The following is a 114832-nucleotide window of genomic DNA, read 5'->3' as shown; positions in this document are numbered from 1 at the left end:
GCATCCGTACGGTCGTGGTCTTGCCGTTGGTGCCCGTGACCGCCAACCACGGCGCCGCGTCCTCGCCGCGCAGGCGCCAGGCCAGCTCGACGTCGCCCCACACCTCGACACCCGCAGCGGCAGCCGCGGCGAAGAGGGGCTTGTCGGGCTTCCAGCCGGGTGTGGTGACGACCAGGTCGGTGCCCTCCGGCAGGGTAGCGCCGTCGCCGAGGCGGACGGTGATGCCCGCGGCCTCCAGCTCGGCGGCCTGCGTACGGGAACGCTCGTCGTCCCCGTCGTTGACGACCGTGACCCTCGCGCCGAGGCCGCTGAGGACCCGGGCCGCCGGGATGCCGGAGACGCCGAGGCCCGCGACGGTGACGTGCCTGCCCTGCCAGTCGGTGGTCACTTGGTGGCCGCCCACCCTGCGTAGAAGAGTCCGAGTCCGACGATCACGCACATGCCCTGGATGATCCAGAACCGGACCACCACAAGGACTTCGGACCACCCCTTGAGTTCGAAGTGGTGCTGGAGTGGCGCCATCCGGAAGACCCGCTTCCCGGTCATCCGGAACGATCCGACCTGGATGACGACCGACATGGTGATCAGGACGAAGAGACCACCGAGGAGGGCGAGCAGCAGTTCGGTGCGGGAGCAGATCGCGAGGCCCGCGAGCGCGCCGCCGAGGGCGAGGGAACCGGTGTCACCCATGAAGATCTTCGCGGGCGAGGTGTTCCACCACAGGAAGCCGAAGCAGGCGCCCATCAGCGCGGAGGCCACGACGGCGAGGTCGAGCGGGTCCCTGACCTCGAAACACGCCTCCGGGTTGGTGAGCGTGTTGGCGTTGGCGCAGGACTCCTGGTACTGCCAGACACCGATGAAGGTGTAGGCGCCGAAGACCATCACGGAGGCACCGGTGGCGAGGCCGTCGAGGCCGTCGGTGAGGTTCACGCCGTTCGACATCGCGAGGATCATGAACAGCGCCCAGACCACGAACAGGACCGGGCCGATCGACCAGCCGAAGTCCGTGACGAACGACAGCTTGGTGGAGGCCGGGGTCTGGTTGCGGTTGTCCGGCCAGTTCAGCGCGAGCACGGCGAAGCCGATGCCGACGATCAACTGGCCCGCCATCTTCGCCTTGGCGCGCAGACCGAGCGAACGCTGCTTGACGATCTTGATGTAGTCGTCGAGGAAGCCGACCAGGCCCATGCCCGCCATCAGGAAGAGCACCAGGAGGCCGGAGAGCGTGAACTCCCCGCCGGTGATGAACTTCGTGAGGAAGTACGCGATGAGCGTGGCCAGGATGAAGGCGATACCACCCATGGTCGGCGTACCGCGCTTGCTGTGGTGCTCGCGCGGACCGTCGTCCCGGATGAACTGGCCGTAGCCCTTGCGGGCCAGGAGCTTGATCAGCAGGGGCGTACCGACCAGGGTCAGGAAGAGCCCGATCACACCTGCGAAGAGGATCTGCCTCATCGGCCGGCGACCTGCCCCTCCGAAGACGCGGCGGAGTCGTCGAGCAGCGCCAGGGCGACCCGCTCGAGACCGACCGATCTGGACGCCTTCACCAGCACGACGTCTCCTGGGCGCAGCTCGCTGCGCAGCAGGTCGATCGCCGCCTGTGCGTCGGACACGTGCACCGACTCCTCACCCCACGAACCCTCGTTGTATGCGCCCAGTTGGAGCCAGGACGCTTCCCTGCCCCCGACTGCCACGAGCTTGTTCACGTTCAGCCGGACGGCAAGGCGTCCGACCGCGTCGTGCTCGGCGAGCCCGTCGTCACCCAGCTCGGCCATGTGACCGAGCACCGCCCACGTGCGTCCTCCGCCGGCCTGTCCGGCCCTGCCCATGGCCGCGAGCGCGCGCAGGGCGGCTCGCATGGACTCGGGGTTCGCGTTGTAGGCGTCGTTGACGACCGTCACACCGTCCGGGCGCTCGGTGACCTCCATACGCCAGCGGGACAGCGTGCCCGCCTCGGAGAGCGCGAGGGCGATCTCGTCCACGGACATGCCAAGGTCATGGGCGACGGCGGCCGCGGCGAGCGCGTTCGACACGTGGTGCTCACCGTACAGGCGCAGCCGCACGTCGCTGCACCCGGAGGGTGTGGTCAGCGTGAAGGCGGGTTGTCCGTTCTCGGTGAGCCGGACATTCTCGGCGCGTACGTCGGCGTCGTCGGCCTCTCCGAAGAGCAGCACCCTGGCCTTCGTGCGCGTGGCCATCGCGCGGACGAGGGGGTCGTCGGCGTTGAGGATCGCCGTGCCGTCGGCGGGCAGCGCCTCGACGAGCTCACCCTTTGCTTGCGCGATCTGCTCCCGGCCGCCGAACTCGCCGATGTGGGCGGTGCCGACGTTCAGGACCAGGCCGATCCGCGGCGGTGTGAGGCCGGTGAGGTAGCGGATGTGGCCGATGCCGCGGGCGCCCATCTCCAGGACGAGGAACTTGGTCTCGTCGGTGGCGCTCAGCGCGGTCAGGGGCAGGCCGATCTCGTTGTTGAACGAGCCCGGCGTCCACACCGTGGGCGCCTTGCGGCCGATGACCTGGGCGATCAGATCCTTGGTGCTCGTCTTGCCCGCGGACCCGGTGAGGGCGACCGGAATCGCGCCGAGCCGGGCGACGACGTGCCTCGCGAGGGCACCGAGCGCCGTCTGCACATCGTCGACGACGATCGCGGGCACCCCGCACGGCCGCGAGCCGAGCACGGCGACCGCGCCCGCGCCCACGACCTGGGCGGCGTAGTCGTGCCCGTCGACGCGCTCGCCCACGAAGGCGGCGAACAGGGCGCCTGGCTGCACCTCACGGGAGTCCTTGACGACCGGTCCGGTGACCTGGGCCTGCGGATCCGGTATGTCGTACGTCTGCCCGCCGACGACGGTGGCGATCTCGGCGAGGGAGAGGGCGATCACAACTTCATCCCTGGGTTTGCTCGATAGCTTCGCGAAGCACTTGGCGGTCGTCGAAGGGACGGACCACTCCGGCGATGTCCTGGCCCTGCTCGTGCCCCTTGCCCGCGACGAGAACGGTGTCGCCGGGTTCGGCCCGGGCGACGGCCGCGCGGATGGCGGCGGCCCTGTCCTCGAACACGGCGACGTCGCCGCGCTCGTGGGCGGGCACCTCGGCGGCGCCCGCGAGCATCGTCGCGAGGATGGCGAGGGGGTCCTCGCCGCGGGGGTTGTCCGAAGTCAGTACGGCGGTGTCGGCGAGCCGGGCCGCGGCCGCGCCCATCGGCTTCCGCTTGGTCCGGTCGCGGTCGCCGCCGCAGCCGAGCACGATCGTGAGGCGGCCCTCGGTGACCTTGCGCAGCGCGCGCAGGACCGAGTCGACGGCGTCCGTCTTGTGGGCGTAGTCCACGACGGCGAGGTAGGGCTGGCCCGCGTCGACGCGCTCCAGGCGGCCGGGGACGCCCGCGACGGCCCCGACGCCGTCGGCGGCCCGCTGCGGGTCGAGCCCGGCGACGGCGAGCGCCACGATCGCGGCGAGCGTGTTGGCGACGTTGAAGGGCCCCGCGAGCGGCGACTTGGCGGCGATCCGCTCGCCCTTGGGTCCGACGGCGGTGAACGTCGAGTCGAGGGGGCCGACTTCGACGTCCTCGGCGCGCCAGTCGGCGTCGGGGTGGCCCTCGGCGGAGAAGGTGGTGACGGGGATCTCGGACTCGGTCACGAGCCTGCGGCCGTACTCGTCGTCGAAGTTGACCACGCCGAGCCGCGCGCGCCGTTTCGTGAACAACTGCGCCTTGGCCTGGAAGTAGTCCTCCATGCCGGAGTGGAACTCCATGTGCTCCGGGCTGAGGTTGTTGAAGACGGCGACGTCGAAGACGCACCCGTCGACCCGGCCGAGCACCAGGGCGTGGCTGGAGACCTCCATCGCGACCGCCTCGACGCCGCGTTCGCGCATCACCGCGAAGAGCGCCTGCAGGTCGGTGGCTTCGGGCGTGGTGCGCTCCGACTTGATGCGCTCCTCGCCGATGCGCATCTCGACGGTGCCGATGAGGCCCACCCGGCGCCCACCACCGCCCTCGGCCGACTGCGCTTCGCGCCCGTCCCCAGAACTCTGGCGGACGCCCTTCAGGCCGCCCTCGATGAGGTACGCCGTGGTGGTCTTGCCGGAGGTGCCGGTGATGCCGATCTGGAGCAGATCGCGGCCGGGCCTGCCGTACACCGTGGCGGCGAGCTCGCCCATACTGCCGCGCGGGTCGGCGACGACGAGCACCGGCAGTCCCGTGGCGGCGGCGCGGTCGGCGCCCGTCGGGTCGGTGAGGACGGCGGCGGCGCCGAGGTCGGCGGCCTGCGCGACGAAGTCGGCGCCGTGCATACGGGCGCCGGGCAGGGCGGCGTAGAGATCACCGGGACGCACCGCACGCGAGTCGTGCGTGATGCCGGTGATGGCGGCGTCCGTGCCCGGGGCCGCGGCCCCAAGCTGATCGGCGAGCTCCGCGAGGGGGGTGGCGGAGACCTGCGTCGGCCTCGGCGGACCCGGGTGGTTCACGGGAGCGTCCTTCTGAGTGGTTTGGGACTGATCAGCGTGTGGCACGGCGGTGAGCGTACCGGGCGTACCCGCCCCAGAGCCAAAAGGGAGGGGTCCGGGCGTAGTGCGGTCGGTCCCGGGGATGGGCGCGGGGCCGCTCGTCGGGCGGTGTGTCGCGGCCCGGTTCCCCGGGTCCGGGGTGATCGTCGTCACGGGCTTTTCCTGTTCGGGTGTCCGTTCCGGTCCGTTCCGGTCCGTTCGGTCTGTTCCGGTCCGTTCGGTCTGTTCCGGTCCGTTCGGTCTGTTCCGGTCCGTTCGGTCTGTTCCTAGCGGCCGTTCGCGGGCCGTCCCGGGGTCTCCGGCTTGCCGGGGCTGAACGTCACCGGCAGGCGCGCGGGGGCCTTGCCGGTGGGCGGGACCTGGAGCGTCTTGAGGGCGAACTGCATGACCTTCTTGTAGATGGGACCGCAGATCTGACCGCCGAAGTAGCTCCCCTCGGTGGCGTTCTGGATGACGCAGTAGACGGTGACGCGCGGCTTGTCGGCGGGGGCGAAGCCGGCGAAGGACGAGGTGTAGCCGTGGTAGCGGCCGGTCTTGGGGTCGACCCGGTTGGCCGTGCCGGTCTTGCCCGCGACGCGGTAGCCGGGGATGCGGGCCTTGGTCCCCGTGCCCTGCTCGTCGTCGACGACGGACTCCAGCATCTGGGCGACGGTCCGCGCGGTCCTGTCGCTGACGACCCGGGTCTTCTTGGGTGCGGGCGCCGGCGTGAAGCGGCCGTCGGGCCCCTTGGTGCCGCGCACCAGGGTCGGTTCGACGCGTACGCCGCCGTTGGCGATGGTCGAGTACACCGAGGCGGCCTGCATCGCGTTGATGGAGACGCCCTGGCCGAAGGGGATGGTGAACTGCTGGGACGTCGACCACTTGGCGGGCGGCGCGAGGATGCCGGAGGTCTCGCCGGGGAAGCCGAGCCCGGTCTTCTTGCCGATGCCGAACTTCCGCAGATACGAGTAGAGGCTCTCGTTGGCCTGCTTCTGGGTCTCGCCGAGTTCGCCGGTGGCGAGGATGGTGCCGATGTTGCTGGACTTGGCGAGCACGCCGTTGAGCGTGAGGTACCAGGTCGGGTGGTCGATGTCGTCCTGGAAAAGACGGTCCCCGCGGTGCAGACGGTTGGGCACGGTCACGCGGGTGCCGGGGGTGGCGGCGTTCTCCTCCAGGACTGCGGCCATCGACATGATCTTGGCGGTGGAGCCGGGTTCGAAGGCGTCCTGGAGTGCGGCGTTGCCGAGGCTCGTGCCCCGGGCCTGGGAGATGTCGTTGGGGTCGAAGCCGGGTGCGTTGGCCATGGCGAGGATCTCGCCGGTCCTGGTGTCCTGTACGAGGACGTAACCGCGGTCCGCACGGGACTTTTCGACCTGCTCGGTGATGGCGTCCTCCGCGGCCCACTGGATGTCGCGGTCGATGGTCAGCTCGACGTCCGAGCCGGGCACGGCGGGCTTCTCCGTGCTGCCCGCGGTGGGCACCCGCAGGCCGCCCGACTGGGCGTAGCGGATCTCGCCCTGCTTGCCCGCGAGTTCCTTGTTGAGCTGCTGCTCGACGCCGCCGCCGCCCTTGCCGTCGGCGTTGACCCAGCCCAGTATCCCGGCGGCGAGCCCGTCGTTCGGGTACACCCGCTTGCTGGTGGGCACGGCGAAGACGCCCCCGAGGACGTTGACCGCCCCCGGGTCGGCGCTCGCCTTGTCCGCGAGGGCGGTGCGCAGGTCCTTGATCTGCTTCCAGACCTGCGGTGTCGCGCGCCGGGCGAGCAGTGTGAAGCGCGACTTAGGCGTGCGCAGCTTCTCGGCGATCTCGTCGGTGTCCTTGTCGATGATCGGCGCGAGCAGCGCGGCGGCCTGCTCGGGCGCGTCGCCGGTCTTCGTCTCCTTCCGCGTGAAGAGCGAGGGGTCGGCGGTGATGTCGTACGCGTCCACGCTGGTGGCGAGTTCGACGCCGCTGCGGTCGGTGATGGCCCCGCGCTCGGCGGCGAGCTTGTGGCTGGAGTACCGGTTCTTCTCCGCCTTTGCGGCGTACACGTCGGCGTCCACGGCCTGCACCTGGAGGAGCCGCACCACGAAGGCGAGCATCACCAGGGTCAGACCGAGGCTGACCATGCGCAGCCGAGGCCGCGGGCTGCCCAGGCGGATGGTCTTGGGGGCCTTGTTCCTCGGTCCCCGTCCGGGCGGACGGGGGCCGCGCGCGGCGGGCGGGCGCGCTCCCGGGTCCGGCCTGCGCCGGTCTGCGGGGCGGGCGGGGCGTGCGGGGCCGGGGACCCGGCGCCGTGGGGGTGGCGGTTGGCGGTCCGTCACTTACGTCACCTGCCGGGAGTCGTGGGGGTCGGCCGCTCGGCGGAGACCGGCGGCCGGGGCGCGCCGCCCGCGGCGGCGGAGGCCGGTGCCGACGGTCCTGCGGCCGCGCTCGGGGAGCCCGTCGCGGGCGGCTGCGGGGAGGGCGTGACCGGCTGCCGAGCGGAAGTGGAAGCGGAGGCGGAGGCGGAAGGGGAAGGGAAGGCGGACGTCACGCCCGGCGGCGGTGCCGGGAACGCCGGGGACGCGAGGAGCGGGGGCAGGACGGCGGGCTGCCGGGCCGCCGACGGGCGGACGGCGGCACCCTGGGCGGCACCGGGGACGCCGCGGACCTTGCCGTCGGGGCCGAGGAAGGCGGGGTCGCCGCCCGGGACCATGCCGAGTTCACGGGCGCGGCGCTGGAGGGCGTCCGGGGCGGCGTACTTGTCCACGTCCTTCTGGAGGGCCTGTTCCTCGTCGGTCAGCTCCTGGGTCTCCTTCTTGAGCTTCGTGAGCTGGAAGGAGCCCTCGTTGAGCGAGGAGTTGAGCAGCAGGAGCGTGATCAGGCCGCCGCCGAGCAGCAGCACGACCAGGAGCACGAAGGGGGTGCGGGCGGCTTGGCTCGGGGCCGCGGGCAGCAGTTGGGCGAGCCGCGCCGCCCTCCCCCGCAGCTCGGGCTTCTTGCTCATCGGGCCTCCTTGCGGACGCGGCTCATGGTGCCTCTCCGAAGAGAAGGGGCCTCTCCGAAGAGTGGGCCTTCCTGAAGTGCGGGGCCTCCCCGAAGAAGGGGACCTCTCCGAAGAGGCCGCTCACGTGGCTACCTCGCGGCGGGGTCTCACAGCGCGTCCTCGCGGATGCGCTCGGCACCCCGCAGCCGGGCCGGCGCGGCCCGGCGGTTCTCGGCGATCTCTTCGTCCGTGGGCAGTTCGGCGCCGCGCGTGAGCAGCTTGAGCCGCGGCTGGTACTGCTCGGGTACGACCGGCAGACCGGGGGGCGCGGTGGTGGCGGCGCCCGCCGCGAGCACCTGCTTGACAAGGCGGTCCTCCAGCGAGTGGTACGAGAGGACGGCGATGCGGCCGCCGACGGCGAGCGTCTTCACGGCCGCGGGAATGGCCTGCTCCAGGACGCTCAGCTCGCCGTTGACCTCGATGCGCAGGGCCTGGAAGGTGCGCTTGGCGGGGTTGCCGCCGGTGCGCTTGGCGGCCTGCGGCAGCGCGTCACGGATCAGCTCGACGAGCCGGGCGCTGTTGCTGAACGGCTCCTTCTCGCGCTCGCGCACGACGGCGGACACGATCCGCTTGGCCTGCTTCTCCTCGCCGTACGCGCGCAGGATCCGCACCAGGTCGCCTGGCGGGTAGGTGTTGAGCACCTCGGCCGCGCTGACGCCGGTCGTCTGGTCCATGCGCATGTCGAGCGGGGCGTCCTGGGCGTAGGCGAAGCCGCGGTCGGCCTCGTCGAGCTGCATGGAGGAGACGCCGAGGTCGAACAGGACGCCCTGCGCGCGCGGGATGCCGAGCCTGGCGAGGACCTCGGGCAGTTCGTCGTAGACCGCGTGCACCAGGGTGGCCCGGTCGCCGTAGGGGGCGAGACGCTCGCCGGACAGGCGCAGCGCCTCCTTGTCGCGGTCCAGGGCGACGAGCCGGGCCGAGGGGAAGGCGGCGAGCAGTGCCTCGCTGTGCCCGCCGAGCCCGAGGGTGCAGTCGACGACGACCGCTCCCGGCTCCGCGAGCGCCGGGGCCAACAGGTCCAGGCACCGCTGGAGCATCACCGGGACATGTCGGGCAGAACTCACTGCACCCTCTCAGGGTCCGGCGCGGTCGCCGTGCGCACGGCCGGGTCCCCACCCGCTCCTGAAGGGGAATCCGGCTGGCCGGCGCCGGGGAAGTGGCGTCGGCCGACCGGGAGCGGGAGGAGGCCGAGCCGTACGTACGCGCCGCGCACGTGGGGGGACTCAATGGAAATCTCCGGAACCGCCCGGGAAGCTCCGGAGCGGTCCAGCGGGGCGGAGACCAGGAAGGAGGCCGAGCGGACTCCACTCCCGCTTCGCGTCACTTTAGTCCACCGTGTCTCGCGGTCAATCAACTGGCCTGCGCGGCGCGGCCCGGCCCCGCCGGGAGCGGCCGTTCGCTCCCGGAGAGCGCGCGTCACCTGTTCGGACGCGCCATCGCCGCCCCTGTGGGTTCCCTCACAACAACGCTCCAAGGCGTTCTTTGTCCGCTCTCACAGCAGGCTCACACGCCCCGTGACCATTACCGTCATAGTCATGACGACTTCCGCATCAGTACCCACAGGTCCCGAAGGCGCCATACGCACCGGTGGTGCGGGCGAGGACGGCACGGTCACCGACCGTCTCGTCAAGGCCAACGCGCGCTATGCCGCGGACTTCACGGACCCGGGCATGGACGCCCGCCCGGTGCTGCGGGTCGCCGTGGTGGCCTGCATGGACGCCCGCCTCGACCTGCACGCCGCGCTCGGCCTCGAACTGGGCGACTGTCATACGATCCGCAACGCCGGCGGCGTGGTCACCGATGACGTCCTGCGGTCCCTGACCATCAGCCAGCGGGCGCTCGGCACCCGCAGCGTGGCCCTCATCCACCACACCGGCTGCGGCCTGGAGTCCCTCACGGAGGAGTTCCGGCACGACCTGGAGATGGAGGTCGGCCAGCGGCCGGCCTGGGCGGTGGAGTCGTTCCGCGACGTCGACCAGGACGTGCGCCAGTCCATGCAGCGGGTGCGGACGTCGCCGTTCCTCCTGCACACCGACGACGTGCGCGGATTCGTCTTCGACGTGAAGACGGGGCTGCTGCGCGAGATCGACCCTGCGTGACCGCGTCGACCCTGAGTGACCGCCGCGTGGTGGGTACCGGACAATCTCCGGTACCCAAACACGGCAAGAACGGACATATCGCCGCCAGTTGTCCACAGGCAAGTGACACGAACCGGTAAGCCCAACAAGAATGCGTGTGTGGCGTCACGCTGAACCATTCCCGCGTGGTGTCCGTGTTTCGGGGTGGGCCCGGTCCGTACGAGAGCGTCGGCCCGGGGAAACCATGAAAGAGGTATCCCTTGCTCCTTGCCGAGCGTGGGGAAGGGCCGAGGAGGGCCGGGTGACGACCTATGACGATCGAGCGAGCCTCACAGATCTGACCACGACCGCGGAGCGTGTCCGCAGGTCGATCGAGGGTGTGATCGAGGGCAAGCCGGAGGTCGTACGGCTTTCGCTGACCGTGCTCCTGGCGGAGGGGCACCTGCTCATCGAGGATGTACCGGGCGTGGGCAAGACGATGCTCGCCAAGGCGCTCGCACGGTCCATCGACTGTTCGGTGCGGCGCATCCAGTTCACGCCGGACCTGCTGCCGTCGGACATCACCGGTGTGTCCATCTTCGACCAGCAGCGCCGTGACTTCGAGTTCAAGCCGGGCGCGATCTTCGCGCAGATCGTGATCGGCGACGAGATCAACCGCGCGTCGCCGAAGACGCAGTCCGCGCTCCTTGAGTCCATGGAGGAGCGCCAGGTCACCATCGACGGGCAGACATACGAACTGCCCAGCCCCTTCATGGTGGTGGCCACCCAGAACCCGGTCGAGATGGAGGGCACGTATCCGCTGCCCGAGGCGCAGCGCGACCGGTTCATGGCCCGGGTGTCGATCGGCTATCCGGGCCCGGAGGCCGAGTTGCAGATGCTGGACGTGCACGGCGGTGTCTCACCGCTGGACGACCTCCAGCCGGTGGCCCACGCGCACGACATCGTGAAGCTCATAGACGCGGTCCGCACGGTCCACGTCTCCGAGGCCGTGCGCAGGTACGCGGTCGACCTGGTCGGCGCGACGCGCACCCACCCGGACCTGAGACTGGGCGCGTCGCCGCGCGCGACGCTGCACCTGCTGCGCGCCGCCAAGGCCTCCGCCGCGCTCAGCGGCCGGGACTTCGCCCTGCCCGACGACGTGCAGGCACTCGCCGTCGCGGTCCTCGCCCACCGCCTGCTGCCCACGGCCCAGGCACAGCTCAACCGCCGCACGGCCGAGTCGGTCGTCCTGGAGATCCTCCAGCGCACCCCCGTCCCGGCGGCCCCCCAGCCGGGCCAGGGCTTCTTCGGCCAGCAGCCGCCCGGCACCCGGGGGCTGTGATGGCCGCCGGGGGGCAGGGCGCGCGGGCCGAGGACGACCGGGGCGGCCTGCGCACGGCGCTGGCCGGTCTGACCACCCGCGGGCGGTCCTTCTTCGCGGCAGGCATCGCGGCGGCCGTGTGCGCCTACGTCCTCGGCCAGAGCGACCTGCTGCGGGTCGGTCTGCTGCTCGCGGTGCTCCCCCTGGTCTGCGCGGCCGTGCTCTACCGCACGCGCTACCGCGTCGCGGGCAGCCGCAGGCTCTCCCCCGCGCGCGTGCCCGCCGGTTCGGAGGCCCGTGTGCACCTGCGGATGGACAACGTCTCGCGTCTGCCCACGGGCCTGCTGATGCTCCAGGACCGGGTGCCGTACGTCCTCGGGCCCCGGCCGCGCTTCGTGCTCGACCGGGTCGAGGCGGGCGGCCGCCGCGAGGTGTCCTACCGCGTGCGCTCGGACCTGCGCGGCCGCTATCCCCTCGGCCCGCTCCAGTTGCGCCTGACCGACCCGTTCGGGATGTGCGAGCTGACCCGCTCCTTCTCCACGTACGACACGCTGACCGTCATCCCGCGCGTGGAGGCACTGCCGCCGGTGCGGCTCACGGGCGAGGCGAAGGGGTACGGCGACGGGCGGCACCGCTCGCTCGCCCTGGCCGGTGAGGACGACGTCATCCCGCGCGGCTATCGCCACGGCGACGACCTGCGCCGCGTCCACTGGCGCTCCACGGCGCGCTACGGCGAGCTGATGGTGCGCCGCGAGGAGCAGCCGCAGCGATCGCGCTGCACGGTGCTCCTGGACACCAGGGACGTGGCCTATGAGGGCACGGGACCCGGCTCGGCCTTCGAGTGGGCCGTGTCCGGCACCGCGTCCACGCTGGTGCACATGCTCGAACGCGGCTTCTCGGTCCGCCTTTTGACCGACACCGGCAACTCGCTGCCCGGGGACGGCGCGGACGGCTTCGCGGGCGCGAACCAGGAGTCGGCGGACGCCGCCGGGCTGATGATGGACACGCTCGCCGTGATCGACCACTCGGACGGCGCGGGGCTCTCGCGCGCGTACGACGTGCTGCGCGGCGGCAACGAAGGCCTCCTGGTGGCCTTCATCGGCGATCTCGACGACGAACAGGCCGCGGTCCTCGCGAAGATGCGCCGGCGCAGCGGCGCGGCGGTCGCCTTCGTCCTGGACGGCGCGGCCTGGGCCCAGGGCCCGGGCGGGACACCGCCCGCGGCGGCGCGGCACCCGGTGCGGCTGCTGCGCGACGCGGGCTGGACGGCGGTCGCGGTGCCTCCGGGCGGCACGCTCGCCGACCTGTGGCGCCAGGCGGACCACCTGCGCACCGGGGCGGGGCCCGCTCCGGTGGCGGGGGCGTTCGGGGCGCCGGGGGCGACGGGCGGGGGCTGGTCATGAGCGGGCGGGTCCGCACGGACGACGAGGGGTTCTCGGTGAGCCCGGGGGGTGCTTCATGAGTGGGCGTACGCGGCTTGCGCTGTGTGCCACCGCCGCCACGCTGATGGCGTCGGGCGCGCTGCTGCCGCTCGTCGACACGTCGGGCTGGATCGTCCAGGCGGCGATCCTCCTCGCCCTGCAGAGCGGGGTCGGGGGGCTCGCGCGCCGGGTGCCCCTCGCGCGCCCGGTCACGGTGGCCGCCCAGGCCCTGGTGTCGCTGCTCTGCCTGACGCTGCTGTTCGCACAGGAGCAGGCTCTCGCCGGGGTGCTCCCGGGTCCCGAGGTCTTCCGCCGGTTCGGCGTGCTCCTGGAGGCGGGCGGCAACGACGTCGGGCGGTACGCCATTCCGGCGCCGCTCACCGACGGCATCCGCCTGATGGTGGTCGGCGGTGTGCTTCTGGTCGGCCTCGCCGTCGACGCGCTCGCGGTGACGTTCCGCACGGCCGCGCCCGCCGGGCTGCCGCTGCTCGCCCTGTACTCGGTCGCGGCGGGTCTCTCCGAGGACGGCGCCGGGTGGCTGTGGTTCCTCCTCGCGGCGGCCGGGTATCTGCTGCTGCTCCTGGCCGAGGGCCGGGACCGGCTCTCCCAGTGGGGTCGCGTGTTCGGCGGGGCCGCGCGGGCGCCGGGGCATCTCTCGGGCGGCCTGGAGACCGACGGCGGCGCCACCGCACCGGTGCGCACGGGCCGCCGGATCGGCGCCGTCGCCCTGGGCGTCGCGCTCGTGGTGCCGCTCGCGCTGCCCTCCCTGGACGGGGGCCTCCTGGACGGCTCCGACGGCCCCGGGGGCGGTGGCGGCAGCGGCGGCGGCACGATCTCCGCGGTGAACCCGCTGGTCGCGCTGCAGGACAGCCTGAACCAGCCGGAGGACCGCCAGGTCATCTCGTACCGGACGAACGCCAAGAACTCGCAGGACATGTATCTGCGGATCGTTTCGCTCGACAAGTTCGACGGCACCACCTGGAAGACCACGGTCCGGGACATCGAGGACATCCCCGGGCGCCTCCCGGACCCGCAGGGCCTGTCCCCGTCCGTCCGCAGGACCGAGATCCAGACGAACATCTCGGCCGACGACCGCTACGCGCAGAACTGGCTGCCGATGCCGTATCCGGCAAGTCAGGTCCGCATCGGCGGGCGCTGGCGGTACGAGCCGGTGGGCCGCACGGTCGTCGGGGACCGCCGCCAGACCACGCGCGGCGCGCAGTACAGCGTGAACAGCCTGGTGGTGGAGCCGACCGCCGAGCAGCTCGCGGCGGCGCCCCCCGCGCCGTCCGGCCTGGCCAGGGAGTTCACCAAGGTGCCGGACTCGCTGCCCTCGGTGGTGGCGGCCACGGCCCGCAAGATCACCGACGGTGCCGCCAACGACTACGAACGCGCGGTGAAGCTGCAGGACTGGTTCGCGTCGGACGGCGGCTTCACGTACAACACGCAGGTCCGGGCGGGCAGCGGGCCCTCGGCCATCGTGCGCTTCCTGGAGCAGAAGGAGGGCTTCTGCGTCCACTTCTCCTTCGCCATGGCGTCGATGGCCCGCACGCTCGGCATCCCGGCGCGCGTCGCGGTGGGCTTCACCCCGGGTTCGGCGCAGGCGGACGGCACCATGTCGGTGGGTCTGCGGGACGCCCACGCGTGGCCCGAGCTGTACTTCGAGGGCGTGGGCTGGACGCGGTTCGAGCCGACGCCCAACCGTGGCTCGGTGCCCGACTACACCCGTGAGGACACGCCGTCCGAGCGGTCCGACGAGTCGGCCGTACCGGCGCCGTCGGACTCGGCGGCACCGTCGCCGACTCCCTCGCAGTCGCAGGACTGCCCGCGCGACATGCAGCGGCAGGGCGGCTGTGCGAGCGCGATGCCGCAGCTCGCGGGCGGCTCCGATGACGACGGGCCGCCGCTCGGCTGGATCGTCGGCGGGTCGCTGCTCGCGCTCCTCGTCCTCGTGGTGCCGCTGTTGCCGATGCTGTGGCGGGCGCGGGTGCGCGCGGTGCGGCTCGGAGGCGGGGCGCGTATCTCGGCGGACGGGGCGCGTTCGGTGCGTTTCGAGGACGGCGGGCGCACTGCGGCGGACGCGGCGGCGGCGCGCACGCTGGCGGCCTGGCAGGAGGTCACCGACACCGCATGGGATCACGGCATCGCCCCGGACGAGTCCCACACCCCGCGGAAGGCGGCTGCCCGGATCGTCCGTGTCGGCGGTCTCGGCCCGGGTCCCGCGGAGTCGGTCCACCGGGTGGCGGCCGCCGTGGAGCAGGTCCTGTACGCGCCGCATCCGCAGCCCGCTCAGGGTCTCGGGGACGATGTGCGGCGGCTGCGGCAGGGTCTGCGTGCCTCGGCGAGCCGTCCGACGCGGCTGCGCGCGACGCTCGCGCCGCGTTCGGCCGCCCGGGTGGTGTGGACGGCGTCGGACCGCTGGTCGGCTTTCACCGCCCGCTGGTCGGAGTGGGCGGCGAGGCGCTGGGCGGCCCTGCGGAAGCCTGCCCGGCAAGGGGGCTGAGCGGGCCGGGCGCGTACGGCCTCCGCCTGGGGCATACGTGTGGGGGGTGACCGCATCTGATGACGGTCACCCCCCACGCGTATGTCGAGCGAGGTGCGGCTGTTGTACGGGGTGGTGCCTGCGCCGGGGCGCGGTGGCAGTGGCGTTGGCGGCGGCAGAGTCGTATTCAGGCCCGGGTTGAGCCGTATCAAGGCCCAGGCCGAGCCGTACTCGGACTCAGGCCGAGGCGTCGTGTTCAGTCAGGCCCAGGGGCCCGGCAAGTTACTGACCGCCCTGCTGTTCGTCCCTGCGGCGCTGCCAACGCTGCTCGATGCGGTCCATCATGGACCGGCGCTGCTGCCTGGGCTGATGCCGGCGGCCCACGGGCGCGCCGGGGCCGGTGGCCGGGGCGGCGGCGTTGGGTGCCTGTTCACCCGGCTTGGGCGCCTTGCGCCAACCGGTGACGGCGAGCACGGCACACCCCAGCATGACGAGGAAACCCACCACGCTCACCCAGATGAGCTGGGCGACCATTCCGGCCATGAGAAGGGCAATGCCCACCAGGAAGCCCGCGACCGCTTGGTAGACCCGCTTCCGGGTGTACGTACGCAGCCCGCTTCCCTCAAGCGCTGTCGCGAACTTGGGATCTTCGGCGTACAGCGCTCGCTCCATCTGCTCGAGCATGCGCTGCTCGTGCTCCGAGAGCGGCACGGAGTCCTCCTCATCGTGCAGTCGCCGGGGCGACCGGGGGGTCCCCTTCAGGATAGGCAGGGAATCGCCCCCGTGAAACCCGCCCCTCTGCGCCAACTTCGCCAAACCGGACCGCCAGGTCGCTCCGGCTCGCTGAAGCCTGCATTCCCCAGCGACCGGTCCGTCATGCCGGACGGTGTCCCTCGATCATACGGCGCCAGTAGCCCGTTCGGGGCGCCTGTGGCGTACTCCATGTGCCGCTGCGCCGCTGATCAGCGACCCGGTCCCAGCCGTCACTCCCGACACACCGGGACCGAGGGCACTCAGGCCCCGGGGACCTCTCGGGACTCGGGGGTCTCATCGGCCCCGCGATTCTCACCGAGGACGTGCAACTGCGTGGCCACCGCATGGAAGGCGGACAGCTCCGCGGCGGCGGCCTCCAGCTTGAGCAGGGCGTCGAAGGCGCCCGGCTCGGTGTCCACGAGGACACCGGGGACCAGGTCGGCGAAGACGCGCACGCCGTGCACGGCGCCGACGCGCAGCCCGGCGCCCTCTACCAGGCCGCTGAGCTGCTCGGCGGTGAAGCGGCGCGGCACGGGGTCGCTCTCGCCCCAGCGCCCCGCCGGGTCGTCGAGCGCCCGGTGCGCCTCGCTGAAGTGTCCGGCGAGCGCGCGGGCGAGCACGGCGCCGCCGAGGCCCGCGGCGAGCAGGCTCAGCACACCGCCGGGACGCAGCGCGCCGACGGCGTTCCGCACTCCTTCGGCCGGGTCGTCCACGTACTCCAGGACGCCGTGGCAGAGCACGGCGTCGTACCCGCCGCGCTCGACCACGTCGAAGAGGCCGTGCACATCGCCCTGCACGCCGCGCACGCGGTCGGCGACACCGGCCTCGGCGGCGCGGCGCTCCAGGGCGAACAAGGCGTTCGGGCTGGGGTCGACGACGGTGACACGGTGCCCGAGTGCGGCCACGGGCACCGCGAAGTTGCCGCTGCCGCCGCCGGTGTCGAGCACGTCCAGGGCGACCGGTCCCGCGCCGCCCCCGGATGCGCCGTCCGGACCCGGTGCCGTGGCCTTGACCCGGCGGTCGATGGCGTCCTTCAGGACGTCCCAGACCACGGCGGTACGGAGAGAAGCGCGGGGGCGCATCGGGTCCGACACGGCAGTTGACTCCTCGGCGCGGCTCCGCCTGATCTACGGCGGGCTGTTCGGGTACGGGCGCTCCCACCCTAATGGGAATCGAAGAGGCGCTTCGCCCGCCCCGGCAGGTCAGCTCGCGTCCGGCGGCTCCTGTCGTGGCTGGGGCAGCACGGGCTGGAGCACGAGCATCCGCTCGACGAGGCGCAGGAACATCGAGACGTCCCGCTGCAGGTCGTCGGCGTCACGGCTGCTCGCGGCGCCCTGGATGCCCGCCTCCGCGCGGGCCCTGCGGGCGGCCCCGGAGGCGAACAGGGCGCTCCATTCGGTCAGTTCGGGGGCTATCTCGGGGAGCACCTCCCAGGCGCTTCGGATGCGCTGCCTGCGCCGCGGGGCGAGTTCCGGGCGGCCGCGGGCGGCGAGGACCGCGGCGGCGGTGCGCAGGGCGGCGAGGTGGGCGGTGGCATAGCGCTCGTTCGGAGTGTCCAGGTGCGCCGCCTCGTCGAGTCCGGCGCGGGCCTGGGCGAGCAGTTCGAGGGCGGCGGGCGGGGCCGTCGCCCGGCGGAGCACCGGGTGGACGTCGCTCGCGGGACCGGTCAGTGAGGGGGCAGGGCCGAGGGCGCGGCGCCGGTGTGCGGCTGCTGCGTTGGTGCTGGCCATGACGAACCTCCTGTCGTCTGTGTGACGGCGCAGTGGCCGTATGTGCCCATCGTGAAGTACGCCACTGACAATCCGGCCTGACCTGGGCCTTTGCCTCGGGGTCTTTGTCTGTGTCGAAAACTCGGGTTAGCTTTTGTACTGACTGGTCAGTTCAAAGAGGGGAGTGGGCCGTGGACGCTCGTCCGCACGGCGCCGCCGTCGATGCGGCGGACTTCGGCCTGAAGGGACCGCGGGGCTGGGCGTTCCGCGGGGTCGGCATCACCGCGGGGCCCGGCGCCCTCGTCGCGGTCGAGGGTCCGTCGGGCTCCGGCCGCACCTGTCTTCTGCTCGCCCTGACGGGACGCATGCGCGCCACCGAGGGAACGGCCTCGGTGGGCCGGTTCCGACTGCCCAAGCAGCTCGCGGCGGTGCGCGGGATCAGCGCGGTCGCCAATGTGCCCGGCGTCACCGACCTCGACCCGGCACTGACCGTCGCCGAACACCTGCGGGAGCGCGCGCTTCTCGAGCGGCGGTTCGAAAGCCCGTTGCGCGCGCTGCTCCGCCCGCGGGCGGAGCGGGCCGCCGCTTCCCGGCTGCGCGTCGACGACGCGGTGCGGGCCGCCGGACTCGATGTCGAGGCGCTGCCCAAGGGGCCGCGGACCTCCGTACGGGACCTGGAGCGCCTTGAGGTACTGCGGCTCTCCGTGGCCCTCGCGCTGATGGGGCGGCCCCGGCTGCTCGGCGTCGACGACCTCGACCTGAAGCTCTCGGACGCCGAACGGGACGAGGCCTGGGCGCTGCTGCGGTCCGTCGCCGAGCAGGGGACGACGGTGGTGGCCGTGTGCCGCGAGGCCCCGCAGGGCGTGGTCGTCGTCTCGACGGCACCGTCGGCCACGCACGCGTACGCCGGTGGACCCGCTGACGGGGATGCCACCGCTGACGCTGACGGTGCCGCCGGCACGCATGGCGCCGACGGCACCGCTGACACCGCTGACACCGACGGCACCGCTGACACCGCTGACACCGGCGACAGCGCCAACACCGACAAGGAGGCAGCCGATGCGGTCGCCGAAGCTCGCCGCGCTTGAGCTCAAGCGCTTCGGCAGGGGCAGGCTGCCGCGCGCGGCCCTGGTGGCTCTCCTGCTGCTGCCCCTGCTGTACGGCGCGCTGTACCTGTGGTCCTTCTGGGACCCCTACGGCCGCCTGGACAAGATCCCGGTGGCTCTCGTGAACGACGACAGGGGCGCCACCGTCGACGGCAAGAAGGTCACGGCGGGCGACGACATCGTCGAGCGGCTGCGCGACAGCAAGACGTTCGAGTGGCACGAGGTGAGCGACACCGAGGCGCGTGCGGGCGTCGCGGACGGCTCGTACTACCTGTCCCTGACGATGCCGTCCGACTTCAGCAAGCGCGTGGGCTCCAGTTCCGGCGACTCCCCGGAGACGGGCGCCCTGCGGGTGCGCACCAACGACTCCAACAACTACATCGTCGGCCAGATCTCACGGACCGTCTTCTCCGAGGTGCGCTCGGCCGCGTCGACGAAGGCGTCCCGGAACATGCTCGACAAGATCTTCATCTCGTTCTCCGACATCCACGGCAAGACGCAGGACGCCGCGCGGGGCGCCGACCGGATCGAAGGCGGCATCGGGAAGGCGAAGAAGGGCTCGCAGCGACTCGTCGACGGCCTCAAGGACGCCAAGGAGGGCAGCGGGAAGCTGGCCGGGGGTGTCAAGAAGCTGCACACGGGAGCGGGCGACCTGGAGGACGGTTCGCGGCGGCTCGCCGACGGGACGCAGAAGCTGGCCGACAAGGTCAACGGCGTGGCCGGCAAGGTCCGCCCGTACCTGAAGGACAACGGCAGGACCATCGGGGACAGCGCCCAACTGGTGGCCGACTCCTCGAAGGCGGTGCGCCGCGACCTGGACGACCTCGTCAAGGCGGCACCGGCGGCGGTCGAGGGCGCCAAGAAGGGCTCGGCGGCCATGAACGGCGTCTACGAAAGGCGCTGCGAGAACCTCCCGGCGCCCGATCCGGCGTGCCCGGACCTGAAGAAGGCGAAGGACGCCGCCGCCGACGTGGCGACCGTCGCCGCCGACGTCGAGACCCTCGTCGAGGACCAGGCAGGCGGCCTCGACCGGCTCGACCGGGACCTCGGCACGCTGCAGCGCAAGGCCCAGGCCCTCGCCGACCGGGCACCGCGTCTGGACGAGGACCTGGACAAGGCGGTCCGGGACATCAACGAGCTCAACAAGGGCGCGGGCGACGTCGCCAAGGGTGCCAGGAAGCTGCACACGGGCCTCGGTACCGCCAAGACCGGCGCCACGAAGCTGGACACCGGCGTCGGCGACCTGGAGACCGGCGCGAGCGACCTCGACGGCGGCATCTTCAAACTGGCCGACGGCACCCAGAAGTTGGCGGGCGGACTGCACGACGGCGTCAAGAAGATCCCCGACTACGACAAGCAGGACCGCGACCGGCGCACGGACGTCATGGCCGACCCGGTGCAACTGGCCTCCCAGTCCCTGCACAAGGCACCCAACTACGGCACGGGCTTCGCCCCGTACTTCATCCCGCTGTCCCTGTGGGTCGGCGCGATGGTCGCGTACATGTTGATCCAGCCGCTCAATCGGCGCGCCCTTGCCGCGGGCGCGCCCGCCTGGCGCATCGCCCTCGCCGGCTGGCTGCCGGTGGCCGCCCTCGGCACACTGCAAGTGGCGGCCCTGATGTCGGTGCTGCACTGGCGACTCGGTCTCCAGATGGAGCGGGCGGCCGGGACGATCGGCTTCCTGATGCTTGTGACGTGCTGCTTCGCGGCGATCGTGCAGTGGCTCAACGCGCGCTTCGGAGCGGCGGGCCGGATCCTCGTCCTCGCCCTCCTGATGCTTCAGTTGACCTCGGCGGGCGGCACCTATCCGGTGCAGACGAGCCCGGCGTTCTTCGGCGCGATCCACCCGTACCTGCCGATGAGTCACGTCGTCGACGCCCTGCGCAGGCTCATCACGGGCGGCGGCCTCGGTCCGGTGTGGACGGCGTGCGCGGTCCTGACCGCGTTCACCGTGGGCGCGCTCGCGCTCACCGCTGACTCCGCGCGCCGCAAACAGGTGTGGACTCTCGACCGGCTGCACCCGGAGCTGAGCCTGTGAACGTGACGGAACCTGTGAAAATCAACCCCATGGAAAACAGCGCAAGCAGCGCAAGCAGCGCAACCGGCGCAAGCAGCACGCGGCGCGAGGCCACCCGGCAGAAGCTCTACGAAGCCGCCGTCACCCTCATCGCGGAACAGGGGTTCTCCGCCACGACAGTTGACGAGATCGCCGAACGGGCGGGGGTGGCGAAGGGCACGGTCTACTACAACTTCGCCAGCAAATCGGTCCTCTTCGAAGAACTGCTGCGGCACGGCGTGGGGCTGCTCACCGCCTCCTTGAAGACGGCGGCGGACGAGGCCTCCCAGGAGGGCGGCAGGCATGTGGACGCGCTGGACGCGATGATCCGCGCGGGCCTCGTCTTCATCGACCGCTATCCGGCCTTCACCCAGCTCTACGTGGCCGAGCTGTGGCGCACCAACCGTGCCTGGCAGTCGACGCTCATGGTGGTGCGACAGCAGGCCGTGGCGGTCGTCGAGGACGTGCTGCGCGGCGGGGTGGCGAGCGGTGAGCTGAGCGAGGAGATCGACGTCCCCCTGACGGCGGCCGCGCTCGTGGGGATGGTCCTGGTGGCCGCCCTGGACTGGCAGGCCTTCCAGCCGGAGCGCTCACTGGACGACGTGCACGCGGCGCTGTCCAGGCTGCTGCAGGGGCGGGTGAGCGGCAGGTTGGCCTGAGCGGGTGGCGGCGATGGCGTGAGGCGCGGCGGGTGGCAGGCCGCCTGCGCAGGCGCCGCGGGGGTCCGGTTCACCCGTTCGGTTCATCGCGCGGCGCCGGTCCGGCGGGACCTGATGTCCCTGGTCCCGCCGGACCGGCGCTTGTTGCATTCCCCCGCGCGACCCCCGTGGTCGCCCCCCGGTCCCCCGTTCCCCCCCTCCCGAGGGCGGGGAGAACGGCCAAGGGCGCCGCCCGTTCCGCCGCCCCGTGTCGGCGGTGCCGGTACCGCGCCCTTTCCGTGCCCTCACTCTCCCTTCCGCGCAGGTCGTGGCCCATCCGCGCGCGTACTCATCTCCAGCACTGAGTACGGATACTCAGGCCGATCTGCTCACCCACGAGCCGGAACGTGCCCTACTGGTTACGATCACGATCGTGTCCGTACTTCCCCTGGTGTTCACCAGTGGCTGGGCCAGCGGGATCAACGCCTACGCGGTGGTCCTGCTGCTCGGTGTCTTCGGGGCCACGGGTCTTTCCGACGAGGTGCCCGAGTCCCTGCAGAGCCCCTGGGTGCTGATCACCGCGGGCGTGCTCTTCGCCTGCGAGGCCGTCGCCGACAAGATCCCTTACGTCGATTCGGTGTGGGACGCCGTGCACACCGTCGTCCGGCCGGTGTCCGGGGCGGTGGTGGGCACGCTGCTCGCCGGGCAGAGCGGTTCGCTGCCGGATGTGGCCGCCGGTGCGATCGGCGGGTCGACGGCCCTGGCGAGCCATGCCGTGAAGGCCGGGACGCGGATGGCGGTCAACACCTCACCCGAGCCGTTCAGCAACCTCGTCCTGAGCACCGCGGAGGACCTCGGCGTCGGCGGGGTCGTCAGCTTCGCGATGTTCCACCCCGAGGCGGCGGCGATCGTGGCGGCCGTGCTGCTGGTCGCAGGGCTGGTCCTGCTGCTCTTCCTCGCCCACCGGATCCGGCGGTTCCTGCGGCGCAGGGCGCAGCGGCGCGAGGAGCGGCGGCTTGCGTCGGCGGGCAAGCGGTCAGCGGGCTGACAGGACCGGGCGACCCCGTGCCGAACAGATCCCGGCCTGACCGGGCGACCCCGTGCCGAACAGATCCCGGCCTGACCGGCCGCCCCCGTGCCGAACAGATCCCGGCCTGACCAGGCGCCCCCGTGCCGAACAGATCCCGGCCTGACCGGGCGCCCCCAAGCCCAGCGGCCCCCGGCCGGACCGAGCGGGCCCCGGCGGCGCTGTCAGTGGGTGCCGATAAAGTCCCTGGCATGGCACGGATTGTGGTGATCGGCGCCGGGATGGGCGCCATGACGGCCGCCGCCCGGCTGGCCGTCGCGGGCCACCGGGTGGTGGTGCACGAGCGCACGGGGACGTACGGCGGCGCGCTCGGCCGTGTGCGGCGCGACGGCTTCGGCTTCGACACGGGCCCCTCCCTGCTGCACCTGCCCGCGGTCTACCGCGATCTGTTCGTGAAGACGGGCAAGCAGCCCCTGGAGGACTGCGTCGAGCTGTCCCAGGTCGAGCCCGCCGTCCGGCACGTCTTCGCGGACGGCACGGCGACGGACCTGCCGAACGCCTCCCGGGCAGGGGTGGGCGAGGCCCTGGACGCCGCGCTCGGCGCCGGCGCGGGCGCCCGCTGGGCGGCGTTCATGAACCGCGCGCGGGAGGCCTGGGACCGCACCCGCCGCCCCCTCCTGGAAGAGCCCCTGTGGCCGAACTGGCAGGTGCTCGCCGAGCGTGAGCCCTACCCCTCGGTGGCCCACAAGCGCCTGCTCCGCCGGGAGCGGCGCGCGGTCACGCTGGCGCAGGTCGCCGAGTTCGAGCTGGCGGGCGAGCCCCGTCTGACGGCGCTCCTGGAGCACTTCGCGCTGGCCCGCGGCCTGGACCCGCGCACGGCCCCGGCGAGCGCCGCGGTGCTGCCCTACATGGAGCAGACGTTCGGCTCGTGGTCGGCGCGCGGCGGCATGCGCGCGCTCGCCACCGCGGTGTACGAGCGGTGCCTGGCGCGCAGGGTCGAGTTCGCCTTCGACTCCGCGGTGGTGCGCGTCGTGGAGAAGGACGGCCGCGCGGCGGGCGTGGAGCTCGCCGACGGGTCCGTCGTGGCCGCCGACTTCGTGGTGGCCGGGGTGCCCCCGCGGGCGCTGGCAGCGCTGCTGTCCGGCGGCACGGCCGCCCGGGCGCCCGAGGACGTGCCCGCGCGGTCCGGCCTGCCCAGCCGTCTCACGGTCCTGCTCGCCCTGCGCGGCGGCCGCCCGCAGGGCACACCGCACCGCACGGTCCTGCACACCGCCGACCGCGCGGACGAACTCGACCGGGTCTTCACGACCCCCGGAACCCCGGGCGCCCCGGCCTCCATGGGCAGCCCGGCCCCTACGGACGCCCCAGCCTCCCCAGGCGCCCCCGCCCTGGCCGTCTCGCCGACCCTGACCGTGCTGCGCCCTGACGATCCGACGGCCGTCCCGGACGCGGACCACGAGGCCGTCACGCTGACCGCCACGGTCGCGGCCGGAGCCGAGGTCACCGACGCGGACGTCCGCAGGCTGCTCGACCGTGCGAGCACGGCGGTCCCCGGCCTGGCCGACCGGCTCCTGTGGCACGAGGTCCGCACCCCCGCGGACCTCGCCGAGGCCACCGGAGCCGAGGGCGGCGCCGTCCCGCCGCCCGCCCTCGCCGCCGACTCCGGAAGACGCCTGCACCCCGCCAACAGCACGGCCGTGTCGGGGCTCTACGCCGTCGGCGGCTGGTCCCACCCCGGCGGCGGGCTGCCGCACGCGGGCATGTCCGGCACACTGGTCGCCGGTCTCATCGTGGAGGGACCGGAATTCCGCGGATCACAGTGACCGAGCGGCACCGGCCTCCGTACGGCTACGAATGGCACCAGCCTCCGTACGGCTACGAATGGCACCAGCCTCAGTACGGCTATGAGCGCCATCGGCCTCCGTAAAGCTACGAGCGGCACCGGCCTCAGTACCGGTACTGCTGCTCCCCGCCGACCTCCGGCTGATAGCCGAACGGGTCGCCCGGAACCTGCGGTGCCGCCTCGCCGGGGAACGGCGGACAGCCCGGCTGCTCGGGCGGCAGTTCCCCGCCGTACGGCGGCGCGGGCTCGCCGGTGCGCTGGTGCGGGACCCAGACGCCGCCGGGCGGGGTGTCCTGGTAGCCGCCGTAGGTGTCACCGCCGTAGGGCGCGTAAGGCTGCGGGTCCGCGTACGAGTCGTAGCCCGGCTGCGCGCCATAGGTCTGGGTGCCGATGTACGGGTCGGAGTAGGCGGCGTACCGCTGCTCGCCGGTCTCGCCGTACGTGAAGTGCAGCGCGTCCTGCCGATCCGGGCCCTGGGGGTCGTACCCGGGGTATCCGGCGAAGCCGTAGTCGTCGGGGGCGGCCGGGGCGTACGCCGTGTCCGCGGCTTCGTTGTAGACGCCGTACTGCCCGGTGTCGTCGGGCATGGGCTCGGGGGCGTACACACCGGGTCCGGCGGCCTGTGTCTCCACGTCGCCGGGCGCTGCCGCGTCGGGCTCGGGCCCGGCCTCGTACTCCAGGTCCGAGACCTGGAGCGTCGGCTCGGGGGCCGCGGCCCGCGCGCCGGTGGCCTTCCGCCGCCTGCTCGCGCCCGGCCTCCCGCCGAGCGCCCAGCCCGTCGAGAAGCCGCGGCGGAACGACAGCGTCACATACGTCTGCCCGGTGGCGAACGCGATCGCGCCGACGGCGATGACCACCACCGCCGGCATCAGCACGCCGACGACGACACCGAGGAAGCCGACGAACGCGAGCAGCCGCCAGCGCAGTCGCGCCTTGTACTGCAGCAGCACCTCGCCGAGCAGCCACAGCGCGACCACACCGAACGCGATGTAGAGGACCGTCCAGCCCATGTACGCCCCTCTCCCCCACGGCCGCGGCCACAGGGGTACGACCGGTCAGGCCTGCTGGTGGTGCAGACCAAGGTTCTCGTAGATCTCCAGCGTCGCCGTGGAGTTGTTCAGCGTGATGAAGTGCAGCCCGGGCACGCCCTCGGACAGCAGCCGCGCACAGAACTCCGTCGCGAACTCGATGCCAATGGAGCGTACAGCGGCGGGATCGTCTTTGGACGAGAGGATGCGCTCTTTCAGGGCGGGCGGGAAGTCCGCGTTGCTGAGCTGCGGCAATCGCTCCAACTGACGCACGTTCGTCACCGGCATGATCTCCGGGATGATCGGTGTCTCGCACCCCGCCGCCTCGACGCGGTCGCGCAGGCGCAGATACTCCTCGGGGTGGAAGAACATCTGGGTGATCGCGTAGTCGGCGCCCGCGCGGCATTTGTCGACGAAGTGCCTGACGTCCGAGTCCCAGTCACCGGAGCGCGGATGCATCGCGGGGAACGCGGCCACGCCCACGCAGAAGTCGCCCGACTCCTTGATGAGCCGCACCAGTTCGGCGGCGTAGTTGAGGCCCTGGGGGTGCTTGACCCACTCGGCCATCGGGTCGCCGGGCGGGTCGCCCCGCAGCGCCAGCATGTTGCGGATGCCGGCGTCGGCGTACTGCCCGATGATGTTGCGCAGCTCGGCGACCGAGTGGTCGACGGCCGTGAGGTGGGCGACCGGGGTGAGCGTCGAGTCGGCGACGATCTGCTCGGTCTCGCGCACGGTGCCCGCCCGCGTCGAACCGCCCGCTCCGTAGGTCACCGAGACGAAGCTCGGCGCGACGGCCTCGACCCTCCGCAGCGAGTTCCACAGGTTCCGCTCGCCCTTGGGGGTCTTCGGCGCCGAGAATTCGAACGAGTACGTGGTTTTGCCGGTTGCGAGCATGTCGCGCACGGTGCGTGCGCGGTCAGTCCTGGTGGAAGCAGTTCCTAGGGCCATACCGGCAGGTTAGCCAGGCCCGGACGGTCCCCCAACCGCACGTTGGTCATTTGTCCTGTTAGTCGGCTTGTTGTCCACGCATCGGACACCATAGGGGGGTTGATCAAACAGCCGTACGCCCTGGAAATCTGGGCCCTCGCGTCGAAAGGCCGTACGGTGGAGACCGGGCCAGAGCTGCGCCCCGCACCGGGCTGTGCCGGGCTGTGCCGGGCTGTGCCGGTCAGAGGGCCGTACGCAGCCGCTTCGCGAAGTCGGCGGCGGCCGCCCCGGGGTCGTCGGCCTCCGTGAGGGCACGGACGACCACCACGCGGCGTGCGCCCGCATCGATGACCTCGTCCAGGTTGCCCGCGTCGATACCGCCGATGGCGAACCAGGGACGGTCGGTGCCGAGCGAGGCGGTGTACCTGACCAGGTCGAGCCCCGGCGCGTGGCGGCCGGGCTTGGTGGGCGTCGGCCAGCAGGGGCCCGTGCAGAAGTAGTCCACGCCCTCCTGGACGGCGGCCGCGGCGGCCTCGTGCTCCGCGTGCGTGGAGCGGCCGATCAGGACCTGCTCGCCGAGGACGGCGCGGGCAGCGGGCACCGGCAGGTCGCCCTGGCCCAGATGCAGCACGTCGGCGCCGATGGCGTGGGCGACGTCCGCGCGGTCGTTCACGGCGAGGAGCTTGCCGTGCCGGCGTGCGGCGTCGGCGAAGACCTCAAGGTGCTCAAGCTCCTCGGCCGCCTCCATGCCCTTGTCGCGCAACTGCACGATGTCGACACCGCCCGCGAGGACGGCGTCGAGGAACTGCGGGAGGTCGCCCTGGCGCTTGCGCGCGTCCACGCACAGATAGAGCAGCGCGTCGGCGAGCCGGGCGCGCGTGGGCGCGCCCGCCGTGTCGGTGGCCATGGAGAAGTCCCCCCGTGTCGGTGGCGTACGGGCCACGGGCGTGGCCCGTACGCCGGAAGGTTGTTTCAGGTCAGACGGCGAGCGCCTGCGCGCGGCGCTTCACCTCCGTCCCGCGATTCTCGCTCAGGGCCTGCGCGGGGGTGCCGGGCAGGGTCGGGTCGGGGGTGAAGAGCCATTCGAGGGCCTCTTCGTCGGTGAAACCGTCGTCCCGCAGGAGCGTCAAGGTGCCGACGAGGCCCTTGACCACCTTGTCGCCGTCGATGAAGGCGGCGGGTACCTGGAGCGCGCGGTTCTCACCACGGCGCACGGCGATGAGCTGGCCCTCCTTGACCAACTGGCGCACGCGTGTCACCTCGACATCGAGCATCTCGGCGATGTCGGGGAGGTGCAGCCAGGCGGGGACGAGAGCATCGGTTCTTGCGTCAATCTCGGTCACGGATCAAGCGTGCCATTTCTGGCCGGGGGCCGGTAGCTGGGGTGGGGCGCCGGGGGGCTCGGGGGTGCCCCCCGGGGGGTGCTGGTGGCCTTGGGGTGGCCGGAAGTGGGAGTGTGCCCGCCCTCCCCCAAGCTCTCGGCTTCGCTCGACCAGGGAGGTGCCCCCCTCGCCCTCTGGGCGGACCAGCCGCCCACAGGGGAGGGGCCTGCCGCCCGGCAGGGAGGAGCATGGCCGCCCGGCGGGGAGGAGCATGCCGCCCGGCAGGGAGGGAAGCCCCGCGCCCACCGGAACGTCAGGCTGTGGCCTTCTTCAGGGGGATCGACGGGTTCGCCGTCAGGGTGGGGTTCAGGGGGGTCGCTGATTCGATCAGTTTGCGGGCCTGGGCCAGGTCCCGGGGGCGGCCCACCGCGAGGAGGGCGGTCAGGACGCCGTCGCGGAGCCAGCACACCGTCCAGGCCGGGGTCGTGGGGTCGCCGCGCCAGATCAGCTCGTCACCGGGGGCGTGATGGCCCGCGTACTGCACGAAACGGCCGAACTGCTCGGACCAGAAGTACGGCACCGGGTCGTACACCGCCGGGGTCTCGCCGATGATGCGGGACGCGACGGTGCGCGGGCCCTGGACGGCGTTGTCCCAGTGGTGCACGAGCAGCCGTTCCCCGTAGCGGCCCGAGGGGAAGGACGCGCAGTCGCCGACCGCGTACACGTCCGGCGCCGAGGTGCGCAGTCGGTCGTCGGCGAGGACCTCGTGGTGGGCGCCGAGCGCGATGCCGGAGCCCGCGAGCCACGCCGTGGCGGGTCTGGCGCCGATGCCGACGACGACCGCTCCCGCGGGCAGCCGGGTGCCGTCGTCGAGGAACACCGCGCCGGGCTCGACGCGCCGCACGCGCGCGTGGGTGCGCAGGTCGACGCCCGCGTCCGCGTACCAGGCCGTCATCGGGGCCGCGACCTCGGCGGGCAGGGCGCCCGCGAGCGGACGGTCGGCGGCCTCCACCACGGTCACGGCACAGCCCGCCTCGCGCGCCGCCGTGGCGAACTCGGCGCCGATCCAGCCCGCGCCGACGACCACGACGTCGTGCCGCCCGGCGAGGACGGGGCGCAGTTGCTCGGCGTCGTCGAGAGTGCGCAGCACGTGCACACCGGGGACGCCCTCGGAGCCGGGCAGCAGGATCGGTTCCGCTCCGGTCGCCAGGACCAGGCTGTCGTACGCGACCGGGCCCGCCCCGGTGTCCAGTTCATGGTCGGCGGGGCGTACGCCGGTGACGTGCACGCCGAGCCGGAGTTCGATGCCGAGCGCCTCGAAGTCGATGTCGAAGGCGGAGCCGTCCGCCGTGCCCAGCAGCACCGCCTTGGACAGCGGCGGCCGGTCGTACGGCCGATGGGGCTCCGCGCCGATCATGGTGATCGTGCCCCTGAAGCCCTGCTCGCGCAGCGCCACCGCGGACTGCGCCCCGGCCATGCCCGCGCCGACGATCACGACGCGGCGCCCCGCCTCCACCCGCTTCTGCTGCTCGCTCACCCGATCAACTGTAGGACGGGGTCTCCGCGGCCGAGCACGACGGGCTTAACCCGCCGCAGGGCGAAGGGCTAGGGTGGCGGTGCAGAGCACTCGCGGGAGCCCGGACGCACCGGGCTGAGAGGGGGGCTGGGACGGCCTCCGACCGTACGAACCTGATCCGGGTCATGCCGGCGAAGGGAGGGGCTGGACGCCCATGCGTTCCCATCCGAACAGTCCAATGGACCCGACCTCGACATCACTTGCCTCGTCCGCGGCGTCCGTGTCCGCGGCGTCGTCCGCCGCGTCTGCGTCGGCGGCGGCGTCGTCCGGGGAGGTGCCGCCCTGTGACGTTCTCGTCGTCGGGGGTGGCGTCATCGGGCTCGTCACCGCGTGGCGGGCGGCGCAGCGCGGGCTCTCCGTCACCGTGGTCGACCCCGACCCGGGTGGCGGCGCGGCGCAGGTCGCGGCCGGCATGCTGGCCGCCGTCACCGAGCTGCACTACGGGGAGCAGACGCTGCTCGGCCTGAACGTGGCCTCCGCCCGCCGCTACCCGGACTTCGCGGCCGAGCTGACGGAGGCGGCCGGGCAGGACGTCGGCTACCGCGCGTGCGGCACACTCGCCGTCGCCCTCGACTCCGACGACCGCGCCCACCTGCGCGAGCTGCACGCCTTCCAGAAGCAGTCGGGCCTCACGTCGGAGTGGCTCAACGGCCGCGAGTGCCGGCGCCTGGAGCCGATGCTCGCTCCGGGGGTGCGCGGCGGGCTGCGCGTCGACGGTGATCACCAGGTCGACCCGCGCAAGCTCGCGGCGGCCCTCGTCGTGGCCTGCCAGCGGGCCGGAGTGACCTTCACGCGCGCGTGGGCGCGGGAGCTGTCGGTGGTACGGGACCGGGCCACCGGGGTCGTACTCGGTGACGGCACCGCGCTCGGCGCCGGGCAGACGGTCCTCGCCGCGGGCAGCCTCAGCGGGCGGCTCGCCGGGGTCCCCGCCGACGTCCTGCCGCCAGTACGCCCGGTCAAGGGGCAGGTCCTGCGGCTCACGATGCCGGAACGGTTCGCTCCGTTCCTCGGCCGTACCGTGCGGGCCGTTGTGCGTGGCAGTCACGTCTACCTGGTGCCGCGTGCCGACGGCGAGCTGGTCGTCGGCGCGACGAGTGAGGAGCTCGGCTGGGACACGACGGTCACCGCGGGGGGCGTGTACGAGTTGCTGCGCGACGCGCACGAACTCGTACCCGGCATCACCGAGCTGCCGCTCACGGAGACGCGCGCGGGGCTGCGGCCCGGGTCCCCCGACAACGCGCCGCTGCTCGGCCCCACCGCGCTTGCGGGGCTGCACCTGGCCACCGGCCACTACCGCAACGGCGTCCTCCTGACGCCGGTCACCGGGGACGTCATGGCGCACGCCCTCACGGCGGGCGAACTGCCCGAGGGGGCGCGGGCGTTCACTCCGCGCAGGTTCACGGCGGCGGACACGCGGGGCGCGCGGGGCGCGCAGCGCGAGCAGGACGCTGCGGGCCCGCCGTCACCACCCGACGCCCCGAGCACGCCGTCGTCACCCGACACCCCGGGCCCGCCAGCACCACCGGACGCCCCGGGCCCGCCAGCACCACCGGCCCCCCCCAGGCCCGCCAGCACCACCGGCCCCCCCAGGCCCGCCAGCGCCACCGGCTGCGCCGGAAACCTCCCCCTCCTCCCCTCACACCCCCACGAACTTCACGGAGCTGTCCGCATGACCACGCCGTTCGCCGTATGTGCCGTCTCCGTCAACGGGGACGTACGAGACGTGGCCGCGGGGACCACGCTCGACGCCGTCGTCGCCGAGCTGACCGCCGCGCCGTCCGGCGTCGCCGCCGCACTCAACGAAACCGTCGTCCCGCGCGCGCGGTGGGCCGTCACCGTGCTCGGTGACGGCGACCGCGTCGAGATCCTCACCGCCGTCCAGGGAGGCTGACCGGCATGGCAGACGACCCCTTCGTCATCGGCGGCCTCACGCTGTCGTCGCGGCTCATCATGGGTACGGGTGGCGCGCCGAGCCTGGACGTCCTCGACCGGTCCCTGGTCGCTTCCGGTACGGAGCTGACCACCGTCGCGATGCGGCGGCTCGACCCCGGAGTGCAGGGGTCCGTCCTCTCGGTCCTCGACCGGCTCGGCATCCGGGTGCTGCCGAACACGGCGGGGTGCTTCACCGCGGGCGAGGCGGTGCTCACGGCCCGGCTCGCCCGGGAGGCCCTGGGCACGGACCTGGTGAAGCTGGAGGTCATCGCGGACGAGCGCACGCTGCTGCCCGATCCGGTGGAGCTCCTCGACGCGGCGGAGACGCTGGTCGACGACGGTTTCACGGTGCTGCCGTACACCAACGACGACCCCGTGCTCGCCCGCAAGCTGGAGGACGTGGGCTGCGCGGCCGTGATGCCGCTCGGCTCCCCCATCGGCTCCGGGCTCGGTATCCGCAACCCGCACAACTTCCAGCTCATCGTCGAGCAGGCGCGGGTTCCGGTGATCCTGGACGCCGGGGCGGGCACCGCGTCGGACGCGGCCCTGGCCATGGAGCTCGGCTGCGCCGGGGTGATGCTCGCGTCGGCCGTGACGCGGGCGCAGGAGCCGGTACTGATGGCGGAGGCGATGCGGCACGGGGTCCTCGCGGGGCGCCTGGCCTACCTGGGTGGCCGGATACCGCGGCGGCACTTCGCCGAGGCGTCGTCCCCCGCGGAGGGCCGGGCGGCCCTGGACCCCGAACGCCCGGCGTTCTGACCCCGGCGGTGGCCGCGTCGGTCACAGGTGCGCTGCAGTGTCGCCGCCCCGGTGCCCACGCCCCGCACCCCCCGGGCAGCGCCTCGTAGACTCCCTCCGTGGACACGACCCTCAAGGACCCCCTCGTCGGGCAGGTGCTCGACGGCCGTTACCGCGTCGACGGACGGATCGCGGTCGGCGGGATGGCCACGGTCTACCGGGCCGTGGACACCCGCCTCGACCGCGTGCTCGCCCTGAAGGTGATGCACCCGACGCTGGCGGCCGACGCCTCCTTCGTCGACCGTTTCATCCGCGAGGCCAAATCGGTGGCCCGCCTCGCGCACCCGAACGTGGTCGGCGTCTTCGACCAGGGCACCGACGGCCCGTACGTGTATCTCGCCATGGAGTACGTGGCGGGCTGCACCCTGCGGGACGTCCTGCGCGAGCGCGGCGCCCTGCGCCCCCGCGCCGCCCTGGACATCCTTGAGCCGGTGCTCGCCGCACTCGGCGCCGCGCACCGCGCCGGGTTCGTGCACCGCGACATGAAGCCCGAGAACGTCCTCATAGGGGACGACGGCCGCGTCAAGGTCGCCGACTTCGGGCTCGTACGGGCCGTGGACTCGGTCACGAACACCACCGGCACGGTCCTCGGCACGGTCTCCTACCTCGCCCCGGAGCAGATCGAGCACGGCACGGCCGACACCCGCGTGGACGTGTACGCCTCCGGGGTCGTGCTGTACGAGATGCTCACCGGCGGCAAGCCGCACCACGGCGAGTCCCCCGCCCAGGTCCTCTTCCAGCATCTGAACGAGGACGTGCCCCCGCCGTCCGCCGCCGTACCGGGCCTCGCCTTCGAGCTCGACGAGCTGGTCGCCTCGGCCACCGCCCGCAACCCCGACCTGCGCCCCTACGACGCGGTGGCGCTGCTCGGGCAGTTGCGTGCGGCCCGGGCCACGCTCGTCGACACCCAGCTCGACGCCCTGCCTCCGCTGGCCAGGGGCGAGGAGCTCAACGGCCACGACAACTCCGACGACCGTACGAGCGTCATCCCGCGCGCGGCCCGCTCCGTGCAGCTCCCCCTGCCCGCCGCCCCCGAGGACGAGGCCACGACGTCCCTGAAGGCGCGCCGCGAGGACGGGCTCAGCCACACCAGCGTGCTCCGCACACCCCCGCCGGGACCCGCCGCCCCGGCCGCCCCCGCCGCCCCCTCATCGCCCGCGCAGCGGCTGCGCCGCCGACTGAACACCCGCCGCGGGATAACCGCGACCATCGCCGCCGTCCTGCTCGCCCTCGGCCTCGGCGCGGGCGTCTGGTACATCAACTCCGGCCAGTTCACCAAGGTCCCGCCGCTGCTCGCGAAGACGGAGGCGCAGGCCCGCGAACGCCTGGACGGCGCGGGGCTCGACGTACGCAAGGTCGAGCGCGCCTACAGCGCCACCGACAAGCGCGGCACGGTGATGGCGACCGACCCCGGCGCCGGCGAGCGCATCCGGCACAACGGCAAGGTGACGCTGACCGTCTCCCTCGGCCCGCAGACCGTCAAGGTGCCCGACCTGGAGGGCACCCCGCTCGACGAGGCGAAGGACAAGCTGGACGACCTGGGCCTCGGCGCCGGCATGGTCACCAAGGCCTTCAGCAGCGATGTCGACAAGGGTTCCGTGATCAGCACGGACCCGAAGCCCGGCACGGTCCGCAAGACCGGCTCGGCGGTCGCGCTCGTCGTCAGCAAGGGCAAGAAGATCGAGGTGCGCGACGTGACCGGCGAGCCGGAGGCCGACGCCCGCGAGGAGCTGGAGGAGTCGGGCCTCAAGGTGCGGATCGCGCCGGGCCGGGTCTTCTCGTCCGACGAGGACAAGGGCGAGGTCGTCGAGCAGGACCCGGTCGACGGCGAGATCCGCGCCGAGGGCGACACGGTCACCCTGACGCTCTCCAAGGGCCCGGAGATGATCGAGGTCCCGGACGTGGAGGGCATGAGCGTCGGCGACGCCAAGGACGAGCTGAGAGAGGCCGGTTTCGACGTCAAGGAGGACCGCGGTCTGCTCGGCATCTTCGGCGACACGGTGAAGGACCAGTCCGTGGACCCCGGCGACGAGGCCCCCAAGGGGTCGACGATCACCATCCGGATCCGCTAGACGTACCGACGTACGCGCACACCTGCGTACGTCCGCCCGGCGCGGTGCCGCCTCCCCTGGCGGGGGCCGGAACCCCGCCGGCCTCCCGGGCCGACCCCGTTCCGGACTCCCGGGCCGACCCCGTTCCGGGCTTCCGGGCCCGCCCGCCCCCGACCCCGTTCCGGACCAGCCCCGCGCCCGTGTCACCCTGGACCGGGTGAGCACAGAGAAGTCCCCCGCATCCCCCACCGCCGCCCGCGCCCGCCGCAACCCCGTGGGCAGCCATGTCCCCGTCGCCGGTGGCCTCGCCTCCGTGGGCCTCGCGTACGCGCGTGACATCGGCGCCGAGACCGTACAGGTCTTCGTCGCCAACCCGCGCGGCTGGGCGACCCCGCCCGGCAACCCGAAGCAGGACGAGGCGTTCCGCGCCGCCTGCGCGGCCGAGCGCATCCCCGCCTACGTCCACGCGCCCTACCTGATCAACTTCGGTTCGCACACCGAGGCGACGGTGGAGAAGTCCGTGGAGTCGCTGCGGCACTCGCTGCGCCGCGGCCGGGAGATCGGCGCGCTCGGCGTCGTCGTGCACACCGGCTCGGCGACGGGCGGGCGGGAGCGCGAGGTGGCCCTGCGGCAGGTGCGGGAGCGGGTGCTTCCGCTCCTCGACGAGCTGACGCACGACGACGACCCGTTCCTGCTCCTGGAGTCGACGGCCGGGCAGGGCGCGTCGCTGTGCTCGCGCACCTGGGACTTCGGGCCGTACTTCGAGGCCCTCGACGCCCACCCGAAGCTCGGCGTCTGCCTGGACACCTGCCACATCTTCGCGGCCGGACACGACCTGACCGGGCCGAGCGGCATGAAGCAGACCCTGGACCTGCTCGTCGACACGGTCGGCGAGGGCCGCCTCAAGCTGGTGCACGCCAACGACTCCAAGGACGTGGTCGCCGCCCACAAGGACCGGCACGAGAACATCGGCTCCGGTCACATCGGCGCCGACCCCTTCCACGAGCTGATGCTGCACCCCGCTACCGAGGGGGTGCCGCTTGTCATCGAGACGCCGGGCGGCAAGGAGGGGCACGCGGCGGACGTGGCCCGGCTGAAGGAGCTCAGGGACATCTGAGCCGACCTCGCGGCGGCACGGTCCGGGGCGCTAGAGCTCCGGGCCGTCGCCCGGCTCCTCCTGGTACGAGTAACGCTGCTCGCGCCAGGGGTCGCCGACGTTGTGATAGCCGCGCTCCTCCCAGAAGCCACGGCGGTCGGCCGTCATGTACTCGACGCCGCGGACCCACTTGGGGCCCTTCCAGGCATAGAGCTGCGGCACCACGAGCCGCAGCGGGAAACCGTGTTCCGCGGTGAGCAGTTCACCGCCCTTGTGGGTGGCGAAGATGGTGCGCTCGGCGGCGAAGTCGGCCATGCGCAGATTCGAGCTGAAGCCGTACTCGGCCCAGACCATGACGTGGGTCGCCTGGGGCGCCGGCGGCGCGAGGGCGAGCAGATCGCGGGCGAGCACCCCGCCCCATTCGGCGCCGAGCATGCTGAACTTCGTGACGCAGTGCAAATCGCCGACCACCGAGCTGTACGGCAGGGCCGAGAACTCCTCGTGGGTCCAGCAGTGCTTCTCGCCGTCGGCGGTGGCGCCGAAGACCCTGAACTCCCAGCGCTCGGGACGGAACTTGGGCACCGGGCCGTAGTGCGTGACCGGCCAGCCGCGCTGGAGCCGCTGCCCCGGCGGAAGATCCGGTTCCGCTACGTCCCGAGATGCGCGACCCACCGGCTGACCCATGCCTCCATCCTGACAGACCGCAGGCGGTGGACGTGACCAGGTATACGGGGATTCGGGCAACTCCTACTAAGCATGCACTTACTGGACGCCCCAGGATGCCGGTGCAAGGATGCCCGCTACCTGCCCAGTCACCTGCTTGGAAGGAGCCTCTGCGATGCAGGGCGACCCCGAGGTCATCGAATTTCTCAACGAGCAACTGACCGCCGAGCTGACCGCGATCAATCAGTACTTCCTGCACGCGAAGATGCAGGAGAACTTCGGCTGGACGAAGCTCGCCAAGTACACCCGGTCCGAGTCGTTCGACGAGATGAAGCACGCGGAGGTGCTCACCGACCGGATCCTCTTCCTCGACGGCCTGCCCAACTACCAGCGGCTGTTCCATGTGCGCGTGGGCCAGACCGTGACCGAGATGTTCAAGGCGGACCGGCAGATCGAGGCGGAGGCGATCGATCGCCTCAAGCGCGGGATCGAGGTGATGCGCGCCAAGGGCGACATCACGTCCGCGAACATTTTCGAGTCGATCCTTGAGGACGAGGAGCACCACATCGACTATCTCGACACTCAGCTCGAGCTGGTCGAGAAGCTCGGCGAGCCGCTGTACATCGCGCAGCTCATCGAGCAGCCGGACAGCTAGGCGCCCCCGGGAGCAGCCGGACAGCTAGGCCGCCTCCGGGAGCTCCCGCTCCACCGGGACTCCGGGGCTCCCCGGGATACCGGGAATCTTGGGCAGCTCGGCCGCCGGGGCGAGCGCCACGGCCGACTCGCCCTGGTCCACGAGATCCCGCCGCGGGCACGCGCCCCGGCCGAGCAGGGCCTGGATGCGGCGTACGCACGAACCACAGTCCGTGCCCGCCTTGCAGGCCGAGGCGATCTGCCGGGGGGTGCAGGCGCCGTCCGCCGCGTGCTGCTTCACCTGCGTCTCGGTCACCCCGAAGCAGTTGCAGACGTACACGCGGTTCACCTCCCGACCAGGGTCCATGGGCAGCGCCGTACCGATTGCTCGGTGAGGCTAACCTAACCTTACCCACGACCCCGGAACCGGAAAAGCCCCGGGTACGCCTGTGGGGCACGGATCACACGGATCCGTGCCCCACAGCTACGCCCGAGGGCCCGCTCTTACTGGTCCCGGTACATTTCCGCCACCAGGAACGCCAGGTCGAGCGACTGGCTGCGGTTGAGGCGGGGGTCGCACGCCGTCTCGTAGCGCTGGTGCAGGTCGTCGACGAAGATCTCGTCGCCACCGCCCACGCACTCCGTGACGTCGTCGCCGGTCAGCTCGACGTGGATGCCGCCCGGGTGCGTACCGAGGGACTTGTGGACCTCGAAGAAGCCCTTGACCTCGTCGAGCACGTCGTCGAAGCGGCGGGTCTTGTGTCCGGACGCCGCCTCGAAGGTGTTGCCGTGCATCGGGTCGGTGACCCAGGCGACGGTGGCGCCGGACGCCGTGACCTTCTCGACCAGCTCGGGGAGGCGGTCCCGGATCTTGTCGGCGCCCATGCGGACGATGAACGTGAGCCGGCCGGGCTCGCGGTCCGGGTCGAGGCGCTCGATGTACTGCAGCGCCTCCTCGGCCGTCGTGGTGGGGCCGAGCTTGATGCCGATGGGGTTGCGGACCTTCGAGGCGAACTCGATGTGCGCGCCGTCCAACTGCCGGGTGCGCTCGCCGATCCAGATCATGTGCCCGGAGACGTCGTAGAGGCTGCCCGTGCGCGAGTCCTCGCGGGTGAGGGCGGTCTCGTAGTCCAGGAGCAGCGCCTCGTGCGAGGAGTAGAACTCGACGGTCTTGAACTCTTCGGGGTCCGTGCCGCAGGCCCGCATGAAGTTGAGGGCGTTGTCGATCTCGCGGGCGAGCTGCTCGTAGCGCTGTCCGGACGGGGACGACTTCACGAAGTCCTGGTTCCAGGCGTGCACCTGGCGCAGGTCGGCGTAGCCACCGGTGGTGAAGGCGCGCACCAGGTTGAGCGTCGAGGCGGAGGCGTTGTACATCCGCTTCAGGCGCTGCGGGTCCGGAACGCGCTCTTCCTCAGTGAAGGCGAAGCCGTTGACGGAGTCGCCGCGGTAGGTCGGCAGCGTCACGCCGTCGCGGGTCTCCGTGGGCTTGGAGCGCGGCTTGGAGTACTGCCCTGCGATCCGGCCCACCTTCACGACAGGCACCGAGGCGGCATAGGTGAGGACGGCGCCCATCTGGAGCAGCGTCTTGAGCTTCGCCCTGATGTCCTCGGCGCTCACGCCGTGGAAGGACTCGGCGCAGTCGCCGCCCTGGAGCAGGAACGCCTCACCACGGGCCACGGCGCCCATGCGGGAACGAAGCTGGTCGCACTCACCCGCGAAGACGAGCGGAGGATACGAGCTGAGCTCGTCGACAGCGTCGCGCAGCGCCTCGGCATCGGGGTACTCGGGCTGCTGCGCCGCAGGCAGGTCTCGCCAGGTCGCGTTGATGGCGGCGGCGTGGGAATCAGCATTCGGGGTCACGCCGTAAACATTACGGGGTCCCGTCAAGCGACTTTGCCCCCGCTCGGCTGATGAGACGACCGGTTTTTTGTCCGACCGTGCGACGTTCTGCCACTTCTCGTACCAAGCATGGCTCGATGGTCCGTTCCAGTGCGGTTTCGTCATGTGGGCTTCGGAGGGTGCGTTCGGGGTTCGCCGCACGTCAGCGTTGGTGGCCGTGGTTCAAACCACGGGGAGGGAGTCCCGGCCGACGGGACAGCGGGTGAGGGCCCGGTCACCCGCGCTCGGGGCCGCCAGTGCCAGCGCGCGGTGCGTACGGCGCAGCATCAGTCTGGCCATGACGGGGTGACCGAACCGGACCACGCCCCAGTACAGGCGGCCGCGCCGGGTGTCGGGGCGCGCGAACGTACTGAGCGTGACGAACTCCTCGTCGACGAGGATCGAGGCGCGCGCCGTCAGGCCCGCGACGTCCACCCGGAGCAGCAGCTCGCCGCCCTCGCAGCCCAGTACGGGGAAGGTGTCGCGCAGCATGGGGGCCCAGGCCCGCGGGTCGCGGGGCAGCCCGGGGAGCAGCCGCACGCGGTACGCGTCCTGATAGGCGGGCCGCTCCAGGGAGCCGCGGAGGAGCCGGGCCGCCTCGGGGACAGCGACGGTCTCGGGCCGGTCCCAGCCGAGGGCGTTCAGCAGCCGCACCCGGCGCGACCAGCGCACGGGACGCGCGCAACCGCCCGCCGCGGCCCGCTCCACGTTGTCGAGGACCTCCTCGACCATCGTGTCGTGCACGGGCCGGACGACGGTGGGCCACAGGAGCCGCTCCACGCCCCTCGGCTCCAGCTCCATGACGTGCCGCACCCGGCAGCGCCGCTCCCCAAGGGGCTCAATGGAGATCTCGTGGAAGCCGCCCGCCGAGCCGGTGCCGCCCGTCACCTCCGTGAAGGCGAAGCGCACGCGGCGCCCCGGCTCGTACTCCGCGACCGCGTAGCGCACCGGGCCGTGGCCGCCCGCGGCGCCGACCGCGAGCGGCCCGTCGAAGGTCATCGCGGGCCAGGCCGGGGTCGGGAAGAGGGGGTCGTCCGGGCCGGAGAGCCGGTCGAGCAGCTCCCCGACGTCCGCCGCCGAAGCCTCGACGACGCGCTCGTGTGCATTGCGCACCACACCCATCACGCACCTCCATACGCTAGCGTATGGTCAACCGTACGGTACCGTATGGTCATGGTGCAACGGCAGCGGAAGACAGTGGCACCCGGCGCGCGGGGGTCCGGGGGCAAGGCCCGGCTCACCGCGCGGGACTGGGCCGACGCGGCGCTCGCCGCCATCGGTGAGGGCGGGCTCGCGGCGGTCGCCGTGGAGCCGCTCGCCGCTCGCCTCGGCGCCACGAAGGGCAGCTTCTACTGGCACTTCGCGAACCGTGAGGCCCTCATCGAGGCCGCGCTCGAACGCTGGGCGGAGGTCAACACCGAGGGCACGATCGAGGAGGTCGAGGCGGAGCCCGACGTCCGGCGCCGGATCCGGCGTCTGTTCGCCGAGGCCATCAGCTCCGCCTCCGCGGACCCCCTGGAGGTCACGCTGCTCGCGACCGCCTCGCACCCCCAGGTCGCTACGGCACTGCGGCGCGTCACCGAGCGCCGGGTGGCGTACGTCGCCGAACTCTTCGCCGCCCTCGGCTTCCCCGCCGCCGAGGCCCGCCGCCGCGGTCTGCTCGCGGTCACGGTGTATCTGGGCCACGCCCAGCTCGGGCACGCCGCGCCATCGGTGCTTCCCGGCGACGACGAGTTCGGCGCCTATCTGGACGAAGCCCTGGACGCGCTGATGGCACGCCCCTGAGACGCGCCGCCGCACCGGTGCGCCGATGCGTTAAGGTGCGGGGCATGTTCGCGCACTCGACCCGTTCCTGGTGGTGGCCCGCTCTTTCGGCGGCCCACTGAACTGCGCGTACCCACGACTCGCGAAGGCCGCCCCGAGGGGCGGCCTTCGGTGTTTCCGGACCCACTCCGGACCGGCCGTTCCTCTCCCACCGCTCAAAGGAGAAGGAACACCCCATGGACCTGCGCAACCTGCGGAACCTGCTCACCGACGACCGCCCCTTCGCCCTGCTGCGCCGCCGCACACCCGGCCGTGACCACGACACGGTGGAGGTCCTCGTCGGCCCCGTCACCACCTGCGAACGCCTCGCCGACCTGCCCGAGGGGCTCGCGCTCGTGCCCTTCCGGCAGATCCGGGAGCGCGGCTTCGAGGTGACGGACGACGGCACGCCGCTCACCGCCCTCACTCCCGACGAGACCTACGAAGTCCCGCTCGCCGAGGCCCTTTCGGCGCTGCCCGACCACGATGTGCACGTCACCGACGGCGGTTTCGACGTGAGCGACGAGGAGTACGCGGACACCGTCGGCCGGGTGCTGCGCGAGGAGATCGGCAGCGGTGAGGGCGCGAACTTCGTGATCCGGCGTACGTACCGGGGCGAGATCCCCGGCTTCGGGCGTGCCGACGCCCTCGCCCTGTTCCGGCGGCTGCTGCTCGGGGAGCGCGGCGCGTACTGGACGTTCGTCGTGCACACCGGGGACAGGGCGCTGGTCGGCGCCAGTCCCGAGGTGCATGTGCGGATGTCCGGCGGCACGGTCGTGATGAACCCGATCAGCGGGACGTACCGCTATCCGCCCGCGGGCCCCACGGCCGACGGCCTGCTGCGCTTCCTCGCCGACAGCAAGGAGACCGAGGAACTCTCGATGGTCGTCGACGAGGAGCTGAAGATGATGTGCACCGTCGGCGACCGGGGCGGTGTGGTGGTCGGGCCGCGCCTGAAGGAGATGGCTCATCTGGCGCACACCGAGTACGAGCTGCGCGGCCGTTCGTCCCTGGACGTCCGTACGGTCCTGAAGGAGACGATGTTCGCGGCGACGGTGACGGGGTCGCCGGTGCAGAACGCGTGCCGGGTGATCCGGCGCCACGAGTCGGGCGGGCGGGGCTACTACGCGGGCGCGCTCGCGCTGATCGGCAGGGACTCCGGCGGCGCCCGGACCCTCGACTCACCGATCCTGATCCGCACCGCCGACATCGACGCGGCCGGGCAACTGCGGGTGCCGGTGGGGGCGACGCTGGTCCGCGGCTCCGACCCGGCCGGTGAGGTGGCCGAGACGCACGCGAAGGCGGCCGGGGTGCTCGCCGCGCTCGGGGTGCGCCCCGGCCGCCCGCGGCAGGAGAACACCAGGCCCGCGCTCGCCGACGACCCGCGGGTACGGGCCGCGCTCGATGCCCGCAGGGCGGGGCTCTCCCCGTTCTGGCTGCGCATGCAGGAGGGAGCACCGTCCGCGAAGGCCGCCCCCGAGGACCCGGGCGCGGCGGCCGCCCCGGCCGGGCACGCGCTCGTCGTCGACGCGGAGGACACCTTCACGGCGATGCTCGCGCACGTGCTGCGCTCGTCCGGCCTCGCGGTGTCCGTGCGGCGCTACGACGAGCCCGGGCTCGCTCGGGCGGCGCGGGCCCACGAGGGTCCCGTCGTGCTCGGCCCGGGCCCTGGCGACCCCGGTGACGCCGCCGACCCGAAGATGCGGTTCCTGCGCGGTCTGACGTCGGAGCTGATCCGCGGCCACCGGCACCCGGTGCTCGGGGTGTGCCTGGGCCACGAGCTGATCGCGGCCGAGCTCGGCCTTCAGATCGTCCGCAAGGAGGTCCCGTACCAGGGCGCGCAGACGACGGTCGATCTGTTCGGGCGGGCGGAGACGGTCGGCTTCTACAACAGCTTCGTGGCGCGCTGCGGCGAGGAGGCGGCCGTCGAACTCGCGGCGCAGGGCATCGAGGTGAGCAGGGACCCGGCGAGCGGTGAGGTGCACGCGCTGCGCGGGCCCGGGTTCGCGGGCACCCAGTTCCACCCCGAGTCGGTGCTTTCGCTGCGGGGCCCGGCGATCGTCGGGGAGCTCCTCGGTCAGCTCGTGGGCGCGGCGGGCACCAGGACGTTCTCGGAGCGGCGGCCCGCCCGGTAGTCGAGGACGTTCTGGACCGTGGTCTCGATGATCTGGCTCACGGCGTCATGGGTGTAGTACGCCTGGTGCGAGGTGACCACGACGTTGGGGAAGGTGACGAGCCGGGCCAGGGTGTCGTCCTCGACGACCTCCAGGGACTTGTCGAGGAAAAACAGCCCTGCCTCGGCCTCGTACACATCGAGGCCGACGCCGGTGAAGCGGCCCGCGCGCAGCTCCCGCACCAGGGCCTCGGTGTCGATCAGGCCGCCGCGGCTGGAGTTGATCAGGATCGCGTCGTCCTTCATCGCGCGCAGCGCGCTCGCGTCGACGAGGTGCCGGGTCGCGGGCAGCAGCGGTACGTGCAGGCTGATCAGGTCGGCCTCGGCGAACAGCTTCTCCTTCGGCACGTACGTCATGCCGAGCCCGGCGCACGCCGGATTGATGTCGACGTCCCAGCCGAGCAGCCTCATGCCGAAGCCGTGCGCGATCCGGGTGAACGCCTCACCGATCCTGCCGGTGCCGAGCACGCCGACGGTGCGGCCGCGCAGGTCCCTGCCCATGAGTCCGTCGAGGCGGAAGTCGAAGTCGCGGGTGCGGTTGCTGGCGCGGACGATGCGGCGGTTGACCGCCGTCGCCAGGGTCCAGGCGAACTCCGCCACGGAGTACGGGGAGTAGGACGAGACGCGGGCCACGGTCAGGCCCAGGCGCTCGGCGACCTGGAGGTCGATGTTGTTGAAGCCGGTGGAGCGCTGGACGATCAACTGGGTGCCGCCGGCGGCGAGGGTCTGCAGGACGCGGTTGTCGAGGCTGGCGTTGACGCTCGTCGAGACGATCTCGTAGCCGGCGGCGATGGGGGCGGTGTCCTCGTTCAGGAAGACGTTCAGGCAACGGATCTCGTGGTGCGGGGCGAACGCCCTCTCCATGAGGGGGCGCTCGTCCGCCTGGACGCCGAAGGCGAGGATTTCCACGGTGTGCTCCCGTTTTAGGTACGTAGCTCCCTATTGCCCCCGAATATACGTTCCTGGCCCTCCAGAGGGCTTTCGCCCCCCCGCCCGTGCACGGTGGCTCTTCGGCAGCCTCAGCCGAAGAAGACACCGACCTCGGTGTACAGGGCGGGATCCACCGTCTTCAGACGGGCGGTCGCATCGGCGATGGGCACCCGGACGATGTCCGTACCCCGCAGCGCGACCATCTTCCCGAAGTCCCCGTCCCGTACGGCATCGATGGCGTGCAGCCCGAAGCGGGTGGCGAGCCAGCGGTCGAAGGCGCTGGGAGTCCCCCCGCGCTGGACGTGCCCGAGGACCGTGGTCCGCGCCTCCTTGCCGGTGCGCTTCTCGATCTCCTTGGCCAGCCACTCCCCCACCCCGGAGAGCCGTACATGCCCGAAGGAGTCGAGCGTGCCGTCCTTGAGGACCATCTCGCCGTCCTTCGGCATCGCCCCCTCGGCGACGACCACGATCGGCGCGTACGAGGCCTTGAAGCGCGAGGTCACCCAGGCGCACACCTGGTCGAGGTCGAAGCGCTGCTCGGGGATGAGGATGACGTTGGCGCCGCCGGCGAGCCCGGAGTGCAGGGCGATCCACCCGGCGTGCCGCCCCATGACCTCGACGACGAGGACCCGCATGTGCGACTCGGCGGTGGTGTGCAGACGGTCGATGGCCTCCGTGGCGATGCCCACCGCGGTGTCGAAGCCGAAGGTGTAGTCCGTGGCTGACAGGTCGTTGTCGATGGTCTTCGGCACGCCGACGACGTTGATGCCGTACTCGTCGGTGAGCCGCGCGGCGACGCCGAGGGTGTCCTCGCCGCCGATCGCGATCAGGGCCTCGACCTCGTACTTGGCGAGGTTCTCCTTGATGCGCCGGATGCCGTTCTCGACCTTGAGGGGGTTGGTGCGCGAGGAACCGAGGATGGTGCCGCCGCGGGGCAGGATGCCGCGGACGGTTGGGATGCCGAGCTGGACGATGTCGCCTTCGAGGGGCCCGCGCCAGCCGTCGCGGAAGCCCACGAAGTCATAGTCGTACTCCTGTACGCCCTTGCGGACGATGCCCCGGATGACGGCATTGAGGCCGGGGCAGTCGCCGCCTCCGGTCAGAACTCCGACCCGCATGGAAATGTCCCTTCGCCGCAGTTGCGCTGACGCGGGCCACGCTAATGGTGATCCGCGTCACTTCGGCATGGGACGAACGGTGAATTCCCGGACGTAGCCGAGGAGTTGTCACACCACGACGGCTCCGGTTTCACTCGAAGGAGACCACCTGGAGATCACCTGGAGATCACCCGGAGTCGTCGGTGTCGAGGCCGCGCTCGATCGCGTACCGCACGAGCTCCACCCGGTTGTGCAACTGGAGCTTGCCGAGGGTGTTCTGGACGTGGTTCTGGACGGTGCGGTGCGAGATGACGAGGCGCTCGGCGATCTGCTTGTAGCTGAGGCCCTTCGCGACCAGACGAAGCACCTCCGTCTCGCGCTCGGTCAGGCGAGGCGCCCCCGGCTCGTCGGGCGCCGCGGGCGCGGGCTCGGAGGCGAGGCGCCGGAACTCGCCGAGGACCAGACCGGCGAGGCCGGGTGTGAACACGGCGTCGCCGACGGCGGTGCGGCGGACGGCGTCGATCAGCTCGGCGGTGGACGCGGACTTCAGGAGGTACCCGGTGGCGCCGGACTTGACCGCCTCCAGGACGTCCGCGTGCTCGCCGCTGGCCGAGAGGACCAGGACGCGCAGCGCGGGATTGGCTCCGACGAGTTCCTTGCAGACCTGCACACCGGGCTTCAGCGGCAGGTTGAGGTCCAGGACGAGGACGTCGGGGGCGGCGGCCCCGGCCCGGCGCACCGCCTGTTCGCCGTCGCCCGCGGTCGCCACCACGTCGAAGCCCGCCTCGGTCAGGTCCCGGGCGACGGCGTCGCGCCACATCGGGTGGTCGTCGACGACCATCACTCTGACGGGCGAGTCCGCGCCCGCGGCGGACCCGTCCCCTTCGTCCGCCGCTCCCCTGTGCGGCTCGTGCAGGCTGCTCATCGCTTCGCTTCCGCCTTCCCCCGGATGTCCCGCGCGGTGCGCGGCACTCTCAGTTCCACTTCCGTCCCCTGGCCGGGCACCGAGATCAGCTCGGCCGTGCCGCCGATGTCCCGCAGCCGCCCCCGGATGGACAGGGCGACGCCGAGCCGCCCCTCGCCCTCGGCCTGCGCGAGCCGCCCCCGCGGGATGCCGGGGCCGTCGTCGCGCACCGTCACGACGACGGCGTCGGGATCGTCCTCGACCAGGATCCAGGCACGGGCGCCCGCCCCGGCGTGCTTGCGGACATTGTCCAGGGCGGCGCCGACGGCCGCCGCGACCTCCCTGGCCGCGTGCGGCGCGAGCGGCACCGCGGCGCCGGGCTCCGAGAGGGTGACCCGTGACCCGGCGTACGGCGCGAGCAGCAGGCGCAGGTCGCGCTCCGCGCCGCCGCCGGAACCGTCCGCACCGGTGCCGCCGGGCGCTCCACCGGCACCGGCCGCTCCTCCGGCACCGGTCTCCTCGACCACGCGGACGACGGCTCCCTGGGAGGCGTCCTCCGAGACGTGGGAGGTGCGGGCCAGACCGCCTGCGACCAGGGTGCGCAGCGCGACCTCCTGCTCGCCCGCCATCCGGCCGAGCTCGGCCGCCTCACCGCCGATGGCGGTGCCCCTGCGCTGCACCATGGCGAGGACCTGGAGCACGCTGTCGTGGATGTCGCGGGCAAGGCGTTCCCGCTCCCGGGTGGCGGCCTCGATCTCCAGGGCGCGGGCCAGCGTCCGCTCGGAGGCGCGGGCGACCTCCACCACGTACCCGATGGCGATGGACGCGATGCAGACGAGCAGGACGTTGTGGACGGTGTCGCGGCTGAACGCGCCGCGCTGCACCACGTTGGCGACGCCCACGAGCAGCGACGCGCAGGCCGCCCAGCGCCAGCCGCCCTTGATCGCGAAGGCGAGCACGGAGCCCGCCGTCCATATGGACGGCAGCGTCGGCCCGCCGTCGAGCACCCGCCAGTGGGCGTCCGCGACCGGCGTCAACAGGATGCCCGTGAGGGCGACGGCGAGGTCGGCGGCCAGGAACCGCTTGGTGCAGCGCGCGGCGCTCGCCACCTTGGGCAGGGTGGCGAGCGTCCAGACGGCGAGCACCGCGAAGTAGGCGATGGCGAGCCAGGGCCGGGCGAAGCCGGAGTACGCGGCCACGAAGAGCCCGATGGCGTACAGCATGGTCAGCACGCGGTAAGCGGTCAGAGCACGCCAGAGCGGCTGCTCGACCGACATCTTCAGAACTCTCTCACGCCCGGCCACGCAGGCATCCACCCCCGGAATCAGCGTCCCCCTGCACCGACGCCGCTACGAGCCGGATCGTTCCCCACCGGAGCGTCCGACACCCGCCGAACCGGCCCGGCCCTCTTCGTCGGGCTTGCCGTCGGGCTCGTCGTCGGGCTTGCCGTCGGGCTCGCCATGGGGTTTGCCGTGGGGCTTGCCGTCCGGGACGGAGCCGCCCTCGACCTGCGCCCTGGCGGCCGCCGCGGTGCGCTTGGCCGCGGCCTCCTTCTTGGCGGCCTCTTCCTTCTTCGCCGCCTCCTTGGCGGCTTCCTTATCCGCCTTGGCCGCCTCGCTGAGCTGGCGCTTCGCGGCGGTCGCGTAGATGTCGACGTACTCCTGGCCGGAGAGCTTCATGATTTCGTACATGACCTCGTCGGTCACGGCCCGCAGGACGAAGCGGTCGTGCTCCATGCCCTGGTAGCGGCTGAAGTCCAGGGGCTCGCCGATGCGGATGCCGGGTCGCATGAGTTTCGGCATCACCTTGCCCGGCGGCTGGATCTTCTCGGTGTCGATCATCGCTACGGGGATCACGGGAGCGCCGGTGGCCAGGGCCACCCGGGCGAGGCCACCCGGCTTGCCGCGGTAGAGCCGCCCGTCGGGCGACCGCGTGCCCTCCGGGTAGATACCGAACAGCTCGCCCTGCTCCAGGACCTCGATGCCGCTCTTGATGGCGGCCTCGCCCGCGCCGCGCGCTCCCGAGCGGTCCACGGGCAACTGGCCGACGCCTTTGAAGAAGGCGGCCGTCATGCGTCCCTTGATGCCGGGCGTCGTGAAGTACTCGGCCTTGGCGATGAAGGTGACCTTGCGGTCGAGGACCGCGGGCAGGAAGAAGGAGTCCGAGAAGGACAGGTGGTTGCTCGCCAGGATGGCGGGGCCCTCGGCGGGCACGTTCTCGAGGCCTTCCACCCAGGGCCTGAAGGCGAGCTTCAGCGGCCCTCCGATGGAAAGCTTCATTGCGCCGTAGATCAAACCGAGTGCCTCCTGTGTCTGTGGATCAGACCATAACCCGAGTGGGGCCCGCGCTCCTTCCGGAGACGGCCCTGGTCGGTGTCGGTCCGGTCGCGTACGGTGAAGTACCCCCCGTAGCAGAACCACTCATCCCACGAAGGAGACCGAGGTGCCGGTGCTCCCCGGAGCCGAGCCGTACCGCCACGAGGGCGGCGAGGTCGGCGTCCTGCTGTGTCACGGCTTCACCGGATCCCCGCAGTCGCTGCGCCCCTGGGCGGAGCACCTGGCCGACCGGGGCCTGACGGTCTCGCTTCCGCTGCTGCCCGGCCATGGCACGCGCTGGCAGGACATGCAGGTCACCGGCTGGCAGGACTGGTACGCGGAGGTGGACCGCGAACTGCGCGCGCTGACCGAACGGTGCGCGGAGGTGTTCGTGTTCGGCCTGTCCATGGGTGGTGCCCTCGCCCTGCGCCTGGCCGCACGCCACGGCGACGCGGTGCGCGGCGTGGTCGTCGTCAACCCGGCGAACAAGATGCACGACAAGGCCGCCCCCGCCCTGCCGGTCGCCCGCTTCCTGGTGCCCTCCACCAAGGGCATCGTCAGCGACATCGCCAAGCCCGGCTCGGAGGAGATCGGGTACGACCGGGTGCCGCTGCACGCCGCGCACTCGCTGCGCCAGTTCTTCCGTCTGGTGGACGCCGAGCTGCCGCAGGTCACGCAGCCGCTCCTGGTGCTGCACAGCCCCCAGGACCATGTGGTGCCGCCCGCCGACTCCGCCCGCGTGCTCAGCCGGGTGTCGTCCACGGACGTCACGGAGATCCTCCTGGAACAGAGCTACCACGTCGCGACGTTGGACTACGACGCGGACCGGATCTTCGCGGAGAGCCTCGCGTTCATCGGCCGGCTCGCCCCCAGCGCAGGCAAGGAAGGGACGGCAACCGGTGGCTGAGCAGCATGACGCGGACCGCGAGGAGAGCCGCGAGGACGACAGTCGGGAGCCGTCGGAGCAGGCCGTGCCGCTTGACGAGGACGCCGCCTGGCGCGCCATCGTCGCCGGGTACGGCGAGGAGCCCGTGGACCCGCCGGGCGCCAAGCCCTTCAAGTCCGTCGAGGACCTCGCGCTCCTGGAGTCGGAGAGCAACGGCACGGCGGGCACCGGCACGGCCGTGGACGCCGACACCGGTGCCGACGCCGACGACGACGGCAAGGTCGGCAAGAGCGGCAAGAGCGGCAAGAGCGGCAAGGGTGCCGACGACGGTGCGGGGGCGGGCAAGCCGCTCGGCAGCTCGGTGTCCTTCGCGCCGGGTGTGGGCGGCGGGGGGCCGCGTGACTACAGCGCCGCGGAGGCGTCGGAGGACGACTTCGACGAGGGCGACGAGGGCCACTTCGTGCCGCCGGAGCCGCCGCCGCTGCCGGACGCGGACCCCACCTCCAGATTCGCCTGGCTCGCCGTCATCGGCGGCCCGCTCCTGCTGCTGCTCGCGGTGCTGCTCGGCTGGCAGATGACGTGGTGGCTGACGACGCTGGGCATCGGCGGCTTTCTCGGGGGGTTCGCCACGTTGGTCGTCCGCATGAAGGGGGACGACGAGGAGGACGACGACCCCGGGCGGGGGGCCGTCGTCTGAACCCCTGCGCGGGCCTGGCCGGGCCGTCAGGCGGACACCCGTAGAGCTGCCAGGACCGGCAAGTGGTCCGTTGCCGTCCGCAGGTCCTGCTCCGTCACGCCGGGGAGGTCCAGTGGCACCCCGCAGGCCAGGACCTCCACACCCGACGTGGTGAAGATACCGTCGATGCGCTGGTGGGGGTCGGACGGGGTCGAGGTGTACTCGCCGCCCCAGGGGGCGGTGGCCCAGCAGTCCTGAAGAGACTCGGCGAGGCGGCGGAAGGAACGTCCTTCGGGGCGGTCGTTGAGGTCGCCGCCCGCGACGGCGTGCTCCACGCCCATTCCGGCGAGCTGGTCGAGCAGCATCCCGCTCTGCTCGTACCGCTCCTGGTTCTGCAGGCTCAGGTGGCAGCTCAGGACACCGAGCCTGACCTTCCCGAAGCGCACGACCGCGGTCGCGAAGCCACGCCGGTGCAGTCCCGGCGTCAGCGGGAGCAGCACGTCCTCCGTGCGCTCGACGGTGGCGCGCAGCGAACACAGCAGCGCGGGCCCGGCCGCCGTACCGCCGCCGGACAGCACCACCAGGTCGGCGGCACGGGCGAGCCGCGCCAGCTTCTTGCGCCAGCGGAAGAACCGCGGCGCCTCCTGTACGAGAACGAGGTCGGGCGCACACGCGGCGATCACGCGGGCCAGCGCGTCGGTGTCGTCACGCATCGAGCGAATGTTGTAACTGAGCACCCGCACGACGGCCGAACCGTCCGGTTCGGTGCGGGAGTTGGGCAGCGCGGGGGTGGGGCTGGTCGGCATGGCGATCAAGATACGTCAATCGCTTGACCCGCCGGGTGATCCGACGGGCCCAGCGATTGACGTTCTGGACCGCTATGCCGACCTGAGCGAAGTTTCAGCCCGTCCGGCGATTGAGGACGAGCGCGCAGCGCGATCGACGGCACCCCACGCAGGGGCTCACATCACAGGGTCAGGCTCCCGAGCCAGATCCGCGGCACCGACAAGCCCGGCCTTGTTCCCGAGCCGCGCAGCGATGACCTCCGCCTGCGGACGCCACTGCGCCCCCACAAGCCACCGCTTGAAAGACTTACGGATCGGGTCCAACACGAGCTCACCCTCGTCGGAGAGCCCCCCGCCGACGATGAACGCCGAGGGGTCGAACAGCGAGGCCAGGTCGGCGAGCCCGGCGCCGACCCAGCGGGCCAGCTCGCGGTAGGAGTCCACGGCGACGAGGTCACCCTGGCGGGCGGCCATCGAGATGTGCTTGCCCTCGATGCCGTCGGGGGTGCCGTCGCCCAGGGAGAGCAGGTACTCGGCGTTCTCCGGCGTGGCGTTGGCGCGCTGCTTGGCGTATCGCACGAGGGCACGGCCCGACGCGTACTGCTCCCAGCAGCCCTGGCTGCCGCAGCCGCACAGGAGGCCGTCGGGGACCATCCGGATGTGGCCGAACTCGGCGGCGACGCCGAAGTGCCCGCGGCGCAGCTTGTTGCCGATGATGATGCCGCCGCCGAGGCCGGTGCCGAGGGTGATGCAGATGGCGTTGCGGTGGCCCTTGCCGCCACCGAACTTGTACTCCCCCCAGGCGGCCGCGTTGGCGTCGTTCTCGACGACGACCGGCAGCCCGACGCGCCGCTCGACCTCGTCCTTGAGCGGCTCCTGGCGCCAGTCGATGTTCGGTGCGAAGTACACCGTGGAGCGCTGGCGGTTGACGTATCCGGCGGCGCCGATGCCGACGCCGACGATCTCGTGCCCGGCCCGGGCGCCCTCCACGGCGGAGGCGATCGCGTCCACGATGGCCTCGGAGGTGCCGGGGGTGGGCACCTTGAACGTCGACAGGATGTGACCGTCCTCGTCGACCACTCCGGCCGCGATCTTCGTGCCGCCGATGTCGACGCCGATGGTGAGTCCCATGAATCCCTCAGTTCGATCGAGCCCCGCTACGGCCCACCGTACCCGAGGGGGGTCAGTCCAGATCGATGTGTTCCGCCGGTCCGGGGCCCTCCTCGTGGCGTCCGGAGCCGCCCGGGGCGCTCGGCCCGGCGTCGTCGCGCGTCCAGCGGCCCTCCTGCCGGGTGACCGCGCTGCGGTAGGCGGCGAGCAGCTCGGATCCTGCCGCGGCGAGGTGGTCGAAGACGTCGGGGTTGCGCTCGATGACGGGCTCCACGGCCGCCTTCGCCTGCCGGACGACCTGCTGCACCGTCTCCTGCACGGCCCCCTGGGCGACCGCGCCGAGCAGCGGCGACTGGAGCCCCGCCAGCTTGTCGGAGACGGCGTCGACGAGCTTGCGCAGCTCCTCGGCGGCCGATCCCGGCGGCGGGCCGTACTGGGCACGGCGGCGGGCCTTCTCGGCCGCGAGATCCTCGGCGCAGGCGGTGGCCCAGGCGTCGGCGTCGGGGGCGGCACCTGGGGTGGCGTGCGGCTCCGCGCCGCTTACGGGCTTGTCCGGCTCGGACGCGTCGCGCTCGATGGCATCGCTCATGACGGGCTGACTCCTGCGCAGGGCCGACGTTTTCGTACTCTCGACGTTACCCGAACGGCGGCACGGCGTTCATCGGGTACGCGGCCACAGGTCCGGGTCAGGGGCGAAGCGGATCCGCAGGGCGCCCTCGTGCAGGCCCGCGCCGGTGACGGTGCACCGGCGCAGCGCGGACGGCAGCGGCACGATCCGCCGGAACGGGCCCGCGGTGACGACCAGTTCGTCGCCGCGCCTGACCAGGTGCAGCTCGTCGCGTACGGCGCCGGGCAGCGGGATGGACCACGTCAGCAGGGAGTCGGTGGCGAGGGAGTCGACGACGGGCCAGCGCACGGCTTCCGTGTCCCTGGCGGGTGCCGGCACGCCGAGGGCGGCGAGGTCGTCGGTGCCGCGGGGGTCCTGGCCGCGGTGGGCGACCACGTGCGTGCGGTGCTCCTGCGCCCACTCGCCGAGCGTCTTGTCCTGCTGCGCGCGCAGGGCGGCCAGCCAGGGGGTGGCGTCGTCGTGGGGCGGCGGCAGGACCCGGTTGGCGACGAGGCTCTCGACGCCCAGTCCGTACAGGGCGAGGCCGGTCGCGGTGCGGTCCACGGCGTCGGCACCGGCCGGGCCCGGCTCGGCGACGAGGCGGACGCTCGTCGCGGGGTCCTCGATCACGGCCTGCGCGGCGGCGAGCACGGCGTCCCAGCGGGCGGCGGCCTCGTACAGCGAAGCACTCGGCACCGGCACGCCCGCGAGCCGTCCCAGCATCGGGCGCAGGGCGCGGGCCGCCTGCCGCTCCTGGGGCAGCAGCCTGCGCAGATAGCGGCGCAGTTGGGCGGGCAGAGCGAGCAGGGCGAGGGCCCTGGGGGCGGCGGGCAGGTCGACGACGACGGTGTCGTACGCCGGTTCGCCGGATGCCCCGGGTGCCGTTCCCCGGGCCGCCGCCGCGCGTATGGCGCCGAGCAGGGCGAGGTCCTGTGCGCCCGGCAGCGGGGTGAGCTCCTCGTCGTCCAGGTGGTCGGCGCCCAGCAGGTCGAGGGCGGGGCGGGCGTGCTCCTGGAGGGCGAGGAGGCCCGCCCGGAAACCGGCGTCCGGGTCCGGGCGCACCGCCGTCAGGCCCGGGGCCACGTGTTCCGGCCGGGGACCTGTGGGGGTGCCGAGGGCGGCGCCGAGGGTGTCCGTGGCGTCGGCGGACAGGAGCAGGGTGCGGGCGCCCCCGCGGGCTGCGGCGAGTGCCGTGGCGGCGGCGAGGGTGGTGCGGCCGGCGCCGCCGGGGCCGGTGACGAAGAGGGTGCGCATGCGGGGGCAGTTTACGGTGGGCGCCCGGCGTCGCCGCCGCCCGGCCGGACGGGAGCCGGGGGGGCTAGGGCCTGTCTGGCAATTCCCATCGCGTGGCAGACGGGAATGGTCAGAAAGGCCCTAGGCCTTCGGGCCCGACTCGACGCGCTTCTTCAGGCCCGCCAGGGCGCGGTCGATGATGACCTTCTCCGCCTTGCGCTTGATCATGCCGAGCATGGGGATCTTGACGTCGACGGTCAACTGGTAGGTGACCTCCGTGCCGGTGCCCGCCTGCTTGAGGAGGTAGGAGCCGTCGAGGGAGCGCAGCATCTGGGACTTGACGAGGGTCCAGGAGACCTCGTGGGCGCCGGTCCAGGTGTACGCGAGGGTCTGGTCGTCCTTGATCGCGCCGGCGTCCATGACGAGGCGGACCTGTTCGGCGCGGCCCGCGTCGTCGGTGGCGAGGACCTCGGCCTCCTTGACCTCGCCGGTCCACTCCGGATAGCGCGCGAAGTCGGCGATCACTCCCATGACGTCGGCCGGTGCCGCCTCGATCGTGATGCTCGAGCTGGTGTATTCCGCCATCGCCGTGGCTCCTCCAGATGCGGTCCGGTGCGGGTGCAGTGCCTGCGCGTGAAGGCTACCGCGCACCCGACCGGCGACGGTCACCCGCTCCACTCCAGGGCCCAGGGCCGCCCCGACCCGGCGAAGTGCCCGACGTTCACGCACTCCGTGGAGCCGATCCGCATCCGCCGCACCAGGGGCTGGTGCACATGCCCGAAGAGGGCGTACCGCGGCCGGGTGCGCCGGATGGCGTCGAGGAGCGCGCGGCTGCCGCGCTCGAAGCGGCGCGCCACGGTGTCGTAGACCAGCTCGGGGACCTCCGGCGGAATGTGGGTGCACAGCACATCGACCTCGCCGACGGCCTCGATCTTGGCGGCGTACTCCTCGTCGCTGATCTCGTACGGCGTGCGCATCGGGGTCTTGAGGCCGCCGCCGACGAAGCCGAAGACGCGGCCGCCGATCTCGACGCGCTCCCCGTCGAGGACGGTCGTGCCCGCACCGGCGTATTCACGCCACAGCTCCGGCATGTCGACATTGCCGTAGGTGGCGTACGTAGGAGTGGGGAAGGCGGCGAAGAGCTCGGCGTACTGCTTGCGTACGGCACGTTCCACGGCGGGGCCGCGGTCGAGGCCCGCCCACAGGGAGGCGCCGAACGCGCGGGCCTCCTCGAAGCGGCGGGCGGTGCGCAGCTCCACCAGGCGGCTCGCGTTCTCCTTGCCGAACAGGTCGGGGAAGATGCCGCGCGCGTGGTCGGCGTAGTCGAGGAAGAGCACCAGGTCACCCAGGCAGATCAGGGCGTCCGCGCCGTCACCGGCCCGGGCCAGGCCCTCGGTGTTGCCGTGCACATCACTGACCACATGGACCCGGAAACCTCGCATGCCGGTCACCTTAGGACGAGCGGTCGGCGCCGGACCAGAGCGGTCCCCTTACGGAGAGAGGCGGCCCAGGGCCGGGCACGGGCGCCGGACCTGCGGTTACGTCCGGGCTCCGGCCTCTGGTTACTTCCGAGTCAGGAAGTCCGTGGCGTACTGTGCGGTTCAGACCACAACGTCGTGTGACGCACGGAACATCTGGGCCGACCCCCCTACCGAACCAGCCATACCGATGGGTAACGTCCGGGCAGTCCAGTAGTGCTCAGCCCCTCAACGAAATCCTGAGGAACCCCCCCGAGCCCCCCGACTGAGCACCTGCCCGACCTTGGACCGCACCGTCGCATCGCACAACGTCGTGGCGCCGGCGCCCTATGTAGGAGCAGCAGTCTTGCGCGAGTTCAGCCTTCCGGCCCTGTACGAGGTCCCCGCGGACGGCAATCTGACCGACATCGTCCGCAGAAACGCCGCGCAGCACCCGGATGTGGCGGTCATCGGCCGCAAGGTGAACGGCAGTTGGCAGGACGTCACGGCGACGGCGTTCCTCGCCGAGGTGCGCGCCGCCGCGAAGGGCCTGATCGCGGCGGGCGTCCGGCCCGGCGACCGGGTGGGCCTGATGTCCCGTACCCGCTATGAGTGGACGCTCTTCGACTTCGCGATCTGGAGCGCGGGCGCGGTCAGCGTGCCGGTGTACGAGACCAGCTCGGCCGAGCAGATCCAGTGGATCCTCGGCGACTCCGGCGCGGTGGCCTGCGTGGTGGAGACCGACACGCACGCCGCCACGGTGGAGTCGGTGCGCGTGGCCCTGCCGTCCCTCGCCCATGTGTGGCAGATCGACCGGGGCGGCGTGGCGGAGCTGAACCGGGCGGGGGCGGAGGTCTCCGACGCGACCCTCGACGAGCGCGGCGCCGTCGCCGGCGCCGACGACCCGGCGACGATCGTCTACACCTCCGGCACCACGGGCCGCCCCAAGGGCTGCGTCCTCACCCACCGCAGCTTCTTCGCGGAGTGTGGCAACGTGGTGGAGCGCCTGAAGCCGCTGTTCCGTACCGGCGAGTGCTCGGTGCTCCTCTTCCTGCCCGTCGCGCACGTCTTCGGCCGCCTGGTGGAGGTGGCCGCCCTGATGGCCCCCATCAAGCTCGGCCACGCGCCCGACATCAAGCATCTGACGGACGAACTGGCCGCGTTCCGGCCCACCTTGATCCTCGGGGTGCCCCGGGTCTTCGAGAAGGTCTACAACGCGGCGCGCGCCAAGGCGCAGGCCGACGGCAAGGGCAAGATCTTCGACAAGGCTGCGGACACGGCGATCGCCTACAGCCGCGCCCTCGACACCCCGGGCGGGCCGTCGCTCGGCCTGCGGATCAAGCACAAGCTCTTCGACAAGCTGGTCTTCAGCAAGCTGCGCGCGGTGCTCGGCGGGCGCGGCGAGCACGCCATCTCCGGCGGCGCCCCGCTCGGCGAGCGCCTCGGCCACTTCTTCCGCGGCATCGGCTTCACCGTCCTGGAGGGCTACGGCCTCACCGAGTCGTGCGCCGCCACCGCCTTCAACCCCTGGGACCGGCAGAAGATCGGCACCGTCGGCCAGCCGCTGCCAGGATCGGTCGTCCGCATCGCCGACGACGGCGAGGTCCTGCTCCACGGCGAGCACCTGTTCTCGCACTACTGGAACAACGAGGGCGCCACCGAGGAGGCGCTCGCCGACGGGTGGTTCCACACCGGGGACATCGGCACCCTCGACGAGGACGGATATCTGCGGATCACCGGCCGCAAGAAGGAGATCATCGTGACGGCCGGCGGCAAGAACGTCGCGCCCGCCGTGATCGAGGACCGCATCCGGGCGCACGCGCTGGTCGCGGAGTGCATGGTCGTCGGGGACGGGCGGCCGTTCGTGGCGGCGCTCGTCACCATCGACGAGGAGTTTCTCGGGCGGTGGGCCGCCGAGCACGGCAAGCCCGCCGGGGTGACCGCTGCCTCCCTGCGGGAGGACGGCGAGCTGCTCGCCGCGGTGCAGAGGGCCGTGGACGACGGGAACGCGGCGGTCTCCAAGGCCGAGTCCGTCCGCAAGTTCCGGGTCCTGCCCGCGCAGTTCACCGAGGAGTCGGGGCACCTCACGCCGTCCCTGAAGCTGAAGCGGAACGTCGTCGCGAAGGACTACGCGGACGAGATCGAGGCGCTGTACCGGGGCTGAGGCTTGGGCCCTGCGGGGCTTTCCCCAGTCCCGCCCCTTCCCGAGACCAGGGGGCTCCGCCCCCTGGACCCCCGTATCGCCGCTCCGCGGCTCGTCCTCAATCGCCGGACGGGCTCTTTGGAGCCCCTCCGGCGATTGAGGAGCGGGGGTCTGGGGGCAGAGCCCCCAGTTTCGGGAAGGGGCGGGACTGGGGAGCTCCCAGCCGGGCCTACAACAACTCCCGCAACCGCTCCGCCAATAGGTCCCAGCGCCACCGCTCCTCGACCCACTGCCGCCCCCGCTCCCCCATGCGCCCCCGCAACTCCGCGTCCCCGAGCAACGCAACAATCCGATCAGCCGCGTCCTCGGCGGAGCCGCCCCGCACGACCCACCCCGTCTCCCCGTCGAGCACCGCATCGGGCGCCCCGCCCGAGTCCCCGGCGACGACGGGCAGCCCGGTGGCGGAGGCCTCCAGGTAGACGATGCCGAGGCCTTCGACGTCGAGGCCGCCGCGCCGGGTCCTGCAGGGCATGGCGAAGACGTCACCGGCGCCGTAGTGCGCGGGCAGCTCGGCCCAGGGCACGGCCCCGGTGAAGACGACGGAGTCGGCGACCCGCGTCTCCGCGGCGAGCTTGCGGAGCTCGTTCTCGTAGGGCCCGCCGCCGACGACGAGCAGCACGGCGTCGGGCTCCCGCGCCAGGATCCGCGGCATGGCGAGGATCAGCGTGTCCTGCCCCTTGCGCGGCACGAGCCGCGAGACGCACACGATCACCGGCCGCTCGCTCAGCCCGAGCCTCGCCCGTACGGCGTCACCGCCCGAGCCGGGGTGGAAGGTCTTCTCGTCGACGCCGGGCGGCAACTGGACCATGCGCCCGGCGGCGGCCGGGGTGAGCGCCGCGGTGACGCGGGAGCGGGTGTACTCACCGAGATAGGTGATCGTGTCGGTCGACTCGCCGATCCGGCGCAGGAGTTGCCGGGACGCGGGCAGTTGCGCCCAGCCCGCCTCGTGGCCGTGGGTGGTGGCCACGAGGCGCCGCGCCCCGGCCCTGCGCAGCGCGGGCGCCATCAGTCCGAGCGGCGCGGCCGCCCCGAACCACACGGACGTACAACCGTGTTCCCGCAGCAGGGAGACCGCGCGGCGGGTGACGCGGGGCGTGGGCAGCAGCATCGTCGTGGGGTCGCGGACGACCGTGAAGGGCTGCTCGGCGTCGAAGGCGGCGGTGGCCTCCGCGCCCTCGCGGCCGCGCTTCCAGGTGGAGGCGTAGACGACGATCTCGGACGGGTCCAGGCGCAGCGCCATGTTGTGCAGGAACGCCTGGATGCCACCGGGCCTGGGCGGGAAGTCGTTCGTGACGATCAGGGTCTTGTGCATCGCCGCCGAATGTACCGGCCCGGCGCCCTCCCCCGCCGCACGGCCCCGCCTCGTCCCCCGGCACGGCCCCGCCCGGCATCATGATCCTCCGGACCCCACGGAAGTACGGCAGAAGCGGGCGAGGTGCACATGGCGGGCACGACGGGCACGACGGGCTCGACGCACACAGCAGACCTGCCGGACCCCGCGGGCGCGGCGGACCCGGCGGGCGCGGCGGACCCGGCGGAGCGGTCAGGGCCGGTGCGTCGCGAGCTGCCCGGGCTGCGGGTCCTCGCCGTCTGGGGCGTCACCCGCGCGCTGCTCCTGCTCTGCGTCTTCCGCGTCCTGACCGTCCCGGGCCCGGACGTCACCAGTGATGTCTCCTTCATCTACCAGGGCTGGTACGAGATCCTGCGCACCGGCACGTTCCCGCTCGACGACGTCACCTGGCAGTACCCGCCCGCCGCCGCGCTCGCCGTGCTCGCCCCTGGCGCGCTGCCGTTCCTCGGTTATCCGGCCGCCTTCTTCCTGCTGTCCTTCGCGGCCGACGCGGTGGTGACGGTACTGCTCGGGTACGCGTCCGTGCGGCCCGGCAGGACGGTGCGGGGCGTCTGGGTGTGGACGGTGGGGGTGGCGGCGCTCGGGCCCACCGCGTACGCCCGTTACGACCTGATGGTGACCGCCGTCGCGGTGGCCGCCCTGCTCGCCGGGACCGGGCGGGCCCGCACCATGGGGGCGCTCGCCGGGGTGGGCGCGGTGGTGAAGGTGTGGCCGGTGCTGCTGCTCGCGGGGGTCACGCGGGGGCGGGCCGCCCGGCGTGCGTGGGCGGCAGCGGTGGCCACGGCGGGCGGTGTCGCCCTGCTGTTCTGGGTGGCGATGCCGGGCGCGCTCGCGTTCCTGACCTTCCAGCGCGACCGGGGCACGGAGATCGAGTCGCTCGGCGCCCTCGTCTTCCATGTGGCGCGCCACCTCAACTGGCCGGGGACGGTGCAACTCAACTACGGCTCGGTGGAGTTCCTCGGCCCCGGGGTTCCGCTGGTGAGCGGCCTCGCGCAGGGGCTTTCGGCGGCCGGGCTCGGGTGGCTCGTGGTGTGGCGGGTGCGGGTTCGTGTGTGGGGGGTGGCGACGGCCGCGGAGGCGGCGTTCGTGGCGGTGCTCCTGTTCACCACGACGAGTCGGGTGATCAGTCCGCAGTACATGCTGTGGCTGGTGGGGGTTGCCGCCGTGTGTCTGTCCTTCCGCGACAGCCGGATGCTCCGTCCCGCCGCCCTCGTCCTCGCCGCCACCCTCGTGACGTTCCTGGAGTTCCCCGTGTGGTTCTCGCACGTGGTGGCGAGTGATGCGCTGGGGGTGGGGCCGGACGGGCTGAAATATGTGCCGGTAAGTTCCAGCCTCTCCGGCGTTTGAGGAGCGGGGTCTGGGGCGGAGCCCCAGGATCGGAGAAGGGGCGGGACCGGGGCGCCCCGCGCGGGCCCTACAGCAGCACCCCCCGCAGATACTCCCGCCACCGCCCGGTGAAGTCCTCCACCGTCGTGCCGAGCACATCCCGCAGGGCACCCTCGACGGCGGTCGCCCGCTGCCCATGGCGGCCCACGGCCTCGTAGAAGGCGCGGAGCTTCTCCTCACCCCAGTCCTCCGCGATCATCCGGCAGGCCAGCCAGGACCCTTCGTAGGCCCGCGCGAGCCCCCCGGCGTCACCGCTGAAGCCGAAGGCGTCGTCCGTGGGGAGGGTGGCGGGCAGGCGGCCTTCGACGACCGCGCGGCGGAGTTCGGGGGCGGCCTCCTGGGGGTCGCGGTCGGTGCCGCGGTAGCCGACCCAGTCCGCGAACCCTTCGGAGAGCCACAGCGGGGTGGCCCGCGAGGTGGCGGCGCGGGTCGCCACATGGGTGGTCTCGTGGGTGAGGACGACCTGGCGTCCCAGCTCGCCGAGGACGCCGTACGCCTCGGGGTTGAGGACGATGCGGTCGGCGGGCGTCCGGCCGGAGCCGCCCGCCTCGCCCGTGGTCACCGCGGCGATCCCCTGGTAGCCGGAGGCGGGCGCGCCGAGCAGGTCGGCCATGTTGTCCAGGGACTTCGGTACGAGGACGACCACCTTGCCCGGCCAGGACCCGCGCCAGGCGTCCCGCACGGCGGGCACCGCCCGGTCCGCGAGCTCCGCGTACCGCCGCAGCTCGGCCCGCTCCCGGCCCACACCGAGCACCAGGCTGTGGGTGCCGCGCACGGCGACGGCCCGGCCCTGGTCCCACAACTGCTCCACGGCCTTCTTCGCGGGGCGCTCCGAGGTGACGTACCAGCGTCCTTGGCGCCGTTGCAGGGACAGGGTTCGGTCGGCGGTCAGCGGGGCGCGGTCGTAGCCGGCGACGCGATAGCTCAGGGCGGCGGTGGCGGTGGCCCTGGTGCCGTCACGCTCGAAGTCCTTGAGTCGGTAGGACCAGGACTTCAGGGGGACGGCACGCAGGTTGTCATAGCCGGTGGCGGGGCCGCCGGTCGCCCGGTACGCCCGGGGGTCGCGCTCCAGGACCGCCGTCGCGCGCCGGTCGAGCAGCCGCCGTACGTCACCGGGCGCGCTGTGTGCCTCGTCCCCTCCGGCGCAGCCCGCGAGGCCTGCGGGCGCGAGGACGGCGAGGCACACGGCCGCGCCCGCCACCGCCCGCCCGCCGTGCCGCCGCGCCCCCGTACGCCCCCACCCACGCCCATGCCCACGCCCTCGACCAGCCACGTTCCGATCGTACGGGGGCGGCCCGCGAACCCCGCGTCCGTGCCCGCGCGGACCGGCCCGAGCGGACAGACCTGAGCGGACCGGACTGAGCGGACAGACCTGAGCGGACCCGTCAGACGCGGGTCACCGAGGACACCGGCATCATGCCCACCGGGTCGTAGCGCACGGCGGCGCCGGGGTAGGGCGCGTGCACCACCTGGCCGTTGCCGACGTACATCCCGATGTGGCTGGCGTCGCCGCGGTAGGCGACGAGGTCGCCGGGCTGCGCCTGGCCGAGCGGCACCCGCCGGCCCGCGCCCGCCTGGGCCTGCGAGGTGCGGGGCAGGCCGACCCCGGCCTTCCCGTACGACCACTGGGTCAGGCCCGAACAGTCGAAGCCGGCGGGGCCGTTGGCTCCCCACACGTACGGCTTGCCGACCGCCGAGCGGGCGGCGGCGATCGCCGCGGCGGCGCGGCCGGAGGCGGGAGCGCCCGCGCCCGCGAGGTCGGGCGCGCCGTCCCGTGCCGAGCGGGACGGCCGGCCGGAGCCCTCGTATCCCTCGCGCTCCTTCTTCGTCAGCGAGTTGAGCAGTTGCCGGGCCTTGGCGAGTTTGCTCTCGACGGTGCGCTTGTGGCGGGCGACGGTCTTGCGGCTCTTCTCCAGTTCGGCGAGTTTCAGGGTGGCTTCGGCGCGTTCCTGGGTCAGGGCGCGCTGGGCCCGCTGGAGCTTGGTGAGTTCGCCGCTCTGCCGGGCGCTCACGCGGTCGAGGGCGGTGGCCCGGTCGAGGTAGCGGTCGGGATCGGAGGACAGCAGCAGCGCGAGCGCGGGGTCGATGCCGCCCGAGCGGTACTGGGCCCCGGCGAGGGAACCGAGGGCGCCGCGCATCGTGTTGATGCGTTCCTGGCCGCGGGCGACCTTGTCCTTGGCCCGGTCGACCTCGGTGCGCAGTTGGTCCGTGAGCTCGTCCGCCTTGTTGTACGACTCCGTTGCCTTCTCGGCCTGCTCGTACAGGCGGTCCACCTTGGCCTTGGTGTCGGACCGCGGCTCCTGCGGGGCCGCGCCCGCGGGTGCGGCGGCGAGCGCCGCCGCGGTGGCCGCGGCGGACAGGACGGTGATGGTGGCGGTGCGTACGCACCGGTCGGGACCGGTGGGTGGTGCTGCGGGACGGCGATGGGACCCCACGGGTAGCCGCTCTCCCTTCCGCTGGAACTTCACCTCCGCACGCGGCGGAGGACTGCCGGTCCCCCGCGCGGGGCGGGGGCTGCGCCCCGGATGTCGGGGAACGCGCGCGACAGTAGCGGCGTGATCGCGTCCCGGCCAAAGACCTCCGGCGCCCGCGCATGCCGACGCCCCGCCTCAGACGCAGGTCATCGGCGGGGCGCGGGGTCAGCGTGCGTTATCGGAATTCGCCCGAACGGACGGTGTGGTTGACGCCGGTCGGGGGGCGGTGTCCGGGTCCGGGACCGCGTCCCTCAGATGCGGACGCCGAACTGGAACGGCATGTTGTTGATCGACTCGTAGCGGACCACGGTGCCGGTGCGCGGCGCGTGCAGGACCTGGCCGTTGCCCGCGTAGAAGCCGACGTGGTGCAGGTCGCCGTAGAAGATGACGAGGTCCCCGACGCGCAGGTCGCTCTGCGATGCGATGCGCGTGCCGTAGTTGGCCTGGGCCTGCGAGGTGCGCGGGATGTTCATGCCCGCCTGGGCGTAGGCCCAGGAGGTGAGGCCGGAGCAGTCGAAGGAGCTGGGGCCCGTGGCGCCGTAGACGTAGGGCGAACCGATCTTGCTCTGCGCGGCGGCGTAGGCGGAGGCGGCGCGCCCGGAGCCCTTGGGGGCACCCTTCGGCGCCTCCTGCTTGCCGCCCACGGCCTGGTCACCCACGGCCTGGCGCTCGGCGTCGCGCGAGGCGCGCGCCTCCTTCTTCTCCAGGGCGGCCCGCTCCGCGGCGGAGAGGGTGTTCAGGAGCCGCTGGGCCTCGCCGAGCTTGCCCTGGACCTCGCGCTTCTTCTTGCCGAGTTCCGTGCGCGTGGTGGCGAGGTCCTCGAGCTTGTCCGCGGCCTCCTTGCGCTGCTGCGCGAGCGTGCGCTGCTTGCCCTGGATCTTCTTCAGCGCCTCGGCCTGCTTGGTGCTGAGCTGGTCGAGCGCGGAGGCCTTGTCGAGGTAGTTGTCCGGGTCGGAGGAGAGGAAGAGCTGCAGGGAGGGGTCGATGCCGCCGGAGCGGTACTGGGCGCTGGCGAGCGAACCGAGGCCGCTCCGCAGTTCGTTGAGGTCGTCCTGGCCGCGGGCGACCTTGTCCTGGAGGGTGTCGACCTGCTTCTCCAGCTTCTGCTGCTTCTCCTTGGCGCCGTTGAACTTCTCGGTCGCCTTCTCGGCCTCTTCGTAGAGCTTGTCGACCTTGGACTTGACCTCGTCCTTGCTCGGCTTCTCGCTCGGGGCGGCGTTGGCGGCCTGCGAGGTGAGTGCGACGGCCGCGGCGGCGGTCGCGGTCAGCACGGTCACACGGGCGCGGCCCGGCTGCTTGGGTCGACGGTGGGACGCCACGAAGGCGGCTCCTTCGATGAGTGATCAACAGAGCGGAGGTCTGGGCGTGACCCTAGTGACCTGCCGATGATCAGATCAAATCCTGGCCGTGAAAAAGTCCGCCGCCAAGCGTTTTCTTTACGAAGAATCGACGTTCGGTAACAGTCAATTGACGCTCCGTCTCGCACACGCGTGACCCAATTCGGGCATACGGTACGGGAGTCACGGATGGGACCCAGTTGGGCTCAGCCCCGCGAAAGCCGCTTCAGAAGCACCGCCGAAGCCACCGGCCTCGCCCCCGCCTTGGCGATGCCGTCGGCCACCTCGCGGTCGGTCGACACCACGACCACCGGACGACCCGGCGGCTCGGCGCGCACGAGTTGACGGATCAGCTCGTCCGCCGTCACACCGGGCTTGGAGAACAGCACCCGGACCCCGCGCGGCGGCGCGAGCAGCACCGGCGCGGCCAGCTCGGCACCGTCGAAGACGCAGGTCACCTCGGCCCCGGTCTGCAACGCCAACTGGGAGAGCGAACCGAGCAGGCGCAGCCGCTGCTTCTCCAGGGGCATGGTGGGATAGCCGGTCTTGGTGACGTTGTACCCGTCGACGACCAGATGCGCCTGGGGCAGTGCGAGCAGTTGGTCGAGGATGGCCGGGTCGTTCTCGGACAGGGCGCGGGCGGCGATGTCCTTCGGAGTCATCCGCCCGGGCTCGACGGCGTCGACGGTCTCGGCGGGCCGCACCGACACCGGCGGCAGCGCCAGTTCGCGGCGCAGGCCCTGGGCGGCGTCGAGCACCGTGTCGAGGAGCAGCCGCACCCTCATGTCCTCGACGCTGCGGCCCTCGCGCGCGGCCCGGCGGGTGGCCTCCAGGGCCGCCTCGGCCTCGCCGAGCCGTGCCTTCAGGCGCCGCGCCTCGCTCTCGGCGGCCGACAACTGTGCCTGGCCCTCGGCGCGCACGGCGTCCGTCTCCGCGGCCGACTTGCGCAGGGCGGCCGCGCCGCGCTTGATGTCGCTGTGCGCGCTGCGCAGCTTGCGGTGCGCCGACTCGGCCTCCCGCTTCGCCGCGTCCAGCTCGGCGCGCAGCCGTTCGGTCTCGGACTTGGTGTGGGCGCGCGCGGCGGCCAGCTCGGCGCGCAGCCGCTCCAGTTCGGCTCTGGTCTCCTCGGCGGCGCGCTCGGCGTCCACGCGCTGCGCCTCCTCGCCCGCCGCGGTGACGAGCTTGACCCAGCCGGTGGGGCGGAGCACATAGGCCGCGGCGGCCACGTCCAGCGGGTCGGCGGCGGGCGGCGGCGTGCCGGCGTCGAGCGCCCCCGTCAGCTCCGGCTGCGCCTCCCGCAGGCGTTCGCCGATGCGCTGCCGGAACACGTGGTCGCTCTCCAGGGCGGCGGCCATGGCGTTGGCGGCGAACTTCACCCGCCTGCTCGGGGTGAACCGCGCGTACTGACGCAACTGCGGCGGCAGCTCGGCGACCGTGAGGCCGCCGAAGCCGTCCGACACGATCTGCACGACCGCCCGCCGCACGCCGTCGGGCAGCGGACGGTCGAGCACCTCGGCGGCGCCGTCCTCCGGCGCTCCGCTCGCGCTCTCAACCATCGGTCACCCCACTAGCTGTGCGGGGCCCGCTCCTTCAGGAGCCGGCCCCGGGCCTGTCCACGAGTTCCACCTGGTCCACCGCGTTGCACCAGCGGCAGCGGACCGACTCGATGGTCTCACTGACCACCTCGCGTTCCTCGACCTCGGGCTCTCCGGCGAGGTCGAGGTGCACATACTCGACGGCCTTCGACGACCGGGTCACGTCGAAGCGCGTCAGGTTGCCGCAGAGGGTGCAGCGCCAACGGGTGGTGTCGGTCGGCAGGGGAACCGTCATCGTGACGTTCGCTTTCCTTCGGGAACCGTGGTGCGTATTGCCCGTAACCCTAAGGCCTGGGTAAGGGGCTCCGTACGCATACGAGCGGGCGGGGCACTCTGGGTGTATTGCCACCGTTAAGTGGCCTTCTGTCCATATGCTCTGCTCATGATCGGTTCGTGGGTTCCGGCCGTCGGCCGGGTGGCGAGGCAGCAGGCGGCTCCGGTGACGTACACGCTGATCGTCGCGTGCTGCGCGATCTTCGTGATCTCTCCGAACTCCGGCCTCAATCCCGTCCACGGCACCGGGGACGGCCTCGTCGCGGCACAGCGGGCCTACTTCGAGCGCTGGGGCGTCGTACCCGTCGAACTCCTCAGCGGCAGCCCGCGGGCCTGGCTCACCCCCGTGACCGCGCTGTTCGTGCACGGAAGCTGGCTGCATCTGCTCGGCAACATGCTGTTCCTGTATGTGTTCGGGCTCATGGTCGAGGAACGCATGGGTCACCTCCAGTACACACTCTTCTACGTCGGCTGCGGAGCGCTGGCCCTGCTCGCCTACGCGATCGCGCACGCGGGCTCGGGTCAGACCCTCGTCGGCGCCTCGGGGGCGATCTCGGCCGTGCTCGGCGCCTTTCTCCATCTCTTCCCTCAGGCGCGGGTCACCAGCCTCTTCCCGTTCCTGTTCTTCCTGCCGCTGCGGTTCCCCGCCTGGGTGGTGCTGCCGTTCTGGGTGGCACTGCAGTGGGTGGCGGCGGGGCAGGCGAGCCGGGGTCCCGCGGTGGCGTACCTGGCGCACCTGGTGGGCTTCTCCCTGGGGTTCCTGTACGCCTGGGTGCGTGGTCGGGGGCCAAGTAGAGTGAAGACCTCTGGCAAGGCCACCGAGGGAGACAGTCAGCCGTGATCACCGCGATCGTGCTCATCAAGACCAGCGTGGACCGGATCCCCGAGATCGCCGAGTCGATCGCCGCCCTCGACTGCGTCAGTGAGGTCTTCTCCGTGACCGGGACCTACGACCTGATCGCCATGGTCCGCGTGACCCGCCACGACGATCTGGCGGACGTCATCCCGGGGAAGATCAGCAAGATCCCCGGCGTGCAGGGGACGGACACCCACGTGGCGTTCCGTACGTACTCGCAGCACGACCTGGAAGCGGCGTTCGCGATCGGTCTGGACTCGTAGCCGCCCCTGGATGAGGGTTTCTTCATCTGCGGCTCATCTGGTGAGGCGGTACGCCCCGCACGATCGCTGCCATGGTCTTCTCGCATCGCATCGCGGCCCTCGCGGCTGTCGTGGCGATTCCGCTCGGCATCGCCGTGACGAGCTATGTCCTCGCCGACAACCCCTCGGCCCCCAAGGCCCCGCCCAAGGTCGAGCTGGACAGCGGCGCCCCGTCGGACACACCGGCGAAACCCCCGCCCACCCCGAGCGACCAGGTGGTCTCCCCGCCCCCGGTCGGCGACAACCCCACGGACGGCACGGGCAGGCACGGCGATCAGGGCGGCACGGGTGACGCAGGAGACACGGGAGACACGGGAGACAGGCACGGCGACGGCGGCACCGGATCCCGCGCCCCCAGGCCGGGCGGCGATCCCGGCACCGGGGGCCACCCCCGAACGGGGGGCGACCCCGGCACCGGCGGCAGCTCCGGGTCCGGGAGCGGCCCAGGGCCCGGGAGCGGCCAGCGTTCCGGCGGCGGCCCTGGCTCCGGAAGCGGCCCCGCGTCCGGCAGCGGCCCCGAGTCCGGCGGCAGCGGGTCCGGCGGCAGCGGGTCCGGGCCCGCGGACGACGCGGACGACGGCGGGGACGACGGCGGGGACGACGGGGACGACGGGCCCGGCGACGACGGCTGACGCGTCCGGGCCCGGCCGCCGCAGGCTCTCCGCGCGCGTCCGCATCCTGCTGTGGCTGCTCGTGATGATGACGGTCGCGCTCGCCGCGGTCGCCACGACCACCCGTTCGATCCTGCTGCGCGACGTCGACCGCCGCGTCGACCGGCTGCTCGCCCAGGAGACCGGCGAGTTCACCAACTTCGTCGACCGGGGCGTCGACCCGGACACCGGCGAGAGCTTCACCGACCCGCGCAGGCTGCTCACGGTCTTCCTGGAGCGCCAGTACGCGGACCCGGGCGAGGAACTGATCGGTCTGGTGCGGCGCGAGGGCGCGGGCCCCGCGCAGTACACCCAGCCCCGTGAGGTGTCGGTGGGCCATCCGCTGCACCACGACCCCGCGGCCCGGCGGGCGATCTTCGCGGCGCGCGGCTCCACCGGCTCCCTGGACCGCCCCACCGGCGAGCTGCGCTGGTCCAAGGTCGACATCGCCCGGCACGGCGGCGAGCCGGAGGCGGCGTTCGTCGTGGCCTTCCACCCGGCCGCCGAACAGGCCAAGGCGGACGACGTCTTCCGCATCCTGCTCGCCATCTCCGGCGTGGCGCTCGTGCTCACCACGGGCATCGCGTGGGCCGTGGCCGGGCGCATCCTCAAACCCGTACGGGTGGTGCGGACCGCCGCCGCGCAGCTCACCGGGCAGGACCTGACCCGGCGCATCCCCGTGCACGGCGGGGACGACATCGCCGCCCTCGCCGAGACGTTCAACGGCATGCTCGACCGCCTGGAGCGGGCCTTCGCCGCGCAGCGCGAGTTCGTCGACGACGCCGGGCACGAGCTGCGCACCCCCATCACCATCGTGCGCGGCCACCTGGAGCTGATGGGCGGCGCCACGGAGACCGCCGCCGAACGCGAGGAGACCGTCCGGCTCGTCACCGACGAACTGGACCGGATGAGCCGCATCGTCGAGGACCTGCTGCTCCTGGCCAAGGCCGAACGCCCGGACTTCATCAGGCCGGAGCCGGTGCAGGTCGCCGAGTTGACGGCCGACGTCTTCGTGAAGGCGCGCACGCTCGGCGAGCGGCGCTGGGAGCTGGCCGGGGTCGCCGACTGCGAGGCCGGACTCGACCCGCAGCGCATCACCCAGGCGATGGTCCAGCTAGCCCAGAACGCCGTCCAGCACACCGTGCCCGGGCAGCGCGTGCGCATCGGCTCCCGGGTCACCGCGGGGCGCGTCGAGCTGTACGTCGCCGACAGCGGCCCGGGCGTCCAGGACCAGGACGCCGAGGTCATCTTCGAACGCTTCCGCCGCGGCACGTCCCGGCGCGGGGCGAGGACCAGCGGGGCGGGGCTCGGCCTCGCCATCGTCCGCGCGATCGCCAGGGGCCACCGCGGCGAGGTCCTGCTGCGCCCCACCGAGGGCGGCGGCGCCACTTTCGTACTCGTACTGGAGGACCGGACATGAGTCTGCACCCGATCGCTGGGGACCGCGCGTGAACCGCATCCTGATCGTGGAGGACGAGGAGCGCATCGCGTCCTTCGTCGACAAGGGGCTGCGCGCCAACGGCTTCACGACGACGATCGTGGGCGACGGCGACACGGCGTACGACTACGCCCTCACCGGTGGCTTCGACCTGATCCTGCTCGACATCGGGCTGCCCGGACGCGACGGCTTCACGGTCCTGCGGGAGCTGCGCGAGGCGCGGATGTCGGCGCCGGTGATCGTGCTGACGGCCCGTGACTCCGTGCGGGACACGGTCGCCGGTCTGGAGGGCGGCGCCGACGACTGGATGACGAAGCCGTTCCGCTTCGAGGAACTCCTCGCGCGGGTGCGGCTGCGGCTGCGCACGGCGGCCCGGGCGCCCGAGGTGACCGTCCTTCGCGCCGGCGAGGTGACGCTCGACCTGCGTACGCGCCGGGCCCGTTCGGGCGAGCGGACGGTGGACCTGACGGCACGGGAGTTCGTGCTCCTGGAGCTGTTCCTGCGCCACCCCGGACAGGTCCTGTCCCGCGAGCAGATCCTGTCCCACGTGTGGGGCTACGACTTCGACCCGGGCTCGAACATCGTGGACGTGTACGTGCGGGCGCTGCGCAAGAAGCTGGGGGCGGAGCGGGTGGAGACGGTACGGGGGATGGGGTACCGGCTGCCGGCCTGAGGGGGCGCGGGGCTCGGTGAAGTTCCCTTCATCTTCGGCTCATCGGCGGCTCACGGCCCGGCACAACCCTGGATGCCGTGACACCGACCCTGCGGCAGTCGACCCTGCTCTGCCTGGCCCTGAGCCTGTGCGCGCTGCTCGTCGTGCCCGCCAACTTCCCCGGTCTGAGCGGGGACGCCCGGCTCACGCTCGCGGTCTTCGCGCTCGCCACCTGCGCCTGGATCGGCACACCGATCGACGACACGTACATCGCGCTCGGCGCCGGGCTCGCCCTCACCGCCACCGGCGTGATCAGCAGCGACACCCTCTTCGGGGCCCTCGGCGACGCGACGGTGTGGCTGCTGATCTGCGCGTTCGTGCTCGCCGCCGCCGTGGCGCGCAGCGGCCTCGCGGGGCGCGCCGCGGTGTTCCTGGTCAGCGGGGCCCGCAGCGTGCGCCAGCTCACGCATCTGACGACCGCCGCGCTCGTCGTGACGGCCTTCGCGGTACCCGCCACCTCCGGCAGGGCGGCACTGGCCCTGCCCGTCTTCCTCGCGCTCGCCAAGGCCCTCGCCGACCGCCGACGGCTCGTCGTGATGCTGGCGCTGCTGTTCCCGACGGTGATCCTGCTGTCCGCCGTCGCCACCCTGATCGGTGCGGGCGCCCATCTGATCACGGTCTCGGTCCTGTGGGAGAGCACCGGGGAGCGGATCGGCTTCACGCAGTGGCTGCTGCTCGGTCTGCCCCTCGCGATCGTCTCGTCCCATCTGGCGGCCGAGGCCGTGCTGTTGACGACGACGCGCCGCGCCGACCGCGCGGGCCCCGTCCGGATCACGCCCGAGCAGATACAGGAACACGTGCGCGACACCGAGGACGTGGGCGGCCCGGTCACAGGACCCTGGGAGCCCGCCGAGACCCGCTGCGCCCTCCTCCTGGCCACCGTCGTCGCGCTGTGGTGCAGCGAGCCGCTGCACCAAGTGCCGCCCGCGATGGTCGCGTTGATCGGCGCCGTCGTCGCGTCGTCGCCCGCGCTCGGCACCGTACGCCTGAAGGACGCGCTGAAGACGGTGCCGTGGTCGCTGCTGCTCTTCATGGCGGCGACGATGGCGATGGGCGTCGCCATGTCCGACTCGGGGGCGGCGAAGTGGCTGGTGGCGGGGTTGCCCGTCGATGTGGCGCCCTGGCTGTTCCTGGCCGTGGTCGTCCTGGTCAGCACGGCGGCCCATCTGGTCCTGCAGTCCCGCTCCGCCCGCTCGTCGGTGCTCGTGCCGCTGGTGATCGCGGCTGCCGTGGGCGCCGGTGTGAACCCGGTCGCCGCCGCGCTCGCGTCCACCGCCGCCGCCGGGTTCTGTCACACGCTGCCCGCGTCCGCGAAGCCGGTCACGCTCTTCGCCGACATACCGGGGACGCCCACCTACACCTCGCGTGACCTGCTGCGTCTGTCCGCCGTGCTCGCTCCCCTGACGGCGGCCCTCGTCCTGCTGTTCGCGCTCTCGGTATGGCCCCTGCTCGGCGTGCCCGTCGTCCGTTGAGCCCACGCCTTCGCCGTACGCCGGCACCGCCCGTCGGCCGAGTCCTCTCGCCCCCCTGCCCGCAAGGAGTACGTCCATGTCCCTGACCCGTGTCGCCGTCGCGCCCAGCGGCTTCAAGGAGTCCCTGTCCGCCAAGGCCGCCGCCGAGGCCATCGCCACCGGCGTACGACGTGTCGTACCGGACGCCGAGGTCGACCTGATCCCGCTGGTGGACGGCGGCGAGGGCACCGCACAGGCCCTGGCCGCGGCGACCGGGGGCCGCTTGGTGGCGCTGCCCGCGACGGGCCCCCTGGGCGAGCGCATCGGCACGCACTTCGCACTGCTCGGCTCCGGCACCGCCGTCGTGGAGATGGCCGCCGCCGCGGGCCTCGGCCTGGTCCCGCGGGACCTGCGCGACCCGGGGGCCACCACGACGTACGGCGTCGGCGAGCTGATCAGGGCCGCCCTCGACACCGGCGCCCGCCGCGTCCTGGTGGGCTGCGGCGACTCGGGTACGTCCGACGGGGGCGCGGGCGCGCTACAGGCTCTCGGCGCCCGGCTCCTGGACGCCGACGGCTGGGAACTCCCTTACGGGGGCCGGGAGCTGACGCGGCTTCACCACATCGACAGCACGCGCCTCGACCCCCGCCTCGCCCGCACGGAGCTGCTCGTCGCCTGCAACCCGTACAACGTCCTGTGCGGCCCCCACGGCGTGGCCCGGGTGTTCGGCCCGCAGAAGGGCGCGACTCCCGCCCAGGTCGAGGAGCTCGCCGGGGCCCTCGATCACTGGGCGTACGTCCTGACGCGCGACCTCGGCGTCACCACCGACCTCTGCGGGGGCCCCGGTACCGGCGCGTCCGGAGGTCTCGGCGCGGGGCTCGCCGCGCTCGGCGCCAGGCTCCTGCCCCGCTTCGACGTGCTCCTGGACCACCTGGACCTGGACGCCAGGCTCGCCCGCGCCGACCTGGTCGTCACCGCCGAGGGCGCCCTCGACCACCAGACGCCGCGCGGCAAGGTGCCGGCGGAGGTGGCGCGCCGCGCCAAGCGGTCCGGCAGACCGGTGCTCGTGCTCGCGGGCACCATCGGCGACGGGGCGCAGGAGGTGCGCGCGCTCGGCGTGGACGCCTACAGCGCGATCCTGCCCGCCCCGGTGTCGCTGACGGAGGCGCTGAACCGGGGCGCCGAGTTCCTCACCGACGCCACCGAACGCGCCCTGCGCATGATCGTGCTGGGTTCCAGGCTGCCGGGGCCCGTGCTTTCGGGGCCGGGTCCCGCTGCGCCCCTGCTGCCGGGTCAGGCCGCGGCGGCACCGGTGGCAGCACCGGCGGCGTCGGTGTCCGGCACGCAACGCCCGTCCTCGGTGCGGTAGTTCCAGCGCGCGCCGTCGGCGACCAGTTCCTTGACGGCCCGTACGAACCGCTCCACGTGCTCGTCCGGGGTGCCCGCGCCGAAGCTCACCCGGATCGCGTTCAGGGACCGCTCGCCGGGCGCCGCCTCGGGGGCGCCGCACTCGCCGGGCTCGTCGGACGTGCCGCCGAGCAGGGTGCGCACCAGCGGGTGCGCACAGAAGAGGCCGTCGCGGACCCCGATGCCGTACTCGGCGGACAGCGCGGCCGCGAAGTGGGAGCTGTTCCAGCCGTCCACGACGAACGAGATGACGCCGACGCGCGGCGCGTCGTCCCCGAACAGCGAGAGCACCCGCACCCGCGGCACCTCGGCGAGCCCTTCGCGGACGGTGCGGATCAGGTGCCGCTCCCGCTCCACGAGCCCGTCGAACCCGGCCTCCTGAAGGGCCTTGCAGGCGGAGGCGATGGAGTACGCGCCGATGACGTTGGGCGAGCCCGCCTCGTGCCGGGCGGCCGTGTCGTGCCACTCGACGTCCACTCCCCCGTCGGCGCGGCGCGCCACCTTCCGCGAGGCGCCGCCGCCCGCCAGGTACGGCTCGGCCTCCTGGAGCCAGTCGGCCCGCCCGGCGAGCACGCCGGAGCCGAAGGGCGCGTACAGCTTGTGGCCGGAGAAGGCGGCCCAGTCGACGTCGAGCTCGGCCAGGTCCACCGGGTGGTGGGGCGCGAGCTGGGCGGCGTCGAGCACGATGCGGGCGCCGTGCGCGTGCGCGGCGGCGGCCAGCTCACGGACCGGCCACAGCTCACCGGTGACGTTGGAGGCGCCGGTGACGCACACCAGGGCGGGCCCGTAGGGATCGCGGTCGGCGAGGGCGCGCTCCAGGGTGTGGACGGCGTCGTCGTGGGTGCGCGGGGCGTCGAGGTAGGTGACGCGGGCGTCGCGCCACGGCAGCAGGGACGCGTGGTGCTCGGTCTCGAACACGAAGACCTGGCAGTCGGCGGGCAGGGCGGCGGCGAGCAGGTTCAGCGAGTCGGTGGTGGACCGGGTGAACACCACCTGGTCGCCCTCCCGGCACCCGAGGAAGTCGGCGACGGTCCTGCGGGCGTTCTCGAACAGGTCGGTCGAGAGCTGCGACAGGTATCCGGCACCGCGGTGCACGCTCCCGTAGTACGGCGCGTACGCGGCCACGTCGTCCCACACGCGCTGCAGGGCGGGGGCGCTCGCGGCGTAGTCGAGGGCCGCGTACGTCACCTCGCCCCCGGTGACGAGGGGAACGGTGACATCGCGGCCGAGTACGGGGAGCGGCGCCGCGCAGGAGGGGTCCGCCGGGTCGGTGGCGACGGCGGAGGTGCCGGTGGCGGGGGCGGTGGCGATCTGGGCGGCGGGGCGTGCGGACATGACGGATCTCCCTGCGGGCACGAAGGAACAGCTACGTAAGATCCCGTGCGACGGCGACGGCGACGGCGACCGCTACGGCGCGATCGGCGCTCTGCGTACGGGTGTTGCCTCGACGCGCGGCGCTCTTCGCCGGGCGGAGGGGTTACGGAAAACGGGGCTCTGGGCCCTAGCGCATTCGCTTGCTCACGAGACTGCTCCCTCGACGACCAGGACCCCTGGTGACGCGAGGGGTCCGCGCTTGCGATGAACCTTGCTGTTCACCGCCTGGTCTTCACCCGGGGCACCCCGCCACGGACGGAGGGTTGCCGAACAGCGGGCCGGGGCCGTAGTCGCTGTTACTCATGACCTGCGCAGCATCTTGCCACATGACCATGCCTTCGCAACACCCGCCCCGTAAGGGGCGCGGGGAACTGCGCGACCGGCCACGAAAAAAGCCGCGGACGCGGCTGCACAGTTGCTCGGCAGACGCGTCTGCGGCTTGTCGCGCGCTGAGCGCGCAGTTCCCCGCGCCCCTTACGGGGGCTAACGGTTGCTGGCGGTCACCCAGCGGGCGAGGGCGGCCTTGGCGGCGCCCGAGTCGATGGCCTCGGCGGCCTCGGCCATCCCGGCCAGGATCAGCTCAGGGAGAGAGCCTTCGCCCTGCCCCAGGGCGACCAGCGCCGCCGCGGAGTTGAGGAGGACCGCGTCCCGCACGGGACCGGACTCCCCGTCGAGCAACCGCCGGGCGACATCCGCGTTGTACGCCGCGTCGGCGCCCCGCAGCGCCTCCACCGGCACCAGGTCCACACCGACGTCCCGGGGGTCGAAGGCCTCCTCGCGGACGCCCCCGTCCCGTACCACCCACACCCGGGACGTGGCCGTCGTGGTCAGCTCGTCGAGCCCGTCGTCACCGCGGAAGACGAGCGCGGACGAGCCGCGCTCGGCGAGCACCCCGGCGAGGATCGGCGCCATCCGCGCGTCGGCGACACCCGTGGCCTGCGCCCGCACCTTGGCGGGGTTGGTCAGCGGGCCGAGGAAGTTGAAGGTGGTCCGGATGCCGAGCTCGCGTCTGGCCGGCGCCACGTGCCGCAGCGCGGGGTGGAACCTCACGGCGAAGCAGAAGGTGATGCCCGCCTCATCGGCGACCTCCCGCACCCGCTGCGGGGTGAGTTCGAGGTTGACGCCGAGCTTCTCCAGGACGTCGGAGGCGCCGCTCGCGGAGGACGCGGCGCGGTTGCCGTGCTTGACGACCTTCGCGCCGGTGCCGGCGACGACGATCGCGGACATGGTGGAGATGTTCACGGTTCTGGCGCCGTCGCCGCCGGTGCCGACGATGTCGACGCTGGGCCCCGGCACGTCGATGACGTGGGCGTGCTCGTACATCGCACGGACAAGGCCTGAGATTTCCTCGACGGTCTCGCCCTTGGCCCGCAGCGCCACGGCGAAGCCCGCGATCTGCGCGTCGGTGGCCTCACCGCGCATGATGCGGTCCATGGCCCAGGCCGTGTCGTCCGCGCTCTGGTCGCGCCCGTCGAGCAGCCCGTTCAGCACGTCGGGCCAGGAACGGGCCGCCGCGGTGTCGCCTCCTGCGGGGTGCACAGCGCTCATGGCCGCTCCTGGGTGCTAGACGGGATCTCTCGCGGGATCTCTCGATGAGGGCACCCCGGCACATGGGGGTGCCCCGCCACCCTATCCAGCCCCGGGGACGGCAAAGAGCCCCGTCCATGCACTGGACGGGGCTCCTGCCGTGGCGACCTCGGGGTCGGCGCGTCGAGGCGCGCGGGGGATCAGTGGTGGCCGTGGCCGCTCGTGATCTCCTTGTACTCCTCGGTGGTCGGCTTCGGGATCTGGCTGTCCTCGCCGTACATGCTCTTGGACAGCTTCGCCCGCAGCTTCTGCGAGCCCTTCACCTTGCGCTGCACGCCGTTCTCGTCGACCGTCGGGCCGATCTCGAGCGGCTTGTACTGCTCGTGCGCGGTGAGGGTGTGGAGCTGCTCGGAGTCGAGCGGCTCGTGCACCTCGATGAACTCGCCGTGCGGCAGGCGCTTGATGATGCCGGACTCGCGTCCGTGCAGCACCTTCTCCTTGTCACGGCGCTGCAGGCCGAGGCAGATCCGCTTGGTGACGATGAACGCGATGACCGGTCCGACGAAGAAGAAGATCCGGACGAACCAGGTGATGGCGTTCAGCGACAGGTGGAAGTGCGTGGCCCACAGGTCGTTTCCACCACCGACCAGCATCACCATGTACGCGGTGATCCAGGCGACACCGAAGCCCGTACGGGTCGGGGCGTTGCGCGGGCGGTCCAGGATGTGGTGCTCGCGCTTGTCGCCGGTGACCCAGGACTCGATGAACGGGTAGACCGCGATGGCCACGAGGACCAGCGGGAAGACCGCAAGCGGGATCATCACGCCGAGGACAAGCGTGTGACCCCAGATGTTGATCTCCCAGCCCGGCATCACTCGGATCAGACCCTCGGCGAAGCCCATGTACCAGTCGGGCTGGGCGCCGGTGGACACCTGGTCGGGGCGGTACGGGCCGAGCGCCCAGATCGGGTTGATCGAGGCGATCGCCGCGATGGCCGCGATGACACCGAAGACCAGGAAGAAGAAGCCTCCGGCCTTGGCCATGTAGACCGGGAGCAGCGGCATGCCGACGACGTTCTTGTTGCTCTTGCCGGGGCCCGCGAACTGCGTGTGCTTGTGGTAGAAGACCAGGATCAGGTGCGCCACCACGAGGCCGAGCATGATGCCCGGCAGCAGCAGGATGTGGACCGAGTAGAACCGGGCCACGAAGTCGCCGCCGGGGAACTCGCCGCCGAACAGGAACATCGACAGATACGTGCCCACGATCGGCACGGACAGGATCGCGCCCTGCATGAAGCGCACACCGGTGCCGGAGAGCAGGTCGTCCGGGAGCGAGTAACCGGTGAAGCCGGTGAACATGCCGAGGACGAACAGCAGGAAGCCGAACAGCCAGTTGACCTCACGCGGCTTGCGGAACGCACCCGTGAAGAACACGCGCATCATGTGCACGAACATGCCGGCGAGGAAGATCAGCGCCGCCCAGTGGTGGATCTGCCGGATCAGCAGACCACCGCGCACATCGAAGGAGATGTGCATGGTCGAGTTGAACGCCTCGGACATGAGCTGGCCCTGCAGGGGCACGTAGCTGCCGTGGTACTCCACCTCGTTCATCGACGGGTGGAAGAACAGCGTCAGATACACACCCGTGAGGATGATGATGATGAAGCTGTAGAGGCAGATCTCACCGAGCATGAAGGACCAGTGGTCCGGGAAGATCTTGCGCATGTTGGCCTTGGCCAGGGAGTAGATCCCGAGCCTGCCGTCCGCCCAGTCGGCGACCCGCTCACCCGCGGGCGCCTTCTTGCGGCTGTCGTTCGCCGGGGCGGCCGGAGCCTGTGGCGACGTGCTGTTCTCGGTACTCATCCGCGCTCCCAGAAGGCAGGACCGACGGGCTCTTCGAAGTCGCCAAGCGCCTGAAGATAGCCCTCCTCGTTCACACCGATGCGCAACTGCGGCAACGCGTGACCGGCCGGGCCGAAGATCACTCGGGCCCCGTCGGAGAGGTCGAAGGTGGACTGGTGGCACGGGCAGAGGACGTGGTGCGTCTGCTGCTCGTACAGGGAGATCGGGCAGCCCACGTGGGTGCAGATCTTGGAGTACGCGACGACGCCCTCGTGCGACCACTCGAGCTCACGCTTGTCCTTGATGTTGTCCGGCTGGATCCGGACGATCATCAGGGCCGCCTTGGCGATCTGGGTCTGGAAGTCGTGGTCGTGCTCCTCCAGGCCCTCGGGCTTGGCGAAGGTGAGCGATCCGACCTGGACGTCCGAGGGGCGCAGCGGCTCGTTCGTGTTCATGTTCACGAGCAGCTTGCCCTTGGACCACAGGGTGTGCCGCAGCTTGTCCTCCGGCAGCGGACCGAGGTCACGCAGCAGGACGACGCCGGACAGCGGGACCATCGCGAGCGCGCCGAACATGGTGTTGCGGATCAGCTTGCGCCGGCCGAGCTGGGACTCCTTGGCGCCCGCCGCGAAGTCCGCCATGACCTTGGCCTTGACCTCGGGCTCGGCCTCGATCGGGTGCCGCTCGTCGGCGACCTCCACGTCGGACATCAGGGTGCGGGCCCAGTGGACCGCGCCCGCACCGATGCAGAAGAGCGCCACACCGAGGGTCATGCCGAGCGCGAAGTTCAGCGCGCTGATGTGACCGATGGGCCAGATGAAGACGCTCTTGTCGACCGGGAACGCCACGAACGAGGCGATGAAGCCGACGGTGGCCAGCATCGAGATGGTGAAGAGCAGCGCCACCGTGCGCTCGGAGCGCCGGGCGGCCTTCTCGTCGATGTCCTGGACGCGGTGCGCGTGGGGCGGAAGCCCCGGGTCCGCGAACGGGTCCGTGTCGGCGTGGCCGGCTACGGCCACCGAGCCGTGCTCGGTTTCCTGCGCGCTGGGCAGGTTCTCTTCTGGGTTGTCTTGTCCACTCATGACTTCTTGGCCTTTGCGGTCCGGGCGGCGACCCACACGGCGACCGCGATCAGTGCGCCGAGGCCGAAGATCCAGGCGAACAGGCCTTCGCTGACCGGTCCGAGACCGCCCAGCTTGAGACCGCCGGGGCTCTCGGTCTTCTCACCGTTGACCGCGTCGAGGTACGCGATGATGTCCTTCTTGCTCTTCTCCGGCATCGTCGTGTCGGGGAAGGACGGCATGTTCTGCGGGCCCGTCTGCATGGCCTCGTAGATGTGCTTGGGGCTGACGCCCTCCAGGCTCGGAGCGAACTTGCCGTGCGTCAGCGCGCCGCCTTCACCGGTGAAGTTGTGGCACTGCGCGCAGTTGGTACGGAAGAGTTCGCCGCCCTTGGCGATGTCGGCGCCCTCGGGGCTGACCTGCTTCTTGGTCGGAACGTTGGGTCCCGCGCCGAGCGAGGCCACGTACGCGGCCAACTGGTCGATCTGAGCCTGGTTGTAGATGACCTTCTTCTTGGGCGCCTGGGCGCCCTGCTGCTGGAGCGGCATCCGGCCGGTGCCGACCTGGAAGTCGACAGCGGCGGCGCCCACGCCCACCAGGCTCGGGCCGTCGGAGGAGCCCTGACCGCCGGTTCCGTGGCAGCTTGAGCAGCCCACGGCATAGAGCTTCTTGCCCTCGTCGATGGCGAGGGACTGAGCGGTTTCGTCGGCCTGCGCCTTGTCCGCCGGAGCGAACACGGCGTACAGCCCCCCGGTGGCCGCCAGCGCGAGGAGTAGGACGACGACCGCCGCCAGCGGATGGCGTCGTCGTGCGGAGAGCTTTTTCACGGATTACCCCGGTGTCAGGATCTTCTGCGTCGATGCTTCTGGAATGTGTCGGTACGTCGGGTGCGTCGGGGCGGCCGAAGCGCCGCCGCGGTCCCCGCTACCGATTACTTGATCATGTAGATCGTGGCGAAGAGGCCGATCCAGACGACATCGACGAAGTGCCAGTAGTAGGACACGACGATGGCGGCGGTCGCCTGCTCGTGGGTGAACCTCCTGGCCGCGTAGGTGCGGCCGAGGACCAGCAGGAAGGCGATGAGTCCGCCTGTCACATGCAGTCCGTGGAAGCCGGTGGTCAGGTAGAACACCGAGCCGTACGGGTCCGACGAGAGCGAGAGGCCCTCGTGCTTGACCAGCTCCGTGTACTCGAAGACCTGACCTCCGATGAAGATCGCACCCATGATGAAGGTGACGATGAACCACATCCGGAGCTTCTTCACGTCACCGCGCTCGGCGGCGAAGACGCCGAGCTGACATGTGAGAGAGGAGAGCACCAGGATGGTGGTGTTCGTCGCCGAGAACGGGAAGTTCAGGCTGTCAGCCATTTCCTTCCAGTGCTCTGGACCTGTCACCGATCGCAGGGTGAAGTACATCGCGAAGAGGGCCGCGAAGAACATCAGCTCGGAACTCAGCCAGATGATGGTTCCGACGCTGGTGAGGTTCGGTCGATTGACCGGCGGGTGCGCGTGCCCGGTATCTACTGTCGTTGCTGTCGCCACGACCGACATTATGTCGGTCGCTTATCCCGCCCTCACCCCGGGGGGTGCCGTTCGGAGTGTCTGCGGCGTGTGTCCAGCCCGTATGGCCCATCGCGGCGGTGTCCGAAGCGCTGTTGACGGGGTGTCGGGAGGGGTAGCATCCGCGCGAGATCCCCTCGACGAAGCGGAGGAACCATGCAGCCGACCGCCACGGTGCTTGTCTACAGCGACGACGCGAGCACCCGGGAGCAGGTCCGCCTGGCCACCGGGCGCAGGCCCGCCAGTGACGTCCCGGAAGTCCGCTTCGTCGAGTGCGCGACGCTCCCGGCGGTTCTCCGGGAGCTGGACAAGGGCGGCATCGACGTCTGCGTGCTCGACGGGGAGGCCGCGCCCGCCGGTGGCATGGGCGTGTGCCGGCAGATCAAGGACGAGGTTTTCCAGGCGCCGCCGGTGCTTTTGCTCATCGGGCGGCCGCAGGACGCTTGGCTGGCCACGTGGAGCCGGGCTGAGGCCGCGGTGACCTTGCCGGTCGAACCGGTGGAGTTCGCCTCCTCGCTGGCCTCCCTGCTGCGCGAGAAGGCCGCCTTGAGCGCCTGAGAGAGTGGGGCCTGGGCTGTATGGCGGGTGTCGCGCCGTTGTGGCTTGTCGCGCGGTTCCCCGCGCCCCTTGCGCGGCCCTTACAGGGCCCCTAGGCCGACTGGGGGCGCAGGCGGGCCGTGTCCGTGGGGGGCGGGCCCTCCTTGGTGTCGGCCAGGAGGGCGCTGCCCTTGCGCCATTTGTCCCAGCTCACGTTCCAGTCGCCGAATCCGTTCCCGAACGGGTCCATGTCGGCGCCGTAACTGTTGACGACCTTCACGATGTCGCCCTGGCGGACGGTCTCGTAGAACCAGGCGGCGTTGCCCGTGCTCATGCCCGTGCAGCCGTGGCTGGTGTTCGCGCTGCCCTGGGAGCCCACCGACCAGGGGGCCGCGTGCACGTACTCGCCGCTGTCGGTGACCCTGGTCGCGTAGTAGACCATCTTGTCGTAGAAGTCCGCGGAGCCGATGCTGGCGCTGGTCATGCGGACGACGTACTCCTTGCCGAGCACCACCTTGATGCCGTTGCGGGTGGCGTAGCCGGGCTTGCCGGTGGTCACCGGGATCGAGTTGATCTCCTTGCCGTTGCGGTAGACGGTCATCGAGTGCGCCCCCGCGTCCGTCACCGCCTCGATCCTGTCGCCGGTGGTGAAGCGCAGCGGCTTGGCGGCGCCGCCCCAGAGCTTGTCGGTGACCTTGATGCCGTCCAGGTTGCTGTGCAGGTCGACGGTGGCGTTGGCGGGCCAGTACTCCTTGGGGCGGTAGTGCAGCGTCCTGTCGTCCACCCAGTGCCAGGCGCCCTCCGTGGCGGGCTGTGAGCGCACCTTCAGGGCCCGTTCCACGGTGGCCCTGGGCTCCTTGCCCTTGACGTCGGCGCTGAGCTTCGCGGTGGCCGGCTGGCCGACGCCGTACTTGCCCGCCTGCGGGCCGAAGGTGACCTGCAACTGCTTGCTCTGGTCGGCCTGGTCCGTGGCGAAGGTGATGACCTTGCGGCCCGGTGCGCCCTTGTCGTCCTCGGTGCTGACCCGGACCCTGTAGTGGGCGCCCGCGGCCAGCGGCGCCGTGCTGCGCCACCGGGAGCCGTCGGCGCGCAGTTCGCCCGCCACATAGCGCCCCATGGCGTCGGTGGCGGTCACATCGGTGATGCGTCCCTCGCCGCCCTGGGCGGTGACTTCGAGGGGCTTGTCCGGGTCGGCCTTCTTGCTGCCCGCGGGCCCGCTGAAGGCGATCTGGCTCGCCGCGTCGTACGGCTTGGCCGACAGCGGATGGCCGTCGTTGCCGCAGGCCGTGGCCCCCGCACCGAGGGCGACCACCAGCAACGTACAGCTCAGTACCGTGCGGATTCGCGGAGAGTTGCTCATGAGCACACGGTATGAAGATCCGCCAAGTCCGGCGCGCCGAGTGCTCCGTACGAGTCTCCCCGGATTCCCCCGGACGGGCGAACGGCAGGCCGAAGGGGCCCGGACGCTCCTGACGGAGTGTCCGGGCCCCTTCGGACCTGCGGTGCGGGAGAACTACTGGTTCTGGCTCTCGCCGCGGTAGTACTCGAAGACCCAGCCCCACAGGCCGATCAGCAGGATCGGGGCCGAGAAGTACAGCAGCCACCAGCCGAAGACGACGCCCATGAAGGCGAGCGCGCCACCGATGGCCAGGGACAGCGGCTGCCAACTGTGCGGGCTGAAGAAGCCCACCTCGCCGGCCTCGTCCGCGACGTCCGCTTCCTTGTTGTCCTGAGCCGAGGCGTCGACCCGCCTGGCCGTGAAGGCCAGGTAGTAGCCGATCATGATGCACAGGCCGAAGGCCAGGAAGAGCGCGGTGGTACCGGCGGGCTCCTTCGACCACCAGCCGTACACGACGGCCATGATCAGTACGAAGACGCTCAGCCAGATGAACATCTTGCCCTGGATCTTCACTTGCCGGCCTCCTTGCTGCCGGCGAGGGCCTTGTCGCCGTGATCGGCGTTCTCGAGCTGGTCGAGCGCGGCGATCTCCGGGTGGTGCAGGTCGAACGCCGGGGATTCACTGCGGATGCGCGGCAGCGTGAGGAAGTTGTGCCGCGGCGGCGGGCAGGACGTGGCCCACTCCAGGGAGCGGCCGTAGCCCCACGGGTCGTCGACCTCGATCTTCTTGCCGTACTTGGCGGTCTTCCAGATGTTGTAGAAGAACGGCAGGATCGACAGACCGAGCAGGAACGAACAGATCGTCGAGATCGTGTTCAGGGCGGTGAAGCCGTCGGCGTCCAGGTAGTCCGCGTACCGGCGCGGCATTCCCTCGGCACCCAGCCAGTGCTGGACGAGGAACGTGCCGTGGAAGCCCACGAACAGCGTCCAGAAGGTGATCTTGCCGAGGCGCTCGTCGAGCATCTTGCCGGTGAACTTCGGCCACCAGAAGTGGAATCCGGAGAACATCGCGAACACCACGGTGCCGAAGACGACGTAGTGGAAGTGCGCGACCACGAAGTACGAGTCCGACACGTGGAAGTCCATCGGCGGCGAGGCCAGGATGACACCCGTCAGACCACCGAAGGTGAAGGTGATCAGGAAGCCGACCGCCCACAGCATCGGGGTCTCGAAGGACAGCGAGCCCTTCCACATCGTTCCGATCCAGTTGAAGAACTTCACGCCTGTTGGCACGGCGATGAGGAACGTCATGAAGGAGAAGAACGGCAGTAGCACGCCGCCTGTGACGTACATGTGGTGCGCCCACACCGTCACGGAGAGACCGGCGATCGCGATGGTCGCACCGATCAGGCCCATGTAGCCGAACATCGGCTTGCGGGAGAAGACCGGAATGACCTCGGAAATGATTCCGAAGAATGGTAGCGCGATGATGTACACCTCTGGATGGCCGAAGAACCAGAAGAGGTGTTGCCAGAGCAATGCGCCGCCATTGGCCGCGTCGAAGATATGGGCACCGAACTTGCGGTCCGCCTCCAGGGCGAACAGCGCGGCAGCCAGGACCGGGAAGGCAAGCAGCACAAGCACGGCCGTGAGCAGCACGTTCCACACGAAGATCGGCATGCGGAACATCGTCATGCCGGGCGCGCGCATGCAGATGATGGTGGTGATGAAGTTGACCGAGCCGAGGATCGTGCCGAAGCCGGAGAAGGCCAGACCCATGATCCACATGTCGGCGCCGATGCCCGGCGACCGGACCGCGTCCGAGAGCGGCGAGTAGGCGAACCAACCGAAGTCCGCGGCGCCGTTCGGGGTGAGGAAGCCACCGATCGCGATCAGCGAGCCGAACAGGTACAGCCAGTAGGCGAACATGTTCAGACGTGGGAAGGCCACGTCGGGGGCGCCGATCTGGAGCGGCATGATCCAGTTCGCGAAGCCCGCGAACAGCGGCGTCGCGAACATCAGCAGCATGATCGTGCCGTGCATCGTGAACGCCTGGTTGAACTGCTCGTTCGACATGATCTGCGTACCGGGACGGGCCAGCTCGGCGCGCATGAAGAGCGCCATCACTCCGCCGATGCAGAAGAACGCGAACGACGTGACCAGATAGAGCGTGCCGATCGTCTTGTGGTCAGTGGTGGTCATCCACTTGACGACGACGTTGCCCGGCTGCTTGCGCCTGACCGGCAGCTCGTCCTCGTAGTACGAGTCTTTCGCCGCCGCGGCACCCTGGGGTTCGTTGAGGATGCTCACAGGTTGTTCGTCTCCCGGTTCTTCTCGTGGCCCGTCTGCTCGATGCCGGCCGGGATGTAACCGGTCTGGTTCTTCTTCGCCAGGTCCTCGAGGTGCTGCTTGTAGCGCTCGGGAGAGACGACCTTGACGTTGAAGAGCATCCGGGAGTGGTCGACGCCGCACAGTTCGGCGCACTTGCCCATGAAGGTGCCCTCCTTGTTCGGAGTGACCTCGAAGGCGTTGGTGTGGCCCGGGATGACGTCCTGCTTCATGAGGAACGGAACCACCCAGAAGGAGTGGATGACGTCACGCGAAGTCAGTACGAAGCGGACCTTCTCGCCCTTGGGGAGCCAGAGGGTCGGGCCCGGGTTGCCGTTCTGCGGGTTCCGCTCGCCGGGCGTGCCGACCTGGTAGACACCGCCGGCGTTCGCCGGGAAGTCCTTGCGGAACCGGTCCGGGATCGCGTCCAGTTCCTTGGCGGTCCTGGCGTTGTCCTTGTTGGACCCCGGCACGTTCTCGATGTAGTTGAAGCCCCAGCTCCACTGGAAGCCGACCACGTTGATGGTGTGGGCGGGCTTGTCGTCGAGCTTGAGGAGCTTGGACTCGTCACGTGCCGTGAAGTAGAAGAGCACCGAGACGATGATGAGCGGGACCACCGTGTACAGCGCCTCGATGGGCATGTTGTAACGCGTCTGCGGAGGGACCTCCACCTTGGTGCGGCTGCGCCGGTGGAAGATGACGCTCCACAGGATCAGGCCCCAGACCAGCACGCCCGTGGCGAGCGCAGCCGCCCACGAGCCCTGCCAGAGGGAGAGGATCCGCGGGGCCTCCTCCGTGACCGGGGTCGGCATACCAAGGCGGGGAAAGTCCTTGGATGTGCAACCGGTGGCGGTTACCAGGACCAGGCCCGCAGTCAATGCCTGCAGCAGCTTCCGCCGCATCGGGCGCCGCGGCGAGCGGTCGGAGCCGTTGGGACTCACGTAGCGCCTTCCCGAGAGTCTCGCCCGCGCTGTTGGCTGCGGCCTTCTCGGTGGTCGGTCGCCGCCCTGCGTCGGGCAGGGGTTTGGATGTTTATGCGGACCAAACCCTACTGGACGCTATTTGGGGTCGCGCGGGGAGGGTGCCTAACGCGCCGCGGGTCACTCTGTCGGGGTGGGGTGCCCCTCCGTCAGCCGTTATCTGACGGAGGATCGGGCGCCCCGGAGCCCGGGGCAGCACGCTTGTTCGGCGACCGGCGGTTCGTTGTGGTTGCGCGCGCAGTTCCCCGCGCCCCTTTCAGGGGCACTCCCGGCCAGAACGTTTAGGTTGACCGCGTGTCCTACTTCGATGCCGCCTCCGGCGTTCCCCTTCACCCTGTTGCCCGACAGGCCCTGGTGGCCGCGCTCGACGAGGGGTGGGCCGATCCCGCTCGGCTCTACCGGGAGGGGCGGCGGGCCCGGATGCTGCTCGACGCCGCCCGGGAGGCCGCGGCCGAGGCGGTGGGGTGCCGGGCGGACGAGGTGGTGTTCACCTCGTCGGGGACGCGGGCGCTGTACGACGGGATCGCGGGTGCGCTCGCCGGGCGGCGCCGGGTGGGGCGGCACCTCGTGGTCTCCGCCGTCGAACATTCGGCCGTCCTCCATTCGGCCGCGTCCCACGAGCGGGCGGGCGGCACGGTGACCGAGGTCGCCGTGGACCGATCGGGTGCGGTGGCCCCGGACGCGTACGCCGCCGCGCTGCGCGAGGACACCGCGCTCGCCTGTCTGCAGTCCGCCAACCACGAGGTGGGAACCGAGCAGCCGGTGGCCGAGGTCGCGGCGGCCTGCCGGGCGGCCGGGGTGCCGCTCCTTGTGGACGCGGCGCAGTCCCTCGCGTGGGGACCGGTGGACGGCGGCTGGTCCCTGCTCACGGCGAGTGCCCACAAGTGGGGCGGCCCCGCGGGGGTCGGGCTCCTCGTGGTGCGCAAGGGGGTGCGGTTCGCGCCGCAAGGTCCGGTGGACGAGCGGGAGTCGGGGCGGTCCGCCGGGTTCGAGAACATTCCGGCGATCGTGGCGGCCGCCGCGGCGCTCAGGGCGGTGCGGGCCGAGGCCGCGGCGGAGGCGGCGCGACTGCGGGAGTTGACGGACCTGATCAGGGCCCGGGTGCCGCACCTGGTGCCGGACGTGGAGGTCGTCGGCGCGCCGGAGCGGCGCCTTCCGCACCTCGTCACCTTCTCCTGTCTCTATGTCGACGGCGAGAGCCTGCTGCACGAGCTGGACCGCGCGGGCTTCTCGGTCTCGTCCGGCTCCTCCTGTACGAGCAGCACCCTGACGCCGAGCCATGTGCTCAAGGCGATGGGTGTGGTCAGTGAGGGCAACGTACGCGTTTCGCTGCCGCCGGGCACCGGCACCGCGGACGTCGAGCGCTTCCTCGATGTGCTGCCGGGGGCCGTCGCCGGGGTGCGCGCGAGGCTCGGAGCGCCGGTCGCCCCTGCCGCCGCCGGCACGCTGGACGAGCTGACGGTCGACGCGCTCGGCGAGCGCTGCCCCCAGCCCGTGATCGAACTGGCGAAGGCACTCCCCCGGGTCCGCGTCGGCGCCGAGGTCACCGTCCTGTCGGACGACGAGGTCGCGGCCGTGGACATCCCGGCGTGGTGCTGGACGCAGCGGCAGGAGTACGTGGGGGCGCGGGAGCGGGCGCACGGGGTGGCGTACGTGGTGCGGCGCCTTCGCTAGGGCCTGTCTGACCATTCCCGTCGTCGCCCGGAGGGCGGCCGGGTACGGGAGCCCCGTACCCGGCCGTCGTGCTACGGCAGGTGGGCCTTGACCTCGAGGGCGGCCTCGTCGCCGTACTGCTTGGTGAAGCGCTCCATGAACTGGGCGCGGTGCAGCTCGTACTCCTGGGTGCCGGTCGTCTCGATCACCAGGGTGGCGAGCATGCAGCCGACCTGCGCGGCGCGCTCGTGCGAGACGCCCCAGGACAGGCCGGAGAGGAAGCCGGCGCGGAACGCGTCGCCGACGCCCGTCGGGTCCGCCTTGGCCTTCTCCTCGGGCACGCCGACCACGACCGGGTCCTGCCCGACCGCCTCGATGCGCACGCCGTTGGCGCCGAGGGTGGTGACGCGGTGGCCGACCTTGCCCAGGATCTCGGCGTCGGTCCAGTTGGTCTTGGACTCGATCAGACCCTTCTCGTACTCGTTCGAGAAGAGGTAGGTCGCGCCCTCCAGGAGGTTGCGGATCTCGTCGCCCTCCATGCGGGCGATCTGCTGGGAGAAGTCCGCGGCGAACGGGATGCCGCGGGTGCGGCACTCCTCGGTGTGGCGGCGCATGGCCTCCGGGTCGTCCGCGCCGATCAGGACCAGGTCGAGGCCGCCGACGCGCTCGGCGACCGCCTGCAGTTCGATGAGGCGGGCCTCGCTCATCGCACCGGTGTAGAAGGAGCCGATCTGGTTGTGGTCGGCGTCCGTGGTGCACACGAAGCGCGCGGTGTGCAGCGTCTCCGAGATGCGGACGGAGTGGGTGTCCACGCCGTGCCGGTCGAGCCAGGCGCGGTACTCGTCGAAGTCGGAGCCCGCGGCGCCGACGAGGACGGGGCCGCTGCCGAGCTGGCCCATGCCGAAGCAGATGTTGGCGGCGACGCCGCCGCGGCGGACGTCGAGGGCATCGACCAGGAATGACAGCGACACCGTGTGGAGCTGGTCGGCGACCAGTTGGTCGGCGAAGCGGCCGGGGAAGGTCATGAGGTGGTCGGTGGCGATGGAGCCGGTGACTGCGATTCGCACGGCTGGAAGCTCCTGCAAGGAGGCGAGGGGTTGACGGTTAACGCTATCCGGTCGTGGAGCCCTCGTTGTAGTGGCCAAAAATACCCAATAGTAGGTCTTTCTCCATCGGGCAAGCGGTGCATACGGTTCCGTTATGGCCGTCTTCGCAAAGCAGAGTGTTCCCCGGCACATCGCCGACCAGGCCCCCGATGGCGGGGTCGAGACCCTGGAGACCCTGCGCGGCGCCTGCGTCCGCATGGCTCCGCACTGGGTGGTGCCGGCCGTGCCCGTCGTACCGGTGCCGCCGTCGCTGATCCACGGGGTCACGGTCCCGGCCGCGACCGCCCGCGTCCTCGACGGGATGTCGGAGTACGGGGACTGAGAGTCGGATGTACGGGGACTGAGAGTCGGAGTACGGGACCGAGAGTCGGAGTACGGGGACCGGAACAGGCCGCGCACAGGCCGCGTTCGCCCCGGCGTGCGTCCGAGGGAACCGCGCGCTCCCCTGCCGCGTCCCACCGCTGTCCCCCGGGAAGGGGACGCAGTGTACGACGAAGCCCCACAGGTGGGGCTTCGGAGACGGCTGGCGTTCTAAGGAGCGATGCGGTGAGCACCGAGCAGACGCAGGACGGACAACGGCGGCGGACTCCGCTGGCGGTCGCCTCGGTCGCGGCCGCGGTGCTGCTCGCGGGCGGCGGCGGTGCGTATCTGGCGACGGCGTCGTCCGACGGCGGGGGCCGCGACAGCGCGGCGGGGGACGGCGGCGCGCCGCCTCCCCTCACCCTCGACGGGTACGCGGGTGACCGCGACGGGCGCACCACCCAGGGCCCGGACCAGGGGTCGGAGCAGGGGTCGGGAGGTGGCACCGGGGGCATCGCACCGGGCGAGCCCGACCCGAGCGGCGTGACGTACAAGGCCGCGGGCGAGCTGCCCGAGGGGCCGGACTCGGCGTCCGTGCAGCATGTGCGCGGTGAGGTCGGCCGGGAGCGGGTGGCCCGGCTCGCCGAGGCCCTCGGCCTGTCCGGCACCCCGGTCGTGCGCGACGGCACCTGGCGGATCGGGCCGCCCAACGACGGTGCGGGGCCCGCGCTCCAGGTCGGCAAGGAGGCGCCGGGCGCCTGGACCTACACCCGGCACCAGGCACCCGGCTCCGACAACTGCCTGAAGGGCAAGCGCTGCCCGGGCCAGGGCGGCGGGTCGGCCGACCGGCATCCCGACGACTCGGGCGGCGCCGTCGGCGAGGCGGCGGCGAAGAAGGCGGCCGCCCCCGTCCTGAAGGCCGTCGGCCTCGACGACGCCAAGCTGGACGCGCGCCAGCTCATGGGTTCGGTGCGGGTGGTGAACGCCGACCCGAGGATCGCCGGGCTGCCGACGTACGGCTGGTCGACGGGGGTGCAGGTCGGGGCGGACGGCCGGGTCGTCGGGGCCTCCGGGCATCTGACCGAGCCGGAGAAGGGCGCGACGTACCCCGTCGTGAGCGCCGAGAAGGCCCTGGACCTGCTCAACAAGTCGGGCGGGCGCGGCCATGTGGGCATCGGCGGCTGCGCGACCCCGGTGCCGCACGGGGACGGGGACTCCGGTGCGGGGCCGGGGGCGGACTCCGGCAAGGCTGTCTGCCCGCCGGACTCCACACCGCCCGAGCCGCGGCCGATCGCGGTCGAGGGCGCGGAGTTCGGGCTCGCGGCGCAGTTCGTGGACGGCCGCACGGCCCTTGTGCCGTCCTGGCTGTTCCAGGTGAAGCCGCAGGGGGCGCCGGAGAGCTACACGGTGACGCATCCCGCGGTGGACCCGAAGTATCTGCGGGCGCCCGGGGCTCCGGGAACGGTGGGCCCCTCGCAGGGTCCGACCGCCCGGCCCGGTGACCCGGACACCCGCACCGACACGGTGAAGGCGGACGGCTACAGCACGGCGGGGCGGACGCTGACCGTTCACTTCACGGGTGGCGTGTGCAGTACGTACGCGGTGTCGGCGGACGAGAGCGGCGACCGGGTCGCCGTGAAGATCACCGAGACCATGAAGAACGGCACGGTGTGCGTCGCGATGGCGCAGTCCTACGAGCTCTCCGTGAAGCTGGACAAGCCACTCGGCGACCGTGACGTCGTGACCGACGGCGGCAAGGCGGTACCGCGGGACGACGGTCGGCACGAGCGAGTACCGGCGCCCCGGACGCGCTGAGCGGCCCGGGAACGAGGCGGACACGACGAAGGCGGCGGCTCCCCACAGGGGGTGCCGCCGCCGTCTCGCGCGTGCCGAGCCGTGCGTGCGCTCAGCCGGACGCGCTTAGCTGAACGAGTCGCCGCAGGCGCAGGAGCCGGTGGCATTCGGGTTGTCGATCGTGAAGCCCTGCTTCTCGATGGTGTCGACGAAGTCGATGGAGGCACCGCCCAGGTACGGAGCGCTCATGCGGTCGGTGACGACCTTCACGCTGCCGAACTCCTTGACGACGTCGCCGTCGAGCGAGCGCTCGTCGAAGAAGAGCTGGTAACGAAGGCCCGAGCAGCCGCCGGGCTGAACGGCCACGCGCAGCGCCAGGTCGTCCCGGCCTTCCTGGTCAAGGAGAGCCTTGACCTTGTCCGCGGCGGCGTCGGACAGGAGGATGCCGTCGCTCACGGTGGTGGTCTCGTCCGATACGGACATCTGCTTCTCTCCCGGGTTGTACGGAGACTGCTTGCCGACGGTTGCAACCGGCGGTGACGCGTGTTCATTCCCATGCTCGCACACAGGCCCGCACGCGGGATGCGTCACATCGACACTATGGGCATCGTCAAACTGACGTGAAGCAGTTATGATAGATAATGTCAATTCGACGAAAAGGATCCGTGGTGCCGGTCCTCGGCCCACTTGAAACGCGGTTCAGGCCGCGTTCGTCACAGAAGAAAGGGTGTGTGTCGTGACCACCGCCCAGTCCACCGCGGACAGCTCCGAGCTGGACGTACAGCCGACGCCGCTGGCCCTGCTGCTGCTCGGCCGCGAGGCCGATCCCAGGAGCGAGCGCGGCGTGGAGTGCCCCGGTGACCTGCCTTCGCCCTCGGACCCCGGTCTGGTGGAGCGCGCCCGCGCCGCCAAGGAGCGGCTCGGGGACAAGGTCTTCGTGCTCGGCCACCACTACCAGCGCGACGAGGTCATCCAGTTCGCCGACGTGACCGGTGACTCCTTCAAGCTGGCCCGTGACGCCGCCGCCCGCCCCGAGGCCGAGTACATCGTCTTCTGCGGCGTGCACTTCATGGCCGAGTCCGCGGACATCCTGACCGGCGACGACCAGAAGGTCGTGCTCCCCGACCTGGCCGCGGGCTGCTCGATGGCCGACATGGCGAGCGCCGAGCAGGTCGCCGAGTGCTGGGACGTGCTGACCGAGGCCGGGATCGCCGAGCGGGTGGTGCCCGTCTCGTACATGAACTCTTCCGCGGACATCAAGGCGTTCACGGGCAAGCACGGCGGCACGATCTGTACGTCGTCGAACGCCAAGCGCGCCCTGGAGTGGGCCTTCGAGCAGGGGGAGCAGGTACTTTTCCTGCCCGACCAGCACCTCGGCAGGAACACCGCCGTGCGCGACATGGGGATGTCCCTGGACGACTGCGTCGTCTACAACCCGCACAAGCCGAACGGCGGCCTGACCGCCGAGCAGCTCCGCGACGCGAAGATGATCCTGTGGCGCGGGCACTGCTCGGTGCACGGTCGCTTCTCGCTGGAGTCGGTCGAGGACGTACGGGCCCGCATTCCGGGCGTGAACGTGCTCGTCCACCCCGAGTGCAAGCACGAGGTCGTGGCCGCCGCGGACCACGTGGGCTCCACGGAGCACATCATCAAGACCCTGGAGGCGGCCCCGGCCGGCTCGAAGTGGGCGATAGGCACCGAGCTGAACCTCGTCCGCCGCCTGGCGAATCGGTTCGCCGCCGAGGACAAGGAGATCGTCTTCCTCGACAAGACGGTCTGCTTCTGCTCGACCATGAACCGGATCGACCTGCCGCACCTGGTGTGGGCCCTGGAGTCGCTCGCCGACGGCAAGCTCGTCAACCGCATCGAGGTCGACCGCGAGACCGAGCAGTTCGCGAAGCTGGCCCTGGAGCGGATGCTGGCGCTGCCGTAGCCGCCACACTCCCGCCGGGTAAGGGGCGTCCGCCATGGTGGACGCCCCTTACGCGTACGCGGGCTCAGTCCCCCCGCGGCCGCACAAGGCCCGACTCATAGGCGATGACGACCAGTTGGGCGCGGTCGCGGGCGCCGAGTTTGGCCATGGCCCGGTTCACATGGGTCTTCACGGTGAGCGGGCTGACTTCGAGGCGTTCGGCGATCTCGTCGTTGGAGTGGCCGCCCGCGACCTGGACCAGGACCTCGCGCTCGCGCCCGGTGAGGGCGTCAAGGCGCTCGCTGCGCGCGGGCGAGTCGTCACCACCGTCGCCCTGCGCGAGGAACCGCGCGATGAGCCCCTTCGTCGCCGCCGGCGAGAGCAGCGCCTCACCCGCCGCGGCGATCCGGATCGCCCCGAGCAGTTCGTCCGGCTCCGCGCCCTTGCCCAGGAAGCCCGACGCCCCGGCCCGCAGCGACTGCACCACGTACTCGTCGACCTCGAACGTGGTCAGCATCACCACGCGTACGTGGGACATGGCCGGGTCGTCGCTGATCATCCGGGTGGCCGCGAGACCGTCGGTGCCGGGCATACGGATGTCCATCAGGACGACGTCCGCGGACTCGGACTTGGCCAGCCGCACCGCCTGCGCGCCGTCGGAGGCCTCCCCGACGATCTCCATGTCGGGTTCGGAGTCGACGAGGACCCTGAACGCGCTGCGCAGCAGCGCCTGGTCGTCGGCGAGCAGCACCCGGATCGTCACGCGGTCGTCCCTCCCTTGACCGGGGCGTGCCCACGGTCCCCCTGCTTCACGGTCGTGACCGGCAGGATCGCATGGACGCGGAAACCGCCGCCGTACCGGGGCCCCGCGCTGCACCGGCCGCCGAGGGCGCTCACGCGCTCGCGCATGCCGAGGAGCCCGTGCCCGCCGCCGCGGTCCGGTTCACCGGCGGCCCCGGGGGCGGGACCTGCGCCGTCGTCCAGGACGGTGATCTCCAGGTTCGGGCCCACGCGGACGATGCTGACCTCCGCCTTGGCGTGCTCACCCGCGTGCTTCTGCACATTGGTGAGCGCCTCCTGGATGATGCGGAACGCGGCCAGGTCGACGGCGGCCGGGGGCGTCGGTCCCGCGTCGCCGCGGACCACGTCCACGGGCAGGCCGGCGTGCCGGAAGGTGTCGACGAGGTCGTCGAGGCGGCCGAGCCCCGGGGCCGGCTCGGTGGGCGCCTCCGGGTCGCCGCTCTGCCGCAGCAGGCCGACGGTGGCGCGCAGTTCGCCGAGCGCGGAGCGGCTGGCGTCCCTGACATGGGCGAGCGCCTCCTTGGCCTGGTCGGGCCGCTTGTCCATGACGTGCGCGGCGACTCCGGCCTGCACATTGACCAGGGCGATGTGGTGGGCGACGACATCGTGCAGATCGCGGGCGATGCGCAGTCGCTCCTCGGCGACCCTGCGCCCCGCCTCCTCCTCGCGGGTGCGCTCCGCGCGTTCGGCCCGCTCCCGGATGGCGTCCACGAAGGCGCGGCGGCTGCGGACGGCGTCGCCCGCGGCGGCTGCCATGCCGGTCCAGGCGAAGATGGCGAGGTTCTCCTGCGCGTACCAGGGCAGCGGTCCCGCCAGCATGGCGACGCCGGTCAGGCCCGTCATGGTTATCAGGCCGATGCGCCAGGTGGTGGGCCGGTTGGTGGTGGCCGCGACCGTGTACAGGGCGATGACCGCGGACATGACGACCGGGGCGCGGGGCCCCGTGGTCACAAGCTCCACGATGGAGAAGCCGGAGGCGGCCGCGAGGACGGCCCATGGGGTGCGGCGGCGGAAGACGAGGGCGGCGGCACCGCAGGCCATCAGGGTGAGGCTCAGGCCACCTGGGGCGTGCACGTTCCAGGTCGAGCCCTTCTCTCCGTACGGCTCGGCGAAGGAGCCGATGACCATGCAGACGAGGGCGGCGGCCGCGAGGATCGCGTCGACGGCCAACGGGTGCGTTCTGGCCCAGCCACGGCACCGTTCAAAGTTGGTCACGCACTAGACGGTACGGGGCCCCACCGGCAGGCGGAACGGAAACGGGGTGTCCCTGGACAAGGGTTGACGCCGCCCGTTGACGCGCCCCGCCGGGGGCGGGGCGGGCGCGGGTCCGTCGGCCGGGCGTGCGCTAGCCCGGGATGAGGCCGTCGTCGGAGAGCATCTCCCGCACCTCGTCGAGGGACGCGTCCGGTGCGGGAAGGATCAGTTCCGAGGGTTCGAGGGCGTCATCGGGCAGGGGTTCGCCGAGCTCACGCACCTTGTCCAGAAGCGCGTGCAGCGTGCCGCGGAAGCCGGACTCGTCACCGCTCTCCATCTCTTCGAGCAGTTCGTCGTCCAGCTTGTTCAGCTCGGTGAAGTGGCTGTCCGCCAGCTTCACCTGCCCCTCCCCCATGATCCGTACGATCATGACGCCCTCCTAAGGACGTGAGCGGTCCGGCCGTGACGCCGTGCGCCGGCGTCACTCGTCGACGCTACCCGTCACTGCTTGTCGAAGCGCGGGGTGTCCCGCGGCTGTGACTGCTGGCCGGGATTGCCCTGACCGCCCTCGATGGCCTGCTGCGAGGAGCTTGAACCACCGGCGAGCTCGGCCTTCATGCGCTGGAGCTCCAGCTCCACGTCCGTGCCGCCGGAGAGCCGGTCGAGCTCGGACTGGATGTCGTCCTTGTGCAGCCCGGAGGAGTCGTCGAGGGCGCCGGAGGCGAGGAGTTCGTCGATCGCGCCGGCCCGGGCCTGGAGGGTCGCGGTCTTGTCCTCGGCGCGCTGGATCGCCATGCCGACGTCGCCCATCTCCTCGGAGATGCCGGAGAAGGCCTCGCCGATCCGGGTCTGGGCCTCGGCGGCGGTGTACGTCGCCTTGATGGTCTCCTTCTTCGTACGGAAGGCGTCCACCTTGGCCTGCAGGCGCTGGGCCGCGAGAGTGAGCTTCTCCTCCTCGCCCTGCAGCGTCTGGTGCTGCACCTCCAGGTCGCTGACCTGCTGCTGGAGGGCGGACCTGCGGGACAGCGCCTCGCGGGCCAGGTCCTCGCGGCCGAGGGCGAGGGCCTTGCGGCCCTGGTCCTCAAGCGTGGAGGACTGCTTCTGGAGCTGGTTGAGCTGCAGCTCAAGGCGCTTGCGTGAGGTCGCCACGTCGGCGACGCCGCGGCGCACCTTCTGCAGCAGCTCCAACTGCTTCTGGTATGAGTAATCGAGGGTTTCGCGCGGGTCCTCGGCCCGGTCAAGGGCCTTGTTCGCCTTCGCGCGGAAGATCATCCCCATACGCTTCATGACACCGCTCATGGGCTTCGCGCGCCCCCTTCTGACGGACTTCCCGGCTCCAGCCACTGCAACAGAACCCACGGTACGGGCTCTGTATCCATTACCGCACTGTTCGCGAGCGGATGCGGTCATCCCCAAGGACGAATGCTTCGTGCACCTCTCCGGCGCAGGGAGTAGGTGCACCCCTGGGAATCTGCCCGCATCGCCCCTTAGTCACCTATTCAAGACGCTCGGCGTTGTGGGATCGTTCCCCGCGCGGCGGAGGTCGAGGCTTCGAACCCCGTACCCTTGGCTCTTGTGTTCCGTAGCCGATCCAAGGACGAGAAGGCCCCGGCAGCCAAGGCCCCGGTGACCGACTCCGAGTCCGCGCAGACCCGTGACCCGCAGGCCCCCAAGGGCCGCCCCACCCCCAAGCGCGCCATGGCCCAGTCCCAGCGCCGCAGCGTGATGAACGCGCCGACGTCGCGCAAGGAGGCCGTGAAGCGGCAGCGCGAGGAGCGCCGCGTCCAGATGGCGAAGCAGCGTGAGGCGCTGGCCAGCGGCGACGAGCGGTATCTGCCCGCGCGGGACAAGGGTCCTGTGCGCAAGTTCGCCAGGGACTTCGTCGACTCGCGGTTCAACGTCGCCGAGTTCTTCCTGCCGATGGCCGTGCTCATCCTCGTACTGAGCATGGTCCGCGTCCCGCAGTTGCAGAACATCGCGCTGCTGCTGTGGCTCTTCGTGATCGTGCTGATCGTGGTCGACTCGGTCTCCACCGTCTTCCGCCTGAAGAAGCGCCTGAGCGAGCGGTTCCCGAACGAGAGCAGGAAGGGCGCCGTCGCCTACGCCCTGATGCGCAGCCTCCAGATGCGCCGGCTGCGGATGCCGAAGCCGCAGGGCAAGCGCGGAGCGCGGCCCTGAGCGAGGACCGGGGCCTGCGCCCTGGAACGCACGAGGCCGTCCAGCAGGAACTGGTCGGCCGCCAGCTCGACGAGCGGATCGTGGCCCGGTTCCCCCTCGGCAGGCGCCTGCGGGTGCTCGACGTGGGCATGGGGCGCGGAGTGCAGGCGCTGCGCCTGGCCCGCGGCGGGCACGAGGTGACGGGCGTCGAGCGCGACCCTGACGGCCTCGCCACGGTACGGGCGGCGGTGGCCGCCGAGCCCGAGGGCATCCGCTCACGGATGCGGGTCGTCGAGGGCGACGGGCGTGACACCGGCGTGCACTTCCTGCCGGGAAGCTTCGACGTCGTGCTGTGCCACGGCGTGCTGATGCACGTCGAGGAGCCCGACGCGCTGCTCGCCGGGCTCGGCAGGGTGCTGGCGCCCGGAGGCCTGCTGTCCCTGGTGGTGCGCAACGCGGACGCCCTCGCCATGCGGCCGGGGCTGCGCGGGGACTGGGCGGGCGCGCTCGCCTCGTTCGGCGCCGACACCTACCGGGACGGCGCCGGGGCCGAGGCGCGGGCCCATCGCCTGGACGCGGTCGGTCAGGCGCTCGCGGGGATCGCGGCGCCGCTGGTGTCCTGGTACGGGGTGCGCCTCTTCTCGGAGGCCACCGACGTCCCGGAGGCGGGGCCCGAGCTCGATGCGCTGCTCGCCGCCGAGGAGCGGGCCGGGCGCACGGATCCCTACCGCCGGGTGGCGACGCTGCTGCACCTCTGCGGCGGCCGGGACTGAGGTCCGGGGCCCCCGGGGTCCCCTTGCCGCCGGGTCGGGCTACGCGGGCTGGTGCGAACGCTCGGCCTTGCGCGGACCGGCTCGCCATTGCGCGGACCGGCCCGCGCCCTGTGCGGACGGCTCGCCCTGCACAGACGGCTCGCCCTGCACAGACGGCTCGCCCTGCACAGACGGCTCGCCCTGCACAGACGGCTCGCCCCCGTTCAGGCACATCGCCTCCTACGCAGGCGGCGCGCCCCGCTCCGTCGACTTGCCCCCTGTTCGGACGACTCACCACCGTTTCGGGCGGTTCGCGCAGTCCGGGGCCCGTTGCCCGACGCAGACTCGGCCCATGACAGTCCCTCGTACCCGCCTCCCGTCGTCACGGGTCACCGCCGCCGCGGCCACGGCCGTCCTCGTCGCCATGGTGGCCGGTTGCTCCGACGACGGCCGCCGGAGCGACACCGGCGGCGAACGGCCCGAACGGCCGAACGTCCAGGCCGCCGCCCAGGCCACCCGGGCCGCCCCCGCCGCCGCGAGCGACCTCCAGGACGACTACCAGAAAGTGATCAAGGACGTGCTGCCGTCGGTCGTCCAGATCGACGCGTCGGCCGGTCTCGGCTCCGGCGTGGTCTACGACGACAAGGGCCACATCGTCACCAACGCCCATGTCGTGGGCGAGGAGAAGACGTTCCGGGTGACCACGGCCACCGGTGAGCACCCCCTCGGCGCGAAGCTGGTGTCGGCGTACCCGGAGCAGGACCTCGCCGTCATCAAGCTGGACAAGGTGCCGGGCGGGCTGAGGGCCGCGCGGTTCGGCGACTCCACGAAGACCGAGGTCGGCCAGATCGTCCTGGCGATGGGCTCCCCGCTCGGCCTCTCCTCCAGCGTCACCCAGGGCATCGTCTCGGCCACGGGACGCACGGTCAGCGAGGGCCGCGCGGGCGGCGGCACCGGTGCGACGATCGCCGACATGGTGCAGACGTCGGCGGCGATCAACCCCGGCAACAGCGGTGGCGCCCTCGTCGGCCTGGACAGTTGGGTCATCGGCATCCCGACGCTCGCCGCGACCGACCCGGGCATGGGCGAAGGCGCCGCCCCCGGCATCGGCTTCGCGATCCCCGCGTCCATGGTCAGGACGGTGGCGGACCAGATCGTCAAGAGCGGCCGGGTCACCGACTCGGGCCGGGCCGCGCTCGGCATCACCGCCCGCACGGTCCTCGGCGACGACTACCGCCCCGCGGGCGTGGCGATCGCCGAGGTCCGTGACGACGGCGCCGCCGCCGGGGCGGGCCTGCGCCCCGGCGACATCCTCACCCGCCTGGGCGACGCCCCGATCACCACCCTCACCTCGCTGTCCGAGGCCCTGGCGGCGCTGAAACCGGGCGACAAGGAGCGGGTGACATATGTGCGGGCGGGGGACGAGCGGACGGCCGAGGTCACGCTCGGGGAGATGTAGCGCGCCGGACGGGGCGCCGTACCCGGGGCGCCGTACCCGGGGCGCCGTACCCGGGGCGCCGTACCGGCCTGCGGCCTCGTCCTCGAACGCCGGACGGGCCGTGACCCCGCGGCGGGACGGCTGCCACGGCGCAGCCGACAGCCGTCCCACGTCCGGGCCGCGAGCCCAGCGGCTTACGCCGCGCCTTCCTCGTGCAGACTCATCGACCCGTAGATCTCTTTGTCGTCCTCGAACAGGGAGACCTGGTCCGCGCCGCCCTCGGCGAGTTCCTTCCAGTGCTCCCCCAGCCAGGTCTCCGCGTCGCCCTGGGTGGTGAACTCCTCGGGCCGCACGGCAGGCTGGACCTCCGTCCCGTCCGCCTTCTCGAACCGCCACGTCCATGCCGCCATGTCAGCCTCCCGAGGTCCAGTGGGTGTCCCGGCAGCCGCCCGGAGCGGAAGCCGGAGCCGTTCGAAGCCTATCCGGACGCGCGGCGCGGGGGGCGACGCGGGAGGATCTTCCTGTGGAACTGACTCTGCTCGGCACCGGAGCCCCCGAGGGGCTGCCGTCCCCCGGCTGTCCCTGCGCCGTGTGCGCGACCGCGCTCGGCGACGCCGCGCGGGCCGCGACCGCGCTCCTCGTCGACGGCGTCCTGCTGCTCGACCTCACGCCCGGCGCGGCCTTCGCCGCCGCCCGCGCGGGGCACTCCCTCGCGGGGGTGCGCCAGGTGCTGCTCTCGCATCCGCACGACGGACCCGCCGTGGAAGTGCCCGCCGGGCTGCCGCAGCCCGGCCGGGTGCCCGACGGGCGGGAGCTCGCGCTCCTCACCGGGCACCGGGTGCGAGCGGTGGCGACGGACGCGCCCGGCACCGGCTACGAGGTGACGGGACCGGACGGCGACCGCCTCCTGTACCTGCCGCCGGGCACCGCGCCCGCCGGGTCCCCCGCGGAGCAGACGGCGTACGAGATGGTCGTCGCCGATGTCGTCGGCCGCCCCGACGGCCTCGCCAGGCTGCGCGCCGCCGGTGCCGTGGCGCCAACCACGGATGTCGTGGCCGTCCACATCGGGCACGGGGCTCCTGGCGGCCCCGAGCTGGTGCGGCGGCTCGCGGCGGCCGGGGCGCGGGCCGTGCCGGACGGCAGCACCCTGGCCGTCGGCGCCTACGAGGACGTACCGGACCTGCCGCGCCGCACCCTGATCCTCGGCGGTGCCCGTTCCGGCAAGTCCGTGGAGGCGGAGCGGCGCCTTGAGGCCTTCCCCGACGTGCTCTACGTCGCCACCGGCGGCACCCGCGGCGGTGACGGCGAGTGGGCGGAGCGGGTGCGGGTGCACCGCGAGCGGCGGCCCGGGTCCTGGCGGACCACGGAGACCTGCGATCTGGTGCCGCTGCTCGCGGAGCCGGGGCCGCCGCTGCTCGTGGACTGTCTTTCGCTGTGGCTGACCCAGGTGATGGACGACGTGAACGCCTGGGACGACGCGGAGTGGGCGGGCGGCGGGGAACGCTCGCTGCGCAAGCGGGTCACGGAACTCACGGACGCCGTACGCGGCACCCGGCGCACCGTGGTCGCGGTCTCCAACGAGGTCGGCTCGGGCATCGTGCCCGCGACCGCGTCGGGCCGCCGCTACCGCGACGAACTCGGCCGCCTCAACGCGGCGTTCGCGTCCGAGTGCGAGCACGTCCTCCTGGTGGTCGCGGGCCAGGCACTGCCCCTGCGCCCCTGACGCTGCCGCCCGGCCCTCCCCGCGAACGCCCCGGCTTCCGCGCGCTCAGGCCTCCGGCTCCCTGCGCGCGATCACCCGGTACGCGTTGCCGAGGCCGGTGCGGGTGAGCAGCGGGGCGAGGAGCGCGTCCGCCGCCCGGGCGAGGACGAGCAGCGGGACCGCCGCCCACCACGCCGTGCGGCGCAGGCGCAGGAGCAGCGCGCCCTGCGGCCGCGGGCGCCACGGGAGGTCAGGGTCGGGCAGCAGTTGGTTGAGGAGCAGGGCACAGGCCGTGGTCAGGTCGGACGGCACGTGCGGGGTGCGCCGGTCCACGCCGACGACGGTGAAGCCGAGCTCGTCGAGCTCCCGGCAGAGGTTGGCGAGCGGCACGAAGTGCGGATGGTGCGGCTGGCGGTAGGACGCCCACCACTTGCCGAGCAGTTGGGCGGAGCGGCTCTCCGGGTCCGGTGCCTCGATCAGCAGGTGCCCGCCGGGGCGCAGGACGGTCCTCGCCGCGCGCAGCTCGGCGCGCGGATCCGGGCGGCCCTGCAAGTAGTGGATCATGCTGAGCACGTCGTAGCGTCCTGCGAGGCGCCCGGCGAGGTCGGTGAGCCTGCCGTGGTGGGCCTCCTCGATGCGGCCGCGCCGCACCCCTTCGGCGAGGCCGGGATCGCCGTCGAGCCCGTCGAGCCCGTCGAAGGCCGTGTACGGCAGGACCTCCCTGGCGGCCGCGGGGAAGCGGGCCCGCCCTGTGCCCACGTCCAGCCAGCTCTCGGGTTCCCCGGTCCGGCTCAGCGCGCGCACACCGGCGAGCTGCCGGGTACGGCTCGGTCTGGCCCGGGTCAGGATCGCGGCCGCCGCGCCGCCGGCCCCCTGGCAGAGGTCCTGGCGCCAGAAGTCCCGGTGGCCGAGGTCCTGTCGGCCGGACCCCAGGCGGTAGAACTCCTGGCCCTCGGGGCTGAGGCGGGGGTTCTGGAAGGTGTGGGCGCAGTCCGCGCACCGGGCGAGGGTGAAGTGGCCCGGCTTGCCCTGGATCAGGTCGCGGGTGCGCAGCCGTACCCGCAGCCGGTGGGAGCCGCACCAGGGGCAGTCGTCGCGGCGCGGTTCGTGGAAGGGTTCGGTGCCCTCGGCGAGGCGGGCGAGGCAGGCGGGGCGCCGTTCGGCGGTCTGCTGGGCGAGGTCCATCACATACTCCCGGATGCGGTACGACCATGTGATACATGCGGGACATCTGGAACGTACCGGAAAGAAAGGGGCGCGCCGGGAAGGGGGCGCGCCCCGGCGATTCCCTCGGGGCGGGCGGCACGCTGACGGCGTGTCACCCGAGGCCCGCCGCAGGGCTGACGGCATGTCACCCGAGGCCCGCCGACGGCCGGAGCGCATGGCCCCCGTACGCGCGCAGGACACGCCCCGCCGGTACTGTTCGCCGAATGAGCTCGCTGATTCTCGACGACTTCACCGATCTGATCGAGCGGCCCGACGGCGGGGTGCGCCGGGACGCCGAGGAGCGCAGGGAGCGCCAGGACGTGCCTCCCGGCGCGCTCGGCCGCCTGGACGACCTCGCCGAGTGGCTGTCGGCCGCGCAGTCCGAGGTGCCGGTCAAGCCGGTCGAGCGGCCGCGGGCCGTGCTGTTCGCGGGTGACCACGGGGTGGCGGAGCTCGGCGTGTCCGCGCGGGCTGCGGGCGGCGCGGCCGATCTCGTACGCGCCGTCCTGACCGGCGAGAGCCCCGCGGCGGTGCTCGCGCGCCGCCTCGACGTGCCCGTGCGGGTCGTCGACATGGCGCTCGACTGCGCCGAGGACGCGCTGCCCGCCGAGGTCGCGGGGCACCGGGTGCGGCGCGGCTCCGGGCGCATCGACATCGAGGACGCCCTGTCGCGGGAGGAGGCCGAGCAGGCGGTGCGGGCGGGTATCGCCCTCGCCGACGAGGAGGCCGACTCCGGCACGGACCTGATCGTGCTCGGCGACATCAGCGTCGGCGGTACGACGCCTGCGGCGACGCTGATCGCGGCGCTGTGCGGCACCGACGCGTCCGTCGTCACCGGGCGCGGCGGCGCGCCGATCGACGACCTGGCGTGGATGCGCAAGTGCGCGGCCGTCCGGGATGCCCTGCGGCGGGCGCGTCCCGTGCTCGGCGACCAGTTGGAGCTGCTCGCCGCGGTGGGCGGGGCCGACCTGGCGGCGATGACCGGGTTCCTGTTGCAGTGCGCGGTGCGGCGCACGCCGGTGATCCTCGACGGGGTGGTGTCGGCGGCGGCGGCCCTGGTGGCCCAGCGGGTCGCTTTCCGGGCGCCGGACTGGTGGCTCGCGGGGCACGACAGCGGGGAGCCCGCCCAGGCCAAGGCGCTGGACCGGATGGCGCTCGAACCGCTGCTCAGCCATGGCGTGAGGGTCGGCGAGGGCGTCGGGGCGCTCCTTGCCGTGCCGCTGGTACGGGCCGCTGCCGCGCTGTCCGCGGAGCTGCCCGCCGCGGAGCTGCCCGCCGCGGAGCGGTCGGCTACGGAGTCGTCGACCGCGGAGCCGTCGGCCGCGGAGCCGCCCACCGGCCAGGAGGACGGCGAGTAACGGAGACAGCGGTCCCGGCGGGCGGGGTGGCAGCGGGCTGCCCGGTCCCGGCGGGCAGGGTGGCAGCGGGCTGCCCGGTCCCGGCGGGCGAGGCGGCAGCGGGCTGCAGAACCGCATATCACACCACAACGCCCCATAAGATCCCGTTTCATGGGAGATGCAAGGGCAGGGGAAGAGCAGGTCCGCACGTCCACGACGGCCTCACGGCGGGCGGCGGCCGTGGCGGTCTGGTATCTGCGCGCCGTCGCGTTCGTGAACTTCCTCAGTGCGGTATGGGTCTCCCTCGGCCAGGACCTGCGCCGCCACAACACGGCGGACTACTTCACCCCGTACCTGCTCACGGCGGGCTTCGCCTCCGGCGTCTTCACGGTGTTCCTGGCGATCACCATGCGGCGCAGGAAGCGGGCCGCATGGATCCTCAACCTCGTCCTGAGCGGCCTGTTCCTGCTCCTGTTCGCCGTCGCGATGTGCTTCCCGGAGATCAGGCGGTACGCGCAGAACTGGATCTCACTCGGCCTCACCGCGCTGTTCGTCGGCGCGCTGCTCGTCGGCCGCCGCGAGTTCTACGCCAAGGGCGACCGCTCCAACCCCAAGCTCGCCGCCGCCGTGGCGGTCGGCGGACTCCTGGTGACCTCGCTGCTCGCGGCACTCCTTGTGACCGTCACCAACCACGCCCACGACGAGTACCGCTCGACGTTCCTCGACCGCTGGCGCTACGGCACCATGCGCCTGGTCTCCCTGGCGGCCGACGACTCCCGGTTCGCCGGGATCGCCACGCCGGGCTGGGTCAACGTCACCGTCAACGTCCTGAGCACGGTGCTGCTCTGCGCCGTCCTGTACGCCGCCTTCCGCTCCCGCAGGGCCGTCGACCCACTGTCGGAGGACGACGAGGCACAACTGCGGGGGCTGCTCGGGCGCCACGGCGAGCGGGACTCCCTCGGGTACTTCTCCCTGCGCCGCGAGAAGAGCGTGGTGTGGTCGCCGACGGGCAAGGCCGCGATCGCCTACCGCGTCGTCGGCGGTGTCTCGCTGGCATCCGGCGACCCCATCGGCGACCCGGAGGCCTGGCCCGGCGCCATCGAGCCCTGGCTCGCCGAGGCCCGCGAGCACGGCTGGACCCCGGCCGTGATGGGCGCGAGCGAGGAGGCGGGCACCATCTACGCCCGGCACGGCCTGGACGCCCTGGAACTCGGTGACGAGGCGATCGTCGAGATCGCGGACTTCACGCTGGAAGGGCGGGCCATGCGAACCGTCCGGCAGGCCTACAACCGGGTGAAACGCGCCGGGTACGAGGTCCGCATCCGCCGCCACCACGACATCCCCGCCGACGAGATGGCCCACCTCCTGGAGCGCGCCGACGACTGGCGCGACGGCGCCACCGAGCGCGGCTTCTCCATGGCGCTGGGGCGGCTCGGCGACCCGGCGGACGGTGAGTGCGTGATGCTGGAGTGCCGGGACGGCGACGGGGTGCTGCGGGCGGTGCTCTCCTTCGTGCCGTGGGGGCCGAGCGGTCTGTCGCTCGACCTGATGCGGCGCGACCGCGACTCCGAGAACGGCCTGATGGAGTTCATGGTCATCGAGCTGCTCCAGCGCGCCACCGAGATCCAGATCACGCAGGTGTCACTGAACTTCGCGATGTTCAGGTCGGTCTTCGAACGTGGCTCGCGGCTCGGCGCGGGCCCGGTCCTTCGGCTGTGGCGCTCGCTGCTCAGCTTCTTCTCCCGCTGGTGGCAGATCGAGTCGCTGTACCGCGCCAACGCCAAGTACCGGCCCATCTGGGAACCGCGCTTCCTGCTCTTCGAGAAGAGCGGCGACCTGCCGCGCATCGGCATCGCGTCCGCCCGTGCCGAAGGTTTCCTGGAAGCGCCGGGGCTTGCGAGGGGGGTCCCCCCTGCTCGAGCGAAGCCGAGAGCTTGGGGGCGGCTGCACCGCACACATCTGGAGTCCCGACGATGAGCACCCTGACCCAACTGGCGCGTGCCGAGTGGGGTCCGCTGTACGCCACCCTGCGCGACGGTCTCGCCGACCGGCACCTGCGCGCGATCCCGCTGACGCTGGCGGCCGTCTGCCTGACGGCGGCGTTCCAGTACGCGCAGAACCAGTCCTGGGGCTATCGGTTCGTCCAGAACATCGGCTGCGTGCGCGCCGAGGACCCGCTGTGGCTCGCGTTGCTCCGCACCCCGCTCTCGCTCTTCGTCCCGGCCCTGGACCTGCCGGTGTGGGGCGCGCTCGCGCAGATCCTGCTGGTCTTCGGCATCGCGGAGATCTGTCTCGGCTGGTGGCGCACGCTCGTCATCGGGTACGTGGCGACGCTCGCGGGCACGCTGTACGCGCGCGTGGGCATCGCGTTGGGATACGACAACTGGTTCGGCCTTCCCGCGTCCGACGCCGCTGTCGTCGACACCGGTCCCTCGGCGGCGGTGGTGGGGCTCGCGGTGTACGTGTGCTGGCGCTACCGGGCGTACGCCACCGGGGTTCTCGTGGTCGTCCTGATGGTCGTCGAGGTGATCTTCAAGGACAACCTCGCGGGCAAGGAGCACCTGGCGGCGATCGGCGGGGTCCTCCTGCTGTGCGCGGTGTCGGCGCTGTCGCGTCACCGCCGCCGGGGCGGGAGGGGCGCGACCGGGTCCGGCTTGCCGCCGATCAGGTCCTGAAGCCTGCGGCGCGGGCCCGACCAGCGGCGGTCGTGGTGGAACGCGCGCAGCCCCGCGCGGGCCCGCGCCCGGGGGCGGTTGCGGTAGAACCTGCGGGCCCACGCCGACCCTGGCCTGGCGAGGCGGACCGCGCCGACCAGGGCGACGAACGGCACCACCATGCCGATCAGGGCCAGGCGCAGCTTGCCCTTGGCCAGCGCGATCAGGGCGAAGCCGCAGTTCAGGGTGATGTTGAAGGCGAAAGCGACCCGGTCGTGGCGCTCGTCCGCGGTGAGCTCGTTGACGCCGAGCGGGCTGAAGCCGGTGAGGACGAGCACCACGAGCGCCGCCGTGAGGATCACGACCTCGACGCTCTTGCGGCCCTGCTCGCTCCAGTAGACGTCGTCGAGGTGCAGGATCAGCGCGAACTCGTCGAGGACCAGGCCCGCGCCGAGGCCGAACAGGACGGCCGCGCACATCGACCCGACGCTGTGCCGGCCCGCCGCGACCGCCCAGAAACCGCCCACCAGCATCAGGAAGATGCCCGGTACGACGTGGTGGATGTGCACGTCGCCCGTCGTGATGTTCCGGAACGGCCCGCGGCCCGCCCGGATGAGCCGGGTGATGGTCCTGGTGACCACGAAGCAGCCCACGAACGCGACCAGAGCGAGCAGCAGCGGCAGCTTCCCGGGCTCCACGACGTTCCGGTACCACCAGCCGTCCATGCGCCCCATCCTCCGTCCGGCCCCCGAACCCCGCAGCCCGACCACCACCGCCCGACGGACACCTCGCCTCCAGCCCACGCCCCCGCGCAGCGGCACCTCGCCCCCGGACCGCCCCCGCGCAGCGGGTAGCCTCGCCGGATGCCACGACCCAGCCCCGCCGACGGCCTCCGGTTCGCCTTCGGGACGCTCACCGTGATTCCCGTCCGCGTCCACCGGTGGGACCGTGACGCCGCCCGTACGGGCATGCTGTGCGCCCCGCTCGCGGGCCTGGCCGTGGGCGTCGGTGCCGCCGCCGCGGGCGCGGGCCTGCTCGTGCTCGGCGCGGGCCCGCTGCTGGCCGCCGTCGCCGCCGTCGCGGTTCCGGCCGCGGCCACCCGGGGGCTGCACCTGGACGGCCTCGCCGACACCGCCGACGGCCTCGGCAGCGGCAAGCCGGCCGACGACGCGCTGCGCGTCATGAAGCAGTCCGACATCGGCCCGTTCGGTGTGATCACCCTGGTCCTCGCGCTGCTCGCCCAGGTGGCCGCGCTCGCGGGGCTCTACGACAAGGGCTGGCTGCACGGCGCCGCAGGCACGGTCGTGGCCGCCGTGACGGCCCGCCTCGCGCTCACCCTGGCGGCCCGCAGAAACGTCCCCGCAGCCCGCCCCGAAGGCCTGGGCGCCGCCGTCGCGGGGACCGTGCCGGGGCCCGCCGCCGCAGTTGTCCTGGCCGTCGCCACCACCGCGGCGGCGGCCGCGGGCGCCCCCGACGGACCCTACGGAGCGGTCCGCGGCGCCGCCGCCGTGGTGCTCGGCTGCGCCGTCGCCGAACTCCTCCTGCGCCACTGCCTGCGCCGCTTCGGCGGCGTCACCGGAGACGTCTTCGGCGGCCTCGCCGAGACCGCCGCGACCACGGCCCTCCTTGTGCTCTCCCTCGGCCAGCACGCACAGTGAGGCACACCGCAACACTTACGGGCGTAGGCTCGCGACGGGCTTACCACCCCAAAGCCCATGAGATCGCGTAGATCTCACCTGAGCTCGACAGAACTCAAGAACTCAGTGGAACTCCACGAAAGAGGGACTTCAGCACCGTGACTGCTCTGACTCTCAGCACCGCCGCCGCGTCCGGCCAGCGCGCCGACGTGATCGTCGTCGGTGTCGCGAAAGGCGCCAAGGGACCCGTGGTGGCCCCCGGCGCCGAGTCCGTGGACAAGGCGTACGACGGCAAGCTCGCCTCCGTCCTTGAGACCCTCGGCGCCGCGGGCGCCGAGGGCGAGGTGACGAAGCTGCCCGCGCCGTCCGGATTCAAGGCGCCGCTCGTCCTGGCAGTCGGCCTCGGCGCGGTCCCCGAGAAGGACTCCGGGTACGACGCCGAGGCGCTGCGCCGCGCGGCCGGTGCCGCCGCCCGCGCCCTCGCGGGCAGCAAGAAGGCCGCCTTCGCGCTGCCGATCGAGGACGCCGCCGACACGGGCGCCATCGCGGAGGGCGCGCTTCTCGGCGCGTACTCCTTCGACGCCTACAAGGACAACGGCGACGACACCGCCGCCAAGGGCAAGGGCGCCAAGGGCGCCAAGGCGCCGCTCGCCGAGGTCGCCCTGCTCGGCGCCAAGTCGCGCGACAAGGCCCACAAGGCCGCCGTCGAGCGTGCGACCGCCGTCGCCGAGGAGCTCAACCGCGCCCGCGACCTGGTCAACACCCCGCCGAACGACCTGAACCCGGAGGCCTTCGCCGCGGTCGCCACCGCCGCCGCCAAGGAGCACGGCGTCAAGATCCAGGTCCTGGACGAGAAGGCCCTCGCCAAGGGCGGCTACGGCGGCATCCTCGGTGTCGGCGCGGGCTCCGAGGCCCCGCCGCGCCTGGTGAAGCTCTCGTACTCGGCCGGCAAGGCCAAGAAGCACCTCGCCTTCGTCGGCAAGGGCATCACGTACGACTCGGGCGGCATCTCGCTGAAGCCGGCCGGTCACAACGAGACCATGAAGTGCGACATGGCCGGCGCCGCCGCCGTGTTCGCCGCCGTGATCACCGCCGCCCGCCTCGGCCTCGACGTCAATGTCACCGGCTGGCTGGCGCTCGCCGAGAACATGCCGTCGGGCTCGGCGACCCGCCCCGGCGACGTCCTTCGCATGTACAGCGGCAAGACCGTCGAGGTGCTCAACACCGACGCCGAGGGCCGCCTGGTCCTGGCCGACGCCCTCACCAGGGCCTCGGAGGAGAAGCCCGACGCCATCGTCGACGTGGCCACCCTGACCGGCGCCATGATGATGGCGCTCGGCGGCCGCACCTTCGGCATCATGGCCAACGACGACGCCTTCCGCACCTCGGTCCACGAGATCGCGGAGGAGGTCGGCGAGCCGTCCTGGCCGATGCCGCTGCCGGAGCACCTGCGCAAGGGCATGGACTCCCCCACCGCCGACATCGCCAACATGGGCGAGCGCATGGGCGGCGGTCTGGTCGCCGGTCTCTTCCTGAAGGAGTTCGTGGGCGAGGGCATCGCCTGGGCCCACCTGGACATCGCGGGCCCCGCCTACAACGAGTCCGCCCCCTTCGGCTACACCCCCAAGGGCGGCACGGGCTCCGCCGTCCGCACCCTGGTGCGCCTCGCCGAGCGCACCGCCGCGGGCGACCTCGGCTGACCTTGGCCCACCCCAACTGCTCAGCAACCTGGGTACGGTCCCGGACGCCCTCGGGTCCGGGACCGTACCCATGAGCGGATGTGATGCCGCCCACGGCGCGACGAAGGCCGCTGTTCGCTGTGGATGAAATCCGTACGTCCGTACGCGACGATGCCCGCCGCCACGGACGATCGGACGGCTCTGGGACCAGCCCGGCGTCCCGCCTGTCGCCGACAAGTGCGAAGATGGGTTCTCGGCAGGACAGGGCCCCCACCACAGGGCCGAAGAAGAGCGGCCGTATACCAGCCGACCGACCGGTCGTCCCCGGTAACAGGGGTCCGGCGCACGGCGCACATGCATGGAGGACGTGACGTGGCGAACGACGCCAGCACCGTTTTCGACCTAGTGATCCTCGGCGGTGGCAGTGGCGGTTACGCCGCGGCCCTGCGCGCCTCGCAGCTTGGTCTCGACGTCGCACTGATCGAGAAGAACAAGCTCGGCGGCACCTGCCTGCACAACGGCTGCATCCCCACGAAGGCCCTGCTGCACGCCGGCGAGATCGCCGACCAGGCACGCGAGGCCGACCAGTTCGGCGTCAAGGCCACCTTCGAGGGCATCGACATCAAGGGCGTCCACAAGTACAAGGACGACGTGATCGCCGGCCTGTACAAGGGCCTCCAGGGCCTGGTCGCATCCCGCAAGGTCACCTACATCGAGGGCGAGGGCCGCCTGTCGTCCCCGACCTCCGTGGACGTGAACGGCCAGCGGATCCAGGGCCGCCACATCCTCCTGGCGACCGGCTCCGTGCCGAAGTCCCTGCCGGGCCTGGAGATCGACGGCAACCGCGTCATCTCCTCCGACCACGCGCTGGTCCTCGACCGCGTGCCGGAGTCCGCGATCATCCTCGGCGGCGGCGTCATCGGCGTCGAGTTCGCCTCCGCCTGGAAGTCCTTCGGGACCGACGTGACGGTCATCGAGGGCCTCAAGCACCTGGTGCCGGTCGAGGACGAGAACAGCTCCAAGCTTCTTGAGCGCGCCTTCCGCAAGCGCGGCATCAAGTTCAACCTCGGCACCTTCTTCGACAAGGCCGAGTACACCGAGAACGGCGTGCGCGTCACCCTCGCCGACGGCAAGACCTTCGAGGCCGAGGTGCTGCTCGTCGCCATCGGCCGCGGCCCGGTCTCCCAGGGCCTCGGGTACGAGGAGCAGGGCGTCGCGATGGACCGCGGCTACGTCCTCGTCGACGAGTACATGCGGACGAACGTGGAGACGATCTCGGCCGTAGGTGACCTGGTCCCGACGCTCCAGCTCGCGCACGTCGGCTTCGCCGAGGGCATCCTGGTCGCGGAGCGTCTGGCCGGTCTCAAGACCGTCCCGATCGACTACGACGGCGTGCCCCGGGTGACGTACTGCCACCCCGAGGTCGCCTCCGTGGGCATCACCGAGGCCAAGGCCAAGGAGATCTACGGCGCGGACAAGGTCGTCGCTCTGAAGTACAACCTCGCGGGCAACGGCAAGAGCAAGATCCTCAAGACCGCGGGCGAGATCAAGCTCGTCCAGGTCAAGGACGGTGCCGTGGTCGGCGTCCACATGGTCGGCGACCGCATGGGTGAGCAGGTCGGCGAGGCCCAGCTCGTCTACAACTGGGAAGCGCTGCCCGCCGAGGTCGCCCAGCTCATCCACGCCCACCCGACGCAGAACGAGGCGCTCGGCGAGGCCCACCTCGCCCTCGCCGGCAAGCCGCTGCACTCCCACGACTGAGCCTTCAGTCCCACGGGCGCGACGACCACATACGTACGTAGTTAAGGAGCAACAGAAACCATGTCGGTTTCCGTAACCCTTCCGGCGCTCGGCGAGAGCGTCACTGAAGGCACTGTCACCCGTTGGCTGAAGGCCGAGGGCGAGCGCGTCGAGGCCGACGAGCCGCTGCTCGAGGTCTCGACCGACAAGGTCGACACCGAGATCCCCTCCCCCGCCGCCGGTGTGCTCGCCTCCATCAAGGTGGCCGAGGACGAGACCGTCGAGGTCGGCGCCGAGCTGGCCGTCATCGACGACGGCTCCGGCGACGCGGGCGGCTCCGCCGCTCCCGCGCAGGAAGAGGCCCCGGCCACCCCCGCGCAGGAAGAGGCCCCCGCCGCCCCCGCGCAGGAAGAGGCCCCGGCCGCCCCCGCGCAGGAGGAGGCCCCGCAGCAGGCCGCACCGCAGGCCGAGGCCCCGGCTGCCTCCGGCGGTTCCGCCGAGGGCACCGAGGTCACCCTGCCCGCGCTCGGCGAGTCCGTCACCGAGGGCACCGTCACCCGCTGGCTGAAGGAGGTCGGCGACTCCGTCGCGGCCGACGAGCCGCTGCTCGAGGTCTCCACGGACAAGGTCGACACCGAGATCCCGTCGCCCATCGCCGGTGTGCTGCTCGAGATCGTCGTCGGTGAGGACGAGACCGCCGAGGTCGGCGCCAAGCTCGCCGTCATCGGTGCCCCGGGCGCGGCCCCCGCCGCCGCTCCGGCCGCGGCCCCGGCCGCTCCCGCCGAGGCCCCGGCCCCGGCCAAGGAGGAGGCTCCCGCCCCGGCTCCGGCCAAGGAGGAAGCCCCGGCTCCGGCGCAGCCCGCGGCCCCGGCAGCGCAGCCCGCCGCCCCCGCGCAGCCCGCAGCCGCCGCTCCGGCCCCGGCGCAGCCCGCCGCCCCGGCCAAGCCCGCCGCCCCGGCGGCTCCGGCGACCCCGGCGGACGACGGCGCCTACGTCACCCCGCTGGTGCGCAAGCTCGCCACGGAGAACGGCGTCGACCTGGGCTCGGTCAAGGGCTCCGGCGTCGGTGGCCGCATCCGCAAGCAGGACGTGCTCGCCGCCGCCGAGGCCGCCAAGGCCCCGGCTCCGGCCGCCGCCCCCGCCCCCGCCGCGGCTCCCGCGGCGCAGGCCGCGTCGAAGGCTCCGGTCATCGAGGCGTCCCCGCTGCGTGGTCAGACCGTCAAGATGACCCGCATGCGCAAGGTCATCGGCGACAACATGATGAAGGCGCTGCACGGCCAGGCCCAGCTCTCCAGCGTGGTCGAGGTCGACATCACGAAGCTGATGAAGCTGCGTGCCGCGGCCAAGGACTCCTTCGCCGCCCGTGAGGGCGTCAAGCTGTCCCCGATGCCGTTCTTCGTCAAGGCGGCGGCGCAGGCGCTGAAGGCCCACCCGGTCGTCAACGCCCGCATCAACGAGGACGAGGGCACCATCACGTACTTCGACTCGGAGAACATCGGCATCGCCGTGGACTCCGAGAAGGGTCTGATGACGCCGGTCATCAAGGGCGCCGGTGACCTGAACCTGGCCGGTATCGCCAAGGCGACCGCCGACCTGGCCACCAAGGTCCGCACCAGCAAGATCAGCCCGGACGAGATGTCGGGCGCGACGTTCACCATCTCCAACACCGGCTCGCGCGGCGCGCTGTTCGACACGATCATCGTGCCGCCGAACCAGGTGGGCATCCTCGGCATCGGTGCCACCGTCAAGCGCCCGGTCGTCATCAACCACCCCGATCTCGGCGAGACCATCGCGGTGCGGGACATGACGTACGTGACGCTGTCCTACGACCACCGTCTGGTGGACGGCGCGGACGCCGCCCGCTACCTGACGACGGTCAAGGCGATCCTTGAGGCCGGCGAGTTCGAGGTCGAACTCGGCCTGTAGTCGCCTCACTTTCGGCTGTAACACTCGTCTCATCAGCGAGTACGCCCCCGTCCGGAGTCCTCCGGGCGGGGGCGCGGCCGTATTGGCCGTATTGTCTAAGGGTTGCCCGCCCGTCGCCCCCCACCGAGGCCCTTCGGGCCACGCTTCCGACCGCCGGAGGAGCCCCCATGACCGCGCCCGTCGTTCACTCGCTGCGCGAACAGATTCGCGAGCACATCGTGGAAGGCATCGTGAGCGGTCGCTGGAAACCGGGCGAGCGGATCGTGGAACGCAGGATCGCCGTCGAACTGGAGGTCTCCCAGACCCCGGTGCGCGAGGCGCTGCGGGAGCTGGAGTCGCTTCGCCTGATCGAGTCCGCGCCCAACAAGGGCGTCCGGGTGCGGAACCTGACCGCCGCCGACCTGGAGGAGAGCTACCCCGTGCGGGCCGGTCTCGAAGCCATCGCGGCGGAGCTCGCGGCCGACCGTCTCGCCGAGGACTGCTCGGCCCTCGAACCCCATGTGGCGGCCCTGTACGAGGCCGACCGGGCGTCCGACGGCACCGGCCAGGTGCGGCACACCGTGGCCTTCCACCGGGAAATGGTGCGGGCCGCGCACAATTCCGTGCTCCTGCACACCTGGGAGGGCCTCGGCATCGAGGTCTTCACCGCACTGTCCATCCGCTGGCTCGGCACGGTCCAGCAGTCGTACGCGGAGGAGCACGAGGCCCTGGTGTCGGCGTTCCGGGAGCGCGATCCGGCGATCGCTGCCCTGGTGAAGGCGCATGTCCTCGGCTGCGCGCCCCGTCCCTGACCGGGTCGGCCGACGGTCACACGATCCCTGACCGGGCTGGCCGACGGGCCCGCGCTCATCCTCCGAGCACCGTGCTCATAAGTCGCCCACCTGCGAAAACCCTTCAAAACAAAGGCACTGCGTGCCCTTTTGTGCGGCACCCTGTGCCCACTTTTGTCATATCGGGGAAGTTTTCCCTTCAATGCTTTGATCGATCATCGATCGCGGGCTTACAGTCATCGATGGGCCCGCTGCGGAGCCGCACCAACGACTGCGCAGTTGAGCCCCGCGCCCTGTCCTGCCAAAGACCAAGGGCACCCCCGACCCTTTCCGTTAAGGGACCCCCGCCCGACACAGGCATGGGCACCCCCTCCGACTCAGGAAGGCGGCGTAATGACCGACCCCTCCCGCATCCAGTTGAGCGAGCTCGACCAGCTCCCGGACCGCGACCCGGAGGAGACCGCCGAATGGCAGGCCTCCCTGGACGCCGTGACCAAGGCGGCCGGGCCGCACCGTGCCGCGTACCTGATGCGCCGCACGCTGGAGCGCGCCGAGGGCGCGGGCCTGGCGCTCCCCAAGCTTCTTGAGACGGACTACGTCAACACCATCCCCACCGCCGCCGAGCCCGTCATCGACGGCGACGAGGCGATGGAGGCCCGGATCACCGCGTGGAACCGCTGGAACGCGGCCGCGATGGTCACCCGCGGCGCCAAGCACGGCGTCGGCGGCCACATCGCCACCTTCGCGTCGGCGGCCTGGCTGTACGAGACGGGCTTCAACCACTTCTTCCACGGCAAGGAAGGCGACGGCTCCGGCGACCAGCTCTACATCCAGGGCCACGCCTCGCCCGGCATCTACGCCCGCGCCTTCCTCGACGGCCGTCTGAACGAGACGCAGCTCGACAACTTCCGCCAGGAGGCCGGCGGCAACGGCCTGCCGTCCTACCCGCACCCGCGCCGGCTGCCCTGGCTGTGGGAGTTCCCGACCGTCTCCATGGGCCTCGGCCCGCTGTCGGCGATCTACCAGGCCCGCTTCAACCGGTACCTCACCAACCGCGGCATCAAGGACGTCTCGCCCTCGCACGTGTGGGCGTTCCTCGGCGACGGCGAGATGGACGAGCCCGAGTCGACGGCGGCCCTCGCACTCGCCGCCCGCGAGGGCCTGGACAACCTGACCTTCGTCATCAACTGCAACCTCCAGCGCCTCGACGGTCCGGTACGCGCCAACTTCAAGATCGTGCAGGAGCTGGAGGCCCAGTTCCGCGGCGCCGGCTGGAACGTCGTGAAGTCGCTGTGGGGCAACGCCTGGGACGAGCTGTTCCGGCTCGACACCACGGGCGCTCTGGTCCGCCGTATCCGCGAGGTGCCGGACGCGCAGGTGCAGACGTACCAGACGCGGGACGCCGCCTACATCCGCGAGGACTTCTTCGGCAAGGACCCGGCGCTCGTCGAGATGGCGAAGCTGCTGAGCGACGACAAGATCCTGGAGTGCTTCCACCTCTCCCGCGGTGGCCACGAGCCGCGCAAGGTGTATGCCGCGTACAAGGCCGCCCTGGCGCACAAGGGCGCGCCGACCGTCATCCTGGCGCAGACCGTCAAGGGCTACACCCTCGGTGAGGGCTTCGCGTCGAAGAACGCGAACCACCAGATGAAGAAGCTGACGACGGACGAGTTCAAGAACATGCGGGACCTGCTCGACCTGCCGATCTCGGACTCGCAGTTCGTCGACGACGTGGTGCCCTACGGCCACCCGGGCGCCGACTCCCCGGAGGTCCGCTACCTCCAGGAGCGCCGTGCCGCCCTCGGCGGTCCCGCCCCGGCCCGCCGCACGCACGCGCTCGCGCCGCTGCCGCCCGCCGCCGACAAGGTCTTCGCGTCCTTCGACAAGGGCTCGGGCTCGCAGAACGTGGCGAGCACCATGGCTCTCGTACGGCTCCTGAAGGACCTCGTACGCGACAAGGAGACCGGCAAGCGCTGGGTGCCGATCGTCCCGGACGAGGCCCGCACCTTCGGCATGGAGTCGCTGTTCCCCTCGCTCGGCATCTACTCGCCGAAGGGGCAGACGTACGAGCCGGTCGACCGCGACCAGCTCATGTACTACAAGGAAGCCAAGAACGGCCAGATCCTCAACGAGGGCATCACCGAGGCCGGTTCGATGGCGGACTTCATCGCCGCTTCGTCGTCGTACGCGACGCACGGCGAGGCGATGATCCCCTTCTACATCTTCTATTCGATGTTCGGCTGGCAGCGCACCGCCGACCAGATGTGGCAGCTCGGCGACCAGCTCGGCCGCGGCTTCCTCATCGGCGCCACCGCGGGTCGCACCACGCTGACCGGTGAGGGCCTCCAGCACGCGGACGGCCACTCGCCGATGATCGCCGCGACGAACCCGGCCGCGCTGTCCTACGACCCGGCGTTCGCGTACGAGATCGCGGCGATCGTCAAGGAGGGTCTGCGCCGGATGTACGGCGAGGCCGCTCCCGGCGAGGACCAGAACGTCTTCTACTACCTGACCGTATACAACGAGCCGATGCCGCAGCCCGCGAAGCCCGCGGGTGTGGACGAGGGCATCGTGAAGGGTCTGTACCGCTTCAACACGGCCGAGTCGGCGGGTCTGTCGCCGGCCGCCAACGCCGCGCGGATCCAGCTCCTCGGCTCGGGCACGGCCATCCACTGGGTCCTCAAGGCCCAGAAGATGCTCGCCGAGGAGTGGGGGGTGGCCGCCGACGTGTGGTCCGCGACCTCCTGGACCGAGCTGCGCAGGGACGCCCTGGAGGCGGACGCCGCGGTGCTGCGCGGCGAGGAGCGCACGCCCTTCGTGCGTGCCGCTCTCGAAGGCGCCCAGGGACCCGTCCTCGCCGTCTCCGACTACATGCGTCAGGTCCCCGACCAGATCGCCCAGTGGGTCGAGCAGGACTACTCCTCGCTCGGCGCGGACGGGTTCGGACTCTCCGACACCCGGGACGCGGCGCGGCGCCACTTCGGCGTCGACGCCGAGTCCATCGTCGTGGCGGCGCTTGCCCGGCTTGCCGGTCGCGGCGAGGTGCCTGCGGCCGCGGTCAAGGAGGCCAGGGCCAAGTACGGCCTCTAGCCTCCGGCTCGGTACGCGGCACGGGGCCCCGTCACTCCGACGGGGCCCCGCCCCCGCCCCAGCCCTGAGGGCAACTGGGCCGCCGCCCTGTGGGCAGCCGGGCCGCCGCCCTGTGGGCAGCCGGGCCGCCGCCCTGTGGGCAACTGGGCCGCCCAGAGGGCGGAACGGGTGGGCACAGGGCGGCCCCCCGCCGCGCCGGGTTGCGCACCCTCCGTACGGCAAC

The 114832-nt window shown here is 72.0% G+C and carries 100 protein-coding genes, 1 pseudogene and 2 riboswitches (1 of these 103 cut by a window edge); of the genes and pseudogenes, 46 read left to right on the top strand and 55 right to left on the bottom strand.

Annotated elements, in window-relative coordinates; all coding sequences use genetic code 11:
* The 7 genes from murD to rsmH form a co-directional block, all read right to left on the bottom strand.
* Window positions 1-403, bottom strand: partial view of a UDP-N-acetylmuramoyl-L-alanine--D-glutamate ligase gene (gene murD / locus IG78_RS0118100; protein ID WP_030564379.1) — the beginning only. Its footprint begins 1025 nt before the window's first position; 403 of the gene's 1428 nt are visible here — the first part of the coding sequence; it begins with the start codon at window positions 401-403; its stop codon lies beyond the left edge, outside the window.
* Window positions 385-1455, bottom strand: a complete 1071-nt coding sequence (mraY, locus tag IG78_RS0118095; protein WP_030564377.1) for a phospho-N-acetylmuramoyl-pentapeptide-transferase — start codon at window positions 1453-1455, stop codon at window positions 385-387. The genes murD and mraY overlap by 19 nt, the downstream gene beginning before the upstream one ends.
* Window positions 1452-2882: a UDP-N-acetylmuramoyl-tripeptide--D-alanyl-D-alanine ligase gene (locus tag IG78_RS0118090; RefSeq protein WP_030564375.1), complete on the bottom strand. Its 1431-nt coding sequence runs from the start codon at window positions 2880-2882 to the stop codon at window positions 1452-1454. Before IG78_RS0118090 ends, mraY begins: the two co-directional genes overlap by 4 nt.
* 4 nt (window positions 2883-2886) lie before the next feature.
* On the bottom strand, window positions 2887-4653 hold the full coding sequence (locus tag IG78_RS0118085; RefSeq protein ID WP_078965550.1) for a UDP-N-acetylmuramoyl-L-alanyl-D-glutamate--2,6-diaminopimelate ligase: 1767 nt from the start codon (window positions 4651-4653) through the stop codon (window positions 2887-2889).
* Between the two features lie 113 nt (window positions 4654-4766).
* Complete coding sequence (locus IG78_RS0118080; protein WP_037686295.1) at window positions 4767-6587, bottom strand: peptidoglycan D,D-transpeptidase FtsI family protein; 1821 nt, start codon at window positions 6585-6587, stop codon at window positions 4767-4769.
* A gap of 200 nt (window positions 6588-6787) precedes the next feature.
* Complete coding sequence (ftsL, locus tag IG78_RS42255; RefSeq protein ID WP_037686292.1) at window positions 6788-7447, bottom strand: cell division protein FtsL; 660 nt, start codon at window positions 7445-7447, stop codon at window positions 6788-6790.
* A gap of 146 nt (window positions 7448-7593) precedes the next feature.
* Complete coding sequence (rsmH, locus tag IG78_RS0118070) at window positions 7594-8550, bottom strand: 16S rRNA (cytosine(1402)-N(4))-methyltransferase RsmH (RefSeq protein WP_078965546.1); 957 nt, start codon at window positions 8548-8550, stop codon at window positions 7594-7596.
* 471 nt (window positions 8551-9021) lie between these two features.
* Here rsmH and IG78_RS0118065 point away from each other — a divergent pair, with 471 nt between their 5' ends.
* The 4 genes from IG78_RS0118065 to IG78_RS0118050 all read left to right on the top strand — a co-directional run bounded on the left by IG78_RS0118065 (window position 9022) and on the right by IG78_RS0118050 (window position 14788).
* Window positions 9022-9585 (top strand): beta-class carbonic anhydrase, encoded by a 564-nt coding sequence (locus IG78_RS0118065; RefSeq protein WP_030564364.1) that lies wholly within the window; start codon window positions 9022-9024, stop codon window positions 9583-9585.
* Between the two features lie 280 nt (window positions 9586-9865).
* Window positions 9866-10885 (top strand): AAA family ATPase, encoded by a 1020-nt coding sequence (locus tag IG78_RS0118060; protein WP_030564362.1) that lies wholly within the window; start codon window positions 9866-9868, stop codon window positions 10883-10885.
* A complete protein-coding gene (locus IG78_RS0118055; RefSeq protein ID WP_037686290.1) occupies window positions 10885-12267 on the top strand; it encodes a DUF58 domain-containing protein in 1383 nt (460 codons plus the stop codon). The genes IG78_RS0118060 and IG78_RS0118055 overlap by 1 nt, the downstream gene beginning before the upstream one ends.
* Before the next feature lie 55 nt (window positions 12268-12322).
* Entirely contained in the window at window positions 12323-14788 is a 2466-nt protein-coding gene (locus tag IG78_RS0118050) for a transglutaminase TgpA family protein (RefSeq protein WP_030564358.1), read from the top strand.
* A gap of 261 nt (window positions 14789-15049) precedes the next feature.
* On the opposite strand, the gene IG78_RS0118045 is transcribed toward IG78_RS0118050, so the two are convergent.
* The 3 genes from IG78_RS0118045 to IG78_RS0118035 form a co-directional block, all read right to left on the bottom strand.
* Window positions 15050-15478, bottom strand: a complete 429-nt coding sequence (locus IG78_RS0118045; RefSeq protein WP_030564357.1) for a DUF3040 domain-containing protein — start codon at window positions 15476-15478, stop codon at window positions 15050-15052.
* Window positions 15479-15780: 302 nt separating this feature from the next.
* On the bottom strand, window positions 15781-16614 hold the full coding sequence (locus IG78_RS0118040; RefSeq protein WP_030564355.1) for a methyltransferase: 834 nt from the start codon (window positions 16612-16614) through the stop codon (window positions 15781-15783).
* Between the two features lie 108 nt (window positions 16615-16722).
* Window positions 16723-17250 carry an SAV_6107 family HEPN domain-containing protein gene (locus IG78_RS0118035; RefSeq protein ID WP_030564353.1) on the bottom strand — a complete coding sequence of 176 codons (528 nt, stop codon included), beginning with the start codon at window positions 17248-17250 and terminating at the stop codon, window positions 16723-16725.
* 170 nt (window positions 17251-17420) lie between these two features.
* On the opposite strand from IG78_RS0118035, the gene IG78_RS0118030 reads away from it, so the two are divergent.
* The 5 genes from IG78_RS0118030 to IG78_RS0118010 all read left to right on the top strand — a co-directional run bounded on the left by IG78_RS0118030 (window position 17421) and on the right by IG78_RS0118010 (window position 23879).
* Window positions 17421-18317: an ATP-binding cassette domain-containing protein gene (locus IG78_RS0118030; protein ID WP_030564351.1), complete on the top strand. Its 897-nt coding sequence runs from the start codon at window positions 17421-17423 to the stop codon at window positions 18315-18317.
* Window positions 18289-20373 carry a YhgE/Pip domain-containing protein gene (locus IG78_RS0118025; protein ID WP_030564349.1) on the top strand — a complete coding sequence of 695 codons (2085 nt, stop codon included), beginning with the start codon at window positions 18289-18291 and terminating at the stop codon, window positions 20371-20373. The genes IG78_RS0118030 and IG78_RS0118025 overlap by 29 nt, the downstream gene beginning before the upstream one ends.
* 29 nt (window positions 20374-20402) lie before the next feature.
* The gene (locus tag IG78_RS0118020) at window positions 20403-21050 is read left to right on the top strand and encodes a TetR/AcrR family transcriptional regulator (protein ID WP_030564347.1); all 648 of its coding nucleotides are present in this window, start codon (window positions 20403-20405) and stop codon (window positions 21048-21050) included.
* A gap of 412 nt (window positions 21051-21462) precedes the next feature.
* The gene (locus IG78_RS0118015; RefSeq protein ID WP_030564345.1) at window positions 21463-22077 is read left to right on the top strand and encodes a DUF4126 domain-containing protein; all 615 of its coding nucleotides are present in this window, start codon (window positions 21463-21465) and stop codon (window positions 22075-22077) included.
* Window positions 22078-22307: 230 nt separating this feature from the next.
* Complete coding sequence (locus IG78_RS0118010; RefSeq protein WP_030564343.1) at window positions 22308-23879, top strand: phytoene desaturase family protein; 1572 nt, start codon at window positions 22308-22310, stop codon at window positions 23877-23879.
* Window positions 23880-24003: 124 nt separating this feature from the next.
* Here IG78_RS0118010 and IG78_RS0118005 read toward each other — a convergent pair whose 3' ends face one another.
* The 5 genes from IG78_RS0118005 to IG78_RS0117985 form a co-directional block, all read right to left on the bottom strand.
* Complete coding sequence (locus tag IG78_RS0118005; RefSeq protein ID WP_030564341.1) at window positions 24004-24909, bottom strand: hypothetical protein; 906 nt, start codon at window positions 24907-24909, stop codon at window positions 24004-24006.
* Between the two features lie 45 nt (window positions 24910-24954).
* Entirely contained in the window at window positions 24955-25875 is a 921-nt protein-coding gene (gene metF, locus IG78_RS0118000) for a methylenetetrahydrofolate reductase [NAD(P)H] (RefSeq protein WP_030564339.1), read from the bottom strand.
* A gap of 220 nt (window positions 25876-26095) precedes the next feature.
* Window positions 26096-26761 (bottom strand): thiamine phosphate synthase, encoded by a 666-nt coding sequence (gene thiE / locus IG78_RS0117995; RefSeq protein WP_030564337.1) that lies wholly within the window; start codon window positions 26759-26761, stop codon window positions 26096-26098.
* Between the two features lie 70 nt (window positions 26762-26831).
* Window positions 26832-27197, bottom strand: a complete 366-nt coding sequence (locus IG78_RS0117990; RefSeq protein WP_030564335.1) for an Rv2175c family DNA-binding protein — start codon at window positions 27195-27197, stop codon at window positions 26832-26834.
* A gap of 292 nt (window positions 27198-27489) precedes the next feature.
* Window positions 27490-28653 (bottom strand): NAD(P)/FAD-dependent oxidoreductase, encoded by a 1164-nt coding sequence (locus IG78_RS0117985; protein ID WP_249926116.1) that lies wholly within the window; start codon window positions 28651-28653, stop codon window positions 27490-27492.
* Between the two features lie 142 nt (window positions 28654-28795).
* Window positions 28796-28909: riboswitch (TPP riboswitch) on the top strand.
* Between the two features lie 21 nt (window positions 28910-28930).
* Between IG78_RS0117985 and thiO the strand changes: the two are divergent.
* From thiO to IG78_RS0117965, 5 genes and pseudogenes are all read left to right on the top strand, one after another.
* Window positions 28931-30160: pseudogene (gene thiO / locus IG78_RS0117980) on the top strand (glycine oxidase ThiO); the annotation flags it as partial.
* 261 nt (window positions 30161-30421) lie between these two features.
* Window positions 30422-30643, top strand: a complete 222-nt coding sequence (gene thiS, locus IG78_RS51375) for a sulfur carrier protein ThiS (protein ID WP_078965543.1) — start codon at window positions 30422-30424, stop codon at window positions 30641-30643.
* Between the two features lie 5 nt (window positions 30644-30648).
* Complete coding sequence (locus IG78_RS0117975) at window positions 30649-31443, top strand: thiazole synthase (protein WP_030564328.1); 795 nt, start codon at window positions 30649-30651, stop codon at window positions 31441-31443.
* Window positions 31444-31541: 98 nt separating this feature from the next.
* Complete coding sequence (gene pknB, locus IG78_RS0117970; protein WP_030564326.1) at window positions 31542-33554, top strand: Stk1 family PASTA domain-containing Ser/Thr kinase; 2013 nt, start codon at window positions 31542-31544, stop codon at window positions 33552-33554.
* A 196-nt stretch (window positions 33555-33750) separates the two neighbouring features.
* The gene (locus tag IG78_RS0117965) at window positions 33751-34650 is read left to right on the top strand and encodes a deoxyribonuclease IV (RefSeq protein ID WP_030564324.1); all 900 of its coding nucleotides are present in this window, start codon (window positions 33751-33753) and stop codon (window positions 34648-34650) included.
* 30 nt (window positions 34651-34680) lie between these two features.
* Here IG78_RS0117965 and IG78_RS0117960 read toward each other — a convergent pair whose 3' ends face one another.
* Window positions 34681-35313, bottom strand: coding sequence for a sulfite oxidase-like oxidoreductase (locus tag IG78_RS0117960; RefSeq protein ID WP_030564322.1), 633 nt, complete (start codon window positions 35311-35313; stop codon window positions 34681-34683).
* Between the two features lie 154 nt (window positions 35314-35467).
* Here IG78_RS0117960 and bfr point away from each other — a divergent pair, with 154 nt between their 5' ends.
* On the top strand, window positions 35468-35947 hold the full coding sequence (gene bfr / locus IG78_RS0117955) for a bacterioferritin (protein WP_030564320.1): 480 nt from the start codon (window positions 35468-35470) through the stop codon (window positions 35945-35947).
* Window positions 35948-35971: 24 nt separating this feature from the next.
* Here the strand turns inward: bfr and IG78_RS0117950 are convergent, their stop codons facing one another.
* From IG78_RS0117950 to IG78_RS0117940, 3 genes are all read right to left on the bottom strand, one after another.
* Window positions 35972-36292 carry a (2Fe-2S)-binding protein gene (locus IG78_RS0117950; protein WP_107054934.1) on the bottom strand — a complete coding sequence of 107 codons (321 nt, stop codon included), beginning with the start codon at window positions 36290-36292 and terminating at the stop codon, window positions 35972-35974.
* Between the two features lie 137 nt (window positions 36293-36429).
* Complete coding sequence (locus IG78_RS0117945; RefSeq protein ID WP_030564316.1) at window positions 36430-37785, bottom strand: class II 3-deoxy-7-phosphoheptulonate synthase; 1356 nt, start codon at window positions 37783-37785, stop codon at window positions 36430-36432.
* A gap of 201 nt (window positions 37786-37986) precedes the next feature.
* Window positions 37987-38925, bottom strand: a complete 939-nt coding sequence (locus tag IG78_RS0117940) for an SRPBCC family protein (RefSeq protein ID WP_030564314.1) — start codon at window positions 38923-38925, stop codon at window positions 37987-37989.
* A 51-nt stretch (window positions 38926-38976) separates the two neighbouring features.
* Here IG78_RS0117940 and IG78_RS0117935 point away from each other — a divergent pair, with 51 nt between their 5' ends.
* Both IG78_RS0117935 and IG78_RS0117930 read left to right on the top strand, forming a co-directional pair.
* Window positions 38977-39588: a TetR/AcrR family transcriptional regulator gene (locus IG78_RS0117935; RefSeq protein WP_030564312.1), complete on the top strand. Its 612-nt coding sequence runs from the start codon at window positions 38977-38979 to the stop codon at window positions 39586-39588.
* A 215-nt stretch (window positions 39589-39803) separates the two neighbouring features.
* Window positions 39804-41741, top strand: a complete 1938-nt coding sequence (locus IG78_RS0117930; RefSeq protein ID WP_030564311.1) for an anthranilate synthase family protein — start codon at window positions 39804-39806, stop codon at window positions 41739-41741.
* Here IG78_RS0117930 and IG78_RS0117925 read toward each other — a convergent pair.
* The 5 genes from IG78_RS0117925 to IG78_RS0117905 form a co-directional block, all read right to left on the bottom strand.
* Window positions 41684-42688: a 2-hydroxyacid dehydrogenase gene (locus IG78_RS0117925; RefSeq protein ID WP_030564309.1), complete on the bottom strand. Its 1005-nt coding sequence runs from the start codon at window positions 42686-42688 to the stop codon at window positions 41684-41686. The two genes, IG78_RS0117930 and IG78_RS0117925, sit on opposite strands and share 58 nt — an antisense overlap.
* Window positions 42689-42798: 110 nt before the next feature.
* The gene (locus IG78_RS0117920) at window positions 42799-43827 is read right to left on the bottom strand and encodes a 6-phosphofructokinase (protein WP_030564307.1); all 1029 of its coding nucleotides are present in this window, start codon (window positions 43825-43827) and stop codon (window positions 42799-42801) included.
* A 166-nt stretch (window positions 43828-43993) separates the two neighbouring features.
* On the bottom strand, window positions 43994-44731 hold the full coding sequence (locus tag IG78_RS0117915; protein WP_078965539.1) for a response regulator: 738 nt from the start codon (window positions 44729-44731) through the stop codon (window positions 43994-43996).
* Window positions 44728-46014: a MacS family sensor histidine kinase gene (gene macS / locus IG78_RS0117910; RefSeq protein WP_030564303.1), complete on the bottom strand. Its 1287-nt coding sequence runs from the start codon at window positions 46012-46014 to the stop codon at window positions 44728-44730. Before macS ends, IG78_RS0117915 begins: the two co-directional genes overlap by 4 nt.
* A gap of 45 nt (window positions 46015-46059) precedes the next feature.
* Window positions 46060-46989, bottom strand: a complete 930-nt coding sequence (locus IG78_RS0117905) for a lysophospholipid acyltransferase family protein (RefSeq protein ID WP_225882215.1) — start codon at window positions 46987-46989, stop codon at window positions 46060-46062.
* A 163-nt stretch (window positions 46990-47152) separates the two neighbouring features.
* On the opposite strand from IG78_RS0117905, the gene IG78_RS0117900 reads away from it, so the two are divergent.
* Window positions 47153-47932 (top strand): alpha/beta hydrolase, encoded by a 780-nt coding sequence (locus tag IG78_RS0117900; protein ID WP_030564300.1) that lies wholly within the window; start codon window positions 47153-47155, stop codon window positions 47930-47932.
* Window positions 47925-48608, top strand: coding sequence for a hypothetical protein (locus IG78_RS0117895; protein ID WP_030564299.1), 684 nt, complete (start codon window positions 47925-47927; stop codon window positions 48606-48608). Before IG78_RS0117900 ends, IG78_RS0117895 begins: the two co-directional genes overlap by 8 nt.
* A 26-nt stretch (window positions 48609-48634) precedes the next feature.
* Here IG78_RS0117895 and IG78_RS0117890 read toward each other — a convergent pair whose 3' ends face one another.
* The 6 genes from IG78_RS0117890 to IG78_RS0117865 form a co-directional block, all read right to left on the bottom strand.
* On the bottom strand, window positions 48635-49393 hold the full coding sequence (locus IG78_RS0117890) for an endonuclease/exonuclease/phosphatase family protein (protein ID WP_030564296.1): 759 nt from the start codon (window positions 49391-49393) through the stop codon (window positions 48635-48637).
* Window positions 49394-49549: 156 nt separating this feature from the next.
* Window positions 49550-50503, bottom strand: a complete 954-nt coding sequence (locus IG78_RS0117885) for an ROK family glucokinase (RefSeq protein WP_030564294.1) — start codon at window positions 50501-50503, stop codon at window positions 49550-49552.
* 52 nt (window positions 50504-50555) lie between these two features.
* Complete coding sequence (locus IG78_RS0117880) at window positions 50556-51071, bottom strand: DUF5304 domain-containing protein (protein ID WP_030564292.1); 516 nt, start codon at window positions 51069-51071, stop codon at window positions 50556-50558.
* A 69-nt stretch (window positions 51072-51140) separates the two neighbouring features.
* Window positions 51141-52343, bottom strand: a complete 1203-nt coding sequence (locus IG78_RS0117875; RefSeq protein WP_030564290.1) for an ArsA family ATPase — start codon at window positions 52341-52343, stop codon at window positions 51141-51143.
* A 120-nt stretch (window positions 52344-52463) separates the two neighbouring features.
* A complete protein-coding gene (locus IG78_RS0117870; RefSeq protein WP_030564288.1) occupies window positions 52464-52907 on the bottom strand; it encodes an SRPBCC family protein in 444 nt (147 codons plus the stop codon).
* An 80-nt stretch (window positions 52908-52987) separates the two neighbouring features.
* Entirely contained in the window at window positions 52988-53764 is a 777-nt protein-coding gene (locus IG78_RS0117865; RefSeq protein ID WP_030564286.1) for a metallophosphoesterase family protein, read from the bottom strand.
* A gap of 382 nt (window positions 53765-54146) precedes the next feature.
* Here IG78_RS0117865 and IG78_RS0117860 point away from each other — a divergent pair, with 382 nt between their 5' ends.
* The gene (locus IG78_RS0117860; protein ID WP_030564284.1) at window positions 54147-55943 is read left to right on the top strand and encodes an AMP-dependent synthetase/ligase; all 1797 of its coding nucleotides are present in this window, start codon (window positions 54147-54149) and stop codon (window positions 55941-55943) included.
* A 208-nt stretch (window positions 55944-56151) separates the two neighbouring features.
* Here IG78_RS0117860 and IG78_RS0117855 read toward each other — a convergent pair whose 3' ends face one another.
* Window positions 56152-57294, bottom strand: a complete 1143-nt coding sequence (locus IG78_RS0117855) for a glycosyltransferase family 4 protein (RefSeq protein WP_030564282.1) — start codon at window positions 57292-57294, stop codon at window positions 56152-56154.
* Between the two features lie 129 nt (window positions 57295-57423).
* Between IG78_RS0117855 and IG78_RS0117850 the strand changes: the two genes are divergently transcribed.
* Window positions 57424-58680 (top strand): glycosyltransferase 87 family protein, encoded by a 1257-nt coding sequence (locus IG78_RS0117850; RefSeq protein WP_078968710.1) that lies wholly within the window; start codon window positions 57424-57426, stop codon window positions 58678-58680.
* Between the two features lie 67 nt (window positions 58681-58747).
* Here the strand turns inward: IG78_RS0117850 and IG78_RS0117845 are convergent, their stop codons facing one another.
* The 5 genes from IG78_RS0117845 to IG78_RS0117825 all read right to left on the bottom strand — a co-directional run bounded on the left by IG78_RS0117845 (window position 58748) and on the right by IG78_RS0117825 (window position 64360).
* Entirely contained in the window at window positions 58748-59992 is a 1245-nt protein-coding gene (locus tag IG78_RS0117845; protein WP_430739028.1) for a hypothetical protein, read from the bottom strand.
* A gap of 112 nt (window positions 59993-60104) precedes the next feature.
* Window positions 60105-61154 (bottom strand): C40 family peptidase, encoded by a 1050-nt coding sequence (locus IG78_RS0117840; RefSeq protein ID WP_030564276.1) that lies wholly within the window; start codon window positions 61152-61154, stop codon window positions 60105-60107.
* A 290-nt stretch (window positions 61155-61444) separates the two neighbouring features.
* Complete coding sequence (locus IG78_RS0117835) at window positions 61445-62512, bottom strand: C40 family peptidase (protein ID WP_030564274.1); 1068 nt, start codon at window positions 62510-62512, stop codon at window positions 61445-61447.
* 224 nt (window positions 62513-62736) lie between these two features.
* A complete protein-coding gene (locus IG78_RS0117830) occupies window positions 62737-64086 on the bottom strand; it encodes an NYN domain-containing protein (RefSeq protein ID WP_030564272.1) in 1350 nt (449 codons plus the stop codon).
* A gap of 34 nt (window positions 64087-64120) precedes the next feature.
* Entirely contained in the window at window positions 64121-64360 is a 240-nt protein-coding gene (locus tag IG78_RS0117825) for a hypothetical protein (protein ID WP_030564270.1), read from the bottom strand.
* 147 nt (window positions 64361-64507) lie between these two features.
* Here IG78_RS0117825 and IG78_RS0117820 point away from each other — a divergent pair, with 147 nt between their 5' ends.
* The 7 genes from IG78_RS0117820 (at window position 64508) to IG78_RS0117790 (ending at window position 71176) form a co-directional block, all read left to right on the top strand.
* Window positions 64508-65239: a rhomboid family intramembrane serine protease gene (locus tag IG78_RS0117820; RefSeq protein WP_030564268.1), complete on the top strand. Its 732-nt coding sequence runs from the start codon at window positions 64508-64510 to the stop codon at window positions 65237-65239.
* Window positions 65236-65517, top strand: a complete 282-nt coding sequence (locus IG78_RS0117815) for an Lrp/AsnC family transcriptional regulator (RefSeq protein WP_030564266.1) — start codon at window positions 65236-65238, stop codon at window positions 65515-65517. Before IG78_RS0117820 ends, IG78_RS0117815 begins: the two co-directional genes overlap by 4 nt.
* 71 nt (window positions 65518-65588) lie before the next feature.
* Window positions 65589-66188, top strand: a complete 600-nt coding sequence (locus IG78_RS52655) for a hypothetical protein (RefSeq protein WP_404827793.1) — start codon at window positions 65589-65591, stop codon at window positions 66186-66188.
* Window positions 66189-66255: 67 nt separating this feature from the next.
* Window positions 66256-67626, top strand: coding sequence for a sensor histidine kinase (locus tag IG78_RS0117805; RefSeq protein WP_030564262.1), 1371 nt, complete (start codon window positions 66256-66258; stop codon window positions 67624-67626).
* A 28-nt stretch (window positions 67627-67654) separates the two neighbouring features.
* A complete protein-coding gene (locus IG78_RS0117800; protein ID WP_030564261.1) occupies window positions 67655-68317 on the top strand; it encodes a response regulator transcription factor in 663 nt (220 codons plus the stop codon).
* Window positions 68318-68394: 77 nt separating this feature from the next.
* Entirely contained in the window at window positions 68395-69828 is a 1434-nt protein-coding gene (locus tag IG78_RS0117795; RefSeq protein WP_030564259.1) for an SLC13 family permease, read from the top strand.
* Window positions 69829-69904: 76 nt separating this feature from the next.
* Window positions 69905-71176, top strand: coding sequence for a glycerate kinase family protein (locus IG78_RS0117790; RefSeq protein ID WP_030564257.1), 1272 nt, complete (start codon window positions 69905-69907; stop codon window positions 71174-71176).
* Here IG78_RS0117790 and IG78_RS0117785 read toward each other — a convergent pair.
* The 6 genes from IG78_RS0117785 to ctaE all read right to left on the bottom strand — a co-directional run bounded on the left by IG78_RS0117785 (window position 71101) and on the right by ctaE (window position 78569).
* Entirely contained in the window at window positions 71101-72549 is a 1449-nt protein-coding gene (locus IG78_RS0117785; protein WP_051852730.1) for an aminotransferase class V-fold PLP-dependent enzyme, read from the bottom strand. The genes IG78_RS0117790 and IG78_RS0117785 overlap by 76 nt on opposite strands.
* Before the next feature lie 229 nt (window positions 72550-72778).
* A riboswitch (SAM riboswitch) is annotated at window positions 72779-72896 on the bottom strand.
* 175 nt (window positions 72897-73071) lie between these two features.
* On the bottom strand, window positions 73072-74136 hold the full coding sequence (gene trpD / locus IG78_RS0117780) for an anthranilate phosphoribosyltransferase (protein ID WP_030564253.1): 1065 nt from the start codon (window positions 74134-74136) through the stop codon (window positions 73072-73074).
* A gap of 179 nt (window positions 74137-74315) precedes the next feature.
* Window positions 74316-75977 carry a cytochrome bc1 complex cytochrome b subunit gene (qcrB, locus tag IG78_RS0117775; RefSeq protein WP_030564251.1) on the bottom strand — a complete coding sequence of 554 codons (1662 nt, stop codon included), beginning with the start codon at window positions 75975-75977 and terminating at the stop codon, window positions 74316-74318.
* Window positions 75974-77038 carry a cytochrome bc1 complex Rieske iron-sulfur subunit gene (qcrA, locus tag IG78_RS0117770; protein ID WP_030564249.1) on the bottom strand — a complete coding sequence of 355 codons (1065 nt, stop codon included), beginning with the start codon at window positions 77036-77038 and terminating at the stop codon, window positions 75974-75976. The genes qcrB and qcrA overlap by 4 nt, the downstream gene beginning before the upstream one ends.
* On the bottom strand, window positions 77035-77844 hold the full coding sequence (qcrC, locus tag IG78_RS0117765) for a cytochrome bc1 complex diheme cytochrome c subunit (protein WP_030564248.1): 810 nt from the start codon (window positions 77842-77844) through the stop codon (window positions 77035-77037). The genes qcrA and qcrC overlap by 4 nt, the downstream gene beginning before the upstream one ends.
* Before the next feature lie 104 nt (window positions 77845-77948).
* Window positions 77949-78569 carry an aa3-type cytochrome oxidase subunit III gene (gene ctaE, locus IG78_RS0117760; RefSeq protein ID WP_030564245.1) on the bottom strand — a complete coding sequence of 207 codons (621 nt, stop codon included), beginning with the start codon at window positions 78567-78569 and terminating at the stop codon, window positions 77949-77951.
* A gap of 165 nt (window positions 78570-78734) precedes the next feature.
* Between ctaE and IG78_RS0117755 the strand changes: the two genes are divergently transcribed.
* Window positions 78735-79136 carry a DNA-binding transcriptional response regulator gene (locus tag IG78_RS0117755; protein ID WP_030564244.1) on the top strand — a complete coding sequence of 134 codons (402 nt, stop codon included), beginning with the start codon at window positions 78735-78737 and terminating at the stop codon, window positions 79134-79136.
* 91 nt (window positions 79137-79227) lie between these two features.
* On the opposite strand, the gene IG78_RS0117750 is transcribed toward IG78_RS0117755, so the two are convergent.
* From IG78_RS0117750 to ctaC, 4 genes are all read right to left on the bottom strand, one after another.
* On the bottom strand, window positions 79228-80475 hold the full coding sequence (locus tag IG78_RS0117750) for a L,D-transpeptidase (protein ID WP_030564242.1): 1248 nt from the start codon (window positions 80473-80475) through the stop codon (window positions 79228-79230).
* A 153-nt stretch (window positions 80476-80628) separates the two neighbouring features.
* A complete protein-coding gene (locus IG78_RS0117745; RefSeq protein ID WP_030564240.1) occupies window positions 80629-81027 on the bottom strand; it encodes a cytochrome c oxidase subunit 4 in 399 nt (132 codons plus the stop codon).
* Window positions 81024-82763: an aa3-type cytochrome oxidase subunit I gene (gene ctaD, locus IG78_RS0117740; RefSeq protein ID WP_030564231.1), complete on the bottom strand. Its 1740-nt coding sequence runs from the start codon at window positions 82761-82763 to the stop codon at window positions 81024-81026. The genes IG78_RS0117745 and ctaD overlap by 4 nt, the downstream gene beginning before the upstream one ends.
* On the bottom strand, window positions 82760-83722 hold the full coding sequence (gene ctaC, locus IG78_RS0117735) for an aa3-type cytochrome oxidase subunit II (protein WP_030564229.1): 963 nt from the start codon (window positions 83720-83722) through the stop codon (window positions 82760-82762). The genes ctaD and ctaC overlap by 4 nt, the downstream gene beginning before the upstream one ends.
* 333 nt (window positions 83723-84055) lie before the next feature.
* Between ctaC and IG78_RS0117730 the strand changes: the two genes are divergently transcribed.
* Window positions 84056-85435 (top strand): cysteine desulfurase/sulfurtransferase TusA family protein, encoded by a 1380-nt coding sequence (locus IG78_RS0117730; RefSeq protein ID WP_030564227.1) that lies wholly within the window; start codon window positions 84056-84058, stop codon window positions 85433-85435.
* Window positions 85436-85506: 71 nt separating this feature from the next.
* Here the strand turns inward: IG78_RS0117730 and IG78_RS0117725 are convergent, their stop codons facing one another.
* Window positions 85507-86481: a carbohydrate kinase family protein gene (locus IG78_RS0117725; protein WP_030564225.1), complete on the bottom strand. Its 975-nt coding sequence runs from the start codon at window positions 86479-86481 to the stop codon at window positions 85507-85509.
* 133 nt (window positions 86482-86614) lie between these two features.
* On the opposite strand from IG78_RS0117725, the gene IG78_RS0117720 reads away from it, so the two are divergent.
* Both IG78_RS0117720 and IG78_RS0117715 read left to right on the top strand, forming a co-directional pair.
* Window positions 86615-86842 (top strand): hypothetical protein, encoded by a 228-nt coding sequence (locus IG78_RS0117720; RefSeq protein ID WP_051852729.1) that lies wholly within the window; start codon window positions 86615-86617, stop codon window positions 86840-86842.
* A 224-nt stretch (window positions 86843-87066) separates the two neighbouring features.
* A complete protein-coding gene (locus IG78_RS0117715) occupies window positions 87067-88635 on the top strand; it encodes a hypothetical protein (RefSeq protein ID WP_037686902.1) in 1569 nt (522 codons plus the stop codon).
* 105 nt (window positions 88636-88740) lie between these two features.
* Here the strand turns inward: IG78_RS0117715 and IG78_RS0117710 are convergent, their stop codons facing one another.
* Window positions 88741-89097 (bottom strand): HesB/IscA family protein, encoded by a 357-nt coding sequence (locus IG78_RS0117710; protein WP_030564219.1) that lies wholly within the window; start codon window positions 89095-89097, stop codon window positions 88741-88743.
* A gap of 244 nt (window positions 89098-89341) precedes the next feature.
* Here IG78_RS0117710 and nadA point away from each other — a divergent pair, with 244 nt between their 5' ends.
* Complete coding sequence (nadA, locus tag IG78_RS0117705) at window positions 89342-90547, top strand: quinolinate synthase NadA (protein ID WP_030564216.1); 1206 nt, start codon at window positions 89342-89344, stop codon at window positions 90545-90547.
* Window positions 90548-90611: 64 nt separating this feature from the next.
* On the opposite strand, the gene IG78_RS0117700 is transcribed toward nadA, so the two are convergent.
* From IG78_RS0117700 to IG78_RS0117685, 4 genes are all read right to left on the bottom strand, one after another.
* Window positions 90612-91289, bottom strand: a complete 678-nt coding sequence (locus IG78_RS0117700) for a response regulator (protein ID WP_030564214.1) — start codon at window positions 91287-91289, stop codon at window positions 90612-90614.
* Window positions 91286-92542: a sensor histidine kinase gene (locus IG78_RS0117695; protein WP_225882300.1), complete on the bottom strand. Its 1257-nt coding sequence runs from the start codon at window positions 92540-92542 to the stop codon at window positions 91286-91288. The genes IG78_RS0117700 and IG78_RS0117695 overlap by 4 nt, the downstream gene beginning before the upstream one ends.
* A 130-nt stretch (window positions 92543-92672) precedes the next feature.
* Window positions 92673-92951: a PspA-associated protein PspAA gene (pspAA, locus tag IG78_RS0117690; protein ID WP_030564210.1), complete on the bottom strand. Its 279-nt coding sequence runs from the start codon at window positions 92949-92951 to the stop codon at window positions 92673-92675.
* 71 nt (window positions 92952-93022) lie between these two features.
* Entirely contained in the window at window positions 93023-93820 is a 798-nt protein-coding gene (locus tag IG78_RS0117685) for a PspA/IM30 family protein (RefSeq protein ID WP_078965759.1), read from the bottom strand.
* A 276-nt stretch (window positions 93821-94096) separates the two neighbouring features.
* On the opposite strand from IG78_RS0117685, the gene IG78_RS0117680 reads away from it, so the two are divergent.
* The 3 genes from IG78_RS0117680 (at window position 94097) to IG78_RS0117670 (ending at window position 96889) form a co-directional block, all read left to right on the top strand.
* Complete coding sequence (locus IG78_RS0117680; RefSeq protein ID WP_030564207.1) at window positions 94097-94699, top strand: DUF3043 domain-containing protein; 603 nt, start codon at window positions 94097-94099, stop codon at window positions 94697-94699.
* A gap of 50 nt (window positions 94700-94749) precedes the next feature.
* Window positions 94750-95451 (top strand): class I SAM-dependent methyltransferase, encoded by a 702-nt coding sequence (locus tag IG78_RS0117675; RefSeq protein WP_030564205.1) that lies wholly within the window; start codon window positions 94750-94752, stop codon window positions 95449-95451.
* A gap of 331 nt (window positions 95452-95782) precedes the next feature.
* On the top strand, window positions 95783-96889 hold the full coding sequence (locus tag IG78_RS0117670) for a S1C family serine protease (RefSeq protein ID WP_030564202.1): 1107 nt from the start codon (window positions 95783-95785) through the stop codon (window positions 96887-96889).
* A 173-nt stretch (window positions 96890-97062) separates the two neighbouring features.
* On the opposite strand, the gene IG78_RS0117665 is transcribed toward IG78_RS0117670, so the two are convergent.
* Complete coding sequence (locus IG78_RS0117665) at window positions 97063-97278, bottom strand: hypothetical protein (protein ID WP_030564200.1); 216 nt, start codon at window positions 97276-97278, stop codon at window positions 97063-97065.
* Window positions 97279-97391: 113 nt separating this feature from the next.
* Between IG78_RS0117665 and IG78_RS0117660 the strand changes: the two genes are divergently transcribed.
* The gene (locus IG78_RS0117660) at window positions 97392-98591 is read left to right on the top strand and encodes a bifunctional adenosylcobinamide kinase/adenosylcobinamide-phosphate guanylyltransferase (RefSeq protein ID WP_030564198.1); all 1200 of its coding nucleotides are present in this window, start codon (window positions 97392-97394) and stop codon (window positions 98589-98591) included.
* 45 nt (window positions 98592-98636) lie between these two features.
* Here the strand turns inward: IG78_RS0117660 and IG78_RS0117655 are convergent, their stop codons facing one another.
* Window positions 98637-99755, bottom strand: a complete 1119-nt coding sequence (locus IG78_RS0117655; protein WP_030564196.1) for a class I SAM-dependent methyltransferase — start codon at window positions 99753-99755, stop codon at window positions 98637-98639.
* A gap of 245 nt (window positions 99756-100000) precedes the next feature.
* On the opposite strand from IG78_RS0117655, the gene cobT reads away from it, so the two are divergent.
* The 3 genes from cobT to IG78_RS50585 all read left to right on the top strand — a co-directional run bounded on the left by cobT (window position 100001) and on the right by IG78_RS50585 (window position 103788).
* Complete coding sequence (gene cobT / locus IG78_RS0117650; protein ID WP_051852727.1) at window positions 100001-101134, top strand: nicotinate-nucleotide--dimethylbenzimidazole phosphoribosyltransferase; 1134 nt, start codon at window positions 100001-100003, stop codon at window positions 101132-101134.
* 150 nt (window positions 101135-101284) lie between these two features.
* Window positions 101285-103090, top strand: coding sequence for a phosphatidylglycerol lysyltransferase domain-containing protein (locus tag IG78_RS0117645; RefSeq protein ID WP_030564191.1), 1806 nt, complete (start codon window positions 101285-101287; stop codon window positions 103088-103090).
* Entirely contained in the window at window positions 103087-103788 is a 702-nt protein-coding gene (locus tag IG78_RS50585; protein WP_030564189.1) for a hypothetical protein, read from the top strand. Before IG78_RS0117645 ends, IG78_RS50585 begins: the two co-directional genes overlap by 4 nt.
* On the opposite strand, the gene IG78_RS0117635 is transcribed toward IG78_RS50585, so the two are convergent.
* Entirely contained in the window at window positions 103728-104492 is a 765-nt protein-coding gene (locus IG78_RS0117635) for a hypothetical protein (RefSeq protein WP_030564187.1), read from the bottom strand. The two genes, IG78_RS50585 and IG78_RS0117635, sit on opposite strands and share 61 nt — an antisense overlap.
* 138 nt (window positions 104493-104630) lie before the next feature.
* Here IG78_RS0117635 and IG78_RS0117630 point away from each other — a divergent pair, with 138 nt between their 5' ends.
* From IG78_RS0117630 to aceE, 6 genes are all read left to right on the top strand, one after another.
* Window positions 104631-105425, top strand: a complete 795-nt coding sequence (locus tag IG78_RS0117630) for an adenosylcobinamide-GDP ribazoletransferase (RefSeq protein WP_030564185.1) — start codon at window positions 104631-104633, stop codon at window positions 105423-105425.
* A 137-nt stretch (window positions 105426-105562) separates the two neighbouring features.
* A complete protein-coding gene (locus tag IG78_RS0117625; RefSeq protein ID WP_030564184.1) occupies window positions 105563-107104 on the top strand; it encodes a leucyl aminopeptidase in 1542 nt (513 codons plus the stop codon).
* 351 nt (window positions 107105-107455) lie between these two features.
* Entirely contained in the window at window positions 107456-108844 is a 1389-nt protein-coding gene (gene lpdA / locus IG78_RS0117620) for a dihydrolipoyl dehydrogenase (RefSeq protein WP_030564182.1), read from the top strand.
* 60 nt (window positions 108845-108904) lie between these two features.
* On the top strand, window positions 108905-110749 hold the full coding sequence (gene sucB / locus IG78_RS0117615) for a 2-oxoglutarate dehydrogenase, E2 component, dihydrolipoamide succinyltransferase (protein WP_030564180.1): 1845 nt from the start codon (window positions 108905-108907) through the stop codon (window positions 110747-110749).
* Window positions 110750-110916: 167 nt separating this feature from the next.
* Entirely contained in the window at window positions 110917-111540 is a 624-nt protein-coding gene (locus tag IG78_RS0117610; protein WP_030564178.1) for a GntR family transcriptional regulator, read from the top strand.
* Between the two features lie 372 nt (window positions 111541-111912).
* Window positions 111913-114609, top strand: a complete 2697-nt coding sequence (aceE, locus tag IG78_RS0117605) for a pyruvate dehydrogenase (acetyl-transferring), homodimeric type (RefSeq protein ID WP_030564176.1) — start codon at window positions 111913-111915, stop codon at window positions 114607-114609.
* Window positions 114610-114832: the final 223 nt, after the last annotated feature.

This window comes from Streptomyces aureocirculatus (assembly GCF_000720475.1).
Taxonomy (GTDB): Bacteria; Actinomycetota; Actinomycetes; order Streptomycetales; family Streptomycetaceae; genus Streptomyces; species Streptomyces aureocirculatus.
The sequence above is the reverse complement of the archived record's forward strand: the minus strand, read 5'-3'. Positions and strand labels throughout refer to the sequence as shown.

Excerpts from the sequence above, each read along its gene's own strand:
- IG78_RS0117785 (WP_051852730.1), bottom strand. The coding sequence starts at position 72,549 with ATGTCCGCACGCCCCGCCGCCCAGATCGCCACCGCCCCCGCCACCGGC.
- thiS (WP_078965543.1), top strand. The coding sequence starts at position 30,422 with ATGACCACGCCGTTCGCCGTATGTGCCGTCTCCGTCAACGGGGACGTA.
- qcrB (WP_030564251.1), bottom strand. The coding sequence starts at position 75,977 with ATGAGTACCGAGAACAGCACGTCGCCACAGGCTCCGGCCGCCCCGGCG.
- qcrA (WP_030564249.1), bottom strand. The coding sequence starts at position 77,038 with ATGAGTGGACAAGACAACCCAGAAGAGAACCTGCCCAGCGCGCAGGAA.
- IG78_RS0117920 (WP_030564307.1), bottom strand. The coding sequence starts at position 43,827 with ATGCGGGTCGGAGTTCTGACCGGAGGCGGCGACTGCCCCGGCCTCAAT.
- sucB (WP_030564180.1), top strand. The coding sequence starts at position 108,905 with ATGTCGGTTTCCGTAACCCTTCCGGCGCTCGGCGAGAGCGTCACTGAA.
- IG78_RS0117790 (WP_030564257.1), top strand. The coding sequence starts at position 69,905 with ATGTCCCTGACCCGTGTCGCCGTCGCGCCCAGCGGCTTCAAGGAGTCC.
- IG78_RS0117670 (WP_030564202.1), top strand. The coding sequence starts at position 95,783 with ATGACAGTCCCTCGTACCCGCCTCCCGTCGTCACGGGTCACCGCCGCC.
- IG78_RS0117820 (WP_030564268.1), top strand. The coding sequence starts at position 64,508 with ATGATCGGTTCGTGGGTTCCGGCCGTCGGCCGGGTGGCGAGGCAGCAG.
- IG78_RS0117975 (WP_030564328.1), top strand. The coding sequence starts at position 30,649 with ATGGCAGACGACCCCTTCGTCATCGGCGGCCTCACGCTGTCGTCGCGG.
- bfr (WP_030564320.1), top strand. The coding sequence starts at position 35,468 with ATGCAGGGCGACCCCGAGGTCATCGAATTTCTCAACGAGCAACTGACC.
- IG78_RS0117720 (WP_051852729.1), top strand. The coding sequence starts at position 86,615 with ATGGCCGTCTTCGCAAAGCAGAGTGTTCCCCGGCACATCGCCGACCAG.
- IG78_RS0118055 (WP_037686290.1), top strand. The coding sequence starts at position 10,885 with ATGGCCGCCGGGGGGCAGGGCGCGCGGGCCGAGGACGACCGGGGCGGC.
- cobT (WP_051852727.1), top strand. The coding sequence starts at position 100,001 with ATGAGCTCGCTGATTCTCGACGACTTCACCGATCTGATCGAGCGGCCC.
- IG78_RS0117805 (WP_030564262.1), top strand. The coding sequence starts at position 66,256 with ATGACGGTCGCGCTCGCCGCGGTCGCCACGACCACCCGTTCGATCCTG.
- IG78_RS0118080 (WP_037686295.1), bottom strand. The coding sequence starts at position 6,587 with ATGGTCAGCCTCGGTCTGACCCTGGTGATGCTCGCCTTCGTGGTGCGG.
- IG78_RS0118025 (WP_030564349.1), top strand. The coding sequence starts at position 18,289 with ATGCGGTCGCCGAAGCTCGCCGCGCTTGAGCTCAAGCGCTTCGGCAGG.
- IG78_RS0117630 (WP_030564185.1), top strand. The coding sequence starts at position 104,631 with ATGCCACGACCCAGCCCCGCCGACGGCCTCCGGTTCGCCTTCGGGACG.
- aceE (WP_030564176.1), top strand. The coding sequence starts at position 111,913 with ATGACCGACCCCTCCCGCATCCAGTTGAGCGAGCTCGACCAGCTCCCG.
- IG78_RS0117850 (WP_078968710.1), top strand. The coding sequence starts at position 57,424 with ATGGCGGGCACGACGGGCACGACGGGCTCGACGCACACAGCAGACCTG.
- IG78_RS0117875 (WP_030564290.1), bottom strand. The coding sequence starts at position 52,343 with ATGCGCACCCTCTTCGTCACCGGCCCCGGCGGCGCCGGCCGCACCACC.
- IG78_RS0117825 (WP_030564270.1), bottom strand. The coding sequence starts at position 64,360 with ATGACGGTTCCCCTGCCGACCGACACCACCCGTTGGCGCTGCACCCTC.
- metF (WP_030564339.1), bottom strand. The coding sequence starts at position 25,875 with ATGGCCCTAGGAACTGCTTCCACCAGGACTGACCGCGCACGCACCGTG.
- IG78_RS0118035 (WP_030564353.1), bottom strand. The coding sequence starts at position 17,250 with ATGGCCAGCACCAACGCAGCAGCCGCACACCGGCGCCGCGCCCTCGGC.
- IG78_RS0118010 (WP_030564343.1), top strand. The coding sequence starts at position 22,308 with ATGGCACGGATTGTGGTGATCGGCGCCGGGATGGGCGCCATGACGGCC.
- IG78_RS0117655 (WP_030564196.1), bottom strand. The coding sequence starts at position 99,755 with ATGGACCTCGCCCAGCAGACCGCCGAACGGCGCCCCGCCTGCCTCGCC.
- IG78_RS0117665 (WP_030564200.1), bottom strand. The coding sequence starts at position 97,278 with ATGGCGGCATGGACGTGGCGGTTCGAGAAGGCGGACGGGACGGAGGTC.
- IG78_RS0117930 (WP_030564311.1), top strand. The coding sequence starts at position 39,804 with ATGGACCTGCGCAACCTGCGGAACCTGCTCACCGACGACCGCCCCTTC.
- IG78_RS50585 (WP_030564189.1), top strand. The coding sequence starts at position 103,087 with ATGAGCACCCTGACCCAACTGGCGCGTGCCGAGTGGGGTCCGCTGTAC.
- IG78_RS0117830 (WP_030564272.1), bottom strand. The coding sequence starts at position 64,086 with ATGGTTGAGAGCGCGAGCGGAGCGCCGGAGGACGGCGCCGCCGAGGTG.
- IG78_RS0118020 (WP_030564347.1), top strand. The coding sequence starts at position 20,403 with ATGGAAAACAGCGCAAGCAGCGCAAGCAGCGCAACCGGCGCAAGCAGC.
- thiE (WP_030564337.1), bottom strand. The coding sequence starts at position 26,761 with ATGGCCACCGACACGGCGGGCGCGCCCACGCGCGCCCGGCTCGCCGAC.
- IG78_RS0117940 (WP_030564314.1), bottom strand. The coding sequence starts at position 38,925 with ATGGGTGTGGTGCGCAATGCACACGAGCGCGTCGTCGAGGCTTCGGCG.
- IG78_RS0117880 (WP_030564292.1), bottom strand. The coding sequence starts at position 51,071 with ATGAGCGATGCCATCGAGCGCGACGCGTCCGAGCCGGACAAGCCCGTA.
- ftsL (WP_037686292.1), bottom strand. The coding sequence starts at position 7,447 with ATGAGCAAGAAGCCCGAGCTGCGGGGGAGGGCGGCGCGGCTCGCCCAA.
- IG78_RS0117685 (WP_078965759.1), bottom strand. The coding sequence starts at position 93,820 with ATGAGCGGTGTCATGAAGCGTATGGGGATGATCTTCCGCGCGAAGGCG.
- IG78_RS0117865 (WP_030564286.1), bottom strand. The coding sequence starts at position 53,764 with ATGCGAGGTTTCCGGGTCCATGTGGTCAGTGATGTGCACGGCAACACC.
- IG78_RS0118065 (WP_030564364.1), top strand. The coding sequence starts at position 9,022 with ATGACGACTTCCGCATCAGTACCCACAGGTCCCGAAGGCGCCATACGC.
- IG78_RS0117960 (WP_030564322.1), bottom strand. The coding sequence starts at position 35,313 with ATGGGTCAGCCGGTGGGTCGCGCATCTCGGGACGTAGCGGAACCGGAT.
- IG78_RS0117905 (WP_225882215.1), bottom strand. The coding sequence starts at position 46,989 with ATGAAGCTTTCCATCGGAGGGCCGCTGAAGCTCGCCTTCAGGCCCTGG.
- IG78_RS0117915 (WP_078965539.1), bottom strand. The coding sequence starts at position 44,731 with ATGAGCAGCCTGCACGAGCCGCACAGGGGAGCGGCGGACGAAGGGGAC.
- IG78_RS0117610 (WP_030564178.1), top strand. The coding sequence starts at position 110,917 with ATGACCGCGCCCGTCGTTCACTCGCTGCGCGAACAGATTCGCGAGCAC.
- IG78_RS0117855 (WP_030564282.1), bottom strand. The coding sequence starts at position 57,294 with ATGCACAAGACCCTGATCGTCACGAACGACTTCCCGCCCAGGCCCGGT.
- IG78_RS0117755 (WP_030564244.1), top strand. The coding sequence starts at position 78,735 with ATGCAGCCGACCGCCACGGTGCTTGTCTACAGCGACGACGCGAGCACC.
- IG78_RS0117985 (WP_249926116.1), bottom strand. The coding sequence starts at position 28,653 with ATGGCCGGGGCGCAGTCCGCGGTGGCGCTGCGCGAGCAGGGCTTCAGG.
- IG78_RS52655 (WP_404827793.1), top strand. The coding sequence starts at position 65,589 with ATGGTCTTCTCGCATCGCATCGCGGCCCTCGCGGCTGTCGTGGCGATT.
- IG78_RS0117885 (WP_030564294.1), bottom strand. The coding sequence starts at position 50,503 with ATGGGACTCACCATCGGCGTCGACATCGGCGGCACGAAGATCGCGGCC.
- IG78_RS0118050 (WP_030564358.1), top strand. The coding sequence starts at position 12,323 with ATGAGTGGGCGTACGCGGCTTGCGCTGTGTGCCACCGCCGCCACGCTG.
- IG78_RS0117870 (WP_030564288.1), bottom strand. The coding sequence starts at position 52,907 with ATGGCGGAATACACCAGCTCGAGCATCACGATCGAGGCGGCACCGGCC.
- IG78_RS0117635 (WP_030564187.1), bottom strand. The coding sequence starts at position 104,492 with ATGGACGGCTGGTGGTACCGGAACGTCGTGGAGCCCGGGAAGCTGCCG.
- ctaE (WP_030564245.1), bottom strand. The coding sequence starts at position 78,569 with ATGTCGGTCGTGGCGACAGCAACGACAGTAGATACCGGGCACGCGCAC.
- mraY (WP_030564377.1), bottom strand. The coding sequence starts at position 1,455 with ATGAGGCAGATCCTCTTCGCAGGTGTGATCGGGCTCTTCCTGACCCTG.
- IG78_RS0117710 (WP_030564219.1), bottom strand. The coding sequence starts at position 89,097 with ATGTCCGTATCGGACGAGACCACCACCGTGAGCGACGGCATCCTCCTG.
- IG78_RS0117935 (WP_030564312.1), top strand. The coding sequence starts at position 38,977 with ATGGTGCAACGGCAGCGGAAGACAGTGGCACCCGGCGCGCGGGGGTCC.
- IG78_RS0117750 (WP_030564242.1), bottom strand. The coding sequence starts at position 80,475 with ATGAGCAACTCTCCGCGAATCCGCACGGTACTGAGCTGTACGTTGCTG.
- IG78_RS0117890 (WP_030564296.1), bottom strand. The coding sequence starts at position 49,393 with ATGCCGACCAGCCCCACCCCCGCGCTGCCCAACTCCCGCACCGAACCG.
- trpD (WP_030564253.1), bottom strand. The coding sequence starts at position 74,136 with ATGAGCGCTGTGCACCCCGCAGGAGGCGACACCGCGGCGGCCCGTTCC.
- IG78_RS0118005 (WP_030564341.1), bottom strand. The coding sequence starts at position 24,909 with ATGGGCTGGACGGTCCTCTACATCGCGTTCGGTGTGGTCGCGCTGTGG.
- IG78_RS0117950 (WP_107054934.1), bottom strand. The coding sequence starts at position 36,292 with ATGGACCCTGGTCGGGAGGTGAACCGCGTGTACGTCTGCAACTGCTTC.
- pspAA (WP_030564210.1), bottom strand. The coding sequence starts at position 92,951 with ATGATCGTACGGATCATGGGGGAGGGGCAGGTGAAGCTGGCGGACAGC.
- IG78_RS0117645 (WP_030564191.1), top strand. The coding sequence starts at position 101,285 with ATGGGAGATGCAAGGGCAGGGGAAGAGCAGGTCCGCACGTCCACGACG.